Source organism: Desulfovibrio sp. SGI.169, from assembly GCF_050313595.1.
Lineage (GTDB): Bacteria > Desulfobacterota > Desulfovibrionia > Desulfovibrionales > Desulfovibrionaceae > Desulfovibrio.
The window spans coordinates 56462-144166 of the sequence record NZ_JBNPLS010000005.1 but is presented as its reverse complement, the minus strand read 5'-3'; the positions used below and the strand labels follow the sequence as shown (position 1 = coordinate 144166).

91 protein-coding genes and 2 tRNA genes (1 of these 93 running past the window's edge) are annotated in these 87705 nt (G+C 57.3%); 24 read left to right on the top strand and 69 right to left on the bottom strand.

Annotated features, from left to right (window positions below):
* Positions 1 to 226 precede the first annotated feature (226 nt).
* Positions 227 to 340 (bottom strand) — tRNA-OTHER (locus ACQRA4_RS04535).
* Between the two features lie 248 nt (positions 341 to 588).
* On the opposite strand from ACQRA4_RS04535, the gene ACQRA4_RS04530 reads away from it, so the two are divergent.
* Complete coding sequence (locus ACQRA4_RS04530) at positions 589 to 819, top strand: hypothetical protein (RefSeq protein ID WP_427821897.1); 231 nt, start codon at positions 589 to 591, stop codon at positions 817 to 819.
* A complete protein-coding gene (locus ACQRA4_RS04525) occupies positions 806 to 1129 on the top strand; it encodes a type II toxin-antitoxin system PemK/MazF family toxin (RefSeq protein WP_427821896.1) in 324 nt (107 codons plus the stop codon). Before ACQRA4_RS04530 ends, ACQRA4_RS04525 begins: the two co-directional genes overlap by 14 nt.
* Before the next feature lies 1 nt (position 1130).
* On the opposite strand, the gene ACQRA4_RS04520 is transcribed toward ACQRA4_RS04525, so the two are convergent.
* Entirely contained in the window at positions 1131 to 2165 is a 1035-nt protein-coding gene (locus ACQRA4_RS04520) for a hypothetical protein (protein ID WP_427821895.1), read from the bottom strand.
* A gap of 103 nt (positions 2166 to 2268) precedes the next feature.
* Here ACQRA4_RS04520 and ACQRA4_RS04515 point away from each other — a divergent pair, with 103 nt between their 5' ends.
* Positions 2269 to 2790: a hypothetical protein gene (locus tag ACQRA4_RS04515; protein WP_427821894.1), complete on the top strand. Its 522-nt coding sequence runs from the start codon at positions 2269 to 2271 to the stop codon at positions 2788 to 2790.
* Between the two features lie 24 nt (positions 2791 to 2814).
* On the opposite strand, the gene ACQRA4_RS04510 is transcribed toward ACQRA4_RS04515, so the two are convergent.
* The 3 genes from ACQRA4_RS04510 to ACQRA4_RS04500 are packed head-to-tail and all read right to left on the bottom strand — an operon-like array spanning position 2815 to position 10150.
* On the bottom strand, positions 2815 to 4428 hold the full coding sequence (locus tag ACQRA4_RS04510) for a hypothetical protein (RefSeq protein ID WP_427821893.1): 1614 nt from the start codon (positions 4426 to 4428) through the stop codon (positions 2815 to 2817).
* On the bottom strand, positions 4428 to 4871 hold the full coding sequence (locus tag ACQRA4_RS04505) for a hypothetical protein (RefSeq protein WP_427821892.1): 444 nt from the start codon (positions 4869 to 4871) through the stop codon (positions 4428 to 4430). The genes ACQRA4_RS04510 and ACQRA4_RS04505 overlap by 1 nt, the downstream gene beginning before the upstream one ends.
* A 14-nt stretch (positions 4872 to 4885) precedes the next feature.
* On the bottom strand, positions 4886 to 10150 hold the full coding sequence (locus ACQRA4_RS04500) for a helicase-related protein (RefSeq protein ID WP_427821891.1): 5265 nt from the start codon (positions 10148 to 10150) through the stop codon (positions 4886 to 4888).
* On the opposite strand from ACQRA4_RS04500, the gene ACQRA4_RS04495 reads away from it, so the two are divergent.
* Entirely contained in the window at positions 10133 to 11047 is a 915-nt protein-coding gene (locus tag ACQRA4_RS04495; protein WP_427821890.1) for a hypothetical protein, read from the top strand. The two genes, ACQRA4_RS04500 and ACQRA4_RS04495, sit on opposite strands and share 18 nt — an antisense overlap.
* Here ACQRA4_RS04495 and ACQRA4_RS04490 read toward each other — a convergent pair.
* The 13 genes from ACQRA4_RS04490 to ACQRA4_RS04430 form a co-directional block, all read right to left on the bottom strand.
* On the bottom strand, positions 11037 to 11330 hold the full coding sequence (locus ACQRA4_RS04490; RefSeq protein WP_427821889.1) for a hypothetical protein: 294 nt from the start codon (positions 11328 to 11330) through the stop codon (positions 11037 to 11039). The two genes, ACQRA4_RS04495 and ACQRA4_RS04490, sit on opposite strands and share 11 nt — an antisense overlap.
* On the bottom strand, positions 11327 to 13162 hold the full coding sequence (locus tag ACQRA4_RS04485; protein WP_427821888.1) for a hypothetical protein: 1836 nt from the start codon (positions 13160 to 13162) through the stop codon (positions 11327 to 11329). Before ACQRA4_RS04485 ends, ACQRA4_RS04490 begins: the two co-directional genes overlap by 4 nt.
* The gene (locus tag ACQRA4_RS04480; protein ID WP_427821887.1) at positions 13119 to 14081 is read right to left on the bottom strand and encodes a Clp protease ClpP; all 963 of its coding nucleotides are present in this window, start codon (positions 14079 to 14081) and stop codon (positions 13119 to 13121) included. The genes ACQRA4_RS04485 and ACQRA4_RS04480 overlap by 44 nt, the downstream gene beginning before the upstream one ends.
* Complete coding sequence (locus ACQRA4_RS04475; protein ID WP_427821886.1) at positions 14078 to 15226, bottom strand: hypothetical protein; 1149 nt, start codon at positions 15224 to 15226, stop codon at positions 14078 to 14080. The genes ACQRA4_RS04480 and ACQRA4_RS04475 overlap by 4 nt, the downstream gene beginning before the upstream one ends.
* A complete protein-coding gene (locus ACQRA4_RS04470) occupies positions 15223 to 15831 on the bottom strand; it encodes a hypothetical protein (RefSeq protein WP_427821885.1) in 609 nt (202 codons plus the stop codon). The genes ACQRA4_RS04475 and ACQRA4_RS04470 overlap by 4 nt, the downstream gene beginning before the upstream one ends.
* A gap of 106 nt (positions 15832 to 15937) precedes the next feature.
* Positions 15938 to 17017: a reverse transcriptase domain-containing protein gene (locus tag ACQRA4_RS04465; RefSeq protein WP_427821884.1), complete on the bottom strand. Its 1080-nt coding sequence runs from the start codon at positions 17015 to 17017 to the stop codon at positions 15938 to 15940.
* A 226-nt stretch (positions 17018 to 17243) separates the two neighbouring features.
* Positions 17244 to 17621 (bottom strand): diversity-generating retroelement protein Avd, encoded by a 378-nt coding sequence (gene avd, locus ACQRA4_RS04460; RefSeq protein ID WP_427821883.1) that lies wholly within the window; start codon positions 17619 to 17621, stop codon positions 17244 to 17246.
* 401 nt (positions 17622 to 18022) lie between these two features.
* Positions 18023 to 18439, bottom strand: coding sequence for a hypothetical protein (locus ACQRA4_RS04455; protein ID WP_427821882.1), 417 nt, complete (start codon positions 18437 to 18439; stop codon positions 18023 to 18025).
* On the bottom strand, positions 18426 to 18689 hold the full coding sequence (locus tag ACQRA4_RS04450; RefSeq protein ID WP_427821881.1) for a hypothetical protein: 264 nt from the start codon (positions 18687 to 18689) through the stop codon (positions 18426 to 18428). The genes ACQRA4_RS04455 and ACQRA4_RS04450 overlap by 14 nt, the downstream gene beginning before the upstream one ends.
* A gap of 100 nt (positions 18690 to 18789) precedes the next feature.
* Positions 18790 to 20472 (bottom strand): hypothetical protein, encoded by a 1683-nt coding sequence (locus ACQRA4_RS04445; RefSeq protein WP_427821880.1) that lies wholly within the window; start codon positions 20470 to 20472, stop codon positions 18790 to 18792.
* 2 nt (positions 20473 to 20474) lie between these two features.
* Positions 20475 to 21182 carry a hypothetical protein gene (locus ACQRA4_RS04440; protein ID WP_427821879.1) on the bottom strand — a complete coding sequence of 236 codons (708 nt, stop codon included), beginning with the start codon at positions 21180 to 21182 and terminating at the stop codon, positions 20475 to 20477.
* On the bottom strand, positions 21169 to 21612 hold the full coding sequence (locus ACQRA4_RS04435; RefSeq protein WP_427821878.1) for a hypothetical protein: 444 nt from the start codon (positions 21610 to 21612) through the stop codon (positions 21169 to 21171). Before ACQRA4_RS04435 ends, ACQRA4_RS04440 begins: the two co-directional genes overlap by 14 nt.
* The gene (locus ACQRA4_RS04430; RefSeq protein ID WP_427821877.1) at positions 21605 to 22750 is read right to left on the bottom strand and encodes a hypothetical protein; all 1146 of its coding nucleotides are present in this window, start codon (positions 22748 to 22750) and stop codon (positions 21605 to 21607) included. Before ACQRA4_RS04430 ends, ACQRA4_RS04435 begins: the two co-directional genes overlap by 8 nt.
* Positions 22751 to 22937: 187 nt before the next feature.
* Here ACQRA4_RS04430 and ACQRA4_RS04425 point away from each other — a divergent pair, with 187 nt between their 5' ends.
* A complete protein-coding gene (locus ACQRA4_RS04425; protein WP_427821876.1) occupies positions 22938 to 23255 on the top strand; it encodes a helix-turn-helix domain-containing protein in 318 nt (105 codons plus the stop codon).
* Here the strand turns inward: ACQRA4_RS04425 and ACQRA4_RS04420 are convergent.
* From ACQRA4_RS04420 to ACQRA4_RS04365, 12 genes are all read right to left on the bottom strand, one after another.
* Entirely contained in the window at positions 23248 to 24654 is a 1407-nt protein-coding gene (locus ACQRA4_RS04420) for a hypothetical protein (protein WP_427821875.1), read from the bottom strand. The two genes, ACQRA4_RS04425 and ACQRA4_RS04420, sit on opposite strands and share 8 nt — an antisense overlap.
* A 9-nt stretch (positions 24655 to 24663) precedes the next feature.
* Complete coding sequence (locus ACQRA4_RS04415) at positions 24664 to 25011, bottom strand: hypothetical protein (protein ID WP_427821874.1); 348 nt, start codon at positions 25009 to 25011, stop codon at positions 24664 to 24666.
* Between the two features lie 2 nt (positions 25012 to 25013).
* Positions 25014 to 28445, bottom strand: a complete 3432-nt coding sequence (locus ACQRA4_RS04410) for a hypothetical protein (RefSeq protein WP_427821873.1) — start codon at positions 28443 to 28445, stop codon at positions 25014 to 25016.
* Positions 28446 to 28619: 174 nt separating this feature from the next.
* Complete coding sequence (locus tag ACQRA4_RS04405) at positions 28620 to 29435, bottom strand: hypothetical protein (protein ID WP_427821872.1); 816 nt, start codon at positions 29433 to 29435, stop codon at positions 28620 to 28622.
* Positions 29436 to 29442: 7 nt separating this feature from the next.
* Positions 29443 to 29964, bottom strand: a complete 522-nt coding sequence (locus ACQRA4_RS04400; RefSeq protein WP_427821871.1) for a hypothetical protein — start codon at positions 29962 to 29964, stop codon at positions 29443 to 29445.
* A 10-nt stretch (positions 29965 to 29974) separates the two neighbouring features.
* Positions 29975 to 30526: a hypothetical protein gene (locus ACQRA4_RS04395; RefSeq protein ID WP_427821870.1), complete on the bottom strand. Its 552-nt coding sequence runs from the start codon at positions 30524 to 30526 to the stop codon at positions 29975 to 29977.
* A gap of 13 nt (positions 30527 to 30539) precedes the next feature.
* Positions 30540 to 31067: a hypothetical protein gene (locus ACQRA4_RS04390; protein ID WP_427821869.1), complete on the bottom strand. Its 528-nt coding sequence runs from the start codon at positions 31065 to 31067 to the stop codon at positions 30540 to 30542.
* 159 nt (positions 31068 to 31226) lie between these two features.
* Positions 31227 to 31808 (bottom strand): hypothetical protein, encoded by a 582-nt coding sequence (locus ACQRA4_RS04385; protein WP_427821868.1) that lies wholly within the window; start codon positions 31806 to 31808, stop codon positions 31227 to 31229.
* A 9-nt stretch (positions 31809 to 31817) separates the two neighbouring features.
* On the bottom strand, positions 31818 to 32543 hold the full coding sequence (locus ACQRA4_RS04380; RefSeq protein ID WP_427821867.1) for a hypothetical protein: 726 nt from the start codon (positions 32541 to 32543) through the stop codon (positions 31818 to 31820).
* Positions 32544 to 32552: 9 nt separating this feature from the next.
* Positions 32553 to 34283, bottom strand: coding sequence for a hypothetical protein (locus ACQRA4_RS04375; RefSeq protein ID WP_427821866.1), 1731 nt, complete (start codon positions 34281 to 34283; stop codon positions 32553 to 32555).
* Between the two features lie 2 nt (positions 34284 to 34285).
* A complete protein-coding gene (locus tag ACQRA4_RS04370) occupies positions 34286 to 34762 on the bottom strand; it encodes a hypothetical protein (RefSeq protein WP_427821865.1) in 477 nt (158 codons plus the stop codon).
* 12 nt (positions 34763 to 34774) lie between these two features.
* The gene (locus tag ACQRA4_RS04365; RefSeq protein WP_427821864.1) at positions 34775 to 36409 is read right to left on the bottom strand and encodes a hypothetical protein; all 1635 of its coding nucleotides are present in this window, start codon (positions 36407 to 36409) and stop codon (positions 34775 to 34777) included.
* A 192-nt stretch (positions 36410 to 36601) separates the two neighbouring features.
* Here ACQRA4_RS04365 and ACQRA4_RS04360 point away from each other — a divergent pair, with 192 nt between their 5' ends.
* Positions 36602 to 36955, top strand: a complete 354-nt coding sequence (locus ACQRA4_RS04360; protein WP_427821863.1) for a type II toxin-antitoxin system RelE/ParE family toxin — start codon at positions 36602 to 36604, stop codon at positions 36953 to 36955.
* A 1-nt stretch (position 36956) separates the two neighbouring features.
* On the top strand, positions 36957 to 37268 hold the full coding sequence (locus ACQRA4_RS04355) for a helix-turn-helix domain-containing protein (protein WP_427821862.1): 312 nt from the start codon (positions 36957 to 36959) through the stop codon (positions 37266 to 37268).
* A gap of 23 nt (positions 37269 to 37291) precedes the next feature.
* Here ACQRA4_RS04355 and ACQRA4_RS04350 read toward each other — a convergent pair whose 3' ends face one another.
* From ACQRA4_RS04350 to ACQRA4_RS04225, 26 genes are all read right to left on the bottom strand, one after another.
* Positions 37292 to 38122 (bottom strand): phage baseplate assembly protein V, encoded by an 831-nt coding sequence (locus ACQRA4_RS04350; protein WP_427821861.1) that lies wholly within the window; start codon positions 38120 to 38122, stop codon positions 37292 to 37294.
* Positions 38106 to 39119, bottom strand: a complete 1014-nt coding sequence (locus ACQRA4_RS04345; protein WP_427821860.1) for a hypothetical protein — start codon at positions 39117 to 39119, stop codon at positions 38106 to 38108. The genes ACQRA4_RS04350 and ACQRA4_RS04345 overlap by 17 nt, the downstream gene beginning before the upstream one ends.
* Before the next feature lie 12 nt (positions 39120 to 39131).
* The gene (locus tag ACQRA4_RS04340) at positions 39132 to 39812 is read right to left on the bottom strand and encodes a hypothetical protein (protein ID WP_427821859.1); all 681 of its coding nucleotides are present in this window, start codon (positions 39810 to 39812) and stop codon (positions 39132 to 39134) included.
* Positions 39812 to 40375, bottom strand: a complete 564-nt coding sequence (locus ACQRA4_RS04335) for a hypothetical protein (RefSeq protein ID WP_427821858.1) — start codon at positions 40373 to 40375, stop codon at positions 39812 to 39814. The genes ACQRA4_RS04340 and ACQRA4_RS04335 overlap by 1 nt, the downstream gene beginning before the upstream one ends.
* A complete protein-coding gene (locus tag ACQRA4_RS04330) occupies positions 40372 to 41496 on the bottom strand; it encodes a hypothetical protein (RefSeq protein ID WP_427821857.1) in 1125 nt (374 codons plus the stop codon). Before ACQRA4_RS04330 ends, ACQRA4_RS04335 begins: the two co-directional genes overlap by 4 nt.
* A gap of 5 nt (positions 41497 to 41501) precedes the next feature.
* The gene (locus tag ACQRA4_RS04325; protein WP_427821856.1) at positions 41502 to 41825 is read right to left on the bottom strand and encodes a hypothetical protein; all 324 of its coding nucleotides are present in this window, start codon (positions 41823 to 41825) and stop codon (positions 41502 to 41504) included.
* The gene (locus tag ACQRA4_RS04320; RefSeq protein ID WP_427821855.1) at positions 41818 to 42459 is read right to left on the bottom strand and encodes a hypothetical protein; all 642 of its coding nucleotides are present in this window, start codon (positions 42457 to 42459) and stop codon (positions 41818 to 41820) included. Before ACQRA4_RS04320 ends, ACQRA4_RS04325 begins: the two co-directional genes overlap by 8 nt.
* 2 nt (positions 42460 to 42461) lie before the next feature.
* Positions 42462 to 43973, bottom strand: coding sequence for a hypothetical protein (locus tag ACQRA4_RS04315; protein ID WP_427821854.1), 1512 nt, complete (start codon positions 43971 to 43973; stop codon positions 42462 to 42464).
* Complete coding sequence (locus ACQRA4_RS04310; RefSeq protein WP_427821853.1) at positions 43954 to 44778, bottom strand: terminase small subunit; 825 nt, start codon at positions 44776 to 44778, stop codon at positions 43954 to 43956. Before ACQRA4_RS04310 ends, ACQRA4_RS04315 begins: the two co-directional genes overlap by 20 nt.
* A gap of 791 nt (positions 44779 to 45569) precedes the next feature.
* Positions 45570 to 45923 carry a hypothetical protein gene (locus tag ACQRA4_RS04305; RefSeq protein WP_427821852.1) on the bottom strand — a complete coding sequence of 118 codons (354 nt, stop codon included), beginning with the start codon at positions 45921 to 45923 and terminating at the stop codon, positions 45570 to 45572.
* Complete coding sequence (locus ACQRA4_RS04300; RefSeq protein ID WP_427821851.1) at positions 45920 to 46486, bottom strand: hypothetical protein; 567 nt, start codon at positions 46484 to 46486, stop codon at positions 45920 to 45922. The genes ACQRA4_RS04305 and ACQRA4_RS04300 overlap by 4 nt, the downstream gene beginning before the upstream one ends.
* Positions 46483 to 47100: a glycoside hydrolase family 108 protein gene (locus ACQRA4_RS04295; protein WP_427821850.1), complete on the bottom strand. Its 618-nt coding sequence runs from the start codon at positions 47098 to 47100 to the stop codon at positions 46483 to 46485. Before ACQRA4_RS04295 ends, ACQRA4_RS04300 begins: the two co-directional genes overlap by 4 nt.
* A gap of 212 nt (positions 47101 to 47312) precedes the next feature.
* Positions 47313 to 47603, bottom strand: a complete 291-nt coding sequence (locus ACQRA4_RS04290; protein ID WP_427821849.1) for an HU family DNA-binding protein — start codon at positions 47601 to 47603, stop codon at positions 47313 to 47315.
* 52 nt (positions 47604 to 47655) lie between these two features.
* The gene (nrdD, locus tag ACQRA4_RS04285) at positions 47656 to 47853 is read right to left on the bottom strand and encodes an anaerobic ribonucleoside-triphosphate reductase (RefSeq protein ID WP_427821903.1); all 198 of its coding nucleotides are present in this window, start codon (positions 47851 to 47853) and stop codon (positions 47656 to 47658) included.
* An 11-nt stretch (positions 47854 to 47864) separates the two neighbouring features.
* Positions 47865 to 48296, bottom strand: coding sequence for a RusA family crossover junction endodeoxyribonuclease (locus ACQRA4_RS04280; protein WP_427821848.1), 432 nt, complete (start codon positions 48294 to 48296; stop codon positions 47865 to 47867).
* Between the two features lie 3 nt (positions 48297 to 48299).
* Complete coding sequence (locus ACQRA4_RS04275) at positions 48300 to 48590, bottom strand: hypothetical protein (RefSeq protein ID WP_427821847.1); 291 nt, start codon at positions 48588 to 48590, stop codon at positions 48300 to 48302.
* Positions 48587 to 49138 (bottom strand): hypothetical protein, encoded by a 552-nt coding sequence (locus ACQRA4_RS04270; RefSeq protein ID WP_427821846.1) that lies wholly within the window; start codon positions 49136 to 49138, stop codon positions 48587 to 48589. The genes ACQRA4_RS04275 and ACQRA4_RS04270 overlap by 4 nt, the downstream gene beginning before the upstream one ends.
* Positions 49125 to 50099: a hypothetical protein gene (locus tag ACQRA4_RS04265; RefSeq protein WP_427821845.1), complete on the bottom strand. Its 975-nt coding sequence runs from the start codon at positions 50097 to 50099 to the stop codon at positions 49125 to 49127. Before ACQRA4_RS04265 ends, ACQRA4_RS04270 begins: the two co-directional genes overlap by 14 nt.
* Before the next feature lies 1 nt (position 50100).
* Positions 50101 to 50841: a hypothetical protein gene (locus ACQRA4_RS04260; protein WP_427821844.1), complete on the bottom strand. Its 741-nt coding sequence runs from the start codon at positions 50839 to 50841 to the stop codon at positions 50101 to 50103.
* A gap of 66 nt (positions 50842 to 50907) precedes the next feature.
* Entirely contained in the window at positions 50908 to 51564 is a 657-nt protein-coding gene (locus tag ACQRA4_RS04255) for a hypothetical protein (protein WP_427821843.1), read from the bottom strand.
* Complete coding sequence (gene dcm, locus ACQRA4_RS04250; protein WP_427821842.1) at positions 51557 to 53338, bottom strand: DNA (cytosine-5-)-methyltransferase; 1782 nt, start codon at positions 53336 to 53338, stop codon at positions 51557 to 51559. The genes ACQRA4_RS04255 and dcm overlap by 8 nt, the downstream gene beginning before the upstream one ends.
* Positions 53335 to 54225 (bottom strand): hypothetical protein, encoded by an 891-nt coding sequence (locus ACQRA4_RS04245; RefSeq protein WP_427821841.1) that lies wholly within the window; start codon positions 54223 to 54225, stop codon positions 53335 to 53337. The genes dcm and ACQRA4_RS04245 overlap by 4 nt, the downstream gene beginning before the upstream one ends.
* Positions 54222 to 55214, bottom strand: a complete 993-nt coding sequence (locus tag ACQRA4_RS04240; protein ID WP_427821840.1) for a phosphoadenosine phosphosulfate reductase family protein — start codon at positions 55212 to 55214, stop codon at positions 54222 to 54224. Before ACQRA4_RS04240 ends, ACQRA4_RS04245 begins: the two co-directional genes overlap by 4 nt.
* On the bottom strand, positions 55211 to 56206 hold the full coding sequence (locus ACQRA4_RS04235) for a DNA-methyltransferase (protein ID WP_427821839.1): 996 nt from the start codon (positions 56204 to 56206) through the stop codon (positions 55211 to 55213). The genes ACQRA4_RS04240 and ACQRA4_RS04235 overlap by 4 nt, the downstream gene beginning before the upstream one ends.
* A 259-nt stretch (positions 56207 to 56465) precedes the next feature.
* Complete coding sequence (locus ACQRA4_RS04230) at positions 56466 to 56861, bottom strand: hypothetical protein (RefSeq protein ID WP_427821838.1); 396 nt, start codon at positions 56859 to 56861, stop codon at positions 56466 to 56468.
* A 391-nt stretch (positions 56862 to 57252) separates the two neighbouring features.
* A complete protein-coding gene (locus tag ACQRA4_RS04225; protein WP_427821837.1) occupies positions 57253 to 57525 on the bottom strand; it encodes a hypothetical protein in 273 nt (90 codons plus the stop codon).
* Between the two features lie 92 nt (positions 57526 to 57617).
* Between ACQRA4_RS04225 and ACQRA4_RS04220 the strand changes: the two genes are divergently transcribed.
* On the top strand, positions 57618 to 58043 hold the full coding sequence (locus ACQRA4_RS04220; RefSeq protein WP_427821836.1) for a hypothetical protein: 426 nt from the start codon (positions 57618 to 57620) through the stop codon (positions 58041 to 58043).
* A 678-nt stretch (positions 58044 to 58721) separates the two neighbouring features.
* On the opposite strand, the gene ACQRA4_RS04215 is transcribed toward ACQRA4_RS04220, so the two are convergent.
* The 3 genes from ACQRA4_RS04215 to ACQRA4_RS04205 all read right to left on the bottom strand — a co-directional run bounded on the left by ACQRA4_RS04215 (position 58722) and on the right by ACQRA4_RS04205 (position 61003).
* Positions 58722 to 59762 carry an IS481 family transposase gene (locus ACQRA4_RS04215; protein WP_427821835.1) on the bottom strand — a complete coding sequence of 347 codons (1041 nt, stop codon included), beginning with the start codon at positions 59760 to 59762 and terminating at the stop codon, positions 58722 to 58724.
* A gap of 141 nt (positions 59763 to 59903) precedes the next feature.
* Positions 59904 to 60296: a hypothetical protein gene (locus ACQRA4_RS04210; protein ID WP_427821834.1), complete on the bottom strand. Its 393-nt coding sequence runs from the start codon at positions 60294 to 60296 to the stop codon at positions 59904 to 59906.
* Between the two features lie 41 nt (positions 60297 to 60337).
* Positions 60338 to 61003, bottom strand: coding sequence for a hypothetical protein (locus ACQRA4_RS04205; RefSeq protein WP_427821833.1), 666 nt, complete (start codon positions 61001 to 61003; stop codon positions 60338 to 60340).
* A gap of 414 nt (positions 61004 to 61417) precedes the next feature.
* Here ACQRA4_RS04205 and ACQRA4_RS04200 point away from each other — a divergent pair, with 414 nt between their 5' ends.
* The 11 genes from ACQRA4_RS04200 to ACQRA4_RS04150 all read left to right on the top strand — a co-directional run bounded on the left by ACQRA4_RS04200 (position 61418) and on the right by ACQRA4_RS04150 (position 72301).
* Entirely contained in the window at positions 61418 to 61618 is a 201-nt protein-coding gene (locus ACQRA4_RS04200; RefSeq protein WP_427821832.1) for a hypothetical protein, read from the top strand.
* Positions 61619 to 61748: 130 nt separating this feature from the next.
* Positions 61749 to 62063 carry a hypothetical protein gene (locus tag ACQRA4_RS04195; protein ID WP_427821831.1) on the top strand — a complete coding sequence of 105 codons (315 nt, stop codon included), beginning with the start codon at positions 61749 to 61751 and terminating at the stop codon, positions 62061 to 62063.
* A 345-nt stretch (positions 62064 to 62408) separates the two neighbouring features.
* On the top strand, positions 62409 to 63713 hold the full coding sequence (locus tag ACQRA4_RS04190) for a hypothetical protein (protein WP_427821830.1): 1305 nt from the start codon (positions 62409 to 62411) through the stop codon (positions 63711 to 63713).
* Positions 63710 to 64642 carry a hypothetical protein gene (locus ACQRA4_RS04185; RefSeq protein WP_427821829.1) on the top strand — a complete coding sequence of 311 codons (933 nt, stop codon included), beginning with the start codon at positions 63710 to 63712 and terminating at the stop codon, positions 64640 to 64642. The genes ACQRA4_RS04190 and ACQRA4_RS04185 overlap by 4 nt, the downstream gene beginning before the upstream one ends.
* Entirely contained in the window at positions 64635 to 65222 is a 588-nt protein-coding gene (locus ACQRA4_RS04180) for a hypothetical protein (protein WP_427821828.1), read from the top strand. The genes ACQRA4_RS04185 and ACQRA4_RS04180 overlap by 8 nt, the downstream gene beginning before the upstream one ends.
* 270 nt (positions 65223 to 65492) lie before the next feature.
* Positions 65493 to 67268, top strand: a complete 1776-nt coding sequence (locus ACQRA4_RS04175; RefSeq protein ID WP_427821827.1) for an ATP-dependent helicase — start codon at positions 65493 to 65495, stop codon at positions 67266 to 67268.
* Between the two features lie 24 nt (positions 67269 to 67292).
* Entirely contained in the window at positions 67293 to 68777 is a 1485-nt protein-coding gene (locus ACQRA4_RS04170) for a hypothetical protein (RefSeq protein WP_427821826.1), read from the top strand.
* 573 nt (positions 68778 to 69350) lie between these two features.
* Positions 69351 to 69605, top strand: coding sequence for a hypothetical protein (locus ACQRA4_RS04165; RefSeq protein WP_427821825.1), 255 nt, complete (start codon positions 69351 to 69353; stop codon positions 69603 to 69605).
* A gap of 85 nt (positions 69606 to 69690) precedes the next feature.
* Entirely contained in the window at positions 69691 to 70515 is an 825-nt protein-coding gene (locus ACQRA4_RS04160; protein ID WP_427821824.1) for a DUF5131 family protein, read from the top strand.
* A gap of 136 nt (positions 70516 to 70651) precedes the next feature.
* Positions 70652 to 70852, top strand: a complete 201-nt coding sequence (locus ACQRA4_RS04155) for a helix-turn-helix domain-containing protein (protein WP_427821823.1) — start codon at positions 70652 to 70654, stop codon at positions 70850 to 70852.
* Between the two features lie 276 nt (positions 70853 to 71128).
* Positions 71129 to 72301: a tyrosine-type recombinase/integrase gene (locus tag ACQRA4_RS04150; protein WP_427821822.1), complete on the top strand. Its 1173-nt coding sequence runs from the start codon at positions 71129 to 71131 to the stop codon at positions 72299 to 72301.
* Between the two features lie 12 nt (positions 72302 to 72313).
* On the opposite strand, the gene ACQRA4_RS04145 is transcribed toward ACQRA4_RS04150, so the two are convergent.
* From ACQRA4_RS04145 to hisD, 5 genes are all read right to left on the bottom strand, one after another.
* Positions 72314 to 72405: transfer RNA gene (locus tag ACQRA4_RS04145), tRNA-Ser, on the bottom strand.
* 292 nt (positions 72406 to 72697) lie between these two features.
* On the bottom strand, positions 72698 to 72838 hold the full coding sequence (locus ACQRA4_RS04140) for a hypothetical protein (RefSeq protein WP_427821821.1): 141 nt from the start codon (positions 72836 to 72838) through the stop codon (positions 72698 to 72700).
* A gap of 11 nt (positions 72839 to 72849) precedes the next feature.
* Positions 72850 to 73620, bottom strand: coding sequence for an enoyl-ACP reductase FabI (locus ACQRA4_RS04135; protein WP_427821820.1), 771 nt, complete (start codon positions 73618 to 73620; stop codon positions 72850 to 72852).
* Positions 73621 to 73688: 68 nt separating this feature from the next.
* Entirely contained in the window at positions 73689 to 74576 is an 888-nt protein-coding gene (locus ACQRA4_RS04130; protein WP_427821819.1) for a phosphoribosylaminoimidazolesuccinocarboxamide synthase, read from the bottom strand.
* Positions 74577 to 74594: 18 nt separating this feature from the next.
* Positions 74595 to 75899, bottom strand: coding sequence for a histidinol dehydrogenase (gene hisD, locus ACQRA4_RS04125; protein WP_427821818.1), 1305 nt, complete (start codon positions 75897 to 75899; stop codon positions 74595 to 74597).
* A 217-nt stretch (positions 75900 to 76116) separates the two neighbouring features.
* Between hisD and grpE the strand changes: the two genes are divergently transcribed.
* Positions 76117 to 76683, top strand: a complete 567-nt coding sequence (gene grpE, locus ACQRA4_RS04120) for a nucleotide exchange factor GrpE (RefSeq protein WP_427821902.1) — start codon at positions 76117 to 76119, stop codon at positions 76681 to 76683.
* A gap of 103 nt (positions 76684 to 76786) precedes the next feature.
* Here the strand turns inward: grpE and ACQRA4_RS04115 are convergent, their stop codons facing one another.
* From ACQRA4_RS04115 to ACQRA4_RS04100, 4 genes are read right to left on the bottom strand one after another with little or no spacing between them, the layout of a single operon-like run.
* Positions 76787 to 77380, bottom strand: a complete 594-nt coding sequence (locus ACQRA4_RS04115) for a PqiC family protein (protein ID WP_427821817.1) — start codon at positions 77378 to 77380, stop codon at positions 76787 to 76789.
* Positions 77380 to 78345: an MlaD family protein gene (locus ACQRA4_RS04110; RefSeq protein ID WP_427821816.1), complete on the bottom strand. Its 966-nt coding sequence runs from the start codon at positions 78343 to 78345 to the stop codon at positions 77380 to 77382. Before ACQRA4_RS04110 ends, ACQRA4_RS04115 begins: the two co-directional genes overlap by 1 nt.
* Entirely contained in the window at positions 78342 to 79214 is an 873-nt protein-coding gene (locus ACQRA4_RS04105) for an ABC transporter ATP-binding protein (protein ID WP_427821901.1), read from the bottom strand. Before ACQRA4_RS04105 ends, ACQRA4_RS04110 begins: the two co-directional genes overlap by 4 nt.
* Before the next feature lie 7 nt (positions 79215 to 79221).
* Positions 79222 to 80349: an MlaE family ABC transporter permease gene (locus tag ACQRA4_RS04100; RefSeq protein ID WP_427821815.1), complete on the bottom strand. Its 1128-nt coding sequence runs from the start codon at positions 80347 to 80349 to the stop codon at positions 79222 to 79224.
* Between the two features lie 82 nt (positions 80350 to 80431).
* Here ACQRA4_RS04100 and polA point away from each other — a divergent pair, with 82 nt between their 5' ends.
* The 4 genes from polA to ACQRA4_RS04080 are packed head-to-tail and all read left to right on the top strand — an operon-like array spanning position 80432 to position 86962.
* Positions 80432 to 83200 (top strand): DNA polymerase I, encoded by a 2769-nt coding sequence (gene polA, locus ACQRA4_RS04095; RefSeq protein WP_427821814.1) that lies wholly within the window; start codon positions 80432 to 80434, stop codon positions 83198 to 83200.
* A 24-nt stretch (positions 83201 to 83224) separates the two neighbouring features.
* Positions 83225 to 84988, top strand: a complete 1764-nt coding sequence (locus tag ACQRA4_RS04090) for a GNAT family N-acetyltransferase (RefSeq protein WP_427821813.1) — start codon at positions 83225 to 83227, stop codon at positions 84986 to 84988.
* A complete protein-coding gene (locus ACQRA4_RS04085; protein WP_427821812.1) occupies positions 84988 to 85875 on the top strand; it encodes a translation initiation factor IF-2 in 888 nt (295 codons plus the stop codon). The genes ACQRA4_RS04090 and ACQRA4_RS04085 overlap by 1 nt, the downstream gene beginning before the upstream one ends.
* 28 nt (positions 85876 to 85903) lie before the next feature.
* Positions 85904 to 86962: a radical SAM/SPASM domain-containing protein gene (locus ACQRA4_RS04080; RefSeq protein ID WP_427821811.1), complete on the top strand. Its 1059-nt coding sequence runs from the start codon at positions 85904 to 85906 to the stop codon at positions 86960 to 86962.
* Between the two features lie 15 nt (positions 86963 to 86977).
* Here ACQRA4_RS04080 and ACQRA4_RS04075 read toward each other — a convergent pair whose 3' ends face one another.
* On the bottom strand, positions 86978 to 87705 hold the 3' portion of the coding sequence (locus ACQRA4_RS04075; RefSeq protein WP_427821810.1) for a translation initiation factor 2. The gene runs 25 nt beyond the window's last position; the window shows 728 of its 753 coding nt (coding positions 26-753); its start codon lies beyond the right edge, outside the window; the stop codon is at positions 86978 to 86980.

Genomic DNA, 87705 nt, shown 5'->3' with positions numbered 1-87705 from the left:
CTTATTTATACAGCATCAGGATCGGTTCTTCTTTTCTCAAGACGATATTGTGCCTGCGTGCCAATTCCTGAATATAGGAATCCAATGTGTCCATAGCGGCCCCCATCAAAGCGTCGGAATGATGGAGAGCTGGCCATAAATCTTGTCGCGCGTGATTTTCAGGCGCTGGCGGGCCATTAGCGTAGAAAAAAGGGATTACTTTTTACAGTAACCCCTTGAAATCTTTTGGCGGAGAGGGGGAGATTCGAACTCCCGGTGCGCTGTTAACGCACACACGATTTCCAATCGTGCTTTGATAAAAAACCCAAAAAGACGCCTCTCAATCCCTGCCTATCTTTCCTTGTCAGAAATCTGTTCAAAGAATCCACATAGCTGCATATAATTATTCACTATTTTTCATCAATTCATTCCTCAAATCCGCACAGAAAAGCCCTTCCTTCAATAGGGAAGAACAGGCAAAAACCGCTCACTGTTGGTTGAAATTCAGAGGTCATCACCAATGAAATCACCAATGAGATTGGTTGCTCCGTGGCAAATTGACACCTTTCCCACTATACGGCTATATAGACGTAAAAGGAGTTTTTTACCATGCAACGAAAAATGACCATTTCAATTGATGAGACGGTGTATAATGGTTTGATGTCCGTGATAGGACGCCGGAAGGTCAGCAAATTTCTTGAAGACCTTGCACGCCCCCATGTGGTCAAGGAATCCCTTGCCGCCGGCTATGCGGCCATGGCTGCGGATACCGAACGGGAACAGGAGGCCGTGGAATGGTGTGAAACCCTGGTGGGAGACGGATTCCATGAGGCGCGGTGAAGTCTGGTGGGTGGCGTTTGACCCGTCTGTGGGGTCTGAAATTCAGAAAACACGCCCTGCGGTTATTGTCAGCAATGATGAAGCCAATGCAGCCCTGGCGCGGGTTGTGGTGGTGCCTCTGACCAGCAACACGTCCAAAGTTTATCCAGGCGAAGCTGTCATTATGATAGGGGCTCAAAAGAGCAAGGCGATGGCTGACCAAATCATGGCGGCGGATAAAAAGCGGCTGAAGAACCTTTTGGGTACTATTTCGCGTATGGACATGCACAAAATTGATGCGGCGATCAGGCTGCATCTTGCTCTTGACTGAGTTATTCGCCGAACTTGTATTTTTCAGTGAACAGACCTTCACCATATCCAGGCGATCCATAATCAGGGCCATTCTGGGGCACCACAGGCTGTGGGGCGACATTGGTAGAATTGAGTTTTATCTGGGAAAGAGGATATTGCCCGAAGTCAATGCGTGATGCGCTCTCAAATATCGCCTTCGCCCGGCTGAAATCTCCGTTGAGCATGGCGTGCATGGCGTCTTCCGGGATGAAGATCGGGAGTGCATCATTCAGTGCCTTCATGGCATCAGCTACCGCAGATTTCAGGGCATTCGATTCTTGGACGGCTTTTTCACGCGCTGCCGCCGCCTCCTCGGCAATGCCCTTGAGTGCTCCCTGTTCCGCAGCCATTTCGGCGCCATTGGATTCAAGCCTGAAAAGCTCATTTTCAAGTTGGGCAATGCGGGCCTGATAGTCTCGCGTCCAGCCGCGCACATACTGTTCCGCTTTGGCATCATCCTTGAGCGTGGCGGCCACGCTTTCTAAAATCCCCTGGTCTGCCCCGTCCGCCGATTCAAGGACATAGCCTCGATTTGCGCTGAACCCAGGCGAAAGCACATAATCCATCCCCGCAAAGCCGGAGAGGTGCGTCACACCCTTCGAGCCGCAGTCAGTCCCAGGACACGCCCAAGAAAAGCCCCCCACGCGGGAATCGTGCAAACCTTTTACGATTTGTCCCGTCTCTGTTGAGAGTATTTCTTGCGTGTGGGTTACGGTGCCGTCCTCGGCAACGTCAAAAGCGATGGTGATGTTGGAGGGGATATTGGAAATGATGGCCGTACCGCCGTCCGGGAGAGTCACGGCCTCCACTTCGCCGATCTTCATGCGCCCGGCAAGGATGCGGCGCCCGTGCCCGTAATAGCCATAGGCTTCCCGCAGGGCAATGCGCTCCCGCGTGGGGGCGCTGTAGCAGATTTCACGCGCATTGGCGACCAGATATTTTCGGTGATTGCCCGTGTACTGCCGCCCTTCGTCAAGTAACGAGAACGAGCAGGAAATCTTATGAGGCGCGGCCATCTGGATCCCTCCTGGTCTTTTTGGCATAGTGGCCACTGGCACGATAGTTCAAGGCCTTTCGCTTCAAATACCGCATATCTGGAGGGATTCGATGCGGAGCTTGATGATCTGTATGGTGGCCGTGGCTTTGTGGGTTGCTGCCCCGCTTATCGCAAATGGGGCAGAGGATGCCCAAAAAATTCAAGCGCTGATCTCCTTGGCGCAAACTGTCCCCGCAAAAATTGAGGACAGCAGCGCCGGAAAGGCTTTCCCGATTTTCATGGAAGACAGGCAACAATTTGGGGCCTTGAACCAGCAGTTCGCCGCAGCGGTGGGGCCTGAAGTTGCGGCCTTTCAGAGAGACCCACAGGGTTTCTTGCTCTTGCAGGCCTTCTCACGCGCCATGCAGAAAATCGGGTATGATTACGATGCAACGATCTTCGTGACCTACGATGGGATAAGCCCGGATGCGTATTACTGGCTGGGCAACACCAGACGTTCAGAGTTTTTCCTTCCCGTAAGCATGGTTCTGAACAATGAGGAGTATTTGAAAAAAGCGTTGGCGGATGGGTTGATCTCCCGTGAATCCGCTCTCGCATATCTTCAAGGCACCGCTGATTTCATTTCAGCGCTTTCCAAGCAATAAAGAAGGGGGCCTTGCGGCCCCCTTTCAATACCCATCGTCTTCTTCTTTTTCCTGCGGCTGCTCCGCCTGTTTCCCTTCCGGGAAGACGAGTTTGAAACTCTCCTCGTCCTTTTTCAGAATGTGTGTCCACAGGAAGTTGAGAAATGCGCGCTTGTCAGTGGCGCTGAACTCCTGATCGAGCGTTGCAACAATCCCAGACAGGGAGGACGCGATATTCGCCCTGGATTCAAGATTTTCCTGCTCCTCGCGCTCAAGGGCCGTGGAGACAGAGTTGAATACGATGCGCCACGGCTGTTGCCCATCAAGAAAAATCTTGTTGTACTTGTAGGCTACATGGATTTCACAGAGCCTTTGAATGCCATTCTGGATGGCCAGCCGGAGCAGGTTTGCTTTCATGGCGGCCATGATGCTCACTCGGAAAAATCCACCGTCTCCGATCCCTCCGGAAAGGAAGTCACCGAAGCCAAGCATTGACGGGTCAACGCCCAGCGCGCCGCCAAGCCGTTTGACATGGAAAAGCACGTCTTCAAGACCGTTGATGTCCGGCGTTCCCTGGACAGTGTTGACATCCATCCGTCCTTTTTCCCCGAATATGGGGAAGATGCGATTTATCACGGTCTGGATGAAGCCGTTACGCAAGGAACGTGTGCTGACAGCCTTGTCAGTCTGGAGAATCTGGGAAGAAATCAGGTTGATGTACTTGGCCGCTTTCTCCGGGTCGAGCCTTCCCGTACTGACGCCGATGAGGCGCTCCAGCCGGGCGGCATTTCGCCTGCTCGCGTTCAGTGAACAGATTGCATCCAGAAGGTCGAGCCACGGCTGGTATCCTGTCTCGATGAGGCTCGCCCCGTATTCCTGCGATTCCACCAATGCCTCGGCCTCGTAATCGTCCAGAGAGAGGTCAACCGGCCTGATTCCTACATTTGTGGGTTCAAGGTTGCTGACGCTTTTCCAGTGCGGAATTTCAAACCCCACGAATGTCCACGGGGGCATGAGCCGGATGGCATTCTGTGTCCCGGATGTGCCTTGATAGGTGGTGGTGTACCCGGCAAGTTGGCCCGCTTTTTCAAATTTTTTGATAAAGCGGGGATGTGTGTAATAATCACTCCGAATGTTTGTGATACCCTTTCCCTTCGTTCCATACACGCGCACATAACTCGCGCCATAAATTGCAGCGCTGTAGGCCCATTCATTCAATTCCCGGTTGATACGCTTCTGCAATGTGTCCCGAAGCTCATTCACGATGGGGTCTTTGTCGTCAGTGATGGATTCAATGCTGACGACCTGGTTAGTATCAGAGCGCGCGCTTAGGGCATGGGCCATGTGCAATTTCACGGCGCTATCGATGGTCGGGTCTTCGGCCATGATCTCTAGTGCGGCATACCTCGCCATGCGCTCTTGTGGCAGCCGGCGCACAAGCTTTGATTCCTCGCTCGCGTACACGCCGAGAGAATTTGCCCCGCCAGAGGTGGTTGTGTCCGCATCCGGCTGGACTGCCGGAAAGTAGGCCACAGTCCCTCCGGGAAGGTCAACCATCCCGGCTTCACGGGCATCTACCACAGCATAGCCGGGGTAAAGGCCTTGAAAGGCCCCGTCACCTGCGGAATCCCGTCGCGCTCTTTTGGGCAGTGGCGGCACTATATCCCTCCAGCAATGCTCAGCGCTTCCATATCTTCATCGGCGAGGGTGTATACACGATCTTCCGGCTCGGCGCCTTCCGGCTCATCCGGCGTGACTACGATGGGGTGTCCATTCGCGTAAATCATACCGTTATTCAGGGCATGATCCTGATAGAGCCAGCCCGCCAGCAGATTCCAGACGGGATCGCCATAGTCCATGATTTCCAGCCATTCCCGGTCAAGGAAATCCCCGAACTGATTATATCCGGCATCCAGCAGTTCCTTTTTGACAATCCACCAGTACGGCCCGAAGGAGCGATACGAGCGCGGATCGCCATCAAGAACCTTTGCCATTGTTCCGCACATTTTTCGGAGCCAGTCGGCATCGGAAACTGTGCCGTCATGCGTCGCCTCTCTCTTGAGAGAGTCCAGGTCGTTTATGCCGGGTTTGTACACGTTCATTTTTCAGGCTCCTTTCACGAGAGGATAGCATACAGCGTCTCAAGTTCAACCTCTGCCGGGAGATGCCACCATCCACCGGAGCGCTCTTCCCATGTTTTTGCCCAGGAAGCGCCATGCTCTTTGAGTTTTTCCTTGTTTTGGTACACAGGGCCGCCAAAAGCCTTGTCGTGGATAAATAGCCGTTCAAAAGCCTCGTAGCTTGTTTTTCTCCCCCGGAATGAGTTGTGATAGGGCTGCGTGTTGTAGCATATTTCGATGTCCATTGCCTCAAAGAGTTCCTTCCATTTCTGAGGAACCTCTTTGAAGTTCGGATTCGCGCGCAGTGCCTCATCGGCCTCGCGCCTGGCGTCTTCGGCCTTTCTGGCTATTTCAGCCCGCTTGCCCGCCACTATCTGCGTGGCAATTGTTATGGCGCTGCTGACGTTGTGGATGTTCTTTTTCCTGCACGTCTCTTTCACATAGTAGACAAAATCTCTTTCGGAGAACCTGGGCAAATTCAAGTCCACATCGCTGAATCTTTCCTCAAAGACTTTCTCGCACAGTTCCGTCAGTTCATCGTCCGATGCGATATTGGCGTATTGCACGGCCTCTTCATAGAAGTTCTCTCCAAAAAGCGACACCATGAGATTTTTCATGGGCAGGTGGTCTTTGTTGACTCGATCCATGTCCACATTGGAAAGCCATGACTGCATGGCCGACTTGCGGAAGGCGGAGTCTTGCGGTTCGGGCCAGACAAATTCATCACCTTCCTTTTTTTGATACTCGCCGTCGAGGATAACAATCTCTCCTGATTCGGCCCTGCGCACAACGGCGGGAAATTCCATTTTCAGGGTCGGCAGGTTTTCAAGAAACTGCTGCTTTGTGACACCGGAAGTCGCCAGGTCGGCATATTTCATATTCCCGGACAACATCCGCTTTACCGCCAGTTCGCTCGCGGAGTAGGATACCTTTTTGGCCTTGTCCAGTTCCTTTGTGTTAAGTGTGCCGCTGTATCGGTATTCTGGTGGTTCTTGTATGGTTTCAAGCATAGCAACAGATTTACCACTCCAATGCGGCACAATGCTTTTGATGAGGTAAATTCCGCCTTCGTATTCAAGTGTGTCACCAACGGCGAACAGCTTGCCTGTTTCTGAAAGGATTGACTGTTCAGGGTGGTCGATAAGCTCCGCGCTAAACGGCAGTTCCCCATTTTTATCGGCTTGGCGCAGAAGCCCGACTACCTGCTTGCGGCGGGATTCGTTTTTGGCCTTCTCCGTTTCAAACTTTTCTTCCAGTCCGGCCAGTTTGGCCCTGGCCTTTTCCAGCCGTACCTCAGCTTTGGCAACAGTCTCTTTATCAAAGCGGTTCGAATCTGCCTTGTATCTTTTCAATGCCTGTTCCGCCTTTGAAATCTCGGTGTTGCACACTTCCCTGGCGTCATTGAGCCGCTTGTCATGGCTGTTCAGAGATTCCATGATTGAGGAAAGCTGCTTCAGGCGATTGACAAGCTGTGCCTGGCTGCGGGCCGCCTTTTTGGCCTCTTCTTCGGCCCGCTTTTTGCGGTACTCTTCCAGTGTGCCGGTCATCGCGGCATACATTTCCTCATCCGCCTCAAGGTCGGCATTGGCCGCTGTGGCTTCGTTCCCCATAAGCAGGGCGTTGATCCAGTTCGCCTTGCCCTTGAGCATCTGCTGTCGGTATTCGTCGAAGGTGCCCTTCCCGACGTAGTAAAAAATATCGACCGAATCCACCTTGTTACCCTGCCGAACACCACGACCGTTGCGCTGATTGATGCTGGCAGGCGTCCAGGGCAGAGTGAGATGATGAATGGCCGTCGTGCCTTTTTGCAGGTTCACGCCCACTTCCGCTTTCTTGTTGGCAATGACGATCTTGATGTCGCCGGCGTTGTATGCCTTGGAGATTTTATCCAGCTTGTCCCCGGAGGCATCTTCAGCATTGATGATCGCCACCTGGTTATCCGTTATGGGCAGATTATGAACCAGAATACGCTTGATTTTGGCGTGCTGCGTCTTTTCTTCGGTGAAGACGAGTTGCTTTCCGCCCGCGTCCAGGTGTTTTTTGAGGTTTTCAATCAGCTTGGCATACTTGGGCGACAAGGGGTGGTTTACGTCCTTCAAATCAATTCCGGCCCGCTGCATGGCGACAATCACAACTCCTTCAAGTTCTTCGGGCACGGACATGGATACGGAATCGCCGCCCTCGTCGATCACACTGGCATTGACGCTGATCGTTGAGGATACCATCTTGCCGTCTTCATCCTCTACTTTGATTCTGTGTTCACCTGTTATGTCCCTGGCTACCTCTTCCAGTTTGGCTTTTTTGTCTCTGTCAATAGAATAGGTAATCCGGTGGTAATAGAGATCAAGGTCGGTTGTGCAGCGATCCATATCGCGCATGACCGAGAAGAGACCGCCATTTTTTGCCTCACTGACTTCCTGCTTCAATTGCTCATAAACCGCGGTCTGGCTATCGGACATGGGAACTTCATCAATGACTTCCACGGCATCCGGCACATGAATCTCATCATCCACGTCTTCCACGGTCTTGATATTGACGTACTTTCTGAAAAGGTTCCTCAACCCGGAAAGGTTCTTGAAACCCACCAGGGTATCCTGTTCTTTCAGTTCACCGTCAACGCTGGCTCGTGTACGCAGCTCAATCTTGCCGAAAACACGGATGAAATCATCCACGGTGTAAATGCCACGCTCCTCAAAGTCATGCTTGTCCGCCACCAGATTGAGCATGTTGAATATTTCAATGGGGGAATTGGTTACAGGTGTGGCCGTCAAGCCGTATACGCCGCGTCCGCCGTTCTTCTGACGGATGTAGTGGCTCTTGAGAGCCATATCCACGGCGATATTTGCCGGGTCAGCGTTCGGGATATAGGCGATGCCCTGAGTTGATTCGCCTCCACCCAGAGAATTTTTGAAGAAGTGGGATTCATCGGTCACGATGCTGTCAAAGCCCATATCTTCCAGATAGGGCAATTCCCCTTTCTTTTTTGATCCCGTGTCGCTGTATCGCCCCCGCAACCCCTCAATTTTTTTGGCGAGGTCGTAGCCCTTCGGCTTTTTTTTCCCCTTGCCTTTATCTTCACCCTGAGCGGCCTCGTCGCTCATCATGTGCCGGTTGACCATTTCATCGGTGTAGGCGTCCACGGATTCTGGCCGCATCGGGATTGAGGCGAACTTTTCCTTGGTCATCACAACCAGGGAACAATTCGACTGCGGGATGCGCCACATCTGCTCGAAAATGTCTTCCGGGGAATTGGTAAAGCGAATCACGTCCTGCATGAGGGGCTGGCCGCTCTTGTTCGTGCGGGGTTGCCCCTGTTCGTCCACAAGCGCTCGGCGTTCAACCACGCCTTCCCTGTTGGTCTTGGGTTCAAGCCCCACAAAAAGCACATTGGAACGGAAGTATCCATCATTATAGAACATTCTGGCTTCGTGATACCAGTTCTCCAGCACGGACGAGGGGACAATCACACAGGTACGTTTCGCCTTGTTGTGCTTGTAGTTGTATGCGGCCATGGCCAGAGCGGTGAAACTCTTGCCAAGCCCAACGCCAAAACCGCAGATACCCGATCCGATGTCTGAAAGACGGCGTACTTCGGCGGCCTGGTAATCATGGGGCACAATTTCGCCCGAAATATATTCATCAATGTCCAGAGCCGCCTTTGCATATTCCGGCTCAACATAGCTGTTGAAGCGCAAATTGTACTGTTCTGCCAGATCGTCAACGTCAATGTGTGTTTTCATGAAGTTATCGAACATGCTTTCCAGCTTGTCCGCTTCGTTCTTGTATGCTTCGGCGATTTCCCTCTTTGACGAGGTGATATTCCCTCCGTTCAAATACCTTTCAATCTGTTTGCTGAACTCTTTGGGCCTTCCGGCAGGGCCTTCAATAAAAAGCGTCCCATCTTTGGCATTAAAATCCTCGACAAAGGATTGCACAACTTCCTTTTTGCCGTCCGGCCCTTCGGTTTCAATGTTTTCCATTCTGCCGTATGTAGCGTGGGAATAACCGTTGTCGCGCAAAAATTCGATCAGATACTTTCTTGGGAACCATTGCGCTTGCATATTGAACGTGATGTCCTCAATTTTCGAACGGGGAATCCGCCGGTTCATCTCGTCAATCTGCTTGCGAAACTTGGTCTTGAGCCGTTCATCGTCGGTCTGCTCAATGGATTTTGCCATGGCCGCCATTTTGGGCAGCACACTCCCCGAACAGTAGCTTGCCATTGTTTCAATCATGCCGTCTTCGGTAATGGCAATACTGTCAATTTCCGCGATGTCCCCAAGACTGTTGATCTTGATTGCCCCCTTATAAAGAGCCTTCACGTCTTCGAGTTCTATGCCTTCTTGTGTGCGAGAGAGGTGGGCAACGATGTCGGCGATGTCATCCTCGCGGTAACCGCCGCCTGTGGACTTGTCCAACGTGCCGGCCAGCATGGCGGAAAATTCACCCTTGACATTGACACAGTTCACGAAAACGCCAAAAGCGCGGGCGTCCGGACCAGAGACGGAGAGCCTGGGGTTATTTGCCGGGTGCCCGTATTTTTCAATCTCAGCTACGACAAGCTCTTGCAGGGCCTTGCGGCGTTCGGAAACATCCTCGCCCTGGGCCTCGTCGCTTGCCATCCTGGCAAGCATGGCTCCGATCATGGACCCCCGATAGACCTGTAACCGCACTTCTTCGCGCGGCTGGCTCATGGCGAATTTCACGGCGTCTTTTTGCTGCTGGCCCATAAGGTGAGGGTAGGACACCAGTGCGGAAAAAGCCGCGTCCAGAGGCATATTCATAGCTGTACGCGGGTCGGCAAGTACGGATTCAAGCTCCTGAACGGTACTTACCCCATAGGTTGCGGGGTCAATCTCCGTCTGCTCCAAGGCGGTTTCCAGCTTGTTCCATTGCCCGTTGCGGAGCTCGTAAGGTTCACCGTTTATGTACCGCTGATCGCCCTCGCTGTAAGCTCGGTCAATGGGTTCTTCCAGTTCCAGCATATCCCAGTCGATCCGGCTATGGAACTTGATCGCCAGCTTGCGCTTCATGGCTTCGCCGGTAATTGGGCCTTCGGCTTCCACGCGCTCGCGTGAAAAGCGGTCCTTGGCGTCCTTCGGGATGTATCGGCCCTGAATAAACCGTCTGCCTTCGCCCATCCAGTATTTGCCATCGATAAACTCATCCCAGAATACCTTGGACGCTTCCAGGGTTTGGGTTGAAATTTCGTCTTTCTTGAGCTTGTCCAGCAGGTCTTTGGGGTGTTTGCGGAAAACCACAAGGTCAACAACGGCATCCGTACCCTGCGCGGCGAATGTCCCGGAAGGCAGTTTGTGGGCGCCCAGAAATTCAGCTTTGCGGGACACGGCCTGTCGGAACTGCGTCCATTTGCCGCTGCGCGTACCCACGATATTCGTTGGTACAATCAGGCAGGCCAGCTTGCCGGGGCGTATTTTGTCCAGAATACGCAGAATGAAATAGCGTTCAATGTGTTTTTCGTTCTTGTACGCTTGGTCGATATGTTTGTAGGCCCCGCGCTGATCCCCGAACGGGACGTTGGTGATACAGCCGTCAAAGGTATCGTCGGGCGTATCCATGACCACCTGTTCAAAGGGCGCATTGATAATCTTGTCTTCCGGGTTGAGCAGCGCCGCTACCTTGGAACTCGTGGGATCAAGGTCATTACCGCTGACAACGACTCCGCCAGGCTTCGTACCGGACATAACGCCCGCGCCACAGCACGGGTCCATGACGTTGCCGTTCTCAAAGCCGTTGGCCTTCATGGCCTCCCAAAGCCCTTCGGCTACGGGCGTGGGCGTATAGTATTCGTATTGGCTTCCTTCGGCGAGGCCGCCGCGTCCACTGTATTGGAGCAGCACGGCGCGGTCTTCGGCGGTCAATTCTTCCGGCGATGTAACGCGGGAAAGGATTTCCCGGCATTGGGCGTTGAGCTTTTCCCGCGCCTCCTTGCCGCGAACTTTCAGTCCGTAATCGGAGCCGGCGGCCTTGTAGGCGTCCGGATCGCCTGGCAATGCAACATTGAACAGACGGAAAAAGAGCTTCTCAATGTCTTTGAAAGACGTTGCCGCGAGAACCTCTTTCTCCACAATACCATCCAGCGGGGCGCGCTCAAAAATAGCGTTTCGCATTGTATCACCTTGCACTTTAGTCGATGAGGTTGCTTGGCACATCGCCATTCACGGCAAAATTCATTCCTTTGGAAGACAGAGCCTCATGGAGATGCCGCGGACTGAATCTCTGCATATCGAAAGCGTAGCCATACATGACATACGCTGTATTCAGGGTTCGCTTGAGCATGAGGACTGACATTTCATCGCCAATATATTCTGGCGGGGCGTTGACAATTTCGTCCCATGCGTCCGATTCAAGCGACACAGATACATAACTTTCACCTGCCTCTGCGGGAGAGACATTGACGCTGAAAATGAATTTGCTCATATCTGAAGCCTTGGAAGTCCCTTTTCGACATCAAACCATGTCGGAACTGCATCGGAGCAGACAAAGGAGAAAAAATCGGTCGTGGCATCGCTCGCAGTTTCATAATGAACCGGAAGCTCACGCCGGTCGTTCATTATATGCAGATAGGCAAGGCGTGTGACTGAAGGAAGGGTGGCTTTGTAAAGCCCTCTCCACCATCCGTCATCGTTGATTTGATACAAAGTCCACTGGCTTTTCTTGCGGACGTTCTGCAAGACAGCATATCCGGCAAACCCTTGCCGTGCTTTCAGAAGTTCGGAAAATCCATCCGGGATGGCATTGCGTAACGCCTTTTCCCATGGTCCACGCAATTCAGCGCGTTCACCCTTCGCCTTTTCCCTGTCAGCATATGCCTTTCTGGCCTCGCGTTCGACCTCTCGCATTTTTTGGGAAAGCTCTGGGCTTTGCCGCGCGCATACCCCCAGGAACAACTTGAAATGCTCCGGGTCTTTTTCGATAAAATTTGCGAGATGCGCCGGTGAAGACATGTGCTGCAAGGCCATGGAGAAGACTTCCGATGCTTCGCCCTGGTAGTCCTTCCCGACATAAGGGTCGATGAAAGAATCGGGAAAAGCTTTTTCCCCAGGCCCATACGCACCGCCTGTCATTGTTTTCAGCGACTTTGGTGCGCCTTGCGCCCTGCTCCTGATAAAGGAGAGGCTGGCTGCAAGCGCGGTGCGGTCCCAGCGCTCAACAAGGTGGCCGCACTCATGGAAGAGCGTTGTTTTGTTGAAGTCAGAATCAAGGCAAATTTGCGAACGTCCCCGCGCAAAGGCCCGTCGAGTGCCTTTTTGGAGGATAAACTCCACGGGGCCGAGTTTGCCCCCAAGATACTGATACACTTCGGCCATATCGTTAATAAACTGCTCCTTGGGATAGTTTATTTTTTTGAGCTTTCTGGCGACATTGGGGGCAATGTAAACATTTTCGTTTGCCCATTCCTGCGCCTCTTCTTTTGATATGGACGATATGGATTCGAGTGCTTTTTTTACACTTTCAAAAGTTTCCTTTTCTCGTGCTTCTATATCCTTTGCAAGGCTTTTCATACGGTTATACAATTCAGCGTATTCAGGATTATCCGCTCTTTCCTGCTCCATCAAGGCCGTTTTCATTTCAGAAATGCGCCTTATGAGTTCAGAAGCATTTTCTCCATATATCATATCTGATTTAGTAAACCGGTCTATACGTCCCTCAGTAATTTCAGAAATAACGTATCCCGGAACACGGAACATACCATCTTGACGTAATAAAGAAAAAATTCTTGCGTTTATTCTTTGTGTGACTTCTGCGAATTTTCCTGAATAAATATCCTTGTGCAGCTCATTCAAATTATTTTTGAGAGCCTTTGCTTCTTCCATCTTGGATATGATGTCAGAAAAATTATTTTGGATGATTGATGCACCCGATTCGATGATGACCTTTCTCACTTCATCCGGCGTCGAGGATTCGGCCATTTCCAAGAGTTGCGCGTTTTGGGGCGAAGCGTCTCTGACGGCTGCCAGGGCGGCATCATTCCGGGCGATTCTTGCCATTGCGGCGAACTCGTAGAGAACATCGGCGGCCGGGCTGGGCGATGACTGAATCCGTTCTATGTATCGTTCCAGGGAGGCAACCAGTTCGGGGGTCTCGGAAGAAATGATCTCTCCATGGCGCGAGAAAACACTGAAGATGGCAACGATGTCGCCAAAACTCTTCGCATCTCGCACGGCCTGCGTTGCCGATTCCAGCGTGCTATAAAATGCCACAGTGCTATCCCGCGTTGTTGGCTTGCGCTTCTGCACCTCGGCGTTCACGGATAGGCCTCCACTTCGGGAGACGGCTCTTGATGTCTTCCTCGCGTAGCCAAACCTCTTGGCCCTTGAGAACGTCCGCGATTTCCTCAGCAGTCAGAAAGCCGGAATACAGTTCATCGAACCACTTCCTGAAATGCTTTTCCAGGAACGTACTTTGGGCCTTCATGTCGCCGACCTTTCCCCACGAAAACCCCGAAGCATTGTGAATCATCATGGTACAGTGGGGAGTGGTCTGAATCTCATCGCAGGACATGGCCACGATGGAGCCGGAGGAATAGGCCGTGATGATGCGCGCGATGGTCTTGGCCTTGCATTCCATGAGGGCTGCATAGACGGCCTGAGCCGAATCGGTGCGGCCTCCGTGGGAATTGATTTTGAGGGTGACAGTATCCACTTCGCGCGCCTGTTCAATGGCGCGGATGATGCCCCGGAAGGTTTCGGGAGACTCAAAATCGGTGTCGATGTCTATGATGATGTTCTGCGGAGCGCCGTATTCGAGGCCTTTTGGCAAGGAGCGAACGGCTCCATTTGCCTGATTTTTTGCGTCAAAAGGACGCACCGGTAAAAAAGAAGATACATCGGCGCTCTCGAACACGCCTTCTTCGCTATGGTGCTCCGCGAGGTAGGCGATAACCGGGTCTTGAATCATCTGAATATTGCCGTTCACCTCGGCCAGAGCCTTCTTCAGAATCGCAAGGAAGCGGGCCGGAACTTCCTTGAGAAATTTTCCGGCAATAAGCTGCTCGAAGAGTGATTGGGAGTCACCCCCAGACACGCCTTTCAGCTTGTCCAGCGCTTCCTTTATCTGTCTTTGCGTGGCAAGCCGCTGCCGGATGTCTTTGATGCCTGACTTGAGCTTGTCGAGACCTTCCTTGACCGCCCGTTGAAGGGTCAGTTTTTCCTTGATATTCAACATCATGCGGCCTCCTTGGCCAGCAGATCGGTCAGGTGATTCGATGCGGCATCCAAGAGGGCTTGGAACTCTTCAAGCTTGCCGTCACTCTCCGCGGCCGTGATTGCCTGTTCGAGCAGGTCAAGCACCTTGCCGGAATCGGCATCGTATTTGCCGTCCAGAATGTCCCGAAGGTCGCGGGCATAGTGCGGTGTGCCACTACCATTGCCCGCAGTGTCACCCTTTTTACCTTTGCCATCGCCAGAGGTTCCGCCTGTTCCGCCGCCGGGCTTGGCCCTGCGCAGCGCGTCAATCTTCGCCTGCAATTCCGCGTTGATGGTCTTCTGTTTCTCCAGTAGGGAAAGCGTGTTGGAAAGCCGCGCTTCAATGGTTTCCGTCTCTTTGGCCTTGGCGGAAACCTGTTCCATCAGGGCGGACTGGCGTTCTTCCGCGTCCTTTACGGCCTCACGGGTTTCTTCAAGCTCTTTCCGCTCCGCTTGCGCCGCTTTCTGCTGGCGCTCAAACCTCGCCGAGTTCTTGACTACGAGTTGCGTGATACGCTTCGCAATGCTCTCCAGAGAGATTTCTTCCCCGTCTTCGGGGGCCACGACATGCGTAATGTCCCGCTTGTTGAGGAGCCAGCGGAAGGCAATAATGGCGTCACTTGGGCCGATGCGTTTTTTATCCCCTTCCGGCGAATGGAAGACGACATTCACCGTTTGTCCATCGGAGAAGGGAAGCTGCACGATAACATACGCAAAGGAACCGGATTTCTTCGGCTTCCCGACAACCGGAGGCAAGGCTTTGATTTCCGAATCGGAGAGGTGCCGGTTCAGTACCCGCACCACGGCGGCCATGCGGCGTTCCGTGCGCGAGAAGTGCTCAACGGTTATAGCCTCAAGAACATAGCCTTCCTCGACCTCATCCCTGCCGGGATTGTAGTAGTCCAGTTCGTCCAGGGAAGGCGATTCGAGCAAGAGACCAAGGTCGTGAACGTCATTGGCGAGGCTTGCATAGGTGGCATCAAGCTCGACTTGAGAAAAGCCCTTCGGAAAGAGATCGTCCCTGTCCACGACACGATGCCCTTGCCAATACGGGTTGGGGGCGCTTACGGGAGTGGCACCGTCTTCGGATGCAAGCGCAGGCTCAAAGAAATCAAAATCCCCGTTCATGCTTGTGCCCCCTCCAGTTCTGTCAGTATGCGCTCCAGTTCGACGGTTTTATTTTGTTCCGCCTTGAGGGCTGCCACAGCCTTGTCCAACTCAGCCTGCTTCATTTGAACTGTGGTTTCCGTTGCGGAAATTTGGGCCTGAAGGTCTTCGTTGCTTGCAGTGAGTTCTGCAAGCTGGCCCTTGGCACGCTCAATCTTCTCCCGGCGGTTTGTGACCACTGGCGGCGGGTCGATATGCAGCTTGCGTCGACGTTCCCGTTGGAGCTTCGCACGCTCATACGCCTTCGCGTTTTCCTGGACGTAATCCACCATCTCGATGATGGCCTTGTCCATGTCATCCACATGCCGGATAGGGACGACCTTCTTGTTCAGCTTGACCTGAAAGACGGTACCATCAGACTTCACGCGAACGAGCATCTTTTGGCCGTCCTCGAAGACGAAGGTCACGTCTTTGAGCAAGAAGCCACTTTCCCGGCGCGCGCGATTCGGCGCATCCACGGACGTGACCTCCAAACCCCATTTTTCCATTTTTTTGATGATCGGGCGGAGATTCTGTTCCGTGAGCTTGTCAAATGGGAGCCGAACTTGCTTTGATGGTGCTGCCATGCGTGGAACCTCGCAAAAGTATGGTTCCGCTCATGGTCGTAAAGCCATCAAGACCCGGCAAGAAGATTTTATGAATATGTGGCAGATATGCAGAGGTTCGATATTTTCACGCCATGCGTCCGCGTGGAGGGCGGACCAGGACAAGCTCGGAGAGAACGCTTTCCGTTGTTCTGGTGGCGTCACAGTGCTTCATCTGGCCGCAGAATGAAGCCACTCGCGGGCGGATGTAGTCCAAATCTATTTTCCCTTCGGCGTATTCTCGCGCAATCCTTCTGAAATCAAGCCTTGCCCGGCGTGTGTTGCGCTTTCTGGGCAAAGTATGTGTTGTCCAGTGTCTATATCCAGAAAAATCAATGCCGTGTGATATAGGAAAGATGGACGTTTTCGGATTTAGATTCAATTCAAGCTCTTCATTCAGAAAATTTTCAATAGATGCAAGAATTGATTTCAAAAATCGTTTATCTTCGCCAACGATTATAAAATCATCCATATATCTGACATAGAATTTGACCCCCAATTCATCTTTTACAAAATGGTCGAACTTATCCAGATAGACATTTGCAAAGAGTTGCGATGTCAATGCCCCGATGGGGAGCCCTGAATCGGTAAAGCCGTTTTTCAGGACGATTTTTCCGCAGAGATCAAGCACATTCACATCGCCCAGTGTCCTTGCAATCTGGCGTAACAGAATGCCGTGCCGGATGTTGGGGAAGTAGCTTTTGATGTCCGCCTTGAGCGCATAGGGATGGAACCAGTTCGCGCTTGCGGTTGTGATAAAACTGCGGAGTCGTTTGCTGGCCTCGTGCGGCCCTTTGTCTTTCCGGCAGGCAAAGCTGTCCGGGATAAACCGCCGTTCAAAGAACGGTTCGATGACTTTCACAAGGGAACGATGGACGATGCGGTCTGCGAAAGTGGGCGCCTGGACAAGGCGGAGTTTGGGTTCTCGAATAACGAACTCTCGACACGGAGAAGGGAACCACGTCCCGGCAATCAAGGCTCGTTGGATTTCAAGCAGGTTGTCTTCAAGGCGTCCGTAGAATCGGAGTACCTCATCATAGTACCGTTTTCCACAACGCGCTCCATGCCATGCGGCGTATAGGTTGCCGAAGTCCACGACCTGCGGCCATAAATTTTTTGCGGGTTTTGGCATAGGCTCCAAAAAAGGACCGGAACCGCGTTCAGGCATCTTACTTGCCGTTCCGGCCCCATTGTTGTTTCCCCGGCGCTGTTGGCCGAGGGGGACTACAACCCCAAATCACTCGCGCTGTCCACGCCCCCGGTAGGGACATGGCCTCTGGCGGGTGCTGATTTGCGAGACGGCCTCCAATGTTGATGTTTGCATTACTCGATGGATTATTGAAATTCAGGCAAAAAGGGCCACAGTGCGCCCCATTATTCCAATTGCCGCCCTTTTAGGTTGTAGCCCTGCTATCTTGTGTCCCAGGTTTTGGGTCACGAACATGTTTGAGCCATCCGCCAAGCATCCTTCCGACTTCGGAAACATGACCAGACCACACTTCATATTTATGGTCGTTGATGTAACCAAGGTTTCTGGACATACGAATCAGAACACGAAGGTATTCAAGCTCTATGTCCATATCCTGCAATGTTGTCTTTTTGTAATAGCGTTTGGCGGAAGTGATTGTGAGGTGAATCAGAGTGGCAAGGGTATTGCGTATATCCTGCGCGAGAACATGCCTTTCTGACTTTGGAAAGAGCATAACGGTCTGATGAGAATACTGATTCAGTTCCTCCAGTTTCGTCAGGATTTGCAAGCTATCCAATGCCACGAAAAAGCCCCCTTTGTCAGGGGGCAAGGTATCATTGGCCAAACAGACAGACAAGAGCTATTCGGGGCCGGCGCGAATATCAGGGGGCAAGTGCCGTCCCTCCCTCTCCGAAATGTACGATTCCCGGCAGTGGTTGATGTCACCCAGGCAGGCGGCCAGAAAATCCACAACGACACGAGGCCACCGCCGCACACCGCTTATTTCCCAGCGCCAGCAATGGGCGCTGATAGTTTCATCGGCCCACCAATAACCCGCGGCGCGGGGGAGAAGGTATAGCAGGCCAAGAAGGCCCAGAAACAGCCCCAGAGAGGCGTTTCCGAGCTGGTCTGCCGCAATGAGGCATTGCTTCGCATTATGGCGAAATGCGGCCTTTCTGGGGCCAAATCGCCAGTCCCACGTTTTCATGCCCCTGCTCCCGGAAGCGCATAGATGACTTCGATGGCCGCCACCTGTTCAGGAGTGGTACAGGCGTCCAGCATATCCTCAAACTTCTGCCTCTGGCCGATGATTGCACCGGACGCGGCAGAAAAGGCTGTAGCTTTGACGATGACGCGATTACACAGGTCTTGCAGTTCTATGCCACGCGCTTGGGCAAGCGGGGCCAGAAGCGGGCATGGTTTGCTCTGGTCGGAGAGATATGCTTCCGCCTCCGTCTTTTGCTGGTCGAAGGTGAGGAGTTCGGAACCGGGGTAGCTCTTGGTCAGAACGCCCAGCATCATATCACACTGGTCGTTGATCTCGGCCAGTTTTTGGGCCTTGGCGTGTTCCACGCCTGACAGCCAGGTTTCAGGATTCACCCCTTGGTTACTTCTGGGCATACTTCACCCCCTCCGCGAGATAGATTCTTTTGCAGGATTTGCCGTCCTGCGTCATTTCCAGGTGGGCAAGCATGAGTGTATCGCCGATGGCACAGGCAGGGATGGGTTCGATTTCCCCGTTGGCCCATGTTGCGAGGTACAGGCCGTCATCGCTGTAGTTTTCAGGTACTGCGTACAGCTTCACATGGCCGGAAAGCGGTACGGGCGTAGTGAACTCCTGTCCGCCATAAGAAAATTTGATTTCGGACATACGCTTTCTCCTTCAAAAATATTTTCGACCGCCTTCGGCGGTAAAGCACGGCCGCCTCTCGGCGGCCTTTTCAGAAAGGCAGTGAACAGGACACAGTAGCCTAAATCTTTGCGAGACGGCCTCCAATGTGGATGTCCGCATTACTCGATGGATGAGTGAAATGCAGGCAAAAAGGGCCACAGTGCGCCCCATAAACCCAATAGCCGCCCTGATAACAAACACCATTAGCAACTGGCCCCCAAAAGCCGTCCGCGTATGTTGCGCTGTTTTCCGCCCCGGTAACAACTTCCGGCAGAAAAACATCATCGAAGTTGTAACCGTCACCCTTGCCGGAACGCATGGAAACCGGCCAGCCAGTGAGACCGCTGGAGTATGGCGGCATGGCAAATCCCGTGGAAATCCACGCGCGTGTGCCGTCATTCTTGAAAATTTCCGTCTTCTTGTTGGAATCCGCCCGAACACCATCAAGCATCTTCCAGACGTTTCCGTAGAGGGCGTGGAAGCCGCGGTATGGGACATGGTTGACCAGGCTGTCGGTGTTGACGGCATAGCTCGTTTTCCCATCCCATGTCTTGTCCACATTGCCGCGACCCAACCTGGACTGAGCATCGGTCGTTGCAAGCTCAATGAGCATGAGCAGGGTCAAGGCCGACCACTGATAAACATCCCAGAGCATGAACCCCGACACACCGTTGACGTTTCTGTTGGCGCAGTAGGTCTTCATCGTATCAAAGTTCACATTGACGAAGGGGAGTTTGCCGGGCCGGGAACCGAGTTTCTTCGGGTTTCCGCCTTCATCCGTGGCTTCGTAGCAGCCAAGCAGGTAGTAGGGAATCTGGGCGTTATTGTGCATGAACGCCGGATGAATGCGGAATCCCTCTTTCTGGCCCGGAGAAATAAGCTTGCACGGCTTCCCCGCGAACATTCCTTCCGTGGGGGTGAAGTCCTTCATCCAGAACTGGGGAATCTTGCCCATGATTTGATCGTCCACAATCATGCGCCGGATGCCCCCGAAAACCGGATTATTGTCGAAGTAGGCGGTGTTGGGCGACACCGGATTCCCTTCTTCGTCAATGTTGAACCAGAGGCCGGCGCCGCCGCCTGTTGCCACACGGCAGATGCCGATAATGGGACTTGTATTGCCGACAAGGATATTCTCGAAGAGGGCGGCGTGGGCGGATTCGCTGGAATCGTGCGCGGAAACGGCAGCCTTCGCTTTTTTCTCCACAAACTCTGAAATGGAGGCCGTACCGCCATCTTCGGCCCCTCCCTCTTCACCAGGAAGAGAAAAGCCGGTGATGTCGTCCATCGTATGATGGTGAGGCTTCGGATCGCGCGCGTCCGAAAGCCGGTCATCATTATCCGCTACGGCTCCGATGTCCGCAGGGGTGAGGGCATCAGCGGCGCCTGCTGCATGTGTCTTGGCGTGTGCCACCAGATTGATTTGCCCGTCAGACTCACCGATTTTGTCATTGACGGCATTGGCAGCGGCGGCAGCAATCATCTGATACATGGCACTGTCGGGATTATCCAGACCATGCGCCAGGGGGCTTTCGTTATGGGCTGCAACAGCCTCGGCAATCTGGGAGGCGGATGCGCCGCCACCAATGGCCCCCCCGTGAGCGCTGGAATCGGCTTCGTGCTCCGCAAGTCGGGCAAGCGCCCTGGCTACATCGCCGCCAAGCTGTTCCTGGGCGGACGCAAGCGCATCTGCCCCCTTATCCAGTTTATCGGCGACATCCTGCATCGTGGGCTGCATGTCGGGGATTTCGTTTTCGGGCATTGTCATCCTCTGTTTGCCGGGCTTGCCGGGCTATAGGTGTCTTCATCCCCCGCCGCCGCGCTTCCGGTAAGGGCGAGGGTCGTAAGCCGACGGGAAAGATGTATCATCCGCGTGGTGGATTCGGCGTGCAGGATGAGCGTTCTCCGGGTATGCCTTTCAAGCTGCTCGGAGAGCGCTTCCATCTGTCTGACTGTGGCAATGTCGGCGTTGGCCTTGTCAATTTCATCCGAAGAAATCATGTCCTCGGTGATGACCACCGCCTCACCGGGAGCCGACGCTTCCCCGTCACCATCGTCGCCCTCATCTTCTCCGGGTTCCGTCAATGGCATACCGGCTCTGACCTTGCCCAGCACGACATGGTGCGGTTCCGGCTGTTCCCGAACCACAATGCGCTGGTACCCTTGCTGCGTGGGGGCGTAGAACGCCTCAAGGCAGACGAACCATGTTCCCGTGGCCGGGATACGCACAAGGCCGGGATCGTCCATAACTACCGTGAGGGAATAACCGTTCCGCTCAACCACGGCTACGCTACGCGGATAGTCCGATCCGTGATCTACGAGAACTGACATGGTGCCGCCGGGTTTGAGTACAAAGCCATGATAGACGCCAGGCTTGACGATTCCGGCCATCTTCATGTTCAGAGCGCGGGAAACATATTCTTCCCCCCAGCGGACACTCTGGCGCAACAAGGGGGCGTCATTCGTTGCCATCTGTGCGTTCCTCCTCACGCGGGAAGGTTATGGCCGGGAACGCCCGATAGACCTCGGCAGGCGTTACCCAGTCGGGAAGTGTGGAGCAAACGGCAATCAGATCCCCCTCATCATCGAAGATGCCGATAAGGTTGTGGCGTACCGGAGCGCCGACAGCGCCTTGCGGGATTTCGCATTTGCACAGAGCAATCCCGGCGCTGTAGGATACGTCTACAAATCCCCGGTAAAATTCTCCGGGGATTTCCTTCATATCTGGGGGAATGTCCTGCAATTCCAGCTCAGATGGGCTGTATTCATCCACCAGTCCAAAGCCGGCGCGGAACTCCACGAAACGGGGACAACGCCCAATGCCCGCAGCGGCCATGCCTACCTTGTCATAGTACCGATTGAGCAGCTTTGCTCGTTGCCATACTTTCGGAGTTTCAGGCATATGCACCTCCTACGGGCATATCCAGAGGGAATGTATCAGCGGGGATGTCATCGAAACGCGGATAGCGATCCAGACGGTCCAGACCTTGAAATTTTACGGACATGGACACGTTCTTTTCGCCTGCCGCATCTATTTCCGACACGAACGGCGTGGGGCACGAGGGAAGCGTCGTCTTCTCCACATGGATTTCCAGTTCCCCCAGACTTTGACGGAAGATGATAGAGCGTTTTTTCTCAATCAGGTACAGGCCAAGAGGAATACAAGGCTCTCCTTCGTGTCCGGCCATATACCAATCAAGGGGCAACCAGTCGGGGGGAAAACCCTCTGGAGCGTGCCAATCCATGTGCCAGAAGCGCTCTTTCGGTCTGATAAAGGGGATGGCAATGCAAGGCTGCTCACGCTCCCATCGGCAAGACATCTTTTGCACGTCAAGCGGACAGGCATCGGCATCCGTTGAATCGAAATACGTCCCCTGAACGGCAAAATTCATTTCAAAAATACCGCAGTCGCGTTCCCAGGAAGCAACAGGATTGCCTTCAAACGGGAAGTCAAAACGCGCATACCAGAGAGTACCGTCAAAGACGATATGCAGCGGTTTGGCGCGCAGAAGAAGCGGAAGGGCCTTGTCGAGGAAAGTCTGTTTTGTCAGGCCAAGGGAGAGAAGGTGCGCGTGGTCGGTTCCCAGAAGGCCCCGTGAGGTAAGGAACATTCCCTCCGGCGGGACGTTTTTCTTTTCTGGCCATGGGCCATCGGCGGGGATGAAGCGCGTCCCGTAGGGTTCATCAAGAGGGGCAAACAGCGGGAACCAGGTGACGGGAAGGTCGCTGTAATGCCTGCGGAAGACAGAAGTGATAATCAGTTCGAGGTCTTTGTACTCAAGTTCAAGACGCCTCCAGGCAACAGCAATGGGGCGGTCTTTCGACCGCGGCATGTCCGCCGCAAAATAGTCGCCCATTTCGCGCAGTTTGCGCGCCAGGTCGGCGTCATCAGCACTGAAATATGAGCGGAGAGCTTCAAGCCGTACAAGCTGCGGGTCAAAGTCCTGCTCCCAGATTGTCTGGGTGCTTTCGGCCAGCCCCAACCAGCGGTCTTCTTTTTGCTTGCGAGGCGTGAGCCTTTTGACGAGCCAATCTTTCATTTCGCGCCTGATTCCCGGCTTCAATGCACGGTGCGTACATTTTTCGCCAAGGATAGAGGGCGATTATTGGCCGCATCAACGAAAACCAGCGCATATCTGGCATATTTGCAGTTTGCATAAATATAGCCTTTTGGCTATATTTTCCGCATGGAATGGGAAGTGGAGTACATGAAGGATGGATTATTGGATGGCCAGGAATTTTAAACTGCTTGAAGCGAGAATGTCGCCGGAAGCCCTGGCGCGTTCAACGGCAAAGGCTGACGAAATGTTGAAAGAGATGCGGCTTTCCGAATTACGAAAAGCGCAAGGATTGACACAGAAAAACCTGGCGGAAATTCTTCATGTGCGCCAGCCGACTATCGCAAAGATGGAAAAAAAGACAGACATGTATATTTCCACGTTGAGAGAACATATTGAAGCGATGGGCGGCGAACTTTATGTCATTGCCAAATTTCCCACTGGAAGCGTAAAAATAACCAATTTTTACGATATGGAGGTTATGTGAGATACGCGATTTGAATTTGTGAATTATCAAGGTCGAGACTCACCATCTGGTAAATGAGGTTGGCCTCAAAATGCCCTTCCGGGACAGCCTCGAACCATGCTCCGGTTTCTTTTTCAAAGTGCCCTGTGGACTGGATGCACTCGTAGATTTCGGAGACAAGCACCTTGTCGCGCCGATACAGCGAATCGCGGCCATATGCCCGCATGAGGGCCGCGCGAACGTCTTCATCGACCTCCGAAAGCACCTTGTCCGACAAGACCCGTGCGGTAAGTCTCAGCGTGAAGGATACATGCTCCGGGTTGTACCATTGAAAGTTGCGGCATAGCATGGGAACATCCGCAATGGCGTTCATCACGTCCTGCACTATGCCTTCTCGCGGGGCGTAGGCGCATATCCAGATTTTATTGATGTGTTCGAGCTTTGGCCCCCAAAGGCGTTCCGCTTCTTCTTCACCCCATGCCCGCACAAAAACCACTTCCGGGAATCGGCGGCGAATGAAATATTCGTAGTCGTTGTCCCAGACAAGCCGCTCGTTGTACACGGACCAATAGTGCAGGTTTCGGCGCATTTCTTCTGTTGATTCCTGCGCCTGACCGTTTTGGATGGTTGTTTCCACCTCAATATTGAGAGATGCCGGGACACCGGCAACATCAACGATTTCTTCCAGGGGATAAAGGTATTGCCGCTCCAGAAGAAGCGTGTCCCCATCCGTGTACTTGATGTCAATCCGCACCTGTGCGCCCTGTGGCGGAATTTTACCAAAGGTGCCATTGCCGAACCTGATGCCTATCTGATCGCTCACATGATAGAACTCGTCCCAGACAAAAGAATCCCGATATGCGTTCGTCAAGAGGCGGCTGTACTCCCATTTCCGGAATCCATCTCCGCTATCAACCCAGACTTCGAGGGCCATTACTTTCGGGGTTAGAGCCTTGTCGATAAGAATCTCATAAAACGGCTTTTCTTCGCTTACGGTATGAAGAATTGAGGTTTTTCCGTACTGTGTGACAAGAGCGGCCACCTTGCTCTGCGCGGGGACAAGCAGCTTGAGACCCAACGTATAGGGAAGCTGCGCATCGGACACGAACTCGCGCCCTCTCTTGAGCAGGACAGGGCGCGGCCCCGCATTGGTGAAAAGAACCGTCCCTTCGCTGGGTTTGGGCTTGCGGGGAAGATATTCACGGTCTTCGGCGTGGGCGACAAGGCTTGAACGATTCAGAGCCGTTCCGATGAACGCTTCCTGGCGTGCGCGCTCGATTTTGAAGTTTGCATCTTCGACGGTCCACCCCATGAAAATGGCAAGATGCTGTACGAATTGCGAATTTGTAAGACTTTTCCACGAGGGGAGGGAAGACAGGAGCGTCTTCAGTTTATTTGCAACCTGTTCGTTCAGAATCATGATTTTCCCCTACAGGCGGATTTCCTCTGCCTGAAACCCGAATTGGTGCAGAATTTCAATACGGCACAAATCAATGTCCATCACAACGACATTCACGCCCTGCAAGATGATGCCCTCCACATCAATGGGCAATTTCCGCGCGATTGCCATTTCCATGAGTACATCAAGGTCGCCGCCCTTGCTGAGAGGGTCATGCCTGAACGGGGTGAGGTTATGCCCCCACGCCGGATAGTGCGCCATTGTCCCTTCCGGGGTATCAAGCCATTCCCTGATACGCTCGCTCATGGCATCGCCATCGGAAAATCGCTCAACATCGTCCCCTGGTGAGGATTTGAGCATTCGCTGTGCTTCAATCATGGTTATGCCCTATCGTGAGCGAGAGCCAGACAGAACGGATCGTCGTAGTCCATTGGAATATTCGGCGAACTCGCGTTTTCCGTATCTCGTTCCTTGCCTGTCGCATTTTGCCTGGTCACATCCACAAGCTGCGTGAGCAGCGCGATAACCTGCGAAAAATCAATTTGTTGCGGCGCGGCGAAAGGTTCAGGCCGAATCGGTTCCGGTTCTGGATAGCGTTGCGACGCCTGCGGCTGAACCTCTTGCACCGCCACAGTTTGCACTTCCTGCGGTGCGGCTGTGGCAGGAGAGGCGGAAGCAACAGAGGTCTGTTCCTTTTTCTCTGGGGACGCTTCGCGCGCTTCTGTGCCTGTTTGTCCCACGTCTGCAACGGTTGCACCTTCCGAGGGCTGAAATTGGCTTGCATCCGCAAGTTTTGTAATGTCTGTACCGTACAGATTGGCGCGTCCGTTCCACTTCTTGTACCATTCCTCATAATCTGTAACGGTGACACCCTTGCGACTGCTGGATTCCGAAACCATCATCCTTCCGGTTTCGGCGTCCCGGTAGGTCTGGACAATATGGTCTATGCCGCCAAAACGGCCTCGGTCCCATCCCTTGTCGCCCGTGTCCATGCCAATCATCATGCCCTCGCGCACCCTGTCCGGCGCAAGAGCATCGTTGGACAAAAGTTCGCCTGTCGCTTCACTGACTGTCTGAATCAGGCCGGCGGCGCCACCATTAGCCCCCTTTCGCAAGACGGCCTGCGCTTCTTTTCCGTAGATTGGCTTACCGCTTTCGGCGTTCACCGCCTCCATCATGTTTCGGGTGTTCTCTGTCACCCAGCCTGAGCAATCAATGCCGCCAGAGCCAGAGTTTTTACTGCCGAAACTGTAGCGCACCCCACGGTCGATGGCTTCTTGTGTCCCAAGCTGCAAGGCCTGTGATGTCGCCTCCACGGCTGTTTGGGGCATTTGGGCAGCACCACGCCGCTCCCTTTGCAGCATTGCCAGAGCGACCTGACGTTCGTCGGCAAAACGGTTGCGAGCGGATTTCTGAACTTGGACAGTTGAAGAACTGAATTGCGTTGCCCGATCCGCATACAGGGCATTGATAAACTCTTCATCGCTCATGCCCTGCTTGAAGTTTCGGTTGATCAATTTTGCTGCGCCGCCCGCCCCATGCTGGACGGACGTGGACCATAGAACGTCCTGCAACGCCTTGGACCCTTCGACACGCTTCCGTAGTTCTTCACTTTGAATACCGGCAAATGCGGGATCAAAGTGAGTCGCCTTGATGAAATCATGTTCCAGGGTTCCGAGCTTGCCTTCCCGCTCAAGGCTCCGCCATGTATCCACAGCCGCGCCTGATTTGCTTCCCGTGTTCAAGGGGCCGGAGGAGCGCATTCTGGCTGCGACTTCTTTTCCGTTTTCTCCACCATTTCGTTCGGCCCAGCGGAGAAAGGCATCCATTGTGCCGGTATTGGATGCAATTTGGTATTTTCCGTATGATGTACCGCCGGTACGATCATGGCCTATGGCGTCGCTGCCGTGGGCGCCACTCTCGTACTGTGCGGACAGCGCGCCAAGCTCCTTGCCCATGATGGCTTGCGCCCGTCTGGTTGCCCCCGTGTCCGAGCGTGTGCTCCGGTCGCCATCGCTGCTGCGGCTCCCGCTGTTGTCACCCCCGAAAAAGCGGGAGAAGAAGCCGCCCGCAGAAGCAATGATACCCGGCTTTTCTTTTTCCCTGATGTCATCATCAATCGTGTCTGTAAGTTCGGAAATGGCTTCGGTGAGCTTGCCGAAAAGCCCTTCCGAGCCTTCTTCATCGTCCGAAGAGAAGAGCGAGGTCACACCGCCCCACGCATCGGACAAGGTGGAGCCAATGGAATCGCCGAAGTCAAAAATACCCCTGGCAATATCAGACGTGGAAACCTCGAAGCCGAACAACCCCGCCGCCCCGGTGAGCAGACCTCCCATATCGAGGATATTTGCCGCCGCCGCGCTCGCCTTCTGCCCTGTGGAGGCCTCTTGCCCATCTTCAAGGCCGAACGCCTCCCGGTGCATGTCGGCATCATTCCAGCCGGATACGCCGTCATAAAGCGCCATACCCGCGGCAAGGACCTGTCCTGCAATGGGAATGGCTTTCGCGGCCCCCAAGGCTCCTTTTGCGCCAAGCCCCAGGGCTTTTCCTGCCGCGCCTGCGGCCTTCCCGGCGCCGGGCGCGGACAATGCCGCGCTGCCAATATCAATGGCGGAACTCACGGGATCGCCGTTGAAAACCGACGCGCCCCCCAACAGCGCCGCACCCGCTCCCGCAAGAAGCCCGAATTTTCCTCTCCGCCCCGGCATCCTGCCCGGTTTTGACGTTCCTGCTCCGCGCGCGCCACGCCTGCGGCCCATGCGGTCAACAAGACCGTCTTCCCCGAAGATGCCGCCTCCGCCATGCTTTGGCCCTTGCTTGACAGCCTCCACCAGTTCATCATGGCGCTTTTTACCTTCCCGCGCTTCCTGCGATGCCAGAGCCAGAGTTTTTTCCGCAATTTTGGATTCTTTGCCTGCCCCCTTGATGAAGCGGCCCTGTTTGTCGCGGTTGCCCCGTTTCGGAGCGTCAACTTTTCCCCCGGCCCACGTCACCACTTTTGCCCGTGCTGTCTCTGCGGCGCGGTCTATCCTTTCCCTTGCGGCAGTGACGCCCGTTTTTTGCGCGATGGTCTTTTTCAGGACGCCGGCAAGGCTGTCATCCTCCTTGTCGTTTTCCGGGATAACCTCTTTCAGTTCCTTGAGTGCCGACCAGAGCGGACCTCCAGCGGCCAGACCCGCCGCGTCCTGCATGTCGGATTTGTCGGAGGAGGCAACGGAACCGTCCCACGAAGCAAGGTTTTGCTTCAATGCCCCCAAAATGCCCTTGGATTGCTTCTGGGCAATCGCTTCTTCGCGTTTTTGCGCGAGGGCTTCCTGGCTTTTGGTGGGGAGAGGAAGCGGGGCGTCGGGTTCTTTTTGCTTCCGGGCCGCGTGCGGGCCAGTTCCACCCCCAAGACCGTCGTCTTGGTTTTTCCCTTTTCCGGCAGGGTGTGGAGCTTTGGTTGCGGAGCGCCCACCAAGAGGGCTGCTGGAAGCGGCTTTCTCCTGGTGAGCGGGCGGCGAGGGGATAATACTGCGGGATGGGCGACGTTCAGCGGGAGCCGTGCGGGCAGTCGTTCGCATTGCTGCATTGCTGTGGGCGGCACCTGGGCCGCCAGCCTGCTTCTTTCCCGCCTTCGCTTCTTCCTTCGGACGTGCGGGCGTGGCCACCGCTGCCGCTGACAATCCCCGGCCAGCGCCGCCACGGGTGTTGGCCTCGATTTGTTCAAGAAGTTCCGCGATATGCGCCCAGAATTGTTCCCCTTGGGCATCGTCCTGTTTTTGATTGAGTTCCGGCACGTCCTGGAAGGGCAGTCTTTTGTCTTCGTCCATCGTCACCTCCGGCCACCCTTGCGGTTCCTCGTGGCATTTTTGATGGCCTTGTGGCGCTTTATTGCGTTTTCGTGGAGTGCAAGCACCCGGCGAGCCGGACACGCAAGCAGACTGCCAAGGCTTTGGCTGTCATTCAGGCATAGATTGCTCAGAATCGTATCCCACGCACGGGGACTATACCCGCGGAATGTAGTCGAAAGCCCGAAAGGGAAACTGAAGCCGGATTCCCGGCCCCTCCTTGTCCCTGCCCTCCGGGCACCGCACCGGAGGAGTTTCGAGCAGGATTCGCCCGTCTTTGAAGACAGATTGCAACCCGTGTCGCATTTCGGCGAGGGCGTTCATCACCTTGCTGCTGAAACCTTGAAACTCGCTGGTGGACATGCTCAGAATGAATTTTTCGACCGGTTTTCGGCGTTCCTGCTCTGTTTTGCCTTCCATGGCCGGAATGTCGATGCAGGAAAGAATGCGGAGCAGGGCAAGCTGGCTGCGTTCCTTTCTGGCGATGGCGTTCTTTTCCTGCTCCAGGGCTATGATGCCCATGCGGGTTTTCTCGATGATTTCCGCGTCCACGCCCAACAGAGGATGAACGATGACGGCGTGTCCCTCATGCACCACGTCTCGTAGAGGCTTTCCGGCAATGGGGGTGTATTCTTCGGCCATGGCCGCCAGTTTGACGGATACGGTATGTGTCACTTCATGTCCCGCCGCCTCCGAACACGGCTGGCAGGCATAAGTAAGGGGAAGATCAGCGAACTGCGTTGTGTGCAGGTGGTACATGAAGAGCGCATAGCGTCTGTCCTCGACCGTCCACTGTCTGGGATCGGTGTATTTTTCCTTCGCCTGAAGACGCTCCAGAAAAAGGCTTGTGGCTTCCTCTTCGCAAAGCGGGTCAACCCCGGAAAAATCAATGGCGTCGGCCACTGTCGCTTCGGCGAGACGGACGCTCCTTGCGGGGTCGGATGGAAGGCAGAAATCTGGAAGAAACGACATGGATACCTCACAGGAATTGAGCGGGGCTTGTTGCCGTGCTGAACTGAACAAAGGCTACGGGAAATTCCTTGTAAGCGCCGTTCTCGCGGGAGCGGCTCGTTTCTCCCGGTGTGGTGGCGTACATTTCCCATTCACCGGCCAGGGTTTCCGAGCCGTCATCACGCTGCTCATAGACCCGAACCTTGCGGACATATCCATCGGCGCCGTAGGGCAGACCCACGGTTCCATCAGCATGGACGGCTTTCTCGCACCATTCACAGACGAATGCGCTTATCCTGCGGTCCGAGTTGTCCCGCATGGTGGCGGTGATTTTTACCGGCACACGTCCTGTTGGCCACGACATGGTGACCCCGCCATAGTTTTCTTCATCCGTTGTGATTTCGAGCGGGTTGTAGGCGATGTCCTTGACGTACAAATCAAGGTCGGCAGGTTCCCCCTCGACTTCGAGCCGAAAGAGCCAGTCCTTTTGAAAATCAGTGGCTACCAGCTTCCGGGCCAGCATCCGCAACTTGTTGAAATCCTCCGCCACGGCCCCTCCATCAGCAAATAACCAGGCTCACCGGCAAAATCGCGCGGCTTTCTTCCATCTGCTGTTCGAGTTCTGTCAGGCGCGCCCGCAATTCCTGCATCGAGGGCAGGTCTGGAATGGGACCGTCCATGCCGTGATAGGCGTCACGGGTGCGCGAAGTGTTCGGGATGTCGATGAGCGCTTCGAGGTAGTCGCCCACCAGGCCGACACAGCCGTAGGGAAGCGGACGGTCATCCGGCCAGTCACGAAGCCGTGCCAGCCAATAAAGCGTCAGGGGACCGGATGCGGCTTCCGGCGAAAACACAAGCTTCCCCTCTGCATCGTCCACAAACACCGGGACGTGCCGAAGCATTTCGTCCTGGCATTCCGCAATGGTGAGGTAGAGTTCCGGGAGTTCGGCCTCTGTCGTTCCCGCGGGGTATCTGGTCTGAAGAAGAACACCCGCCTTGTCCTGATATTTGCCAAGGGATTGCCGCAAAAGGCGTCGCAGTGCCGCATCATTATTGTGATACAGCACCACGAAACGCCCCTTCACTTCTTCGAGCAGTTCCAGAGGGGTCATAGGTGCCCGTCAATCAGAGGGAAAGGGTTCCGTCCTGGTCGTCGTCCAGCCAGCTAATCCAGTTGGCGTGGAGCGTACCCGCCGGTCGCACGAGGCTTGCGCCGTCCTCAACGGACAGGTCGGCGCCTTCAAGTTCCAGCCAGCAATCTTCCAGAACAACAGTGGTGTTCCTGTTGGACGTGGGGAAGGACTCCCCGGCCAGACCGATTTTGACGTTCAGGTACTTCTTGTTTTTCACCCAGTCCCGAACCGCCTTGTAGGCTTCTCCCGAAATCACCTCCTTGAAGGTGATGGGAACGTCCTGCGCGTTTTTATAGCGGCCCTGCTGGTTGAACTGCACCCCTTGCGGGCCGTAGCTTTCGATGTTTTCGCGCATGAGCGCCGGAAGCTGCGTGGACTGGCACAGATAGCGAAGGTTCGGGTAGCCTTCGATGGTCAGAATGAACTCATCGGAAGCCACACCTTCGCCCAGAGCGAGCAGCCTGCGGTATCCGGCGCGAATCTTGGGAATGTTCCCCGCCACATCCGATATGTTTGCCATGTTGTTTCCCCTTTAGAGCATTTTGCTTTTGAAATTGGACAATTTCAAAAGCGGCGCTGCCCTCATTTCGCCTGAAAAGCGTGGTTTTCAGGCTCATTCGGCGCGGGCGTCCGCTTTCGCGGCCGCCAGAGCGGCTGTCGTTTTCAACGGCAAACCGCTCTAGGCTTGTTGGCCGTAGCCTTTTCGCAGCATGTCCTTGCTTATCATGGTAAGCGTGGAAAGCTGGATATTCAGTGTCGCCCGGACAAATCTGCCCTGGGAGTCAATTTCCTTGTCGAAGGGCTGCGAAATGGAATCTATCACCATGTCGGTGAAAATATGGCGCGTCCCGATATTCACGCACACCCGGTCGGGGATTCGTCCCCCCGCCGGTTGCATGTCATTCACGTCCGGCGCGGCCATGAACTCAAGCGCACGAATGGGCTGCATAACCTCGGTTTCCGGGTCTTCAAGAGCATAGAGCTTCAATTCGATGTTGAAGGTTGTGGGCCTGTTCCCCTCCCATGTCTGGCGGGAGTTCAGCGTCGTCACGGTGGTCATGTCCGTGGCGGCCTGCGCCACTCCGCCCGCAAGGGGAATCTTGTTGCCTATGCTCTCTCCCTCAAACGGCGAAGTCCAGTTCGCCGTCAGTTCCTTGGATGTGCCTGTACCCCAGACACCGACAACCGTGGCCTCGCTCCCCTGTATCCAGCACTTGCGGAACAGGGAAATACGGGTATCACGGTTGCCGATGCCTTCCATGTCGCGGACCTACATGCCGCGCCGTGCGCGGAGACGCATGGATTTTTTGCGATGAAGCCGGGCCGCCGCCGTGTTGGCCTTGCGCCGGGCCTTGCGAAGCCCGGCCTTCTGTGCGGCGGAAAGGCGCACCTTGCCGGAAATGCGCTTGTTGATTTTCACCACCTTGCCGTCGCGGACGACCTTCTGCTTGCGATAGGTGGCTTCCAGAATCATGTGACGGCCTTCGGGGTCGTCGGAGGCATTCTCGAAAACGGCGTCTTCACCGAGCGCGAACCCGGCAATGATTTCGTCGTCATCAGCTTCCAGTTCATCAAGGCGTTCTTTCAGAGCCTTGCCGACGCGAGCGGCCGCATCGGCGCTGGCCTTGCCTTCGCCGTTCACGAAGTCGTTGGCATCGGCCTCGGTAGCGCCGAGGCTCAGAAGAGCGTCAGGAACTTCGGCCCAGACGGCGTTGTAGATAGCCTCTTCCTCGTCGCTGATTTCAAAATCGCCGTCGAGGTCGGCCATGCCGATGATGTACTCATCCAAGGCGTTGTAGTTGTACTCGCCATCCTCGACCCACGCGAGAACGGCGGACATGGCCTGTGTGCGCGTCTGCTGTCGGGCAAAGACCTGTACCGCGTCTGTGCCTGTTTTCGGTTTGTCCGCGGATTCCAGAACGCCGGAAAGAGCCTGCCCGCGCCGTGTGGCCGGAAAGGTGAAGTCATCGTCAAAGGTGAAGGATTGTTTATTCATTTCCGTTCCTTACCGCATGAGGCGGGGTTGCCCGGCAATGCGCCGCGCCGCGCCGGTGATGCAGACGGCCCATTCGCAGTGCCAGAGGTCGATTTCGACTTGTGTGATGGTGATGATGTACGGCTTCGTACCGTCCTTGTCCGGCTCTCGCGGCGAAACCAGCGCGCCGGAAGTGACAAGTTCATCCATGATGGTTTTGAGCAGGTCGTAGAGGATTTCGCGCGTCAGGCCATCCGGCTCGAACTTGGCGATCCGCGCCGCCTCCACGAAGCGCTGGTCGATGTAGTCCAGCACATCGTTTATCCAGCCGAAGCGGAGGTAGGATTCGCGGAAGAACTGCGTCAGGTCGTCATCGGCGCAGGCTCCGCCCGATGTCATGTCGATGATGGGGTTGAGCCGTGCGGTGTAGAAGGTATCCCGGTTGATGTTCTGCTCCGGGAACAGCGGGGCGACACCCGTGCGCGAAAGGTAGCCGCGTTTCTCTCCGGCGGGGGAGTAGTGTATGCCCGGCACGTTCTTCGTGAATATGGCGTTCCCGCGGGCCTTTGCGGCGGCCATGGCCCCGGAAACGCCCCACACTGTCTTGCCGCCGCGCCACGGGTCCGACGCCTCATAGGGAGCATAGTAGGCCCGCGAATGACGGGAGTTGAGGCCCAGTTCCTTGAGCCATTCAAGGGCGCTGTCCTGCGGGAGGTAGGAAGGCACGTCGAAGAAAAAGCCGATATGGCGGAAATCCGCGATTTCCGCCAGGCGGGCGATGATGTCCTGCTCCGCAATGCCTGCCGCAAAAATCATGTTCAGCGGCATGGATTCGCGGCGAAGGAGTTCCACGGCCTTGAACCAGTCATCATTTTCGGGCTGGCCGCCGGACGTGCCGCCTTCAAAGCCGAAGCTCCGCGGCATGGCCTTCTTGTCTTCAAGGGCAAGCAGAACCGATTCGAGGTCTTCCCACGCTGTTCCTTCAAGGAAGTCACACCGAAAGCGTTTGGACTGTGTTTCAAGAACGGTTTCGATGTAGGCCGGACGCCCCATATCGTCCTTGTCATCCTCGTTGATGCCGACAAGATGTGATTCGAGGGCGTATTCATAGCCGGTATCATCCACATCGTAGAACACCAGCCTGAAGCGGCGCCGCTCCTTGTCCACATCCTCGAAACGGAGCGTGCGCCGGATACTGGCATCGCCGTCAATGGGATATACCACGAGCCAGAAGCCGTCATCGCCAACAATGACGCTTTCATTGTGACGGTGCGCGTCCTTCTCAACGGGGCCGGTGTATTCCAGCCATTCCCCGGTTCCGGTTGCGGGGGGCGTCGCCGATGCGGCCACATCAGTCGCGGCAATGTACTTCCTGCCATCACAGGAAACGACATCGCCGGGCGCATAATCCGTTTTGGAATCCCATTCGCCGCATTCCCTGAACATGAGGAAGCCGAGGGACGGATAACGGTATTCCTGCTGGTTCACCACTCGCACAGCCTGAACCCAGTTGCATTCCCTGGCTGCTTCGGAGAGATGCCGCAGTCCTTCCATGCCGTAGGCTTTCTTCGGCAGGGGAGAGCCAAAGGTGTCTTCCTGGCTTGTGCCCACGCCGAATATTTCATGTACGGTGAAGGGGCGTCCCTTGCCGGCAAGGATGACGCATCCCCCGACACTGACCGGCCCGCCGCCTGTCTTGTAGGTGTTGTCGATTGGCTCAAGGACGGTGATTTCCGCCGCATTGGTGATGACGCTCTTCATGGCTATTCACCCGTGCCCTGGCCTTCGAGGTATTTGGCGTAGGCCATTTCAAGGGCGTTCACCTCGCTTTTGGCGGAACGCACCTTGATGTCCCTGATGCCTTCAACGGATACCGTCCACCACCCCGCTTCGCCCTCCGTCACCCTGGCGCGGGATGCGAAGTCTTCCGCGCTCATCGGTTCGGCGCCGTCTTCCGCCTCTCCGGCGAGGGAACCGGAGAGGGTGGCGGAAGCGGAAGACGCATTGGGGGTGTCATGGGCGCCGGAGGGTACGGCGACGACCGGAGGCTGGGCACTTTTCCTCTCCACGAGCACACGCATCGCGGGATACTCTCGCCGCAGGCGCTGGAGCATATTCGCGCTGCCGGGCGTATCGGGCAGTTCCACGTTCACGGTGGAGTGTGCGCCGATATGGAAGCTGTGGCGGCCCTTGATGGAAAGACTGGCGGAACCCTTGTTTTCAATGGTCACTTTCAGCATCGACGTTTCCTCCTATTCATCGGTTTTGCCGGAATCGGATGTATCGCCGCCCGCTGCATTGCTGCCGGACACCATCTTGAGCTTCATCAGGTAGTCACGCCCATCGAAGGGCTGAAGATCGCGGTAAGCCAGGTCCCACATCGTGGAACTGGTGATGAGGTCGCCCAGAACGGCATGACGGAACGTAAGGGCGGGCACGGCATCGCCGCAGACGTAGCCGGTCTGGCCGTGTTCCGAGCCGCGGGCGAAGGCGAGGCAGGTGTATTCTTCCTGATTGGGATCGCAGTAGAGGTCAAACTGGCCGAAGACGCGCCCCACATAATGGGGCTGCGGCACGCTGCGATAGCCCGGCGCGGCCTGGAAGAACGGGGCCGGAAGGTAGCGGAAGACATTGACGGCAAAATTGTCGCCCACAAGACCGACAAGACCGCTGATGCCGTTGCGCTTCATCAGGGCGGAATCGAGTTCCAGAAGCGCCGAGTTCAGGCTTTCGTAATGCTCGCGCAAAGTGAGGTTTTCGTTCGGGGTTCGATTCCACTCCACCACATCACGCGCGAAGAAGTACATATCCCGCAGTATCTTGCGGTCCTTGTCTGCCGCCAGAAGGTTACGCATCCCCGACATGGCGAGGTTGTCCGCATCAAGCCCGAACTCGCGGCGCAGTCCCCAGAGGGCTTGCAGGGTAACGCTGCCCGTAATGGCCGATTCGTGCGGAACGAGCACACGGGATTCCATCTGGTGGTCGATTTTGGGGATGAGCTTGTAGTCCTTCTCGATGTCCACATCATAGCCGATGTGGACTTCAATGCCCGCCGCCGGGGCGACAGTGAAGTCAGCCGTAACCTTGCCGCTCGCGTAGTCAACGGAACCGCTGACATTGATGGTCGCGCCATCAAGGGCGAATACGCCGAGGATGTGGCCGTTGTTGTCATCATGGGCCACCATGTTGCGGTCGTGGAGGATTTTCACCGAGCCGGGCTTGATGGGCATCAGTTTGCCGCCGTCCGTGGCGCTGTCGAAGACGAATTGCTTCCTGCTCGCATCGCCAATGTACGGCGCGGACATCTGATCCATGACGGCGTAACGCCCATTGTAGCGGAAGTCGATGCGGTCTCCGGCCTGAAGGTCTCCGAAGGTGCTCCCTGCCACGCGATGGACGCGGAACATCTCCGAGCGGTTGAACTGGCCGGGAATCAGGGTCGTCATCTGGGCGGTGACGGACTGCAAGAGAACCGGCAGAATGAGGGACACCATGCGGTCTCGCATCATGATGCCCTCGGTCGTGCTCATGTCGGCGGATTCAAAGACGCCGGGCAGGCCGTTGCCCGCCTTGCCGACAATCATGGCGTTTTCAATGGCCTGATGGGCGCTCGCCAGAAGCTCGTCGCCGGGGAGGCGTCCATACTGTTGACAGAACGCCTGAAGCGCCCGGCTGTGCGCGCCGAGAATCATGGGCGCGCTTTCGCCGGTGCTTTCATACACCGAATTGGACACCGCCCCTTTCAGGCGTTCGGCCCTGGCCTTGCTGTCCGAGATGAACTTGCCGCTGTCGTCAAGGATGGGATCAAGCAGGGCGGCGCGCATCTGGTGCGCGCGCGTTACGATGTTGGTAACCTGCTGCTTGTACCCGTCAAGATTTTTGCTCATTGCTGCACTCCGTTGTCAGGTTGGTTTGCTCGCCTCGCAGCGGAGGCTTCCCAAGTCTGGCAACAGGTCGGCACGCGAGTACACAACTTTTCGTGCAGATGTAGCGCATATAGATTTGTCGCCACAAAATTGGCTTTGGATTTGACTTTATATCAAAATTGACATATTTTGGTTTTGGGTGAGAGGTGATCGATGTCTGAAAAGCAACTGTTTTGGCTTGGCTCATCCTATAATGATTTGAAGGAGATGCCTGAACATATTCAGGATATTTTTGGCTATGCGCTTGATTTGGCGCAAAACGGCAAACGTCACCCCAAGGCCAAGCCCTTCAAAGTGAAGGGGGAATCAGGGATCATTGAGGTAGTGGGGGATTATGATGGCGATACGTTTCGGGCTATCTATACCGTCCGCTATGATGATGCCATCTATGTAATCCATTGTTTTCAAAAAAAATCAACTATCGGTATAAAAACACCACAAAAAGATGTGACGTTGGTCACTGAACGATTGAAAAGGCTCAAATCTATTTTGAAAAAGGAGATGTAGCATGGATGATTTTATCAAAAAAGGCTCAGGGAATGTCTATGAAGACTTGGGGTATAATGATGCTGAATCCATGAAGATAAAATCCGCCATTGTTTCACGCATCAGCGGTATTATTGAAGAAAGGAAAATGACACAGAAAGAAGTCTCCAAACTTACAGGGATTCCGCAAAGCAGGATTTCCAACATCCTGAATGGGCAGTTCCGTGGTGTCAGTGAGTTCCGCTTGCTGGCCTGTCTCTCCCTGCTCGGAAATGATTTGGAAATAAGGGTCAAGCCGACAGGCGGGCATCAGGGAAAGATTGTTTTTGCATAGCCGGAGAGACAACCATTCCGAAGTCAATGCGAGTGGTGATTCGTATTCCCGCCCGCATCATTCACACAGCCGGCGACATTGGCATCGCCGCTTATACTTACATCCTTGTCAAAGCTGGCAGGCCCGGAGAAGGCAAGGCCGCCGGGGCCAGTCATCTTGCCTTCCTTTGCGGCGGAAAGATTCAGGCTTTCGGCGGAGCTTCCGAGGGTCATATTCCCCTGCGATTGAACGGTCCCTGCCCCCTGGGATAGCATATCCATTGCTCCGGCAACGAGCAGCTTGAAATCCCCCTTCACATCCACAAGGTAGTCCCCCTGTACGCTCTGATAGCAGTTTTTTTCACAGTGGATAATCACGTCGCCGTCAGGCGCGATTTCCGCCGCCGTTCCGCTTGCCAGATTGGTTATCCGAGCCGCGCCGGGCTTTGTGATCTGGACGAGAACGCCGTTCTGCTGAAACACGATGTCTTCATGGTACACGGGAGCCGCGGGCGTGGGTTCATTCGGGGTGCGCTTATGTTCGAATTGGCCCGGCCCGGCCCATGCTTCGGGCGGCATGTTCGGATTGCCTTCCGGCGCATGGTGGACGCCTCCGGTGATGCGCGGACGGCGGGTATCACCATTGAAAGGAAAATCCACCCAGACCAGATCGCCGACCTTTACCGGAACAAGGCCTCCGTCTGACGGGCGCACTCCAAGGGGGAGCCGGTAAGTGGCCCACGGCAGGTCAGCCACGGGAACATCGTCAAAAATATCGAAGACGCGCACCTGGACGCGCATCATCCGCTTTGGATCATCGAGATTCACCACTTGGGAGACATACTCCCCGCTGTATATCTTAGGCTGTTGGCTCAAAGGGAACCGCCCCCTTTACGCGGCAGTAATACTTTTGGGCCGAATAGTAGTGTGCCACGGAGCTTATCACCACCTTATCCGGCAGGGATTCATCCAGCGGCCTGTCCGGGGTTGCCATGTGCCACCACAACTTGAGCACCATCCCCGGTGTGAGAAAGCCGTTGCCGTGCGTCTGAAAATCAATGGCAATGCGGGAAGATGTCGGACGGTTCCCCAGAGTCCGCACGTTTTGCGATGCGTTCAGGCTTGGGGCGTACCTGTGAGCTTTGGAAAGCACCGGACCAGCAGAGGGCGCTCTGACGCGCCCCAGAACGTCATTCCACCCGGAAAAGCCTCTCACGGCCCGCTCCTGAATCTGCGACTGCTGGCTTGGCCGTGTAAAACTGATTATCTGAAAGTCGGCGCCGGGCTTCCCGTAGTGGTACTCGAACGCCGGTTCTTCGGCGAAGAGAGCGGCAAGCGTTTTGACGTGCCATCCCTCGCGCCCGAACCAGAGATGCCCGCCCTGCTCCCCCGCAATTTGGCGCAGCATGGCGCTTGGGCGTTCTCCCGCAATGCAGTGGTAGTCTTCCACCACGGGAAACTTCCCCGCGTCGATCCTGAAGCCCGCGGAAACCGCTCCGATAATCTCCGCCACCCCCCGTTGCCTGAAAATGCGTGTCTTGTCAGACAGCGTTTTGAGCTTGAACACTGGGGAAGCCATGAGATTGAGCTTGAGGAATCTGTCGGCGGACGGGTCGACCATAACCGTGAACTTCTGCTTTACGTTCATTCCGTCCATAGCCCAGTCATCCGAGAGGTGCGCCTCTATCTCGTCCTGCTCCCTGATTTGAAGTTCATCCTTGAGATAACGGTTGGGGTCATCCCAACTCATAATGAGCTTCGGACCGTCCAGACCGAGGGTTTCAATATAGTTCGATTCGCGCAGAAACCCGATGTCGAACTCCTTGCCGGAACGGACGTGGATGAATTTTTTGAACAGAGTGTCATCAGCCATGAATTTTGCCCTTCAAATCAGTCGCACCTGGCCGAGCGCCGTTATTTCGTCCACGGGCTGCACTTCGCGCCCATAGAGGACTTGCGTGTTTACCTCCACAAGCGCACGGGCGGCCCACAAGCGGCCTTCGGCCTGCTCTCCGCTCGCATTGTCCGCCTGGATTTCCCTCGGCACCGAGATGGAAGCCGGAATCTCTATTGGCTCGCTGCCGAGCCTGTAGGGGACGCTGAACCGGCTGTACTTGCGTCCACGGTGCGCCACATAGGCAAACCAGGCCAGGGTGATTTTATCCAGTGTGGGTTTGTCCCACGCGCACCAGAGAAGCGAATATGACAGCGTGACAGGGATTGAACTCAACCGCATGGCCCGCGGCGTATCATCAATGTGCCGTTCCACATCCAGTACGACAGGCTTTTCGTTCTGATTGCCGACGATGCCGGGGGAGCGGTAGTAGGCAACGACAGGGAGATCAGGCACCTTCTTTTTGCCGGGATTATGCCGGGCAATCCGCCGTATGAGCGAAGGAGGGTCTTCATTTTCCGCCCTGAAAATTTTGTCCCTGGCCGGGCGGTTCAGGAAGCGCCGGAAAGCCTCTGGCTTGTCGTCCCGAAGTCCGTCATACGCGCCGACAATGACGCCGCCCACGGCGAAATCAACAGCCTGGAGGTCACTGATCGCGTTTGCTTCGGCCATTACAGCACCCCCACGCAATCATCTTCGGGTGTATCCGGCTCCCTGTCTTCTGTTTCCTGTTCAGGCGTGTTCGGTACCTCCCCAAGCGCGGGTAATGGCGCACAGACATAGACAGTTCCCGCCCCGGACACCCGGCCAACAGCCTTGCTGTTCAAAACGTACACTGTGCGGATTTCCGGCTCATCGGCGTCAGGCGTGGCGTATTCGCTCCACTGGATGAGGGAGTAGTTATGCACGGGCATGGAGAGGAGGATATTCATTGGAGCGGTGGCGCCGAGAAAGCTGTTTGCCACTTCACCTGCCAGCACCTCAAATCCGAGGCCTTCCTCCGGCACAATCATGGCCCGGCCAAGCACAGGCTCCCCATACTTCTGCGCGCGCTCCCCGGCATCAAGGCTGCCCACAGGGTCGTCCGCAACGGCAACCGTTTCTTCGTCGCCCGGAATCGCCGGGAAGATGAGGCAGTCAAACGCCTTCGGGTCGTGTGTAAGCATGGTTTGCAGGTCTTCGGCCAGTATTCGGGCCGGCGCACGGAAATCCCGCGGATTCAGCTTCTCAATCATGCAATGCCTTCCTTTTGCATCATGCCCTTGAGGTCAGCCACCGAGACAGAAAACTCTTTGGCGAGGTTCTCCAGCCCGGTCTTGAGGTCGAACCCCGGAAGATTGAATTTTACAGCAACAGAGAGATTGTGGAGGCTTTCAACAATCTTTTTTCTTTGTACTTCGGTCATCGCTCCATGCAATTTTTTTTGTTTGTGCCTTGGCTTGAGCTTTCCCTGCATTTCCTTGACGCTCTTTTTCTTTTTCGCATCGGTAATGAACTCTTGCGCTTCACGGAGGAATTTTTGTTGCGCCTGTCTGGCCTCTGTCGGATTTCGCGCCACGCCGCGGGCAAGAGATACGCGCCGGAGTTCGTCAGCCTTGAGGAAGCGAGAACGAACGGTGTCCGCAAAGCCAATGGTGGCCGATTGGCGCTCAATTTCGCCCGCCAGCACAGTATGGATCGTATTGCTCTTGAGAACCCGGAGCACCTTGAGAACATGCTTGCAGCAGCAACCCTTGAGGCCGGGATTCCGTATCTTGGGGAAGTCCTGCTCTTTGGGCGGATTCACGTCAAAGCCGCCGATGGAAGTCAGGTAGCGATACCAGTATTGATGCCGCCCGCATGAGCAGTCGAAGGAGATGCGGCCCGTGGCAACGGTACGCGCCGAAACCAGAGGCATTGCCGTTGAATGGAGGGCCATATCCCAGTCTTCGAGCCGCACCCGCACCTGATAATGCGCCCTGGTGTTCCCGGTTACGCTGAAAAAGAGGAGGTTTTTGTTTACCTTGTAAAGCATGGCGGAGCGTACATTACGGCTGCGCTGAATGTCTGCGGGATCGGATGACTTCTCAAGCTGGATAAGAGGAACGCCCCGGACTTCACGCCGGAAATTCTTCTGCGCGCGTTCATTGGCGGCCACAAAGCGCTTGAGGTCGTCGATGGTGAACTCAACCGTGTGGCCCTTGCGTCCATAGGCAAGCACAAGACCGGTTCCTGCCCTGACATGTTTACGGAGCAACGCCGGAGTGAGAAGGCCTACCGCGTCTTCACGCAACTCGCGGGCCTCCCGCCTTTCGGCAGTGGCCTCTTTCTCAAACTCCTTGAGCTGGCGAAGGATGTCCTGCTTGTTTTCGGCCATATCGCCTACCTGCCGATGCGTTCAAACTCTTGATAGTGCTTGATGCGCTCTCGAATCCATGCTGTTGACGGCAAGAAAATCCTGTTTCCGGGGGCAAGCCTTTCTCTTGGATTGTCGAGCGCTGCGGCTACCATGACGACCCATTTCAGCGTGTCCAGTCTGTACACCTTGTAAGCTATGAGTTCCGGCATAAGTGCATCCGCAGGCTGAATTTCATACTCTGTCCAGTCCGCGCCGGGCCTTTCGGATTGGGCCTGTCGAATTTCACGGTACAACTCGACCCGCACAAGAGGATCTTCGATATTGAGAGGAGAAAGTCGGTCATTCATGACCGCCTCGCAATTCTCTGGCCCTGTCGGCGTCCCGCTGCATGGTGATGGCCTGCCAGGACGAGAAGGGCGAGGGTGAAACGGGATTTCTCTTTGCTACAGCGGCAAGCATGGTATCAACCCAGCGCCCGGACAGCGGCTCCTCAAGCATGGCGGCGGCCACGCACAACAGCATGGCCTTGTGCCCGCCGTGGAACTGCATCCAGTTCGGGTGATACACGATACGGCCCTTTTCGTCGTGCCTGATGTCGATGAGAGAGCCTTCTTCCCCTGCCTTCATGTCATACCGAGTGACAGATGCGTCCAGAAGCAGGTTGCCGGAGTTCTTCAGGGAGAACCACCAGTCAAAAGACTGCTGGAGAAGTGTGCGCCCGTCCTCAACATCGTCGAAGCAGACGGATGCCGCATGAGGGGAAAAAGTCCCGGAGCGGTCTTCAACGGCAATGGCGAATCCCGCGGCTGCTTTCGTTTCAATGTCGGCAAGCATTTTGTTCCGCCACTGTGATGGAGGGCCGGCAACAGGTACGCAGTGGGTGATGGCAAGGTGATTTCCATCAAAAAGGATTGCCGATGCCATGTGTCGGTTTTCGCTGTCCAGGGACAGGGTAAAAATCTTCTTTTTTTCGGTAGTCATGTTTAGCCCCTGATTTCCTCGCCGTCCCGCAGCAGAGAAAGTTCTCGCGCAATCCGCAAGAGTTCGGCTTCTTCCTCAACTATGGTGGCATCCTGGTCGGCGGGGATGTAGTCAACGATGAAGGCGAAACAGCAGGTGTCGGATATGTCGGGGCTTTTGATGCCTTGCGCTTTCATCTGGTCCTTCGGGAGCATCTGGTAGCGCCCGCGTTCATCAATTTTGTAAGGGAGCCGGGAGGCCTGCTCGACAAATTTTTTGAGGTCCGGCCCCTTGAACCGTTCCTCAAAGATGGCTTCCCGCAGCTTGCAGTGGGCATACGACCGCAAGTTGAAATAGCGCCGCTGGTCTGCCGCCGCATGACAGGGCAAGCCCCAGTGGATGCGGGATACGGGTATGCCCATTTCTTCGAGTTCAAGGACAACGGTTCTCCCTGCACCGTCCGCGTCAACGGCTATCGTGAGCGCCGGCAGTTCGTGGTATTTTGCCGCAATACGCCGTGCGAACTGCTTTTCATCCAGGTCGAGGTATTCATCGCATGAAACGGTTTCCACCATGCGCCGCGGGCCGCTTCCGGACACGCGACAAATGGTCATCACCGATGAATCCCTGTGAACACCTTCGGCAACGTCCGCGAGCAGAACCCAGCCCCACGCTTCCTGATGGATGATTTTGTTGGAAACGCACTGGACGCACCAGCTTCGGGGTATGAGGTAGCCGGAAAGGTTGTCGGGAAGATTGCCCAGAACACGAATCTGGTACTCCGGGGAGTGATGTCCGCCGTACTCTATGAGTTTGTCCCGGATAAACTGCTTCGAGACGAGCGGGCTCAATTCCGAGTTCATGGTGATTGCGGTGTAAATGCCATTCCCGCCACCTTCCTTCACCGCGAGCTTGGTCATGGCCTCCGCGAAATGTCCTGTTGCTCTGGTCGGCTGTGAGGTCATGACGTATCGGTTGCGCTCGTTGGTGAGGGCGCCTTTCAGAACATCGTGAATCACATCATCCACGCCGGAGGCCTCATCCACCACAACCAGGTAGTTGATGTTGTGCTGCCCTGCGAGGTTTTCCGGTTTGGCCTTGCTCGCCGTTTTCGGCATGACATACCATGAATCCTTGTGGAGCACCGAGAAATAGCGGCGGGTTTCCTTGACGAAATACCCGGCCTGCCAAGGGTACATGGCCTCCACGTCCGCAATCACGTCATCAAGGTATTTCCAGACGACAGAGCGCGCCTGCTCGATGTTGGTAGCGGTCAGCATGGCATTCGAGAAGTGAAAGACGCGAAGATGCCAGTCCAGAATCCATGCGAGCATCGCGCTTTTGCCTGTACCATGGCCGGAAGATACGGCCACGCGGCAACCGGGCTTGCTCACCGCTTCAAGAAATTCCATCTGCTGCCATGTCGGCTGGTAGCGGGAATTATCCAGCACATACGCAACCAGATTGTCATAGTAGCGGTTTTGGAACTCGACATACCGCGGGTCGCGAAGGATTTCACGAATCTTTTTCGCCATCGCTGACGCGCTCCGGTTGAAATGAGCCGCCGCCCATTTCGTCTTTCATCTGCCGAACCTGCTCCGCGCGCTCCGGGACAAATCCTGTCCGTTGCGCTTCTGCCGCTTCCATTCGGGCCTTGGCCCTCTCCGCCATTTCTTCCGGGCTGATGGTTGCGTATGCCCCGTTGTCATCGGATGGTGGTTCCGGTTCCGCCTTGGCGAGCAGCAGGCGCAAGGATTCGGGAAGGGGATAGCCTTCGGCCTCAAGCGTAAGTGCCGCTTCTGCCGGGTCCAACTTCTTGTCCCGCACGTCGGTAAGGATTTGCCGTGTGAAATCGCTCTGGCGCGTCTGGCGCTGCCGATGCCGCTCGAACATTCCAAGGTGCCGGGCGAGCTTATCCAGCGCGGAAATCTTGTCATGCAACACCAGTTTTACATTTTTATCTTCGCCTTCCGTGAGCTCCTTTATCAAGGCGATTTTTTCGGGCGGAATTTCATCCATGTCGCGTAGTCTTACGCCGTTGTGGTCGAAATGCAGGTAGTCCCCGATGTTCGACTGAGCGATTTCCGCGAGTTTGAGAAGCACATAGTCCTGGGTGATATGCAGGCGCGCCACACGGTCTGCGATGCCTTTGTCTATGGCCTCCTGGATATGGGGCTTGGAAAGAAGCTCGCTCGCGGTGCAACGCGGATTCCTGGTCTGGTATCCGGCTGCACGGACGGCATCGGCGCCGTTCATGGAAATGAGGTAGTGCTCCACAAACAGCTTTTGCCGCCCCGTGGGTATGGGCTTGCGAGACTTGGGCGTCTTTTTCACGCGCATACCCCGGAGGCCCTGGCGGCCTCTGCCTCTGCTTCGCGTGTTATCCTGTTGGCAAAATTCAATACGCTCATGGAATCCACGCGCATTTCAATAGTTTCGTGGGTTTCTCCACAGGTAAGGCATACACGTCTGCGCATGATGTGGTTATCAAACGACATCGTGTTGCGGACACATGTTGTCGGCTGTCCGCAACGTGGGCATTGATAGCTTCCATACTCTTTTTCTGTCATCCGTTTGCCCCTCTCTGTCGCAAAATTTCAGCCTTTTGCTTTGAGCACTCATTGAGTTGAAATTCCAAGAGTGACACGCGCTCCTTCAGAGCATCGTTTTCGCACAAAATGCAGAATCCGTTTTCAGGATTGATGAGGCGCACCCTTTTACAAGATTTGCATCTTGCCATTACCCCCATAGTTCGTGGCATCAACTATCCTCCCTTACGAAAACACATGCAGAAAATAGAGTAGAAAACCAGCTACAGCAGATAATGTCCATAAAAATGCAAAACAGCTACCTGATGCAGCCAAACCGCATTTCCCCCGCCGCAGCCTGGAAGGGGCGAGGCCAAGGCCACTGAAAAAACCCCATTTCCAGCAGGCGCAGCCTACGCCCAGGCACCGCGATGGATATGAGGCCTGCCCCTGGTCTTGTGAGCCAGGGGCGTAGATGATGGCTCTATTGAAGGCGCCACATTTCACGACTTCGAGGCGCGGCTTGTCTGAGCCTTGCTGAATGGAAATGCGCCCCATCGGACACCAGTAGTCCCCGGCCTCTATTTCTTTCACATACACCTCTTAATGCTGTGCGGTTATTTTGAGGAGAGACTTGATGTCCGCCCGGATTTCCGAGAAATCGTCACGCAGACCGCTCAAAACGGTTTCCAGGTGAGTCAGTCTTCGCTCCTGGTCGTCTGTCCGTTGCGCGTTCTGGACGCTTGCTCCTTCCATGCGCTTCAGGTCTTCCTTGATGGTGGTTTCATGCCGGGCCACATCCCGTTCCAGCACGTCAAGCCGCCCCTCAATCCGGATCATCATTGTCCAGCCGGTGAGTGCCGCGCTGCCTATGCCCACCAAAACAGCAATGGCAATTCCAGCCACGACTTGCGCGGTAACAGTCTGAATCCCGCTTTTTGGGGTTTCATTGCTCATTGCTTTCTTCCTTCCGGCCTGGTGAGGCTCTGCTGGAGGGGGGTGGAGTGGTAAAGCAGTGCTTCGCTGTTCTGGCTCGAACGGGATGCCCCAAACCAAAAAGCGATAATGATGCCCAGAAGTGTGCCCATTGAGCCAAGAAGGCGGTCAACCATTCCAGAGTCAATGTTGTCTCCGACACCCCAGAAGAACACCGCATAATGAAATGCGAAAATCACGGCCACAAGAAATATTGTGAGCCAGTAAAGGCGCGTCCTGTCCCCGCCATCAATGGATGCCTGCCGGGCGCTCACGCGGTCGGCAACTTCGGCTTCAATCTGGGCGGTTTTCCATTTCAGAATGTCCGCCCGGTGCTGCACTTCAAGCTCCTTGAGGCGAATCATTGACTGTGGGTCGCTCTGGATTGCCTGCATGACAGCCGCAGGGTCATCTTCGCAGCCGAAGAGAGAAGCAATGAGAGACGCCGCCCCGCCAGCGGCGGCGCCAATCGGGCCGCCCAGGATGGTGCCAAGGATGGGGGCCGCTTTGGAGATCGTCTTGCCAACGTCTTTCCAGTCCATCACGCCACCCCCTGTTGCTGCCCTGCTGCGGTATCGGCAATGAGCTTGCGGCAATCGGCGGTGCGATTCAGCCACCCCTTGAGAAAGGCCGCGGACTGCGGCTTCGCTTTTGCCAGTCTGCGATACCATGCCTCGCGCCTGTCGAGGTAGGCGTGTACCAGAGCCGCCTCTTTGCCCATATCAGCCAGATTGTTGCTGTGGAAACGGGTAAGGGGGCCGACATTGGCCGCCAGCTTTTTGATGGCATCGGGGCACAGCACGTTGATGGCTTCCTGCAAGACGATTGCGGCGCGTCCGGCTCCGGCGTTGACCGCAAAATCATAGAAAGCCATTGCCACCAGAGGCGGCAGTTGCGGCGCGCGCGGGATTTCCCAGAAGTGTTTGCGGAAGATCTGTTTGGCTGTGGCCTTGGTGATGGCAAGGACATCATCCCTGTCGATGTCGCCATCGCCGTCAATGTCCCCTTCAATGAGGCCAAGGGATTTCAAAAACATCAGGCTGACGCCGTACATGGTGACGCCGCCGGGGTCGTTTGGGTGGTCGACGTATCCCCCCTCCCATTTGGCAACATGGGCGTGAGCGAGTTCAAAGGCCGTTTCATGGCAAAGGGCTGACATCGGAGCCTCCTTGTGCTGATTGTCGTTCTTTGCCAAAAAAATCGCGGACGGAATCTCTGGGGGCAAGAAAAGCCCTCGCAAATGCGATATATTTAGCGCCTGAGAACATTTTTGTGGCCCTTGCACTCCAACCCGTAAGGGGAAAGATGATGTATGGTTTTGTATGGCTCTCGCACGGCCCTTGTGTGAGAAGAACCGTGCGAGACACACGATTACGGATTCAGGGTTTCTTTCAGTGTCTTGCTCATGCTGAACACCACTTTCCGTGACGCGGGAAACTCCATGGCCTCGCCTGTTCTGGGATTACGCCCCTGGCGGGCGGCAACCTCTTTGATTTTCAGCTTGCCGAGACCCGGCAACGAAATCTCCCCGCCATCCAGCAGTTCGGCAGAGGCCACATTGCACAGCGTATGAAGGACTGTTTCCATGTCTGCTTGAGTCAGCGGTCGCCCGTATCCTTTTGTTTCCGCCGCAGCTTTTACAATCAACTCCTGTTTTGTCATGGCATACTCCTTTCTTGTTTTTTGTATGGGTTGTTGCGTTCAGTGGACACAATCATACGTCTTCCCTCCATTTTTCCATGCCTGTTCCGCTCCCGGTATGCTTCACCCGATCCGCCACCTCAGCCCTCTTAGCGTTGTTGAAGCGGTCTATAGTGCCGACAAGGTAGCCGGTAATCCGGCGAATGCGCTCGAATTTCACGCCTTCGCCGACTATGCCGCCAACAACAGGCAGACCCGGATCGCCCTGCATCCGTGATTCGTTCATATCGTTTCGCCCTCCATCATTTCGCGTATGCACACTTCCCAGCGGCCTGTTTCGCCATAGCGTTTTTCGCACGCCAGGCGGACCACCTGCCGGTCGTCATGCCAGAATTGCAGGCGCGTCATGGCGTCTTTCAACTGTTTCGTGAGGTTATCCAGGTCCGGCTTTTTCGTGTGCGACTCGATTCCGCGCAGCATGGCCGCCCGCGCTTTTTTGCTCGCGCTCTTTGGCGGTGGGAATACAGCCCGGAACTCCAGTACCACGCCGCCGTCCAGAGGAGAGGCGGGCGCGTGAGGCGCCAGCAGAGCATCCAGAGTTTGCTCGTTGGCGCGTTGCGCGCCGGATTTGAACGTCATGCTGCGGCCCTTGACCACGCCGTGCCGGGCGCGTGCCTGTGCTGTGGGAATGATGGAGAGAGTAAATGCTATCATGGCTTACATTCCTTGCGAAACCGTTTGAACTGCCGCTTTATCCCGCCGCCCGCACTCTTCGATGAACGCCGCAGGTGCGTGTTCCATGCCCCATTCCCGCTCTGTGACCCAGCGGGCAAAGGAAAACAGATTGTCATTGAGCGCCCCGGTTGCCTCGTCTATGGTCCGTTCGATAGGAGTTTCCGCGAAGAGGCTGTTACCCGTCTCTTTGCGATAGAGCTCCACCATTCTCTTGTCTTTTGCGGAAAAGAGGATGAAGTCCCGCCAAACCATCTCCATTACGACGTTGCTCATTTCGCCACCAATGCCTTTTCAGCACTCATGTGTATCCCCATTCCGCGTCCACTCAAGAGTTGGGCAACCGCCGGGGCGCCATGTTCCAGCACCTCCACTTTCCCATGTGCTTGCGTCCAGAGTTCGAAGAAGTCGCGTCGTTTGAAGTCGAGATTCCGCCTTTCCCATGCCCCAACTGCGGCCCAACCGCCCATGATGCGAACAACATGGGCCGTAGTCGGGTGAACTTCTTCTGGAGAGCGGTACAGGACACCTTTTTCGACCTGTTCCATGAGCCAGCCCCATTCAGCGGAGGCCTGTAGCTCCAGCCCTTTCGGTCCACCGCCGGTTGCGTCTTCGATTGCTTCCCGGAGTACCGCGAAAGGCGGCATGGTCTTGTAGGCATAGGTTCCGATGACGCGCACGGCCCCGACTTCAACCTGTTCCGCCGTGTAGCCTTCGAGAAGCCGAAGCCACATGCGCAGCAGGACAGGGGAAAGTTCTTTCCCGAAGTTTTCCGCTATGCCAGAGATGGCCAGTGCTTTTCTTTCCTGGCTATTCGCCGTCATGTTTGCCTCCTATTTCCGCCATGACCGCCTGAACGGTTTTCATGTTTCGCTCTGCCAAGCTACTGCCTGCGTTGACTGGCGGCGAGGCGCGAGTGCGTGGTTCCATGCGCCACCACTGCTCCTTGAGAAATTTTGCAAGACCGGGAGCTTTTCCGGCCCGCCATTGCGCGTCATTGCCCGACAGGGCATCAAGTGCATGGAAAACCTGAGCAAGGCCCGGCCATTGGCGTGATTTTTTCAGAGCCTTGTATTCTTCAAAGCCTGCAAGTGGAGCCTCTTTCCTGCCGGATTGGTCGTATGCCTCCCGCAGTTGGAGAAATTCAAGGCTTGCTTCTCCAACACCACCCCCTTCTGGCACGGTCTGTGCTACGCGCGCGTCTTGGTATTTAAATATATCCATGGGGGGTGGTGTATTTATATTCTTATCTAGTCTAGTCTTATCTAGGCGTGAAAGCGGGACATCGGCGTGACACGTCACGGATTCGCCCGTGTTTGTCACATCATGCGTCACAACGTCACGGCCATTTTCGTGACATGTCACATTGTCACCCGTGACACCGTGACCATCTGCGGGACATCCGTTGTCCTTGTCACGCTCGCGGACTTCCTTGTCCCTTTCGCGCTGCCGCCGTTTGCGCTCCCTGCCCGTGGGGTCTTGCGGTTCTTCCTGCCGCTTCTCCCAATTGCTGATCCGCCCATCCACGATGCGCGGACGCTTGCCGGTACTCAGGGCGTCCACGATGGCGGCACAGGCCCCGTCCGGAATCTGGAGCACGGCGTCCATGCTCTCGGCGTCAAAGTCCTCGATGCTCCCCCTGTCCTCCGCCTGTGAAGCGCATTCGAGCAGCGCCGCCCAGACAGCCACCACTACGGCCACGGGTTGCCCGCTCTTCCGGGCAATAAGAGGCCACTTGTCGTCCGCAACGGCGCCGTGAAACCATTTCAGCCAGTTGTAGGCCATCTCACGCCTCCGCTTCTGCCTTGGAAATGAGCCGGAAGGACACTGCCCAGACCCACGGGTTTGCGTCCCAGCCAAGACCGCGCGCGGCATAAAGCTTGTCCCAGAGCCTCCAAAACCCCCATCGGTAGAACGGCTGAGAGACCACGCCATCCAGTCCCGGATGCGAAAATGCCGGGCGGACACCTTCGGCTTGCGCTTCCGACTCATTGATGTCCTGCACATGAACCAGCTTCACACCGGTCACGCGCCCAAACAGGCGTGCATATTCCTTGGGCATATGGATGGACGGTCGCCAATGGGGCATGTCGTCTTTATCCGCCATTTCTCCCGAAAATCCGTCCCCGTCACAGAACATCACGTCACTGTTCGCACGGTACGCGATAACAGTTCCGTCATAGTTCCACCGCTTGTACCCTTTTCTGTCCATATAAAAGGTAGGCGGCTCTATAAGCTGCTCTCCTGGACCTATAGGTATCGGTTCGCCGGTAGCCGGGGATACTGCTGTAAGTTCCGCCCACGCCTCTCTCACCCAGATGACATCGCCAGGGCGCACCGGAGCACGAAAGATGTTGCCATCCACATCCTCCCACACCCATTCTCCTTTTCTTTTGGCCACGTCCTCCACTGGCTGTTTGCGCAACGGCCAGCGTGTGACGGTTTTGTGGCCGGAAAGAACGGCGCGAACCATTTCCCCCGTCAAAAGTCGGGGATACCATTTGACCTTGTTGCTATTCTGGTTCATACTTACCTCGTTCTGGTTTCTTTCGGCTTTACGTCGAGCAAGCCCGGTTGCAGCCGGGCTTTTCTTTTATTTCCCGTACACCTTCGCCTTTGCCGCTTCGGCTTGGCATTGCTTCGAGCAATACTTTTGCGCGGAAGCCTTTGGCGTGAACGGTCGCTTGCACTGCTTGCACAGCTTGTCGCCCGGTTCCAGCACAAGCGGTGTGCCCGTGATGCGCTCACAGCCCTGGCATTCCCCGCGTTCCCCACAGGGCAGACGCCGCGCCCGCAGGCTCATTCGCGGACAGAAATCCCAATCGCTCGTGTCGACGTTCGCGGCGGCGGAAGGCGCGGGGGCTGTTACGGTAGAAACGGAAGCCTTTTCTTCCGCCGGGGCGGGTTCGGCGGCCGCCTGGCGTATCGCTTCCAGTTCCGCCTTCAGCCTCTTTGTCTCCAGGGCATGTGCGGCGCACATGGCCATCGCAAGTTTTTCAAACCTGCCGCCCTGGGCTTCATACCGACAGTTGAGCCATTCCAGTTCGGCCCATGCCTCGTTCAGTGATGCCAGCAGGTCCAGCAGATATTTTTTGCGTTTGGCTCTGGTACGGGCACCAGTCTGCCGCTTTTGCCCGCGTCTGCGTTCCGCCGCGCATTTTGCGGAGCAGGTAATATGTGCTGGATGGCTGGCTTCAAAAGTTTGCCCACACTGAAGGCATTTCCGCTTTCCGTATGCTCGTTCAGGCATGGTTCCTCCCATTTTTTGCATGTTGTTCTTGCGTGGCTATGGCCTGCGCTATCCGCTCGCCGATCCAGCGCATGATGTTGATAGCCATGCTGTTTCCGATTGCCCGGTAACGTGGCCCGTCAGCGCACTTGAGGAGGTCCGCCAAAGAGAGCGGTTCCTTGCATTGCCGCGCCATTCTGCGGAGATAGCGCCGATAGGAACGCAGTACGATTCGTTTGGGCAATTTGCGGGTTCGGTAAGGGACCACCGTGCAGTCGTCAGGGAAGCCTTGAAGTCTTTCACATTCCCTTGGCGTAAGGCGACGTACCTGAAGCTGCGGCGTCATTATCTGCCGTGAATGAGTGCGTCCGCCACTGCCGGGATTCATCAGGCAGTAAGCCTGTTCTTCAAGGTATTCGAGCGTTCGGCCTTCCGTTCGGCCACGCTCGGTAAATGCGAGGCACAGGTTTTCATGGCTATCCTGTTGTCGTGCCCGGAGCGGGCCGATGCCCTCCCGCCAGACTCCATTGCCGGAAGCACTAAAAACGTCCACGGAATTTGGGGTGGATGTCATGCAGCTCACCAGATTGTGATGTTCATCCCCGGCGGGGCCGCTCGTCCCCTTGCTCCATTTGCAGGATATGGCCTGGCTGACGATTTCCGGAGCGTAGCAGATACAGGTCTCCGCTCCGTTATTTCGCCCGCATGGGTGCGTGACTTCGCCGGAAACATCCGGGTCTTGTGAACCGTGAAAAGCAATGACCGCCTGCCCGTTCGCACGGTCGAGAGTATGGGAGACCTCTTGAGCAATGCCATTGCCGTTGGCGGAGGTTTGCGCGGTTCGCACGGCCAGGACTGTAGGGCCTCTGTCGGCGCATGGTGAAGCATCGGCGCCTTCTGCCGTCAATGACGCCGCTACAGCGCCATACTGTGAGCATGGAAGCATGTAGCCCGCAGCGGCCATCTCCACATTGTTCTTCCAGCTACCAGCCTTTTGGGGCGGGACGACTGCGTAAAACCCGGCCTGGGCCTTGTTGTCGTCTGGCCCACCGCCTCCAAAGCTTCCTGTCAGAGCTTGGCAGACATCGACACAGGCTCCGGGGGCAGTTCCCGCGCCACGACTTCTTGCAAGGCTCGCATCAAGGGTTCCGGCAATGTCCTCCGGCGTTTGTCGGCTCGGCGGAGTATCCCGGCGCAGGCCGTCGAACTCAAAAAGTATCGTTCGGGGATCGGGGCCGTTTCGAGGACATCCGACAACAAAGACACGGCGGCGGCGTTGGGCCAAGCCGAAATATTGGGCGTCAAGGATACGCCAGCAGATTGACCTTTTGGGTCCAAGCACATAACCAGCGTCCGCCCACCTTCCCCCTGGCGGGAGAAGCGGCGCGTCTTCACCGGCCAGTCCTCCAAGAATACATCCGAAAGCGTTTCCCCTGTCGGAGAGAACGCCCGGTACGTTTTCCCAAACAACGAAAGTTGGATCGCACTCATCGGCCAACCTCACAAATTCAAGGGCCAGATTGCCCCGTTCATCATCAAGCCCGCGCCGCAGCCCGGCCACGCTGAAACTTTGGCAAGGCGTGCCGCCTACCAGGACATCGACAATGCCGCGGTAGTTCGTGCCGTTGATTTTCGCCATGTCCCCAAGGTTCGGGACTTGCGGGTAGTGGTAAGCAAGGACGGCGCACGGGTATGGCTCAATCTCCGAAAAGGCCACTGGTTCCCATCCAAGGGGCGACCACGCCACGGACGCGGCCTCAATGCCGGAGCAGACGGACAGATAGCGCACGTTCATGCCGCACTCCGCCGGTATTCCGTCCACGGCACAGTTTTGAAGATGGCCTTGTGATTTACCCACCGCGCGAAGTCGCGTAGATGCTTTGCAGGTAGGGCCTTGGAACCAGGCTCGCGATATGGTTGAGCGAAAGGATCAACCTTCAGGGCGCGGAGAAACTCGACCCGCTCCAGGGCATCATCTACATCCTGCACCAAAACGTAGCACGAGAAATTGTATTGTTTGTTGCCGTGGCGGCGGATTGCTTTGACCGCCGCTTCAACAGCGGGCATCTGTGATTTGTGGTCGCAGGCAAGTCGAATGCTTTTCAGCCAGTGAACCCGCGAAAGTAAATGGGCAAGGGCGTCGTCAGCGGCAATGAGCCGGGCGTCCAGCCCTTGATTGCAATCAATGCGCAGGTTGCGGGTTATGGACCTCTCCAACTGCATGATCCCATGCTCATGCGCGAGGATGTTGTTATCCATGAGCACCACGTCACGGCAGTCAGGGCGCAAGAACTCTTCCAGTTCGGCATGGGCGTGGATTTTTCCTTCCTTGCCGGGTACGACGCACCATGGACAAGAACGGATGCAGCCCCGCGTGGTAAAGCCAAGGCTTGCTTTGAAACCGGGGTACAACGAGTAGTCCGGCATGATGTGTTCAATTTCATCAGGCAAATCTGAGCCAATTCCATACCCGGTGCCGCCCCGAATTACGCCGCGCGGAAGATTCGGCTCTTCTGCGGTAAAGGAGAAGACCTTGGAGGAATACACGCGGTCATAGCTGTCGTTCATCAAAGGGATGAATCGTTCAACGGCATCCTTCTGTGTTCGATGCCACGCCGAGAGCTTCATCAACGGCAAGTTCGGAAAACGTGTCCGGTCTGAATCATGGAGGGCGATTTTCATTCGCACAGCCCTCCGGCATATATGCACACCTCGGAAGTCGGCGGCGCTGCGCAAGCAAGCATGTCGAACTGCTTCCCGCCGCGCCTGGTCATGGACCAGCGCACGACCTCATCAATGCCCACCGGGACATTACTACCCGCTGTGTCTTGGTGGAAAAATGTAGCCTGTCCCGAACGGCTGGAAATCCGCACAATGCGTTCCCACTTGCGAATTTTGGCAATGTGTTCGGGGAACAATCTTGCAATAAGACGGATGTCCTGTTTGTTTGACTGGATGCAGGGCATACAACCCACACGGGAAAAGCCCATTCCGTAAAGAGGATTGAGCTTGATGCCGTGCCGCCGGTGCATGGCGGCCACATCCTCAACCGACCACCCCATGAGCGGGCGATAAATGGTTAGCAATTCCGAGTCGGGCGAGAGTTCCCACATGGGGTAACAGGAGCGGCGGGCAGATTCTTCAGCGCGGATGCCCTGCCAGGAAACAATATGGAGCTCTTTATCAGTCAGAGGCGATTGGAACTGGTACCACAAGGCAAAGCGTTTCAGATACCTGGAACAAAACGCCCGTGAACGACAGGGGAACATGCCCCGAGACACGCATAAATCCAGGAAAGGAACCCCGGAAGGCTCAAGACCGGCCGCAAGCACCTCCTGCACCCGTTCTTCCGTCCAAGGATTCATGGCTCTGGACGTGGCTTTCCCGGATTCCAGCCAGGCGCGCTTTCGTGCCAGTTCCCGCAAAAAATCGGCCTTCACCGTCTGTACTTTCGGGCCGCCGGTACGCTCATGCAGGCGCGCGACATACTCATACGTCGCTTCATGTTCGTTGCCGGTGTCCGCGAATACGGCATCAAAATCGCCGCCGGTCTGTTCCAGGGCCAGCAGGTAGGTTGCCGTGCTGTCTTTGCCGCCGGAGACGGAGACGACATGCCGCGCGGGCCTGCCCTGAGCCTGTTCAAGGATGCGCGAAGGCAGACAAGTACTCATGCCTTTGCCTCCACATCTCGGAAAAATGCCTGCTGCGGCCCGTGGGGCCGCGCATTGGCGATGCGCCGCTCGGCCATGTCCACATATTCCGAGTTCAGTTCGATACCGATGAAGTTGCGCCCTTCCTCAATGCAGACCTGCCCCACCGTGCCAGAGCCGAAAAACGGATCGAGGACAGTGCCGCCGACAGGGCATCCGGCCAGAATGCAGGGGCGGATCAAATCCGGCGGAAATGTGGCGAAATGGGCATCAGGGAAGGGGCGTGTTGGAACTGTCCAGACACCGCGACGGGCGCGGGTCGGCCCACAGTAACGGGTATCATCGCGGTCCGGGCGATGTGTGCCTTGCGGGTGATTTGCTGGGCCTTGCACACGCTTGGAGTGCGCGCGGCGAAAGCTGTATCGGCTACCGCCCGTTTTATGTGCCGCGCTCTTGGCCGCCGGTTCCCGCACGGCTTCCGCGTCGTAGTAGTAGCGAGGTGACCTGGAAAGGAGGAAAAGGTACTCGTGCGCCCGTGTAGGTCTGTCCTTGACGCTTTCCGGCATGGGATTGGGCTTGTGCCAGATGATGTCGGAGCGCAGTATCCAGCCGCGCTCTTGAAGAGCAAAGGCTACGCGCCACGGTATCCCGACCAGATTTTTGTTTCCAAGTCCATCGGCGCCCACAGTCGTTTCGCGCATGTTCTCGCGGTAGCCGGGCTTGTCTGACGGAGCAGGGCCGGAAGCGTTCTTGTTCCCGTGGTAGCCGACATAAGAATCACCGAGATTGAGCCAAAGCGTACCGTCATCCCGAAGGACGCGGCGCACTTCATCAAAAACAGGAGCGAGGGCGGAAACATAGGCAGAGGGCGAGACTTCAAGCCCGATTTGCCCGGCCACGCCATAATCCCGCAGGCCCCAGTACGGGGGAGAGGTGACGCAGCAATGCACGGACTCGTCGGGCAGAGTGCGGAGCATGGACAGCGCGTCGCCGGTAAGGATGGTTCCAGTCATGCGCCACTCCGCGCTTTCCAGTCCCACCACGAGGGAGCCGCTGAAGCTATGTGCCGCATGTGCGGCGGCAGTTTCCAGTCCGGCACATATATGGCTTCAAACTGACGCGGGGACAGCCGTGTCATTTCGCCCGTCTCGCTGTCAAAAACTTCGTAATCCGACTTGGCGTTGCCGCACTGCCGGTAATACGCAACGCGCGATGTGCGGAGGGAAACGGCTTTCTGACAAGATGATTCACCCATGCTCTTGCTCTTCTGGCTTACTTTTTCTCTTCGGGGTGGCGCGCGAGCGCGGCGGTTTGGCGCAAGTCCAGCAATGCCGCTTCAAGCCGTGCAAGCACCGTCTCGTAGCGAATTTCGCCTCGCCGAAAATTCTGCACGGACTCGTGGAAGGCTACGACTGCCGGGTAATCCTGGAGCATCTCCGCCTCCACAGTGGGAGCATCCGGCTCCACAGCGGAAAGTCTTGTGAGGCTGTAGCCGAACAGTGAGGCCATGTACCGAAGCGGCTCGACATTGGCGGTGATTTCCATGCAGGCGATGAGATCACGCGCTTTGAGCTTGCCTGTACTGGTAGGATTCGGATTCATGTCCGCATAAAATGTGGATTCTGAACGCGCCGCGTCGCCTTCCTTCTCTCGGATGGCGGAGAACACGGCCCGAAGCCCACCGGGGTACTGTGAACAAGCCTGGTTCAATAATCTTGTGACAGTTTGTGACGGACTTTCCATCTTGCAATTCCTTCCGGTTATTTTGTCGTCTACTGTGGCGACATGAATATTTGCTGTGCGTTTGCGCTTGTCTCGCTCCGAAGCACAGAAAAGGGGTTGTCGGCGCTGGTGCGGATTACAGCGCCGGGGCAAATCATCTGGCGACGACACCGCCTTGCAAGGCTACCGACGCCCGATGACTTGCAGGCCGTAGCGGGGACGGCGGCACGGCATCTTGTGCCGGAAGGCGGGTGCGTTCGCCTGTGCCTGCAAGGCTCGCTTCTGGGTTACGGTGCCGTACAGCAGAACGAGCAGGAACAGTGAAAGGAGAGCTTTGCTACTCGACATGGTTTTTCTCTTTGCGCGGTTTTGCAGCCGTTGCTGGTGACAATGGGGAAGGAGAAGCCTCGACTGTGGGAGTTTTTTGCTCCCCATAAAGGAAGGGCCAGAGGCGAAAGAGCGAATCCGTGTTGAGGTTGGCTTTTTCGATATTGACAAAACGCCAGAGGCTACCGTGATCCACCCCGCTTTCTTGAGCCAAGCGGTGAAGGGATATGCTTCGCCCGTCCAGATGCTTGCGGATGTCATTGATGAGCGTTTGCTTGTTCATGGGGTTATTGTGGCGAACGCCACTTATTTAGTCAAGTCATATTCTGGCTATCGCCCTTTGACGGGCATCGCAAAACGCGAAAAAAAACAGATATGAAAATGGAAAAAAAATTTCGGGGCGCTCTGCTCAAGGTGCTGGAAGATAAGACTTTCAAGAGCGTGAACGTGCTTTGCGGAGAGGCGGGAGTTGACCACGCTGGTATTGTCAATTTTGTCAACACGATGAAATTTCAGGCCGGGGAATGCCCCGAACCCAGCCGCGTCAAGAACAACTTGAATCTAGATGTCGTGTCCAAACTGATTGACGTGATGGGGGGAGAGCTTGTCTTTCCGTGGGATTCCCCGGAAGCCGAATGCCAAAGCCAGCTTAAGAAATTCAGGGAAGAAAACGAAAATTTGAAAATGGAAATTGTCAAACTAAAAGCACAAAAAGAGGCATTTATGGAACTGATAGGAGACAAGTTTGCTGCCTCGTCAACCGCGCCGGAAGAACCTCGGCAAAATAAAAGTTGTGCGTAGTCAGAATAGAAAAGCGAAACTCAGGTTGTACCATTATTTATGTGGAGTATTCATAGGGGGGTGAATGTTTACGAGATGCCTGATTGAGACAATAGACGAAGCAGCCCTCGACAAATTCGGTGACTACTCCAAATTTTCACGGGCAGCATGGCCTGGCTACAAAAACCAGGCCGGAACATGGCGTGCCATTAGAAACCCACGAAAAAACGGGAAAGCACGGGCATTATATATTGAGGATTTGATTTGCATTTCAACTGCCTTGGAGATCCCGTTATCAGAGCTTTTCTTTCGAGTTGAGCAGCGCGTAAAAATGGGATGGAAAACACCTATAGAAATTGACAATAGTGCCCCCTGCTCATGTTGAGGTGGGCAGCGATGTACTTCAAAAGCAAGAAAAAACCGCATGAAACCAAAAGTTGAGACTGTAGTTCACTCAAGCGATTGCGTATTGCACTTCCTTCCTAAAACGCCCAAAAGGCGTCCAACACCACGAAAACATTAATGGAAAAACAGAAAAATGGATGCACTATCATACATGTGGAGTATTGATAATGGGAAATGATGAGCAAAGTAGGCTACTAGGTATAGAATGTTATCGGCAGGCAGGCGAGTATGTAAAATGTAGTAGTTCAGACTTGATCTGACATTCGCTCCGTTTTGATGTCTCCTCTTGTCCGATTAGTTGAGCTGTCCGACCTTTTCGTTCCAGAGCTGTTTGCCCTCAAGGAGAGTTTGCATGGGCGTTCGGCCACAGCACATCTTCCCCTGGTGAGTCCGCTCGGTGTTGTAATACTCCAGCCACTCATCCAGATCGGCCTGAAGCTCCTCCAGAGAGTGGTATAATTTGCGACGGAACGCAACCTGGTAAAACTCATGCAGGATGGTCTTGTGGAAGCGTTCGCAGATGCCGTTTGTCTGCGGGTGACGCGCTCGGGTCTTCGTATGCTCGATGTCGTTTATGCCCAGATACAGCTCGTAATCGTGCGTTTCCAGCTTCCCGCAGTACTCCGTTCCCCGGTCGGTCAGGATACGGATAAGGCCCATTTCCTGCGAGGCAAAAAACGGTAATACCCGGTCGTTGAGCAAATCCGCTCCGGTAATGGGTGTCTTGGTGGTGTAAAGTTTGGCATTTGCCCACTTGGAGTAGGTGTCCACAAAGGTCTGCTGATAAATGCGCCCTACGCCCTTGATAGTTCCCACATAAAACGTGTCCTGGCTGCCCAGATAGCCGGGGTGGTGAGTCTCGATTTCGCCACAGGCTTCATCGTCCTGTTTCTTGCGCTCCAGAGCCTGCACCTGTGCCTCTGTCAGTACAAGACCTTCCTCGGCGGATTTCCTCTCCAGGGCACTCAAGCGCTGTTTCATGGATGCCAGGTCATGCCGCAGCCAGATGGAACGCACTCCGGAAGGAGAAACAAAGATGCCCTTCTTGCGAAGCTCGTTGCTGGCTCTCACCTGCCCATAAGCGGGAAACTCCAGGGCAAAATCCTTAACCGCCTGCTCTGTGACTTCATCCACACGGTTTTTGAGATTGGGCTTCTTGCGGCTGACCTCAAACAGCGCCTCGACGCCTCCGGCGCTATGCGCTGCCTGATAACGGTAAAAGGTGTCTCTGGAAAATCGCATGACCCGACAGGCTTTGGAAATATTGCCCAGTTCTGCCGCGAGGTTGAGAAGTCCGGTCTTGTGCTTGATGACGTTTTGGTTAAAGCTTTCCATCTGGGAACTCCGTTGGGCATGGTGCCCGGTTGATGGTGTCACGTGTTTCCATCAAAACGGAGTTCCCCTTTCCTGGCAAGGGCCTACTGTCAGATCAAGTCGAAACTAGTTCATGTAAAAGCCGCGCTTTACTCATTCTTTCTACTTAATGGCGGCGCTATTACGGCGATTCTTGCGAAATCTCCTTTGAATGAAATAACGGTTCACATATTTTGGTTTATTGGGGGGATTGTGGCTGCCGTACTTTCTTTGGTGACGGCCTTTCTTGCAATGAATGAGGCAGCGCGACTTAATGGAGGTTACGACGTTTCCCCTTTCAGTCCTTATGCGCCTCGCGTAATATTCACAAAATTTTTCTTCATAACGCTTTTTTTCGCTCTCATAAGCCTTATATCCTTTCTCATAGGGTGTGTAGCCGTCTGGGAGGCCTGTAAATAATGTAAATGGATCAACTGATACGCGAAAAGCTAACCATGCTATAAACCTTTCAAATTCCCACTTGAAACGTTTGTATATTTCTTTTAGGTTTTTCATACTTCTTCCTTGCGAAACAGAAATGGAGGTATGGTTGATGACTAGCCTTTATCCATTTTTTCAAGTCCAGCAATGCAGTTTTTCATTGCCGCAATGAGATGTTGTCTTACCCGCGTTTTGTGTGGGTTCCGTTTAAGATATTCGTAATAGCAAAGAAGGTGCGTGAGATCATCAAATCCCAAGTGTTCTTTTCTGACCTCAAATTTCAAGCCCGGCTCGTAATGCTCTCTGCAACGAAGGTGAAGCACCCCCGAAAACCCAAAGTGTTCACCTGATTCTCGGTCATCAACGCTTATAATTTCACGACACACATTGCCGTAATTAGTGTCATCAATCGGCGTTCCGCAAATCTCGCACCTTCCCTGATGCCTTCCTTCTCTTTTTAGTATTTCTGCGGACTCATCAATAAGATTTGCTACGACCTCCATAATGGGACGGCCTTTCATCGTCTCCCAAAATACATTTGGGGCGCATTCCCTTACAAGTTTTCTGAAAAACGTCTCATAGTCTTCAAGCGTTCTCAGTTCGCCCATGCTTGGGATGGTATTATCTGTGTACCTCTCCTGGGTATCCATCCCAGTCACCTCTTTAACGGTATCCACCGCCTCGTGGCCGTCCGCTCCCAGCATGGCGACAACCGTTGCCCTCCGCTCCCGGATTTCCTCCACCGATAGCCCCTTCATGGGCTGAGAAATCATCACTCGCATACGTTTTTCCTCCTTCTGTGATTTGTGGAGGGGAGAAGTATAAAAAAAATTGTGGCAAAAGCCACATTTTTTATTGACTAGTTGTGGCGTTCTCCACTAAAAAGAACTTGCCAACAGGGCGGAAAGCCCACGGCAACCCAGCCCAGCCTGACAAGCGAAGACCCAACCAAGGGGGGACAGCATGAGCATTTGCTTTGCAAGGACAGAAAGAGAGTTCAGGAAGGTGTTTTCCCGCCTGCTTCAGGACGACCTGCGGGCAGTATACACCCATGCCTCAGCCAAATTCATAAATGACCCTTTTCCTTCTGTTCGGGCGCTCTGCGATTGGGGTTGGAGGGTATACCACGAAGGATGTTTGCCTTCCGCGGTTCGTGGGTCGTGGCCTGTCTGGACGCGAGACCAGGTGGACGGAATATGCCGGTACGCCTGGAAACGGTTTTTCTCCTGATTTTGTTTCTGACCGCCATCATCATCTGGATGGTGGCGGGATTGAAGCAAAAATCAGGAGGAAAACATGACATATTTGATCCAGCTCGGCCCCGAAGCCCGCGCTATCTCTTTCCAAGGTACGTTGAAGGCCGCCAAGGCCTTCGCTACCCGCAACGCACCCGATGATCCCGGCCGCGGACTGATTCTGATCGCTGATAGCGACGGTCGTGAAATATGCCGCAGGCGGCGTGTGGACTGCTACGATGGGTCGTGGAGGTATGGGCCGTGGGAATCGGCTCGCTGATAAGGGGAAAACATGAAACTCATGATTCGCCATAAAGGCACGGTCTATTACGACCGTGGCTCGTTCGACGAAGTGATGAACCGGCTCCGCGTCGCCTGCCCGAATGGACGGATCATGGAAGCTGTTCAACCGGCGGAGGAGAAGGCCATGAATCAGGTTGTCGGCGAATTGAAGCACGTTGTGCGCGACGCCACCAGGCATGGGCAGTTTCAACTGGCAGAAACGGCGCAAGCTCTCCTTCGCCATATCCAGGAGAATGGTTGCGTTTCCATGCAGGATGCGGACGCAGCGTCGTTTCTCGCGGAAGCTTTGGATTTGGTGGCCTGACATGGACACCATAATTGGAATACTCCGCCGAGAGATGACCATCCATCTCCGCGACGGAGTACGGAACGGCATTAGCGAGGCGCTGCGCATGGTGGCTACCATCATCGTTGTAGGCGCTACTATTCTGATTTGCGCCTGCATCAGCGTCCTGTTGAGGTAGCTTATGTGTTACAACGCCTGCCCCCATTTTGAACGATTCGCCGAGTTATGCCGTCTCCCGAAGGGAATGCCTTGTCCGCAGGCCTACGAATCAGAAAACGACTATCAAGAAGCCCTTGCGGAAGCGGAAGCTCTCCGTGAGGAAAGCGCGGCTTTTACCCACGATGCAAACCAATGGAGTTTGAGATGAGCGCACATCAGACCATGCCGGCCCCTCTCGCTGATCGGGCCAGGGATGCCTTTTCTCGTATGGCCGCGGCCTGCCCGGAAGACGGGAAGGTTCTGGGGCAGTATATGGCCGCCCTGCACAAGAAAAACGTCATCGCGCTGGGGGAAGGCGAAGCCTTTGCTCTCACCGACGCGGAAGGCCGGAGCATCAAAGCCACCAAGCGCATGGTGCGCCTGAGCGCGGAAAACGGCGGTCTGACGCAGCCGGTCTATAACGGTCCGTATGTCATATCCGCCCCCGGCTATGCCATGCTGGCCCATGCCGCTGGGGCCGTTGTGATGAACGCGCCTACTGTCACAGTGGACGGGATACAGCAACAGAACCCCTATGTCCGGCGCGGGCCTGACGGAAGCATCATTGAAGTTCACTGCCGGGCCATGGCCTTCCGCTACAACGAGCACGGCCAGCCTATGGTGAGCGACCGAACCACCATTTTCGACACAGCCACCTACACGCTGGCTGATATGGTGGGCAAGGCGAAAAGACAAAAAGACGCCTTCAAACTGCTTCCAGCCGGAATGCCTGCCCCGAAGCCCGCGGAAGAATGGGCCTGTTACCGTGTGGATGAGGCCGTCAACCTGTGGATGAAAATCACCCACGAGGAAGTCATCAACTTTCTGGGCCAGGTGCTCAACCGCAAGAAAAAGGCGCTGGAGTTCGCCCAAACTTTTGCCCAGAGAAACGCCTTGAAGCATCTTTTTGGTCTGGCCGTGGTGCCGGGGCAGGAAAAGAACCATTCTATCAGCGTGTGGGATGTGCCGGTCGTGTGCTGGGCGCCGAGTGACGGCGGATTCATCCGCTTCGACACCTCGCGCTATGCGGCCTCCACGCAGATTATCGAAGCGCTGACCGAAGGCAAACCGGTCGCCCTGCCGGAAGCGCAGCAGCCCATTGTCATCTCTCGTGGCACCGAGGAGATACAGGGTAGCGATATGGACGGCGAAGCCGACCCGCTCGAAAACCCCGACCGCTATGAAACGCCGCAGACAGCCGCCGCCATGCCCATGCCTGAAGATCAGCCCGCTCCCGCGCCGGAAACGCAGCCTCATCCTGTTCCGGCGGTTGACGAAACGCCCCCGGAACCCTGGACGGATCGGGAACTGAAGGCGTGGAACAACCTGCAAGTAGCCCGTGAAGATCTCCCCTCCGAATATGCTGACGCCTTGACGGAGTGCGGGTTGATTGAATCGGAAGTGAATCCCGGCAACGCGGGCGAAGTGCTGCACGCGCTCAACCGGATTCTTGACGGGGGAGAAGCATGATCACCCGCATCTACGCACGCGGCTTCAAAGGCATGGATTTTGACCAGTCCCTCGCGCTGCGCACCGTGATCACAGGGCGTATCGGAAGCGGCAAAAGTTCCCGCGCCCTCGCCCTGGCTCTGCTGGTAACGGGAAGCCTGCCGGGAACCGGTATCGCCAAATCCAACAGCGACATTCTCAACGCCGTGGGCAACGGCGACAGCCTGACTGTCGGGCTGGAGTTTGATGACGGTGTGACGCTGGAACGCTCGTACAAGCGCAAAAAAAACGGCGCGGTGGGTTGCGAATACCGCAACGCCGGAGAATCCGTCCCCAAAAACCTGTTTGAACTGGAACTGGATCGCCGGGGGGCGAGCATTGCCGATGTGTCCGCCTTTCTCGCTCTCTCCGACGCGAAAAAGGTGGACGAATTGTTCCGCCTGTTCCCTCCGGCAGGGGATGTGCGGGGACTTGGCGCGGCCATTACCCGCGCCAAAGAACGGATTTCAGAACTCGAAAGCGCGATCAAGGGCAAGGAGCAATCCTGCCGGAGCATCACCGAATCCCTTGCAAGTTTGAACCTGCCTTCCGGTTCCCTGCCGGAAGTGCAGGCGGCCATTGTGCGGACTGAACGCGAGTACCAGACGGCCCGCGACGAACTGACGCGGGAACGCGCACGACTGGAGCAGGCACAGGTGCGGTCGGAGAGGGAAAAGCCGGATACGGCACAGCAAAGCACGCTGTTTTCACAACCGCAAGGCGCAATTCAGGCCCCAATCCAGAGCGAACAGGCCAATCAGCCCGCTTTCCTCCACGGTTCGGGCGTTGCCGTTGCCGCTCTGGAACGGGTGCTGTCAGCGCTTCGCCGGGCAGGCTGCGAGGGCTGCGCGGCGCAAATGGTGCTGCGACGCGAACTGAAACAACTTCGGACGGAGGCGACCAATGGATAACGTGGGTATCCTGGAGCAACGGGTTTCCGGCCTTCGGGTGCAACTGGACACGCTACGCGCCGACGAACGCCTTTTTCAGCGCGCGGCAGGGCTTGAGACCCAGAGAGAAAAAGATCACGCCACAAAGCTGGACCTGGAGGCGGAACTTGAAGCCGCCAAAAAAGCCCTGAACGACCTGCGAGACAAAAAGTCCGCAGCCATGCAGGGCACGGCAACGGCCATTGCCGAAAAAATGGGGCGAGTGCTCCCGTATGGGGAAGCTCGGTTCAGCGTGGATGATGATGGCACTGTTTTTCTTGGTTGGGACATCCCGCAGCACGGCGTCGTGTCCTACGGCGGCTTGTCCGGTGGACAGCGTGTGCTTTTTGAATCCGCATTGGCCTACGCGCTGACACAACAGGATCGCCAAAATGCGGTCATTCTGATTGAGGGCGCGGAGCTTGGGCCGGAAATCGGCCTGCTCCTGGAAAGCGTCGCCAGGGCGAACGTGGACACGCAAATCATCGCCTGCACCTGCCATGAAGTGGCCGCCGTCAGCGATGGATGGACGGCTGTGCATGTTCTGGAGGTTGCACAATGACATACTGCGAAACATTGCCCGCTTTGCCCGGCGGGGTTGGGCCGCTCTCGGACAGGCTTGCGGCATTGTCCGGGTGCATCGCTGAAACGGGCGATCTGATCGCGGACTACCGCTTCACGCTGGCCCGTGCCCGGAAACTCGGTATCCCGCTGCCCCGACAGGCCCGGAGAGAAGCTCGGCGAGCCATGCGCCCCATTGAACGGCAACACACGTTGGCCCGCCTGCGGCTTTGCATCATCCTGATGGAACAAGGATACGGAAAGGAAACGTATGATCGATACATTGAATCCTGAACAGCAGGCCGCCGTGCTGGCGGACGAAAAGCGCGTGCTGGTGCTCGCCGGAGCCGGAAGCGGTAAAACCCGCACTTTGGTGGAACGAGTGGCGCACCTCGTGAAAAACGGTGTCAGTGGTTATGAAATCGTCTGCACCACCTTCACCCGCGCCGCTGCCGGTGAAATGCGGGCACGGCTTGAGGCCCGCATCGGCAGGGAGGCCCGCAAGGTCACGGTGTCCACGTTCCACGGCCTTGGGCTTGGTCTGTTGAAACGCTACGGCCAGCACATCGGCCTGCGCTACGGCAACCTGACGGTGTACACGCCGCTGGAAACGGACATCATGCTCCGCCACTGCGGGGAAATGCTGGGCATGTGCAAGAATGGCAAGTGGGCAAAACCGGGCAAGCGCGAACTGGACGCTTTTATGGCTGCGATTGAGCGCGGGGAAAGCGAAGAAACGCTCAAGGATTCACCATTCGCGCCTCTGCGCGCGACCTTTGAAGCCGCCTGCCGCCAGAACAACGCCCTGCCGTATTACGGACTGATCCACGGGCTTGCGCAACTGGCGGAAGCCGGGAAGGTGCGCGAGTTTACCAGTTGGAAATACCTGTTGGTCGATGAGGTGCAGGACCTTGACCGGATGCAGTGGCGTGCCCTGGACGCCATGCTTGAACACACAGAGGATTCCGAACTGTACGCCGTGGGCGACATCTCCCAATCCATCTATGGGTTTCGCGGCGCTGTGCCGGAGCATCTGCAATCCCTCATCAATGCGGGCACATTGACCGTGTATGAACTGCGCTCCAACTATCGCAGTTCCCCGGCCATTGTGGAGGCCGCAAACGGCCTGATCCGTCACAACACCAGCCACCGTGTACTGGAAATGCAGGCCATGCGAGAAACAGAAGACATACTGCATTGCCTTGCAAAACTGGGTGAGGCGAACAGTGCCGTGCTGGCGAACATGATTGCGGGATGGCGCGGGCCAACGCCGCCCGTTGTGCTCTGCCGCAACAACAGGATGCTGGACAAGCTCAGTGAAGAACTGACGGCCCGCGACGTACCGCACAAGCGCATCGGCAAACGCACGACGGATCTGCACAGCCCACTGTTTGTCAAGGCTCACGCGGCACTGAAGTGCTTGGTCAATCCCCATGACGAAACCGCGTTTTTGCTGGCCCATGAGGGTCTGGGCGTGGATGCGGCGGAATATGCACAAATCCGTGTGGACGCAGCGGAACAGGGCAAGTCCGGCTTTGAGGTTTTCCGCGAAAATCTGCCCGTGGAAACGCTGGGCTACATGCCAAGTGAAAGTGACTATGCGGGAAAAGCGTTCATCTGGTTCGCAACCGACCGTTACCGCTTTGACCCGGCGGACGGGGAAAGCCAGTCCTTTCTTGATTGGCTGGATGTCTACGTTTCGGAACATCCTTTGGACACAATCGCAGACTATCTCGATTGGCTGGCTCTGGTCGACGTGCAGGACGAAATGCCTGCCGGGGAAGAAGAGCCGGGCATTCTGCTCATGACCTGCCATGCTTCCAAGGGTCTGGAGTTCCCGTGTGTCATCATTGCGGGCTGTAATGAAGGCGTTCTGCCGGGCAGGCAGGCCCTCACCGCCGAAAAGAAAGGCGACGCAGCGGCCATCGAAGACGAACGCCGCCTCATGTATGTGGCCGTCACCCGCGCCAGAGATACCCTGATTCTGGCTGTCAGACCGGAAGACGATGAGCGTCCGTCCCGATTCCTTGCCGAACTTGGCATGTAACCAGCTATCCCAAGGAGTTTTGCCATGCCTCACGACGATATGATCACCATCCATGCCGACATCCTGCAAGTCACTGATGCCGCTGTGCTGATTGCCTGCGAAGGAGAGGAAGTCTGGCTGCCACTCTCGCAAATCGACTTCGACGGAGAGCGCGGCGATATGAATGTATCTATTTCACTCCCCAAATGGCTGGCCGATGAAAAGGGCTTGTCTGATGGCGGCGGCATGACAAGGGCGACAGTGACCGACCTCCGCACCGGCCTGCCCAAGCGCAAAGATGACGGAAAAACCTGCCGAAACTGCGTATTCTCCGTCTTGGCCGACGACGAAAACGAGCCTTTGCCGTTTGAATGTGCGGAATGCACCCGTTCCGGCCTTGCCACCGGCACAAAAGACAACTGGACGGACAATGGAGAGGAGCCGGACATTCCCGGCGACCCGCCCGACACCACGCGCGTCACATTGACCATCATCTCCTTTTCCGAAGACGGCGAAACAGCCCAGGTGAAGGACCGCCACGGCAACCAGTGGGAGCTTTCCACACTCGACTTCACACACGACGCCGACGATCTCAATGTTGGCGATACGCTCTTGTGCTACGTCCTGAAGTCCGCTTTGGCCGCCGAGGGCTGTACCCTGCGACCTGATGAACCGGAAGCGCAGAACTCCGTCGATGAAGACGACGAAGACGCTGTGAACACGACGCCCCGATCTGCGAAGCCAGCCTTCCTGAAAACGGAGTTCATCACTGTTTCCGTCCCGCTCGATCCTGCCGAGCGTGAGTCTGTTGGGGATCGTATGGCGTCAGCCTTGGAGCAGATAGCTGAACTGGAAGACGACCTCGACAGCTACCGCAAAAGCATCAATGCCCAGATCAAATCTCTGCAAAAGGACGCCGAAGCCGCCCGCAAGGAATGGCAGGAAGGCAAGACGGAGCAGGAGGTTTACTGCGATGTCATGGCCGACTACGGCCAGGAAGCGATTATCTGGCTCGACCATGACAACGGCACCGAGATGAAGCGCCGTCCCATGACGGCGGAAGAGCGCCAGTACCGCCTGCCCATTCCCCGCCCCGGAGATGGCGCCTCCACGCCGCCTTCCGACCCTGCCGGCGAACAAACCGCGCCGGCCCCGGTGGGTGAAACCATCAGCACGGCTCACGCCACCAACCGTCATACCTGCCTTGATTGTGGCCACATGCTTGACAGCGAAGATGGCAGACAGGCCGAAGAGTGCGCGTCATGCAGTCAGTCCGGCAGCGGCGAGGCGGACAACTGGACGCCCCGGCAGGAATGCCGCACCTGCTCCCATAGCCACACCACCATAGACTTGCCGCCGTGCAAGGGGTGCGCGCTCAACGTCATGCCGGAACATCGCGGCGACGAAGAGCGTTGGGAATGGGCGGATGCCACCAACGAAAACGCGGATGTTTCCGGCACCGCTTCCGACGCCGGAAGCACCGACAACGCGCCGGGCGCAACGGAGCAGGAAGCCCATGCCTCCGTATGACGACCCGAACCGCCCGGAGTTTGCTGGCAAACGTAAACTCAAAAACTTCGCGCGCATCTATGCCTCGTGCAAGGGCGAGCGCCTCTCTGACGGCAAACCCAACCGCGAATGCGCCAAATGCGGCATGGTGAGCAAGAAGAAAAAATGTCCCGGTTGCGGATGCACTGTGTTCAACAAAGTGTAGGTGAATCCAATGAGTAATCCTGTTGTGAGCAGCTCTATTCTTGACGCGAATGAAGCTCCGCCTGGGTACATCGCGGTACTGAAAACAGATGCCTGCCCCAAGGGAAGCAACGAAAACGCCTGCCATTTCTGCGATTGGCGACCTGAATGCCAGAAAGGGAGCCATGCGGCGCGCTGTATGCCATATCCCGCAGTGCTCCAGGACGGGAGCCTGTGGGAGCGGAAGGACGGTTGTAGCGTTGTTTTCAAAAAAATGGAGGCCCCGGCGAGACCCTAGCCGGGGCAGAGTGCAACGGGGCACGGCTCTGCTATGGCTAACGTAGTCCTTACTCTGGGGATGCCCCTCCGGGCGGCTTGGTAGTCCGGCAATCCAAACCAAAGGAGTAACAAATGCAAAATCTTGGCAAACGCGCAAAAGACAAAGTGACAGGCTTTGAAGGCATCATCGTGGCGAAAGTAGCCTACCTCTTCGGTTGCGAACAGTACGGCGTGGCTCCGGCCGCCGCTGACGGCAAGGTAAACGATACCTGCTACTTCGACGCTGGCCGCGTTGAGATTGTCGGCGACGGGCTGTCTTTTGATGACGTGCAAACAGAGACGCCCGGCGGTGTCAATCGGGATATGCCGAACAAGATTGTCCGCTGATTCCTCCTCTCTGACTCCCTACGTCCCAGAGCGTAGGGAGGATTGAGCGGGGGAACAATGACGCAAAAATTGAGGAGACGCTGACATGAGTAATCCTATCGGCTGGTGCGACATCACCATCAATCCGTTTGTAGGCTGCTCCAAGTGCTCGCCCGGCTGCGAAAACTGCTATGCCGAGCGGTTCGCGGCGCGGTTGGCGAAGAATCGGAAGACGACGGAGAAATACGCGGGCGTGGTGGACGAAAACGGTAAGTGGACGGGTGCTGTACGCTACTTCTTCTTCTGGCATGAAAAACTGCCAAAAACACCGAAGCGTATTTTTTTGAACTCCATGTCGGATTTCTTTCATCCAGCCGTGAAAGAAGATGACATACATGAAATTTTGGATCGTATTTCTGATGATACCAAGCAGCATACGTTTTTGCTGCTTACCAAGCGACCAGAGAGGATGACGGCGGTGCTTTCATATCGCGCCTTACCGCCGAACCTCTGGCTTGGCGTCACGGTCTGCAACCAGGAAGAGGCGGACGCCAAGATTCCCGTGTTGCTCCAGATACCGGCCGCCAAGCTGTTCGTGTCCATCGAGCCGATGCTGGGGCCGGTGGACGTGAGCAAGTGGGTATTTGATAGGGACAATGAGATAAGTCATTTGGTAAACGGGCCAGCCTGTCTCAATTTTGACCAAGCTGACTCCATAGTGGCGCAATCACTCCATTGGGTCATCTGCGGCGGTGAAACCGGACCCGGTGCGCGCCCTATACACCTCAATTGGGTGCGCGGCCTGCGCGACCAGTGTGTGGATGCGGGCGTTCCGTTCTACTTCAAGGGGTGGGGTGGGAGCGGCAAAAAATCTGCATCCTTGCTGGACAGCAGAGAATGGCATCAGTTCCCGGAGGTATCCAATGCCTGATGAATCTTACGCCTTTCTGGATCGTAAATGCCCACGCTGTAACGGCGAGGGTACGTTGAGGTCCGCCCTACCTGTCACGCTGTGCCCCCTCTGTAGGGGTACGGGGATAGTGGGCAGCTATGAGCCGGTTCCTGACATGCCCAAGCTCAATCCTACGCCATTCTCCAAGATTCTTCGCTCCACAAGGGAAAACCGCAAAATTTCCTTGCGCAATCTGGCGTTGCTTCTCGGCTTCACTCCTTCTCGCTTGAGCGGCATCGAGGTAGGCCTTTATGCACCTACACCTGATGAAGAAAAAAAAATCCGTGAGTACCTGGAGGGGGAATACCATGCGTGACTTTGAATATTCAGTAGCGGCAAGGCCATCTAGGCAGGCGCTTTGAAGAGATTCGTGGTGTTAATGCTGCAAATAATCACCAATAATTGATCCGGGAAGTTATGATGGACACCGAACTCCTGACGGCTGATGAAATGTGCGAGAGGCTAAAAACCAACTTTGACACGTTTCGCAGGACTTGGAAGCGCTGGAAGCACGAACGCGTGGGCGTTGGCAATACGCTCCGCTCCATGCGCTTCTACTGGCAGTCCGGGCCGGTCAGGGCGGAGGCGAACGATGGCGGTATCGAAGTATCAGACAAAGAACGGACCGCGCTGGATTGCCGACGTGTATCAGGACGGAATACGCATCGGAAGGAAGGCGGGGTTTCGGACAAGGCGCGACGCACTGGCGTGGGAAGAGGAGCAGAAAACTTGTCGGACGCAGCCCGAAGATTTGGGCTTGCGTGATGTATGTACAGCACATCTGCTCTACTGTGAAAGCAGGCTGAAGCCAAACACAATTTCTTACAAAAAAACTGCATACCGACGATTCATTGAATATACAGGCGCGATGACTCTGTTCAGAGAAATAGACAAAGCCGCAATAGACAGCTTTGTGGAAGCGGTGGCGAAGATGATAAGCAAGAAGACAGCAAACAAATACAAGACAGAACTTTCCTCGCTCTGGGCTTGGGCAGGGAAAGAAGGGTATACCATTGGCAACCCCCCACGGCAGATTGATGCCTATGCTGTCAAAAAGGCCGTGAAATACATCCCGCCAGCCGCGGATATAAAAAGTCTGCTCTCCGTTGCGAAGCCAGGCTTTGAGCATGACTTCCTGACCTGCCTGCTGCATACCGCAGCCCGTATTTCTGAAATACGGGTTCTGACATGGGAAGACGTTGACCTCGACCGGCGCATCATCACGCTTTGGACCTCAAAGAGGCGCGGCGGCAACATGGAGGCAAGAAAAATCGCCATGTCCGAGACGCTTTATGAAATCTTGAGCCGCCTGCGATTGGCCCGGTTCGGGGATGAGCGTTATGTTTTCAATGACCCGAATACAAGAACAGCCTATACGCGCACCAGTAACCGCATCAAATATTTCATGCGCGATTTGTGTCTGCGAGCCGGGGTGCCTCATTTCGGGGCGCACAGCCTGCGACACTTCATCGCTACCGGCTTTCACGATCCATACCGGGCGCAGAAGGTGCTCGGACACCAAAATCTGAAAACCACGGAAATCTACCTCCACGACCTTGGCGTGGACAGAGAGGCGGCCACCATTTTTGAAGACATCACCAATCGCATCACCAATGAAAAAAAATCGTCACCGGAAGTCGTCATCCGCAAGGGGAAAAATGCCCCTGAAAACGACCCTGTTATAAATTCCACCAATGGAATCACCAATGAAATCACCAATGGCGCAAATTCCACCAATGAAAAAAGGGGCTACTGTTTCCAGTAACCCCTTGAAATCTGGCGGAGAGGGGGAGATTCGAACTCCCGGTGCGCTGTTAACGCACACACGATTTCCAATCGTGCTCCTTAGACCAGCTCGGACACCTCTCCATAACTGAACCAAGTTTGACGCTCGTTCATAAAGCCGAATTTATATATGCTAAAACCGTGTCAGCCGCAAGCAAAAAGTGCGGCTCGCATTACCATAAATTGTCCGGCGGTTTGCCGCCGGGGGGCGTGTCGCTTTTTTCCCTCCACCGGAGGTGTTCAATGGGCGGCGCTCACGGGCTGTGATTGGCGAAGGGGGAACCTTCGCAGCCTTTTTTGAAACACCAGGCCAGGGCCAGTACAATCACGATTGCCAGAATGCTCCAGAACATGTCTTTCCGTGCCGTCTGTCGGTTCAGGGTTTGTCGTTGGTCTGCTTGTTCTCACCGGAGCGCGGCGGGCGTTTTTTGCCGCCCCGCGCTCCGCGCTGAAAGGCCCAGAGGCCGAAGGCGGCCAGCAGGGTAATGCCCAGAGCGTTGAGGGTCATATAGTCCATGCCGGTTCGCGTCAGGCTGAAATGCCGATCTGGTTGAAGCCGCTGTCCACATAAATCACTTCGCCGGTGATCGCGTGGGAAAGCTCCGAAGCCAGGAACACGGCCGCGCCGCCCACATCGGTGGTGCTGACGTTGCGGCGCAACGGGGCATGGGCCTCCACATGATTGAAAATATCCTTGAGGCTGGACACAGCCGAGGCGGCCAGGGTTTTGATGGGCCCCGCGCTGAGGGCGTTGACGCGCACGCCCTTGGGGCCCAGGTCATAAGCCAGGTAGCGCACCGAGGCTTCCAGCGCGGCCTTGGCCACGCCCATGACGTTGTAGCCGGGAATGATCTTGGTGGAGCCGTGGTAGGTCATGGTGATCACCGAGCTGCCGTCGTGCAGCAGGGGTTCAAAGGCCCGGCAGAGCCCGGTGAGCGAGTACGCGGAGACCTCAAGGGCCAGCTTGAAGCCGTCGCGCGAGGTATCCACAAAGCGGCCCACCAGATCTTCACGGTTGGCGAAGGCCACGGAATGCACAAGAATGTCCAGCTCTCCCCATTTTTCCTTGACCAGATCGGCGGCGGCCTGAATCTGAGCGTCGTCACAGACGTCGCACTGGAAGGTGAACTCGCCGCCGAGTTCCTCACTCAGGGGCACCACCCGCTTCTTGATGGCTTCGCCCACATAATTGAAGGCCAGCCGGGCCCCCTGGGCTTTGAGACATGAGGCTATGCCGTAGGCGATGCTTCTATTGTTTGCAAGCCCCATGATCAGGGCTTTTTTACCTTGCAGCAGCATGGCTTCTCCTTGAAAACAGGCCGGCGCGCCGGCCGTTGGTTGGTGTTTGTGCCAAGGGCGCTTGCCCGTTATTTTTCTCTGGTCAGAATTTCGTAGGCTTCCCTGTAGCGGTCAGCCGTGGCCCGGATGATTTCTTCGGGCAGATGCGGCGGGGGCGGCTGCATGTTCCAGGGCTGCTTCTTGAGCCAGTCACGCAGATATTGCTTGTCGAAGCTGGGCTGGCCCTGACCGGCCCTGTACTGGTCAGCGGGCCAGAAGCGCGATGAGTCGGGCGTGAGCACCTCGTCGATGAGGTGCAGGCGGCCGTCAATGAAGCCGAATTCAAATTTGGTGTCCGCCACAATAATGCCGCGTTCAGCGGCAAAGGCGCGCCCGGCCTCGTAAATGGCAAGCGAGGTTTTTTCCGCCAGGCGGGCCGTGTCTTCGCCCAGCAGGCGGGCGGCCTCGGCCACGCTGATGTTTTCGTCGTGCTGGCCCAGCTCCGCCTTGGTGGAGGGCGTGAACAGGGCGGGCTCCAGCTTGTCCGATTCGCGCAGGCCCCCGGGCAGGGTGTAGCCGCAGACCTGGCCGGTGGTCTGATAGTCTTTCCAGCCGGAACCCGTGATATAGCCGCGCACAATGCATTCCACCGGCAGGGGCCTGGCCTTGCGCACCAGCACGGCGCGGCCTTCCAGTTCGTCCTTCCAGGGGTCCAGGGCGGCGGGGAAGCGGTTCACGTCGCTTTCCAGCAGGTGATTGGGAATGATGTTCTTGAATTTTTCCATCCAGAACAGGGTAATCCTGTTCAGGATGACGCCCTTGTAGGGGATGGGCTCGCCCATGATCACATCAAAGGCCGACATGCGATCCGTGGTGACGATGAGCAGTGTTTTTTCGTCCACATCGTAGATGTCGCGCACCTTGCCGCGCGAGAGCAGGGGATAGGCGGTAATGTCCGTTTTGACGACGACTTGCATGCTGGCTCCTGTTGTGCGCTATTTGTGCCGCCGAATTTCCACCGAGCGGGCGTGGGCTTCCAGCCCTTCCAGGCGGGCCAGCGCGGCGATGGCCGGGGCGTTTTGCAGCAAAAAGGCCGGAGACGCGGCCACGATGCTGGTTTTCTTGCAGAAGGTCTGCACTGAAAGGGCCGAAGAAAAGCGCGCCGTGCCGAGGGTGGGCAGCACATGGTTGGGGCCGGCGTAATAATCGCCCGCCGCTTCGGGGCTGTGCTGGCCCATGAAGACCGCGCCGGCGTGGCGTATGTGCGGCAGCACGGCCCAGGGATCGCGGGTGCAGATTTCAAGGTGTTCCGGGGCCACGCGATTGGCCACGGCCACGGCCACGCTGAGGTTGGGCACAACCACGATGGCCCCCCAGTCCATCAGCGAGCGCCCGGCGGTCTGCGCCCTGGGCAGGCTTGCGCACTGGCTGTCCAGCTCTTGCTGAATGCTTTCGGCCAGGTGCGGGTCGTCTGTGATGCAGATGGCGGAGGCCAGGGGGTCGTGCTCGGCCTGCGAGAGCATATCCGCCGCGATCCAGGCGGGATTGGCCGACGAGTCGGCCAGCACCAGCACCTCGCTGGGGCCGGCGATCATGTCGATGCCCACTGTGCCGTGAACCAGGCGTTTGGCCGTGGTCACATAAATATTGCCCGGCCCGGCTATGACGTCCACGGGCGGCAGGCTCGGCGTGCCGTAGGCCAGGGCCGCGATGCTCCAGGCCCCGCCCACGCGGTAGACCTCGTCGATGTCCAGCAGGTGGGCGGCGGCCAGAATGTGCGGATTGACGCTGCCGTCCTTGCGGGGCGGGGTGCAGACCGCCAGACGCGGCACGCCCGCCGTCTGGGCGGGGATGGCGTTCATCAGAAGGCTGGAAACCAGTGGCGTGTTGCCGCCCTGGCCGCCGGGCACATACAGGCCCACGGCGTCCACAGGCAGAACCCGCTGTCCCAGAATGCTGCCGTCCGGGCGGGTCAGAAACCAGGATTTTTCCAGCTGGGCTTCGTGAAAGGCGCGGATATTGGCCGCGGCTCCGCTGATCTGCTCCCGGCTTTCCACAGAAACCGAGGCGGCGGCGCGGGCGATTTCCTGCTCGCTCACGCGCAGGGGCGGCGTGAAATCCGGGCAGTCAAAACGGCGGGTAAAATCAACAAGAGCCGCATCGCCCTGTTCCCGCACGGCATTGATCATGTCCCGCGCCGCGCTTTCAACCCCGTCGCCGGGGGTGCTGCGGCCCTTCAGCCACTGCGCGGCTTTGGGCCATTCCTGATCATTTTGCAGGCTCAAAATACGGCATGTCATAGGCAAGTCCTCTTCGCAATCAAACCAGCATACAGGAGGGACGCGCAAATGTCGAGGCGCGCGACGGCGATGATCCTCATCGGCGCGGTCGCATCTTGACAGGGGCGCGCGGCGACCTTACTCAATAAAGATATGCCGGCCCTGTGCGCAACCTCTGGATGACGTTGCCGGGGCCGTTTCAGGAGGAAGCATGCGGCGTCAAACGATGCATTCATATATGCGGGCGGCTCGGGCTGACGAAGAGTTGCGGGATGAAGGCGAAGCCTGTGCGGATCAGGATGGCCTGAACCCTGAAGGCGAGGAAGCGCTGGCGGCGGAAGACGCGGAGGCTGCGGCGGAGCAGGCGCAGGTTGAGGCGCGCCTCAAGGCCGAGCTGGAAGATATGCGCCTGCGCTCGGCCGCGGAGATGGAAAATTTCAAAAAGCGCCTCACCCGCGAGCATCAGGAGCAGATGCGCTACGCCGCCGAAAAGGTGCTCAGCGATCTGCTGCCCACGCTGGACAATCTGGACCTGGCCCTGCAATACGGCAGCAAGCACGATGCCTGCAAGGATATGCTCCAGGGCGTGGCCATGACCCGCAAGCTGCTGCTGGAAGCCGTGACCAGGCACGGTTTGACGCCGCTGGGAGAGGAAGGCGAGGAATTCAGCCCGGAAGCGCATGAGGCCGTGGGCTTTGAAGCCCGGCCGGATATCGCTCCCGGCGTGGTGGCCCGCGTGCTTCAGCGGGGCTACAAGCTGGGCGACCGCCTGTTGCGCCCGGCCAAGGTGATGGTCAACCAGTAGGCGGCGCAAAGGGGCGAAGCCGCCTTTGCGCCGCGCCCGCTTCCCGCCGGGTCGGCCCGGCGGAGTTTTGCCGGCGGGCGGGGCGTCTGCCGGCAGGATTGGCTTACGGTTTTTGGGCCATCAGCGGCGGCAGCTTTTCGGCCAGGTGCTCCGCCATGCGGCGTATAAGGCTGCTTTCAGCGGCCACCAGCGCGTCATAGTTTTTGCCCTGCACCGCTTCTTCGGCGGCATAGATGCCCCGGCCGAGAATGGCGTTGTCTCTGTTTCGCAACGACCAGCGCGCCTCCAGCACCGCCTTGTCGTCAAAATTGCCGTCCAGGCGCTGCACATCCAGCAACAGGGCGAAGTCGCCGCCGCCCTCGTCGCCGGAGGGCAGCACATTGACGCCCCCGGCCAGCAGCGGCGGGGTCAGCGTCTGCTGAACGACGCGGCGCACGCCGTGGCTCAGCGGTTCGGCCCAGGCGTGAAATCCGGCGATGACCAGCCGGTTTCTGCCGTCCACGCGGCTGACAATGCCGTTGCGATCCAGATATTCCGACACGTTGACCTGGGCCACGCGCAGGCTTTTGTCGGGCAGGCCGTCGGCCTGCACCAGCCCCAAGGAGCTTTCCAGCAGATAATAGCTTGTGGGCGCGCTGCGGCCGCAGGCGGTCAGCAGGGTCAGCAGCGCGGCCAGCAATAGAAGACGGCGTGACATCAGCGTGTTCCTTTTTTGCCCTTGAGCAGGGCTTCCGGGTTACGTTCGAGCATTTCCGTGAGATCGCGCAGCGAACGGGCCGCGGCGATGGCCTCCTTGAGCAGGCGGCGCAGGTCGTTCATGGCCGGCGAATCGCGCCCCAGCACGCTCTCGGCCGCGCCTGTGGCCCTGCGCAACTGTTCGGCGGCCTGGGCCATGTTGGCCATGGCGTCGCGAAAGGCCGCCAGCGCGCCGGGCAGTTCCTGGCGCACTGCCCTGGCGGCGTCGTCTATCTGTCGCAAGGCGCTGCCCGCCGCATTGCGCAGGGGGCTGTCCCTGAGTATTCGCTGCGCTTCGTCAAAGGCGCCGGCAAAAGCGGCTATGCCCTCCTTGAGCTTGCCGTCGGCCAGAGCTTGGGACAGATTTTCCAGAATGGAATCCAGCGAATGAACCATATGTTCCAGAGGCAGTTTGGCCAGTGTGCGCTGAAACGTGTCTATGGGCGACGGAACGGTGGGAATTTCCAGGTCAGGCGTGGATGAGCGGAAATTGGCCGGCGCGCCCGGATAAAAATCCAGTTCCACGCGGTACTGGCCGGTGATCAGGCTTTGCAACTGCAAACGGGCGCGCAGGCCGCGCTGAACCATGCGGCGGATGATTTCCTGCTGAAACGATTCGGAAATGCCCGTGCCGCTGGAGCGCACGAAGCTTTTTTCGTCAATGCGGATGAGCACCGGAATGGTCACGTTGGAGTCGCGCGGGTTGGCCACCAGGCTGATTTGTGTGACGCTGCCCATGGGAACGCCGCGAAACACCACGGGAGCGCCTATGGAAAGGCCGCTCACAGAACCGTCGAAGTAAAGCACATATTCGACATCGTTGCTGAACAGGCGTCCTCCGCCCAGCATGAGCACGCCCAGGGCGAAGAGGGTGATGCCGCCCAGCACAAAAGCGCCCACCGTTGTTCTGTAGGTTTGTGAAGTCATGCAATATCCTTGTGCGGCGGGTTTGCCCCGGCGTCGCTGGCGGCTCGGCCGGGTTCTTCCCCGTCGTGTCCGCCGCCCCTGGTCAGGAAAAGCCGCGCGCGTTTTTCGGTATGGGGATCGCGAACCAGGTCGCCGGGATTGCCCCTGGCCGTGACCGAGCGGGTTTGCGCGTCCAGAAAGATGCTGTCGCTGGCGATGGAGAAAATGCTGGCCAGTTCATGGGAAACAATGACAAACGTGGCGCCCAGCGTGTCCCGCAGTTCCAGAATCAGATCATCCAGCAGGCGCGAACTCACCGGGTCCAGCCCGGCGGAGGGCTCGTCCAGAAAGAGTATCTTGGGGTCCAGAGCCAGGGCGCGGGCCAGGCCGGCGCGCTTGCGCATGCCGCCGCTGATTTCCGAGGGGTAATAGTCTTCAAAGCCGGCCAGACCGGCCAGAGCCAGCTTGAGCGATGCCTGCTCGCGGATTTCCTCGTCGTCCAGATCAGTATACTGCTGGAGGGGCAGGCCCACGTTTTCGGCCAGGGTCATGGAGCTCCACAGGGCGCCGCCCTGAAAAAGCACGCCCGCGTGGCGCATGACCCGCCGCCGCGTCTCCTCGCCGCCGTCCCAGAAGTCCGTGTCGCCATAGAGCACCCGCCCGGCCTGGGGAGCTTTGAGGCCCATGAGCACCCGCAGCAGGGTGCTTTTGCCGCAGCCCGACCCTCCCATGATAAAAAAAACATCGCCGGCGCGCACGTCGAAACTGACATCGCGCATGAGCACAAAGGAACCGTAGCCCACCTGAAGGCCGCGCACGCTGATCCGCAGCTCGCGCTCGTCCGTGCCGGCGGGGGTCGCCGTCAGCGCCTTGCCCGTGTCCGTATTCATGCTCATGTCAGACGCCCAGCACATTGCAGATGACGGTGATGACGGCCGTGGCCGCAATGATGCCCACAATGGAATGAACCACGGCCGTGGTGGTGGCCCGCCCCACGGCCTGGGCGCTGCGGCCGCAGCGTATGCCCTGATAGCAACCCGTCACGGCGATGATGACGCCGAACACCGTGCCGTAGACCAGGCCGATGATCACATGCCTGAAAGGCACCATCTGGGTGGTGGCGTTGAAGTATTCCATGGGGTTGAGGCCCAGCATCATGACGCCCACCAGGTAGCCGCCCAGCACGCCCATGAGGTCGGCGTAGAGGGTCAGCAGCGGGACCATGAACGTGAGCGCCAGCACGCGCGGCAGCACCAGAAAGTCCACAGGCGGAATGCCCAGGGTGGAGAGGGCGTCCACCTCTTCATTGACCTGCATGGCGCCGATAAGCGCCGCATAGGCCGCGCCCACCCGGCCCGACATGACCACGCCCACCATGACGGCACCCATGACCCGCAGCATGCCGATGCCCACCAGGCCCGCCACATATATCTGCGCGCCGAACTGGGTCAGCTGCACCGCGCCCACAAAAGCCAGTATGAGGCCGAAGAGCAGGCTGGTGAGGGAAATAATGGGCAGCGCCTGTACGCCGCATTCATGCATGGCGGCCACGAAATCCTGCGGGCGCATTTTGGCGCGGCCCAGAAAAAGCCGCCAGAGCGCAAGCGTGACGTCGCCGCAAAAATTGAGAAAATCCGCCACCCTGGGCGGCAGGGTGATGGCGCTGTCGCCCAGCCGGTATAAAAAGGATACGTCGGTTTTCTTGCGGGCGGCGCCTTCCTGGGCGGGAACGGCAAAAGCCAGGCGCACCAGGCGTTTCAAACCTTCCGGCAAATCCAGCTCCACGGGGATTTCGCGGGCGCGCGCGGTCTTGACCAGTTGAACCAGAAAGACCAGCAGGCTGGTGTCCCACTGGCCCAGCGCCGCGGCCTCCAGGCGCAGCTCGCGCACGCGCTGGTCCGCGAGGCCGGCCAGAGCCGCGTCGGCCCCCCGGGGCCAGGGCTCTTCCATGCGCCATTGGCCCCCAACTCTTACGAGCCAGAGCGGCCCCCTGGCCGAAGCTGTCACTTGCGGACTTGTTTCCATCTCTATACTATACCCGCAGCACCTCTTCTCCGCAAGCGGCGGCGTCAGCCGGGCCGCGCGTCAACCTCAACCCCCTGCCGCCATGTCGCTGAAAGAACGTCTGGGCCTTGCCGCTGAACCCATTTTCCTGATGGATGGCTCCGCCTTTATCTACCGGGGATTTTTCGCCAATAAAAACATGCAGCGTTCCGACGGTTTTCCCACCAACGCCCTGGTGGTGGTGACCCGTGTGCTCTTGCGCATTCTGCGCGAGGAGCGGCCCAGGTATTTCGCCTTTGTCAAGGACGGCAAGGGCAGGAACTTCCGGCATGAGATTTTTCCGCTCTACAAGGCCAACCGCGACGCCATGCCGGAAGACCTGGTTCGCCAGATCGACCCCATTTTGCGCATGGTGCGGGCGCTGGGCATCAGGCTGGAGGTTTCTGAAGGCTGCGAGGCCGATGATTGCATAGCCTCCCTGGCAGCCCGTTTTTCCGGGCGACATCCGGTGATCATCGTCAGCGGCGACAAGGATCTGAAACAATGTCTGGGCCCCAACGTCTATATGTGGGACCCGGCGGCGCGCGAGGAAAAACTGCTCAGCGAGGCTGAATTTCGGGCCGAAAGCGGGGTAAGCCCGGCGCAGTGGCCCGACGTGCAGGCTCTGGTGGGCGATGCCAGCGACAATATCCCCGGCGTGCCGGGCATCGGCCCCAAGACCGCGCGCCAGATTTTTGAAATCTGTCCCAGCTTGGAGGACATTCGGGATCATTTCGCCCTGCTGCCTCCCAAAATTCAGGACAAGATGCGCGACCATCTGGAGGACATGTTCACCTGGCGCAGGCTGACCACGCTCTCGCTCCAGGTCTGCGCGGGGCTGAAGCTGGACGACCTGGCGGTGCGTCCGCTGGATGTGCCCGAATGCCGCGCCCTTTCCGATGAATTTGAACTTTTCGCCCTGCGCCGTGAAATGGCCGCCCTGCTGCGCCGCCTGAGCGGGGATGACTCGGTCGTGCCGCCGGTGGCGCGGGCCGGCTCCGGGGCGTCTGCCGCCGGGGCGGACGCTCCCAAAAACGGGGGGCAAACGGTTTCAGCCGTTCCCGCCGCTTCAGCCGCATCTGTGCAGTCTGGCGACGCGGCGCAATCCCGGATACGCGCGGGCGCTCAGATGAGCCTGCTGGAAACGGCGGATGAACCCCTGGCCCCGGAACTGGCCGACGCGACCGCCCTGCCGGACTGCGCGGGGCGTCCGGTGGCCCTGATCTGGCCGCGTGGCTCCAGGCAGCCGCCTCATCTGGCCGTGGGCGACGCCCTGTCCGGGGTGGAGGAGTACTGCTGGACCGGTCGCATGGATGCGCTCTGCGTCTGGCTGCAAGCGGCCCGCCGGCTGGTGGCGGCGGATCTCAAAGCGCTGCTTGTCGCCGCGCCCTGCTGGCGCGAGCTGCTTCTGGGCGAAACGTCGCCGCGCTGTTTTGATCTTGGCCTGGCCGCCTATCTGCTCAATCCTGAAGAAGGCGACTACGGCTGGCCGCGGTTGGCCGCGCGCTGGGGAGCCGCCCTGAAAACCGGGGGCCGCGGCCCTGCCCGGCTGGCGCTGCTCATGGCCGAAACGCTGGAAGAGCGTCTGGCCCGCGACGGCCTGTGCGGCCTGTACAACGCTCTTGAGCTGCCCCTCACGCCGGTGCTGGCCGAGATGGAAGGACGCGGCGTGGCCATTGACGCCGCCGCGTTCCAGGCTTTTCTGTCCGACGTGCAGCACGAATTGGACCGCCTCACCGCCGAGGTGCATGCGGCGGCGGGCACGACTTTCAACATCCGTTCGGCCCAGCAGTTGGGCGATGTGCTGTTCAATACGCTGAAGCTGCCCTCGCCGCGCAAAACCAGGGGCGGGCAGGCATCCACCAGTCAGCAGACCCTGGAAAAGCTGGCCGGCCGTCACAGTGTGGTGGACAGCATATTGCAATTCCGCAAGCTGGAAAAAATGCGCTCCACCTATCTGGACCCCTTGCCGCGCCTGGTGGACGGGCAGGGCCGCATCCACACCACCTTCAACCAGAAGGCCACGGCCACCGGGCGGCTTTCCTCCAGCAATCCCAATCTGCAGAATATTCCGGTGCGCGGCCCGCTGGGCAAGCGCATGCGAGCCTGCTTCATCGCCGGGCCGGGGCGCACGCTGGTCTCCGCCGATTATTCGCAGGTGGAACTGCGCGTGCTGGCTCACATGTCACAGGATGCGGCCCTGCTGGACGCCTTCCGCCAGGGGGAGGACATCCACGCCCGCACCGCGGCCCTGGTGTACGATCTGCCCCCCGACGCCGTCAGCCCGGATCAGCGGCGCAACGCCAAAACCATCAATTTCGGCCTGATTTACGGCATGGGCGCGCAGAAACTGGGGCAGGAACTCAAGATTGGCAGCGCCGAGGCCAGAGAGTTCATTGCCCGCTATTTCGAGCGGCTGACGGGCCTTAAGCATTTTTACGAAGATGTGGAGGCCACGGCCAAGCGTCAGGGCTATGTGACCACGCTGGGCGGTCGCCGCCGGCTGCTGCCCGACATTTTCTCGGCCAATGGCCAGGCATTTGCCCTGGCCCGGAGGCAAGCCATCAACACGGTCATTCAGGGCTCGGCGGCGGACATCATCAAGCTGGCCATGCTGGCCGTGGCCCGTGACGAGGAGCTGCGGCGCATGGACGCCCGCCTGCTGCTGCAAGTGCATGACGAACTTTTGCTGGAAGCGCCGCAAGACGCCGCCTCCGAAGCCGGCGCGCGGGTGGCCGCCCTGATGGGCGCGGTGGCCCCCGGCGGCGAGGCGCTTTCCGTGCCGCTGGTGGTGGACTGGGGGACAGGGCATGACTGGGGCGCCGCGCATTAACGAACCTGTGAGCCTTAATATTGTATGAAAACTGACTTTCTCGCACAAATCAATGCGCTGGCCCGCGTGCCGGAACATTCCCTGCCGCTGATGCGGGCCATGTCTCAGGGCAAGCCCTTCTGCGCGGGGCCGTATTTCTTCATGAGCGCCGGGAACTGGCTCATGGCCGTGGCCTATCCCCTGCGCGGCAGATACAGCCACGCGGCCTTTGAGGCGGCGCTCGGCGAAGCGCTGGAAAAAAGCGGAGCCACAAGCTGCTGGGCTGTGGGGCCGGATCTGCCGCCGCGTCTGCATGCTCATATGGTGGACAGCGACCGCTTTTATGTGCTTCCGGCCGGGGTCGAGCCGCCGGCCCGCTTGCGCGGGCCCCTGCGCCGCGCGGCTGCGGCGTTGCGGGTGGAGGAAAGCGGCGAATTTACGCCGGACCACCGGCGACTCTGGGCGGAGTTCATGGGCCGCGCGGATCGCGGGGAGGGCAGCCCCCTGGCCCCGCATGTGCGGGAGCTGTATGCCCGCACGCCCGAAGCCCTGGCCGGAGCGGGCGGGCATCTGCGCCTGCTCAACGCCTGGGACGGGGAAGGCCGCCTGGCCGCCTGCCTGCTGCTGGATTACGCGCCGAAGAAGTTTACCTCCTATGTGCTTGGCGCGCATTCACGCGCGCACTACGCGCCGCACGCGGCGGATCTGCTTTTTGCGGCCATGCTGGAAAATGCCCGCAAGGCGGGAAAACGCTATGTCCACCTGGGCCTGGGCGTCAATGAGGGCATTTTGCGCTTCAAGCGCAAATGGGGCGGTCGCCCCTATCTGCCCTATGTCATGGCCGCCTGGGAGGAGGCGCCGCAAGACGCGCGCGAGGGCACGGCCCGCGCCCTGACCCTGGCCCTGCTGCGGGCCGCCGCCGCGCCGTCGCCTCCTCTGGAGGAGCGGCCCCCGCAGCGCCCCTTCGCCATGCTCTGGGAGGTGGAGAAAAACGACAGACGATCCTGGATCGGCGGTACGGCCCATTTTTTTTGTTATTCCTTTGAAACGTCCTTCAGCCGCCTGTTTCGCAAGGTGGATACTGTTCTGTTTGAGGGGCCGCTGGACGAGGATTTTCTGGCCGCCGTGGATCGGCACGGCAAAACGTTGCCGCCGGGTCACAGGCCCCTGCTGGAAATGCTTGATGAAAAGGAAATCCGCCGTCTGGAACGGGTGGTGCGCGGGCCGGAGGGGACGCTGGTTCGCTGGCTGGGCATGGAGGCCGCGCGCAAGGCCGATGTGCGCCGGGTTTTGGGCCACGCGCGGCCCTGGTGCGCCTTTTTTTCTCTCTGGACGGCCTTTCTGGAACGTCAGGGCTGGCGCGGCTCTGTGGATATGGAGGCCTGGCGCGTGGCGCACGACATGGGCAAGCATGTGATCGGCATGGAAAATCTTGAAGAGCAACTGGCTTCTCTGGATTCTGTGCCCGTGGAGCGGGTGTTGCAGTACCTGCGCGCCTGTCATGCCTGGAAAGCGATGGCCCGCCGGAACATGCGGGCTTACCTGGCCGGGGATCTCGAACGGATGATGGGTTCCAGCGCTGAATTTCCCACCCGTACGGGCTATGTGGTCAATGTCCGCGACCAACGCTTCCGGGAGCGCATGCGCCCGTATCTGGAGGAAGGCCGCTGCGCGGTTTTCGTGGGCGCGGCCCATATGGTCAATCTGCGCCATATGCTGGTCGAGGACGGTTTCAGCGTGCGGCGCTGCCTGCCCGGCCTTTCGCACAAACTGCGCGCCCTCTGGCGCCATGACCAGGAGGCGCGCTGATGACGCCGAACGCAACTTCGGGAAGAAGAGCGGGGCTGGTGACAGGCGCTCCCGCCGGCCTGTCCCGGGTAACCGCCCAGGCCGTGACGCCGGAGCAGCTTTTGCCCTATGCGGGGGCCGTGTCCGGCCTGCGCCCCCGTCTGTTCGGGGAATGTGTGGGCCATCTGGGCGAGGGGCAGGTGGTGCTCATCGGTTATCCGTTGCGCGATCCGCGCGACGCGCGGGCTGTGGACGCGGCCGTGGACGAGGCCCTGGCCCTGCCCGGTCTGGTTCGTATTACGGTGCTGGCCGCGGCCCGGCCCCATGCGGCGCCGCCCGAAGCCTCAAGCAGCGAGGACGCCTTCTGGTCCCTGCCCCTGCCCTTGCCGCCCGCCGGGCAGAAATTGCGCAACATGCTGCGCCGGGCCGCGCGCGATATGGTGACGGAGCAGGGCGGCGCGGACTCCTGGACGGCGGAGCACACGGCTTTGGTGGAGGATTTCTGCCGCGCTCGCGCCAGCACGCTGGAACCGGGCAGCATCCATATTTTCCGGCATCTGACCGCTTATCTGTCCGCCGCGCCCCAGGCCCGCCTGTTTTCCGCCCGTCGGGCCGACGGCGTTCTGGTGGGGTGCGCCGTCGGCGACTACAGTTCCTTTTCCACGGCTTTTTATATGTTCGCCTTTCGTCGTCCCGACGCGCCGCCGGGCACGGCGGACGCGCTGCTGGCCGCTCTGGCCGCCGAAGGTGTGGCGCGCGGCCACAGCCTGCTCAATCTGGGGCTGGGCATCAATTCGGGCGTGGCCTTCTTCAAGAAAAAATGGGGCGCAAGCGTCTTTCTGCCCTGCGTGGAAACTTCCTGGACCCTGCAAAATAAGGGCTGGCTGGCGCGCCTGCTGGGCCGTTGAGCCGCGCCGTCCGCTTGTGGAGATACGCATGCCCGAAAATGATTTGCTGCAAAACCCCGCCTTTCGCGGGCCCGGCCTGGGGGAACGCCTGCGTGAGCTGTTTCTGGGCGAGAAGCGCCCTCTGGACTGTGTGCAGGTGGAAGTGACCTCGCACTGTGCCGGCCGCTGCCTGTACTGCCCGCACACCACCCAGGCCAAAAGCTGGCGCTCGCGCCATATGTCTGATGAGGTTTTTGCGGCGCTTTGGCCCTTGCTGCGCCGTTCGAGCCGGGCGCACCTTCAGGGCTGGGGGGAACCCCTGCTGCATCCCCGTTTTTTTGATTTTGTGGCTCTGGCCCGCAAGGCGGGCTGCGAGGTATCCAGCACGTCCTGTGGCCTGCGCATGGACGCTGACCTGGCCGCGCGCCTTGTGCAGAGCGGCATGGACACGCTGGCTTTTTCCCTTGTGGGCACGGACGCGGCCTCCAACGCGGCGCGGGCCGGCGTGCCCTTTGAGCGGGTTTGCGAGGCCATCCGCCTGATCCGGTCTGTCCAGCGCAAGCGCGGCGCATCCGGGGAAAACACTCCAGAGGTTCATCTGGCCTATCTGATGCTGGCCGACAGAATTGAGGCCGCCGCCGCCCTGCCCCGGCTTATGGAGGAACTGGATGTGCGCATGGCCGTGGTCAGTACGCTGGATTACATTGCCGCGCCGGAACAGGCCGCTCTGGCCTTCGCGCCGGAAGAAACGGACAGGATCGCCCGCGCCCGCGCGGTGCTGGAGCGGGCCGCCGCCGAGGCGGCGGCGGGCGGGCGCGAGATTTATTACGCGCTGCCCGGCCCGCGGGCGGTGGCGGACGCGGGCGGCTGCCGTGAAAACGTGACCCGCGGTCTGTATGTGGACGCCGACGGAGCGCTTTCGCCCTGTGTCTACCTCAATGTGCCCGCCGGGGAAGGCGGGCCGCGTCGCCGGATTTTCGGCAACGCGCTTGACGGCGACGCCTGGGAACTGTGGAACGGCGAGCCGTTCGGGGCATTTCGCGCCGCGCTGGCGGACAACGCGCCGGAGGCCTGCTGCCTGGACTGTCCCAAGCGTTTTGAAGTGTAGCCGCCGCGCCTGCGCTCAGGAGGGCCGCTTTTGACGCAGAATGACCCGCAAGGTGTCGGCTTCCGGGCCGGAACATGCCTTCAGCGCCTGTTCGATGCGGGCCTGCACCACGCTGTGGCGCGGGGCCAGCTCGTAAAGCGATGCGGCCGCCGACGCGCAAACCGGAAACGCCTCCTCCCGCTGGCGGCCTCGCGCGTTGAGGCGGGCGTAACGCAGAGCCGCATTGATGATGCTGTCCAGATAGGCCGTGTCGCCTGAGGCAAAAAACGCCGCCCAGTACATCTGCAGGACAGACTTTTCCGCATAAATGTCCCAGCGGGCCAGCTCTGTGGGGCTGTTCCGTATCTGATCCGGCAGGGGGGCGTCTTCCGGGGCGAGCAAGCCGGCCAGCAGCGTTTTTTCATCGGCCAGTCCCGCCAGGTGGATCATCCAGGCCAGGGTGAACCTGCCGTTGCGGCTCAGCGTGTCTGGCGGCGGCAAAAGCCGGTCGCGCGCGGACGGGTCACGCCGCAACGCCTCGGCCAGAAAGGCGGCCGCCATCAGCCGTTTCTCCCCCTGGGCAAGCGCGCCATGGGCGTCAAATGCGCACAGAATGCCGGGCAGCACTTCCGGGTGCGTGTGCTGGTAATAAAATTCCATGTCATGGGCATAGAGGGGCAGGCTTTTGGAAATCTTCAGGGCGGCGGCCGGGCGCGGGCACAGCAGGCAGAGCGCGATCAGCAAAAGGGCCGCCAGGGGCGGAA

Coding starts and splice junctions, on each gene's coding strand:
- ACQRA4_RS04420 (WP_427821875.1), bottom strand. CDS start 24,654: ATGATTCTGAACGAACAGGTTGCAAATAAACTGAAGACGCTCCTGTCT.
- ACQRA4_RS04330 (WP_427821857.1), bottom strand. CDS start 41,496: ATGGCCGAAAACAAGCAGGACATCCTTCGCCAGCTCAAGGAGTTTGAG.
- ACQRA4_RS04100 (WP_427821815.1), bottom strand. CDS start 80,349: ATGGAAACAAGTCCGCAAGTGACAGCTTCGGCCAGGGGGCCGCTCTGG.
- ACQRA4_RS04325 (WP_427821856.1), bottom strand. CDS start 41,825: ATGAATGACCGACTTTCTCCTCTCAATATCGAAGATCCTCTTGTGCGG.
- ACQRA4_RS04135 (WP_427821820.1), bottom strand. CDS start 73,620: ATGCTGCTGCAAGGTAAAAAAGCCCTGATCATGGGGCTTGCAAACAAT.
- ACQRA4_RS04170 (WP_427821826.1), top strand. CDS start 67,293: ATGCCTCACGACGATATGATCACCATCCATGCCGACATCCTGCAAGTC.
- grpE (WP_427821902.1), top strand. CDS start 76,117: ATGCGGGCGGCTCGGGCTGACGAAGAGTTGCGGGATGAAGGCGAAGCC.
- ACQRA4_RS04130 (WP_427821819.1), bottom strand. CDS start 74,576: ATGCAAGTCGTCGTCAAAACGGACATTACCGCCTATCCCCTGCTCTCG.
- ACQRA4_RS04380 (WP_427821867.1), bottom strand. CDS start 32,543: ATGAATAAACAATCCTTCACCTTTGACGATGACTTCACCTTTCCGGCC.
- ACQRA4_RS04110 (WP_427821816.1), bottom strand. CDS start 78,345: ATGACTTCACAAACCTACAGAACAACGGTGGGCGCTTTTGTGCTGGGC.
- ACQRA4_RS04385 (WP_427821868.1), bottom strand. CDS start 31,808: ATGGAAGGCATCGGCAACCGTGATACCCGTATTTCCCTGTTCCGCAAG.
- ACQRA4_RS04180 (WP_427821828.1), top strand. CDS start 64,635: ATGGATAACGTGGGTATCCTGGAGCAACGGGTTTCCGGCCTTCGGGTG.
- ACQRA4_RS04455 (WP_427821882.1), bottom strand. CDS start 18,439: ATGCCCAGAAGTAACCAAGGGGTGAATCCTGAAACCTGGCTGTCAGGC.
- ACQRA4_RS04370 (WP_427821865.1), bottom strand. CDS start 34,762: ATGCTGAAAGTGACCATTGAAAACAAGGGTTCCGCCAGTCTTTCCATC.
- ACQRA4_RS04260 (WP_427821844.1), bottom strand. CDS start 50,841: ATGAACCAGAATAGCAACAAGGTCAAATGGTATCCCCGACTTTTGACG.
- ACQRA4_RS04520 (WP_427821895.1), bottom strand. CDS start 2,165: ATGGCCGCGCCTCATAAGATTTCCTGCTCGTTCTCGTTACTTGACGAA.
- ACQRA4_RS04435 (WP_427821878.1), bottom strand. CDS start 21,612: ATGCCTGAAACTCCGAAAGTATGGCAACGAGCAAAGCTGCTCAATCGG.
- ACQRA4_RS04225 (WP_427821837.1), bottom strand. CDS start 57,525: ATGAACAAGCAAACGCTCATCAATGACATCCGCAAGCATCTGGACGGG.
- ACQRA4_RS04355 (WP_427821862.1), top strand. CDS start 36,957: ATGGATGATTTTATCAAAAAAGGCTCAGGGAATGTCTATGAAGACTTG.
- ACQRA4_RS04335 (WP_427821858.1), bottom strand. CDS start 40,375: ATGATTGAGAAGCTGAATCCGCGGGATTTCCGTGCGCCGGCCCGAATA.
- ACQRA4_RS04530 (WP_427821897.1), top strand. CDS start 589: ATGCAACGAAAAATGACCATTTCAATTGATGAGACGGTGTATAATGGT.
- ACQRA4_RS04160 (WP_427821824.1), top strand. CDS start 69,691: ATGAGTAATCCTATCGGCTGGTGCGACATCACCATCAATCCGTTTGTA.
- ACQRA4_RS04480 (WP_427821887.1), bottom strand. CDS start 14,081: ATGATGTTGAATATCAAGGAAAAACTGACCCTTCAACGGGCGGTCAAG.
- ACQRA4_RS04150 (WP_427821822.1), top strand. CDS start 71,129: ATGGCGGTATCGAAGTATCAGACAAAGAACGGACCGCGCTGGATTGCC.
- ACQRA4_RS04155 (WP_427821823.1), top strand. CDS start 70,652: ATGCCCAAGCTCAATCCTACGCCATTCTCCAAGATTCTTCGCTCCACA.
- ACQRA4_RS04240 (WP_427821840.1), bottom strand. CDS start 55,214: ATGAGTACTTGTCTGCCTTCGCGCATCCTTGAACAGGCTCAGGGCAGG.
- ACQRA4_RS04090 (WP_427821813.1), top strand. CDS start 83,225: ATGAAAACTGACTTTCTCGCACAAATCAATGCGCTGGCCCGCGTGCCG.
- ACQRA4_RS04080 (WP_427821811.1), top strand. CDS start 85,904: ATGCCCGAAAATGATTTGCTGCAAAACCCCGCCTTTCGCGGGCCCGGC.
- ACQRA4_RS04505 (WP_427821892.1), bottom strand. CDS start 4,871: ATGAACGTGTACAAACCCGGCATAAACGACCTGGACTCTCTCAAGAGA.
- ACQRA4_RS04280 (WP_427821848.1), bottom strand. CDS start 48,296: ATGATAGCATTTACTCTCTCCATCATTCCCACAGCACAGGCACGCGCC.
- ACQRA4_RS04220 (WP_427821836.1), top strand. CDS start 57,618: ATGAAAATGGAAAAAAAATTTCGGGGCGCTCTGCTCAAGGTGCTGGAA.
- ACQRA4_RS04490 (WP_427821889.1), bottom strand. CDS start 11,330: ATGAGCAAATTCATTTTCAGCGTCAATGTCTCTCCCGCAGAGGCAGGT.
- ACQRA4_RS04315 (WP_427821854.1), bottom strand. CDS start 43,973: ATGGCGAAAAAGATTCGTGAAATCCTTCGCGACCCGCGGTATGTCGAG.
- ACQRA4_RS04275 (WP_427821847.1), bottom strand. CDS start 48,590: ATGAGCAACGTCGTAATGGAGATGGTTTGGCGGGACTTCATCCTCTTT.
- ACQRA4_RS04140 (WP_427821821.1), bottom strand. CDS start 72,838: ATGGACTATATGACCCTCAACGCTCTGGGCATTACCCTGCTGGCCGCC.
- ACQRA4_RS04195 (WP_427821831.1), top strand. CDS start 61,749: ATGAAACTCATGATTCGCCATAAAGGCACGGTCTATTACGACCGTGGC.
- ACQRA4_RS04425 (WP_427821876.1), top strand. CDS start 22,938: ATGGCCAGGAATTTTAAACTGCTTGAAGCGAGAATGTCGCCGGAAGCC.
- ACQRA4_RS04105 (WP_427821901.1), bottom strand. CDS start 79,214: ATGAATACGGACACGGGCAAGGCGCTGACGGCGACCCCCGCCGGCACG.
- polA (WP_427821814.1), top strand. CDS start 80,432: ATGTCGCTGAAAGAACGTCTGGGCCTTGCCGCTGAACCCATTTTCCTG.
- ACQRA4_RS04270 (WP_427821846.1), bottom strand. CDS start 49,138: ATGACGGCGAATAGCCAGGAAAGAAAAGCACTGGCCATCTCTGGCATA.
- ACQRA4_RS04515 (WP_427821894.1), top strand. CDS start 2,269: ATGATCTGTATGGTGGCCGTGGCTTTGTGGGTTGCTGCCCCGCTTATC.
- ACQRA4_RS04190 (WP_427821830.1), top strand. CDS start 62,409: ATGAGCGCACATCAGACCATGCCGGCCCCTCTCGCTGATCGGGCCAGG.
- ACQRA4_RS04305 (WP_427821852.1), bottom strand. CDS start 45,923: ATGAGCAATGAAACCCCAAAAAGCGGGATTCAGACTGTTACCGCGCAA.
- hisD (WP_427821818.1), bottom strand. CDS start 75,899: ATGACATGCCGTATTTTGAGCCTGCAAAATGATCAGGAATGGCCCAAA.
- ACQRA4_RS04085 (WP_427821812.1), top strand. CDS start 84,988: ATGACGCCGAACGCAACTTCGGGAAGAAGAGCGGGGCTGGTGACAGGC.
- dcm (WP_427821842.1), bottom strand. CDS start 53,338: ATGAACGTGCGCTATCTGTCCGTCTGCTCCGGCATTGAGGCCGCGTCC.
- ACQRA4_RS04340 (WP_427821859.1), bottom strand. CDS start 39,812: ATGGCCGAAGCAAACGCGATCAGTGACCTCCAGGCTGTTGATTTCGCC.
- ACQRA4_RS04445 (WP_427821880.1), bottom strand. CDS start 20,472: ATGCCCGAAAACGAAATCCCCGACATGCAGCCCACGATGCAGGATGTC.
- ACQRA4_RS04265 (WP_427821845.1), bottom strand. CDS start 50,099: ATGGCCTACAACTGGCTGAAATGGTTTCACGGCGCCGTTGCGGACGAC.
- ACQRA4_RS04200 (WP_427821832.1), top strand. CDS start 61,418: ATGCCGGTACGCCTGGAAACGGTTTTTCTCCTGATTTTGTTTCTGACC.
- ACQRA4_RS04430 (WP_427821877.1), bottom strand. CDS start 22,750: ATGAAAGATTGGCTCGTCAAAAGGCTCACGCCTCGCAAGCAAAAAGAA.
- ACQRA4_RS04205 (WP_427821833.1), bottom strand. CDS start 61,003: ATGCGAGTGATGATTTCTCAGCCCATGAAGGGGCTATCGGTGGAGGAA.
- ACQRA4_RS04310 (WP_427821853.1), bottom strand. CDS start 44,778: ATGCGCGTGAAAAAGACGCCCAAGTCTCGCAAGCCCATACCCACGGGG.
- ACQRA4_RS04185 (WP_427821829.1), top strand. CDS start 63,710: ATGATCACCCGCATCTACGCACGCGGCTTCAAAGGCATGGATTTTGAC.
- ACQRA4_RS04245 (WP_427821841.1), bottom strand. CDS start 54,225: ATGAAAATCGCCCTCCATGATTCAGACCGGACACGTTTTCCGAACTTG.
- ACQRA4_RS04165 (WP_427821825.1), top strand. CDS start 69,351: ATGCAAAATCTTGGCAAACGCGCAAAAGACAAAGTGACAGGCTTTGAA.
- ACQRA4_RS04295 (WP_427821850.1), bottom strand. CDS start 47,100: ATGTCAGCCCTTTGCCATGAAACGGCCTTTGAACTCGCTCACGCCCAT.
- ACQRA4_RS04415 (WP_427821874.1), bottom strand. CDS start 25,011: ATGATTGAAGCACAGCGAATGCTCAAATCCTCACCAGGGGACGATGTT.
- ACQRA4_RS04390 (WP_427821869.1), bottom strand. CDS start 31,067: ATGGCAAACATATCGGATGTGGCGGGGAACATTCCCAAGATTCGCGCC.
- nrdD (WP_427821903.1), bottom strand. CDS start 47,853: ATGCAGGGCGATCCGGGTCTGCCTGTTGTTGGCGGCATAGTCGGCGAA.
- ACQRA4_RS04375 (WP_427821866.1), bottom strand. CDS start 34,283: ATGAAGAGCGTCATCACCAATGCGGCGGAAATCACCGTCCTTGAGCCA.
- ACQRA4_RS04465 (WP_427821884.1), bottom strand. CDS start 17,017: ATGCCTGAACGCGGTTCCGGTCCTTTTTTGGAGCCTATGCCAAAACCC.
- ACQRA4_RS04470 (WP_427821885.1), bottom strand. CDS start 15,831: ATGGCAGCACCATCAAAGCAAGTTCGGCTCCCATTTGACAAGCTCACG.
- ACQRA4_RS04360 (WP_427821863.1), top strand. CDS start 36,602: ATGTCTGAAAAGCAACTGTTTTGGCTTGGCTCATCCTATAATGATTTG.
- ACQRA4_RS04235 (WP_427821839.1), bottom strand. CDS start 56,206: ATGACTGGAACCATCCTTACCGGCGACGCGCTGTCCATGCTCCGCACT.
- ACQRA4_RS04115 (WP_427821817.1), bottom strand. CDS start 77,380: ATGTCACGCCGTCTTCTATTGCTGGCCGCGCTGCTGACCCTGCTGACC.
- ACQRA4_RS04320 (WP_427821855.1), bottom strand. CDS start 42,459: ATGACTACCGAAAAAAAGAAGATTTTTACCCTGTCCCTGGACAGCGAA.
- ACQRA4_RS04410 (WP_427821873.1), bottom strand. CDS start 28,445: ATGGACGAAGACAAAAGACTGCCCTTCCAGGACGTGCCGGAACTCAAT.
- ACQRA4_RS04175 (WP_427821827.1), top strand. CDS start 65,493: ATGATCGATACATTGAATCCTGAACAGCAGGCCGCCGTGCTGGCGGAC.
- ACQRA4_RS04450 (WP_427821881.1), bottom strand. CDS start 18,689: ATGTCCGAAATCAAATTTTCTTATGGCGGACAGGAGTTCACTACGCCC.
- ACQRA4_RS04365 (WP_427821864.1), bottom strand. CDS start 36,409: ATGAGCAAAAATCTTGACGGGTACAAGCAGCAGGTTACCAACATCGTA.
- ACQRA4_RS04345 (WP_427821860.1), bottom strand. CDS start 39,119: ATGGCTGATGACACTCTGTTCAAAAAATTCATCCACGTCCGTTCCGGC.
- ACQRA4_RS04440 (WP_427821879.1), bottom strand. CDS start 21,182: ATGGCAACGAATGACGCCCCCTTGTTGCGCCAGAGTGTCCGCTGGGGG.
- ACQRA4_RS04395 (WP_427821870.1), bottom strand. CDS start 30,526: ATGACCCCTCTGGAACTGCTCGAAGAAGTGAAGGGGCGTTTCGTGGTG.
- ACQRA4_RS04290 (WP_427821849.1), bottom strand. CDS start 47,603: ATGACAAAACAGGAGTTGATTGTAAAAGCTGCGGCGGAAACAAAAGGA.
- ACQRA4_RS04525 (WP_427821896.1), top strand. CDS start 806: ATGAGGCGCGGTGAAGTCTGGTGGGTGGCGTTTGACCCGTCTGTGGGG.
- ACQRA4_RS04255 (WP_427821843.1), bottom strand. CDS start 51,564: ATGCCTGAACGAGCATACGGAAAGCGGAAATGCCTTCAGTGTGGGCAA.
- ACQRA4_RS04475 (WP_427821886.1), bottom strand. CDS start 15,226: ATGAACGGGGATTTTGATTTCTTTGAGCCTGCGCTTGCATCCGAAGAC.
- ACQRA4_RS04405 (WP_427821872.1), bottom strand. CDS start 29,435: ATGTCGTTTCTTCCAGATTTCTGCCTTCCATCCGACCCCGCAAGGAGC.
- ACQRA4_RS04215 (WP_427821835.1), bottom strand. CDS start 59,762: ATGGAAAGCTTTAACCAAAACGTCATCAAGCACAAGACCGGACTTCTC.
- ACQRA4_RS04210 (WP_427821834.1), bottom strand. CDS start 60,296: ATGAAAAACCTAAAAGAAATATACAAACGTTTCAAGTGGGAATTTGAA.